At 43.7% G+C, this 115,343-nt stretch carries 116 protein-coding genes, 1 pseudogene, 1 riboswitch and 1 other annotated feature (2 of these 119 cut by a window edge); of the genes and pseudogenes, 22 read left to right on the forward strand and 95 right to left on the reverse strand.

Annotation, left to right across the window (positions count from 1 at the left end):
* Positions 1–92: the 5' end (the start) of a trimeric intracellular cation channel family protein gene (locus tag MKY01_RS18155; protein WP_036613646.1), read on the reverse strand. 610 nt of this gene lie to the left of the window's left edge; only the first 92 of its 702 coding nucleotides appear in the window; the start codon lies at positions 90–92; the stop codon falls past the left edge of the window.
* Between the two features lie 182 nt (positions 93–274).
* On the opposite strand from MKY01_RS18155, the gene MKY01_RS18160 reads away from it, so the two are divergent.
* Together MKY01_RS18160 and MKY01_RS18165 are read left to right on the forward strand one after the other, a co-directional pair.
* On the forward strand, positions 275–916 hold the full coding sequence (locus MKY01_RS18160; protein WP_339282944.1) for a thiamine diphosphokinase: 642 nt from the start codon (positions 275–277) through the stop codon (positions 914–916).
* Between the two features lie 296 nt (positions 917–1,212).
* Positions 1,213–1,713, forward strand: coding sequence for a C40 family peptidase (locus MKY01_RS18165; protein WP_076250238.1), 501 nt, complete (start codon positions 1,213–1,215; stop codon positions 1,711–1,713).
* A gap of 109 nt (positions 1,714–1,822) precedes the next feature.
* On the opposite strand, the gene MKY01_RS18170 is transcribed toward MKY01_RS18165, so the two are convergent.
* The 27 genes from MKY01_RS18170 to metH form a co-directional block, all read right to left on the reverse strand.
* Positions 1,823–2,527, reverse strand: a complete 705-nt coding sequence (locus tag MKY01_RS18170; RefSeq protein ID WP_051447319.1) for a response regulator transcription factor — start codon at positions 2,525–2,527, stop codon at positions 1,823–1,825.
* Between the two features lie 119 nt (positions 2,528–2,646).
* Positions 2,647–3,696 carry a ThiF family adenylyltransferase gene (locus MKY01_RS18175; RefSeq protein WP_339282946.1) on the reverse strand — a complete coding sequence of 350 codons (1,050 nt, stop codon included), beginning with the start codon at positions 3,694–3,696 and terminating at the stop codon, positions 2,647–2,649.
* The gene (locus MKY01_RS18180; protein WP_339287206.1) at positions 3,693–4,460 is read right to left on the reverse strand and encodes a thiazole synthase; all 768 of its coding nucleotides are present in this window, start codon (positions 4,458–4,460) and stop codon (positions 3,693–3,695) included. Before MKY01_RS18180 ends, MKY01_RS18175 begins: the two co-directional genes overlap by 4 nt.
* 2 nt (positions 4,461–4,462) lie before the next feature.
* On the reverse strand, positions 4,463–4,666 hold the full coding sequence (gene thiS, locus MKY01_RS18185; protein WP_036613636.1) for a sulfur carrier protein ThiS: 204 nt from the start codon (positions 4,664–4,666) through the stop codon (positions 4,463–4,465).
* Positions 4,663–5,835 (reverse strand): glycine oxidase ThiO, encoded by a 1,173-nt coding sequence (gene thiO, locus MKY01_RS18190; RefSeq protein ID WP_339282948.1) that lies wholly within the window; start codon positions 5,833–5,835, stop codon positions 4,663–4,665. The genes thiS and thiO overlap by 4 nt, the downstream gene beginning before the upstream one ends.
* 17 nt (positions 5,836–5,852) lie before the next feature.
* Entirely contained in the window at positions 5,853–6,515 is a 663-nt protein-coding gene (locus MKY01_RS18195) for a thiamine phosphate synthase (RefSeq protein ID WP_339282950.1), read from the reverse strand.
* A gap of 226 nt (positions 6,516–6,741) precedes the next feature.
* Positions 6,742–6,851, reverse strand: a riboswitch (TPP riboswitch).
* 75 nt (positions 6,852–6,926) lie between these two features.
* Positions 6,927–8,477: an ABC-F family ATP-binding cassette domain-containing protein gene (locus MKY01_RS18200; RefSeq protein WP_036613631.1), complete on the reverse strand. Its 1,551-nt coding sequence runs from the start codon at positions 8,475–8,477 to the stop codon at positions 6,927–6,929.
* Positions 8,478–8,615: 138 nt separating this feature from the next.
* The gene (locus tag MKY01_RS18205; protein ID WP_339282952.1) at positions 8,616–9,599 is read right to left on the reverse strand and encodes a hypothetical protein; all 984 of its coding nucleotides are present in this window, start codon (positions 9,597–9,599) and stop codon (positions 8,616–8,618) included.
* Positions 9,586–10,137 (reverse strand): hypothetical protein, encoded by a 552-nt coding sequence (locus MKY01_RS18210; protein ID WP_339282954.1) that lies wholly within the window; start codon positions 10,135–10,137, stop codon positions 9,586–9,588. The genes MKY01_RS18205 and MKY01_RS18210 overlap by 14 nt, the downstream gene beginning before the upstream one ends.
* The gene (locus MKY01_RS18215; RefSeq protein WP_339282956.1) at positions 10,134–10,532 is read right to left on the reverse strand and encodes a hypothetical protein; all 399 of its coding nucleotides are present in this window, start codon (positions 10,530–10,532) and stop codon (positions 10,134–10,136) included. The genes MKY01_RS18210 and MKY01_RS18215 overlap by 4 nt, the downstream gene beginning before the upstream one ends.
* A gap of 16 nt (positions 10,533–10,548) precedes the next feature.
* The gene (locus MKY01_RS18220; RefSeq protein WP_036673846.1) at positions 10,549–11,034 is read right to left on the reverse strand and encodes a hypothetical protein; all 486 of its coding nucleotides are present in this window, start codon (positions 11,032–11,034) and stop codon (positions 10,549–10,551) included.
* 62 nt (positions 11,035–11,096) lie between these two features.
* Positions 11,097–13,163: a hypothetical protein gene (locus MKY01_RS18225; protein ID WP_339282957.1), complete on the reverse strand. Its 2,067-nt coding sequence runs from the start codon at positions 13,161–13,163 to the stop codon at positions 11,097–11,099.
* Positions 13,153–14,979 carry an ATPase, T2SS/T4P/T4SS family gene (locus MKY01_RS18230; RefSeq protein ID WP_339282958.1) on the reverse strand — a complete coding sequence of 609 codons (1,827 nt, stop codon included), beginning with the start codon at positions 14,977–14,979 and terminating at the stop codon, positions 13,153–13,155. The genes MKY01_RS18225 and MKY01_RS18230 overlap by 11 nt, the downstream gene beginning before the upstream one ends.
* Positions 14,980–14,986: 7 nt before the next feature.
* Positions 14,987–15,817, reverse strand: coding sequence for a hypothetical protein (locus MKY01_RS18235; RefSeq protein WP_076250218.1), 831 nt, complete (start codon positions 15,815–15,817; stop codon positions 14,987–14,989).
* The gene (locus MKY01_RS18240; RefSeq protein ID WP_339282959.1) at positions 15,814–16,527 is read right to left on the reverse strand and encodes a hypothetical protein; all 714 of its coding nucleotides are present in this window, start codon (positions 16,525–16,527) and stop codon (positions 15,814–15,816) included. Before MKY01_RS18240 ends, MKY01_RS18235 begins: the two co-directional genes overlap by 4 nt.
* A 74-nt stretch (positions 16,528–16,601) precedes the next feature.
* Positions 16,602–17,621, reverse strand: a complete 1,020-nt coding sequence (locus MKY01_RS18245; RefSeq protein WP_076250215.1) for an SAF domain-containing protein — start codon at positions 17,619–17,621, stop codon at positions 16,602–16,604.
* Between the two features lie 24 nt (positions 17,622–17,645).
* A complete protein-coding gene (locus MKY01_RS18250) occupies positions 17,646–19,124 on the reverse strand; it encodes a serine/threonine protein kinase (RefSeq protein WP_339282963.1) in 1,479 nt (492 codons plus the stop codon).
* A 227-nt stretch (positions 19,125–19,351) separates the two neighbouring features.
* Positions 19,352–20,401 carry an SAM-dependent methyltransferase gene (locus tag MKY01_RS18255; protein WP_339282964.1) on the reverse strand — a complete coding sequence of 350 codons (1,050 nt, stop codon included), beginning with the start codon at positions 20,399–20,401 and terminating at the stop codon, positions 19,352–19,354.
* 6 nt (positions 20,402–20,407) lie between these two features.
* Positions 20,408–21,181: an ATP-binding cassette domain-containing protein gene (locus tag MKY01_RS18260; RefSeq protein ID WP_076250619.1), complete on the reverse strand. Its 774-nt coding sequence runs from the start codon at positions 21,179–21,181 to the stop codon at positions 20,408–20,410.
* 2 nt (positions 21,182–21,183) lie between these two features.
* Positions 21,184–21,501, reverse strand: coding sequence for a thioredoxin family protein (locus tag MKY01_RS18265; RefSeq protein ID WP_036613610.1), 318 nt, complete (start codon positions 21,499–21,501; stop codon positions 21,184–21,186).
* Complete coding sequence (locus MKY01_RS18270; RefSeq protein WP_017688046.1) at positions 21,501–21,839, reverse strand: cyclic-phosphate processing receiver domain-containing protein; 339 nt, start codon at positions 21,837–21,839, stop codon at positions 21,501–21,503. The genes MKY01_RS18265 and MKY01_RS18270 overlap by 1 nt, the downstream gene beginning before the upstream one ends.
* Before the next feature lie 19 nt (positions 21,840–21,858).
* Positions 21,859–22,707 (reverse strand): deoxyribonuclease IV, encoded by an 849-nt coding sequence (locus MKY01_RS18275; protein WP_127547739.1) that lies wholly within the window; start codon positions 22,705–22,707, stop codon positions 21,859–21,861.
* Positions 22,697–23,518, reverse strand: coding sequence for a DNA-formamidopyrimidine glycosylase family protein (locus tag MKY01_RS18280; RefSeq protein WP_091020715.1), 822 nt, complete (start codon positions 23,516–23,518; stop codon positions 22,697–22,699). The genes MKY01_RS18275 and MKY01_RS18280 overlap by 11 nt, the downstream gene beginning before the upstream one ends.
* 6 nt (positions 23,519–23,524) lie before the next feature.
* Entirely contained in the window at positions 23,525–24,334 is an 810-nt protein-coding gene (locus tag MKY01_RS18285) for a TIGR01457 family HAD-type hydrolase (protein ID WP_051449967.1), read from the reverse strand.
* 81 nt (positions 24,335–24,415) lie between these two features.
* Positions 24,416–24,562, reverse strand: coding sequence for a hypothetical protein (locus MKY01_RS18290; protein WP_157116158.1), 147 nt, complete (start codon positions 24,560–24,562; stop codon positions 24,416–24,418).
* A gap of 128 nt (positions 24,563–24,690) precedes the next feature.
* The gene (gene rnz / locus MKY01_RS18295) at positions 24,691–25,629 is read right to left on the reverse strand and encodes a ribonuclease Z (RefSeq protein WP_017688042.1); all 939 of its coding nucleotides are present in this window, start codon (positions 25,627–25,629) and stop codon (positions 24,691–24,693) included.
* Between the two features lie 77 nt (positions 25,630–25,706).
* On the reverse strand, positions 25,707–29,147 hold the full coding sequence (gene metH / locus MKY01_RS18300) for a methionine synthase (protein ID WP_339282967.1): 3,441 nt from the start codon (positions 29,145–29,147) through the stop codon (positions 25,707–25,709).
* Between the two features lie 179 nt (positions 29,148–29,326).
* On the opposite strand from metH, the gene MKY01_RS18305 reads away from it, so the two are divergent.
* Entirely contained in the window at positions 29,327–29,872 is a 546-nt protein-coding gene (locus tag MKY01_RS18305) for a cupin domain-containing protein (protein ID WP_036613600.1), read from the forward strand.
* A 480-nt stretch (positions 29,873–30,352) separates the two neighbouring features.
* Here MKY01_RS18305 and MKY01_RS18310 read toward each other — a convergent pair whose 3' ends face one another.
* The 5 genes from MKY01_RS18310 to MKY01_RS18330 form a co-directional block, all read right to left on the reverse strand.
* Positions 30,353–31,393: a hypothetical protein gene (locus MKY01_RS18310; protein WP_339282969.1), complete on the reverse strand. Its 1,041-nt coding sequence runs from the start codon at positions 31,391–31,393 to the stop codon at positions 30,353–30,355.
* 596 nt (positions 31,394–31,989) lie between these two features.
* Positions 31,990–32,781, reverse strand: a complete 792-nt coding sequence (locus MKY01_RS18315) for an HAD family hydrolase (protein WP_339282970.1) — start codon at positions 32,779–32,781, stop codon at positions 31,990–31,992.
* A gap of 28 nt (positions 32,782–32,809) precedes the next feature.
* Positions 32,810–33,319 carry a hypothetical protein gene (locus MKY01_RS18320; RefSeq protein WP_017688037.1) on the reverse strand — a complete coding sequence of 170 codons (510 nt, stop codon included), beginning with the start codon at positions 33,317–33,319 and terminating at the stop codon, positions 32,810–32,812.
* 125 nt (positions 33,320–33,444) lie between these two features.
* Positions 33,445–33,654: a DUF896 domain-containing protein gene (locus MKY01_RS18325; RefSeq protein ID WP_017688036.1), complete on the reverse strand. Its 210-nt coding sequence runs from the start codon at positions 33,652–33,654 to the stop codon at positions 33,445–33,447.
* Positions 33,655–33,749: 95 nt separating this feature from the next.
* Complete coding sequence (locus MKY01_RS18330; protein ID WP_127547640.1) at positions 33,750–34,127, reverse strand: LysM peptidoglycan-binding domain-containing protein; 378 nt, start codon at positions 34,125–34,127, stop codon at positions 33,750–33,752.
* A 297-nt stretch (positions 34,128–34,424) separates the two neighbouring features.
* Here MKY01_RS18330 and lexA point away from each other — a divergent pair, with 297 nt between their 5' ends.
* On the forward strand, positions 34,425–35,051 hold the full coding sequence (lexA, locus tag MKY01_RS18335; RefSeq protein WP_017688034.1) for a transcriptional repressor LexA: 627 nt from the start codon (positions 34,425–34,427) through the stop codon (positions 35,049–35,051).
* A 104-nt stretch (positions 35,052–35,155) separates the two neighbouring features.
* On the opposite strand, the gene MKY01_RS18340 is transcribed toward lexA, so the two are convergent.
* From MKY01_RS18340 to MKY01_RS18350, 3 genes are all read right to left on the reverse strand, one after another.
* Positions 35,156–36,457, reverse strand: a complete 1,302-nt coding sequence (locus MKY01_RS18340) for an aldehyde dehydrogenase (RefSeq protein ID WP_339282972.1) — start codon at positions 36,455–36,457, stop codon at positions 35,156–35,158.
* A 1,301-nt stretch (positions 36,458–37,758) separates the two neighbouring features.
* Positions 37,759–38,433, reverse strand: a complete 675-nt coding sequence (locus tag MKY01_RS18345) for an adenosine deaminase (protein ID WP_339282973.1) — start codon at positions 38,431–38,433, stop codon at positions 37,759–37,761.
* A 1,476-nt stretch (positions 38,434–39,909) separates the two neighbouring features.
* Positions 39,910–40,929 carry a phosphotransferase gene (locus MKY01_RS18350; RefSeq protein ID WP_339282975.1) on the reverse strand — a complete coding sequence of 340 codons (1,020 nt, stop codon included), beginning with the start codon at positions 40,927–40,929 and terminating at the stop codon, positions 39,910–39,912.
* A gap of 1,321 nt (positions 40,930–42,250) precedes the next feature.
* On the opposite strand from MKY01_RS18350, the gene MKY01_RS18355 reads away from it, so the two are divergent.
* Positions 42,251–42,397: an Arm DNA-binding domain-containing protein gene (locus MKY01_RS18355; protein ID WP_255319799.1), complete on the forward strand. Its 147-nt coding sequence runs from the start codon at positions 42,251–42,253 to the stop codon at positions 42,395–42,397.
* 27 nt (positions 42,398–42,424) lie between these two features.
* Positions 42,425–43,435: a site-specific integrase gene (locus MKY01_RS18360; RefSeq protein ID WP_339287209.1), complete on the forward strand. Its 1,011-nt coding sequence runs from the start codon at positions 42,425–42,427 to the stop codon at positions 43,433–43,435.
* Between the two features lie 214 nt (positions 43,436–43,649).
* Here MKY01_RS18360 and MKY01_RS18365 read toward each other — a convergent pair whose 3' ends face one another.
* From MKY01_RS18365 to MKY01_RS18380, 4 genes are all read right to left on the reverse strand, one after another.
* On the reverse strand, positions 43,650–43,979 hold the full coding sequence (locus MKY01_RS18365; protein WP_339282977.1) for a YolD-like family protein: 330 nt from the start codon (positions 43,977–43,979) through the stop codon (positions 43,650–43,652).
* Between the two features lie 11 nt (positions 43,980–43,990).
* Entirely contained in the window at positions 43,991–44,275 is a 285-nt protein-coding gene (locus tag MKY01_RS18370; protein WP_339282979.1) for a hypothetical protein, read from the reverse strand.
* A 105-nt stretch (positions 44,276–44,380) separates the two neighbouring features.
* A complete protein-coding gene (locus MKY01_RS18375) occupies positions 44,381–45,076 on the reverse strand; it encodes a hypothetical protein (RefSeq protein ID WP_282321086.1) in 696 nt (231 codons plus the stop codon).
* A 73-nt stretch (positions 45,077–45,149) separates the two neighbouring features.
* Positions 45,150–45,647, reverse strand: a complete 498-nt coding sequence (locus tag MKY01_RS18380) for a hypothetical protein (RefSeq protein ID WP_282321085.1) — start codon at positions 45,645–45,647, stop codon at positions 45,150–45,152.
* 680 nt (positions 45,648–46,327) lie between these two features.
* Here MKY01_RS18380 and MKY01_RS18385 point away from each other — a divergent pair.
* Positions 46,328–47,035 carry a hypothetical protein gene (locus MKY01_RS18385; RefSeq protein ID WP_339282981.1) on the forward strand — a complete coding sequence of 236 codons (708 nt, stop codon included), beginning with the start codon at positions 46,328–46,330 and terminating at the stop codon, positions 47,033–47,035.
* Positions 47,036–47,212: 177 nt separating this feature from the next.
* Here the strand turns inward: MKY01_RS18385 and MKY01_RS18390 are convergent, their stop codons facing one another.
* The 10 genes from MKY01_RS18390 to MKY01_RS18435 all read right to left on the reverse strand — a co-directional run bounded on the left by MKY01_RS18390 (position 47,213) and on the right by MKY01_RS18435 (position 54,680).
* The gene (locus tag MKY01_RS18390; protein WP_339282982.1) at positions 47,213–47,647 is read right to left on the reverse strand and encodes a hypothetical protein; all 435 of its coding nucleotides are present in this window, start codon (positions 47,645–47,647) and stop codon (positions 47,213–47,215) included.
* Positions 47,637–48,047, reverse strand: a complete 411-nt coding sequence (locus MKY01_RS18395) for a hypothetical protein (protein ID WP_339282984.1) — start codon at positions 48,045–48,047, stop codon at positions 47,637–47,639. Before MKY01_RS18395 ends, MKY01_RS18390 begins: the two co-directional genes overlap by 11 nt.
* 14 nt (positions 48,048–48,061) lie before the next feature.
* The gene (locus tag MKY01_RS18400; RefSeq protein ID WP_339282985.1) at positions 48,062–49,075 is read right to left on the reverse strand and encodes a major capsid protein; all 1,014 of its coding nucleotides are present in this window, start codon (positions 49,073–49,075) and stop codon (positions 48,062–48,064) included.
* A 15-nt stretch (positions 49,076–49,090) separates the two neighbouring features.
* Positions 49,091–49,459 (reverse strand): head decoration protein, encoded by a 369-nt coding sequence (locus MKY01_RS18405; protein WP_339282986.1) that lies wholly within the window; start codon positions 49,457–49,459, stop codon positions 49,091–49,093.
* A gap of 1 nt (position 49,460) precedes the next feature.
* Positions 49,461–50,774 (reverse strand): hypothetical protein, encoded by a 1,314-nt coding sequence (locus MKY01_RS18410; RefSeq protein WP_339282988.1) that lies wholly within the window; start codon positions 50,772–50,774, stop codon positions 49,461–49,463.
* A 295-nt stretch (positions 50,775–51,069) separates the two neighbouring features.
* Positions 51,070–52,527, reverse strand: coding sequence for a hypothetical protein (locus MKY01_RS18415; protein ID WP_339282990.1), 1,458 nt, complete (start codon positions 52,525–52,527; stop codon positions 51,070–51,072).
* Between the two features lie 637 nt (positions 52,528–53,164).
* Complete coding sequence (locus tag MKY01_RS18420; protein ID WP_339282992.1) at positions 53,165–53,422, reverse strand: hypothetical protein; 258 nt, start codon at positions 53,420–53,422, stop codon at positions 53,165–53,167.
* 61 nt (positions 53,423–53,483) lie between these two features.
* Positions 53,484–53,861 carry a hypothetical protein gene (locus tag MKY01_RS18425; protein WP_339282994.1) on the reverse strand — a complete coding sequence of 126 codons (378 nt, stop codon included), beginning with the start codon at positions 53,859–53,861 and terminating at the stop codon, positions 53,484–53,486.
* Positions 53,862–54,090: 229 nt separating this feature from the next.
* Positions 54,091–54,414 (reverse strand): hypothetical protein, encoded by a 324-nt coding sequence (locus MKY01_RS18430; RefSeq protein WP_339282996.1) that lies wholly within the window; start codon positions 54,412–54,414, stop codon positions 54,091–54,093.
* A 26-nt stretch (positions 54,415–54,440) separates the two neighbouring features.
* A complete protein-coding gene (locus MKY01_RS18435; protein ID WP_339282997.1) occupies positions 54,441–54,680 on the reverse strand; it encodes a hypothetical protein in 240 nt (79 codons plus the stop codon).
* A gap of 529 nt (positions 54,681–55,209) precedes the next feature.
* Here MKY01_RS18435 and MKY01_RS18440 point away from each other — a divergent pair.
* The gene (locus MKY01_RS18440) at positions 55,210–55,527 is read left to right on the forward strand and encodes a hypothetical protein (RefSeq protein ID WP_339282999.1); all 318 of its coding nucleotides are present in this window, start codon (positions 55,210–55,212) and stop codon (positions 55,525–55,527) included.
* A 149-nt stretch (positions 55,528–55,676) separates the two neighbouring features.
* Here the strand turns inward: MKY01_RS18440 and MKY01_RS18445 are convergent, their stop codons facing one another.
* The 7 genes from MKY01_RS18445 to MKY01_RS18475 all read right to left on the reverse strand — a co-directional run bounded on the left by MKY01_RS18445 (position 55,677) and on the right by MKY01_RS18475 (position 61,942).
* On the reverse strand, positions 55,677–56,570 hold the full coding sequence (locus MKY01_RS18445; RefSeq protein WP_339283000.1) for a DUF5677 domain-containing protein: 894 nt from the start codon (positions 56,568–56,570) through the stop codon (positions 55,677–55,679).
* A gap of 498 nt (positions 56,571–57,068) precedes the next feature.
* Complete coding sequence (locus MKY01_RS18450; RefSeq protein ID WP_339287211.1) at positions 57,069–58,526, reverse strand: DEAD/DEAH box helicase family protein; 1,458 nt, start codon at positions 58,524–58,526, stop codon at positions 57,069–57,071.
* Positions 58,516–59,244, reverse strand: coding sequence for a phage terminase small subunit (terS, locus tag MKY01_RS18455; RefSeq protein ID WP_339283001.1), 729 nt, complete (start codon positions 59,242–59,244; stop codon positions 58,516–58,518). The genes MKY01_RS18450 and terS overlap by 11 nt, the downstream gene beginning before the upstream one ends.
* A 262-nt stretch (positions 59,245–59,506) precedes the next feature.
* A complete protein-coding gene (locus tag MKY01_RS18460) occupies positions 59,507–60,067 on the reverse strand; it encodes a tyrosine-type recombinase/integrase (RefSeq protein ID WP_339283002.1) in 561 nt (186 codons plus the stop codon).
* A gap of 297 nt (positions 60,068–60,364) precedes the next feature.
* Positions 60,365–60,766, reverse strand: a complete 402-nt coding sequence (locus MKY01_RS18465; RefSeq protein ID WP_339283003.1) for a hypothetical protein — start codon at positions 60,764–60,766, stop codon at positions 60,365–60,367.
* The gene (locus tag MKY01_RS18470; protein WP_339283005.1) at positions 60,763–61,224 is read right to left on the reverse strand and encodes a hypothetical protein; all 462 of its coding nucleotides are present in this window, start codon (positions 61,222–61,224) and stop codon (positions 60,763–60,765) included. The genes MKY01_RS18465 and MKY01_RS18470 overlap by 4 nt, the downstream gene beginning before the upstream one ends.
* 82 nt (positions 61,225–61,306) lie before the next feature.
* Entirely contained in the window at positions 61,307–61,942 is a 636-nt protein-coding gene (locus MKY01_RS18475) for a hypothetical protein (RefSeq protein ID WP_339283006.1), read from the reverse strand.
* Between the two features lie 153 nt (positions 61,943–62,095).
* Between MKY01_RS18475 and MKY01_RS18480 the strand changes: the two genes are divergently transcribed.
* Entirely contained in the window at positions 62,096–63,328 is a 1,233-nt protein-coding gene (locus MKY01_RS18480; RefSeq protein WP_339283007.1) for a hypothetical protein, read from the forward strand.
* A gap of 227 nt (positions 63,329–63,555) precedes the next feature.
* Here MKY01_RS18480 and MKY01_RS18485 read toward each other — a convergent pair whose 3' ends face one another.
* The 10 genes from MKY01_RS18485 to MKY01_RS18530 all read right to left on the reverse strand — a co-directional run bounded on the left by MKY01_RS18485 (position 63,556) and on the right by MKY01_RS18530 (position 70,421).
* Positions 63,556–63,813, reverse strand: coding sequence for a hypothetical protein (locus tag MKY01_RS18485; protein ID WP_339283008.1), 258 nt, complete (start codon positions 63,811–63,813; stop codon positions 63,556–63,558).
* A 170-nt stretch (positions 63,814–63,983) separates the two neighbouring features.
* Positions 63,984–64,154: a hypothetical protein gene (locus MKY01_RS18490; RefSeq protein WP_339283010.1), complete on the reverse strand. Its 171-nt coding sequence runs from the start codon at positions 64,152–64,154 to the stop codon at positions 63,984–63,986.
* 40 nt (positions 64,155–64,194) lie between these two features.
* On the reverse strand, positions 64,195–64,377 hold the full coding sequence (locus tag MKY01_RS18495; RefSeq protein WP_339283012.1) for a hypothetical protein: 183 nt from the start codon (positions 64,375–64,377) through the stop codon (positions 64,195–64,197).
* A 77-nt stretch (positions 64,378–64,454) separates the two neighbouring features.
* Positions 64,455–65,138 carry a DNA cytosine methyltransferase gene (locus tag MKY01_RS18500; RefSeq protein WP_339283014.1) on the reverse strand — a complete coding sequence of 228 codons (684 nt, stop codon included), beginning with the start codon at positions 65,136–65,138 and terminating at the stop codon, positions 64,455–64,457.
* Between the two features lie 41 nt (positions 65,139–65,179).
* A complete protein-coding gene (locus MKY01_RS18505; protein WP_339283016.1) occupies positions 65,180–65,920 on the reverse strand; it encodes a site-specific DNA-methyltransferase in 741 nt (246 codons plus the stop codon).
* Between the two features lie 24 nt (positions 65,921–65,944).
* Complete coding sequence (locus tag MKY01_RS18510; protein WP_339283017.1) at positions 65,945–67,117, reverse strand: site-specific DNA-methyltransferase; 1,173 nt, start codon at positions 67,115–67,117, stop codon at positions 65,945–65,947.
* A 14-nt stretch (positions 67,118–67,131) separates the two neighbouring features.
* Entirely contained in the window at positions 67,132–68,901 is a 1,770-nt protein-coding gene (locus tag MKY01_RS18515) for a DNA cytosine methyltransferase (RefSeq protein ID WP_339283019.1), read from the reverse strand.
* Between the two features lie 67 nt (positions 68,902–68,968).
* Complete coding sequence (locus MKY01_RS18520; RefSeq protein WP_339283021.1) at positions 68,969–69,388, reverse strand: hypothetical protein; 420 nt, start codon at positions 69,386–69,388, stop codon at positions 68,969–68,971.
* Complete coding sequence (locus tag MKY01_RS18525) at positions 69,351–69,635, reverse strand: hypothetical protein (RefSeq protein WP_339283022.1); 285 nt, start codon at positions 69,633–69,635, stop codon at positions 69,351–69,353. Before MKY01_RS18525 ends, MKY01_RS18520 begins: the two co-directional genes overlap by 38 nt.
* Positions 69,636–70,148: 513 nt before the next feature.
* Positions 70,149–70,421, reverse strand: coding sequence for a hypothetical protein (locus MKY01_RS18530; RefSeq protein WP_339283024.1), 273 nt, complete (start codon positions 70,419–70,421; stop codon positions 70,149–70,151).
* 44 nt (positions 70,422–70,465) lie between these two features.
* Between MKY01_RS18530 and MKY01_RS18535 the strand changes: the two genes are divergently transcribed.
* The 3 genes and pseudogenes from MKY01_RS18535 to MKY01_RS18545 all read left to right on the forward strand — a co-directional run bounded on the left by MKY01_RS18535 (position 70,466) and on the right by MKY01_RS18545 (position 72,068).
* Entirely contained in the window at positions 70,466–70,699 is a 234-nt protein-coding gene (locus MKY01_RS18535) for a hypothetical protein (RefSeq protein ID WP_339283026.1), read from the forward strand.
* A 19-nt stretch (positions 70,700–70,718) separates the two neighbouring features.
* Positions 70,719–71,126 (forward strand): ImmA/IrrE family metallo-endopeptidase, encoded by a 408-nt coding sequence (locus tag MKY01_RS18540; RefSeq protein WP_339283028.1) that lies wholly within the window; start codon positions 70,719–70,721, stop codon positions 71,124–71,126.
* Between the two features lie 78 nt (positions 71,127–71,204).
* Positions 71,205–72,068: pseudogene (locus MKY01_RS18545) on the forward strand (tyrosine-type recombinase/integrase).
* A gap of 100 nt (positions 72,069–72,168) precedes the next feature.
* On the opposite strand, the gene glnA reads toward MKY01_RS18545, so the two are convergent.
* The 19 genes from glnA to MKY01_RS18640 all read right to left on the reverse strand — a co-directional run bounded on the left by glnA (position 72,169) and on the right by MKY01_RS18640 (position 96,999).
* Positions 72,169–73,497, reverse strand: coding sequence for a type I glutamate--ammonia ligase (gene glnA / locus MKY01_RS18550; RefSeq protein ID WP_036613569.1), 1,329 nt, complete (start codon positions 73,495–73,497; stop codon positions 72,169–72,171).
* Between the two features lie 129 nt (positions 73,498–73,626).
* On the reverse strand, positions 73,627–74,040 hold the full coding sequence (locus MKY01_RS18555) for a MerR family transcriptional regulator (protein ID WP_017687924.1): 414 nt from the start codon (positions 74,038–74,040) through the stop codon (positions 73,627–73,629).
* 82 nt (positions 74,041–74,122) lie between these two features.
* Positions 74,123–75,376 (reverse strand): methionine gamma-lyase family protein, encoded by a 1,254-nt coding sequence (locus MKY01_RS18560; protein ID WP_339283030.1) that lies wholly within the window; start codon positions 75,374–75,376, stop codon positions 74,123–74,125.
* 83 nt (positions 75,377–75,459) lie between these two features.
* A complete protein-coding gene (gene hflX / locus MKY01_RS18565; RefSeq protein ID WP_339283032.1) occupies positions 75,460–76,746 on the reverse strand; it encodes a GTPase HflX in 1,287 nt (428 codons plus the stop codon).
* Positions 76,747–76,870: 124 nt separating this feature from the next.
* Positions 76,871–77,842: an AAA family ATPase gene (locus MKY01_RS18570; RefSeq protein WP_036613563.1), complete on the reverse strand. Its 972-nt coding sequence runs from the start codon at positions 77,840–77,842 to the stop codon at positions 76,871–76,873.
* Between the two features lie 110 nt (positions 77,843–77,952).
* Complete coding sequence (locus MKY01_RS18575) at positions 77,953–78,516, reverse strand: DUF402 domain-containing protein (RefSeq protein ID WP_036613560.1); 564 nt, start codon at positions 78,514–78,516, stop codon at positions 77,953–77,955.
* A gap of 288 nt (positions 78,517–78,804) precedes the next feature.
* Positions 78,805–81,465, reverse strand: a complete 2,661-nt coding sequence (locus tag MKY01_RS18580) for a PBP1A family penicillin-binding protein (protein ID WP_339283034.1) — start codon at positions 81,463–81,465, stop codon at positions 78,805–78,807.
* A gap of 170 nt (positions 81,466–81,635) precedes the next feature.
* On the reverse strand, positions 81,636–81,878 hold the full coding sequence (gene hfq / locus MKY01_RS18585) for an RNA chaperone Hfq (protein ID WP_017687918.1): 243 nt from the start codon (positions 81,876–81,878) through the stop codon (positions 81,636–81,638).
* A 373-nt stretch (positions 81,879–82,251) separates the two neighbouring features.
* Positions 82,252–83,208: a tRNA (adenosine(37)-N6)-dimethylallyltransferase MiaA gene (gene miaA, locus MKY01_RS18590; RefSeq protein ID WP_339283036.1), complete on the reverse strand. Its 957-nt coding sequence runs from the start codon at positions 83,206–83,208 to the stop codon at positions 82,252–82,254.
* On the reverse strand, positions 83,189–83,974 hold the full coding sequence (locus MKY01_RS18595) for a class I SAM-dependent methyltransferase (protein ID WP_036672760.1): 786 nt from the start codon (positions 83,972–83,974) through the stop codon (positions 83,189–83,191). Before MKY01_RS18595 ends, miaA begins: the two co-directional genes overlap by 20 nt.
* A gap of 17 nt (positions 83,975–83,991) precedes the next feature.
* Positions 83,992–86,220, reverse strand: a complete 2,229-nt coding sequence (gene mutL, locus MKY01_RS18600; RefSeq protein ID WP_339283038.1) for a DNA mismatch repair endonuclease MutL — start codon at positions 86,218–86,220, stop codon at positions 83,992–83,994.
* Positions 86,221–86,241: 21 nt separating this feature from the next.
* Positions 86,242–89,043 carry a DNA mismatch repair protein MutS gene (mutS, locus tag MKY01_RS18605; protein ID WP_339283040.1) on the reverse strand — a complete coding sequence of 934 codons (2,802 nt, stop codon included), beginning with the start codon at positions 89,041–89,043 and terminating at the stop codon, positions 86,242–86,244.
* 207 nt (positions 89,044–89,250) lie between these two features.
* Positions 89,251–90,501, reverse strand: coding sequence for a hypothetical protein (locus MKY01_RS18610; protein ID WP_255319797.1), 1,251 nt, complete (start codon positions 90,499–90,501; stop codon positions 89,251–89,253).
* Between the two features lie 201 nt (positions 90,502–90,702).
* The gene (locus MKY01_RS18615) at positions 90,703–91,263 is read right to left on the reverse strand and encodes an outer spore coat protein CotE (protein WP_017687912.1); all 561 of its coding nucleotides are present in this window, start codon (positions 91,261–91,263) and stop codon (positions 90,703–90,705) included.
* Between the two features lie 75 nt (positions 91,264–91,338).
* Positions 91,339–92,316: an aromatic acid exporter family protein gene (locus tag MKY01_RS18620; RefSeq protein WP_076317597.1), complete on the reverse strand. Its 978-nt coding sequence runs from the start codon at positions 92,314–92,316 to the stop codon at positions 91,339–91,341.
* Between the two features lie 349 nt (positions 92,317–92,665).
* On the reverse strand, positions 92,666–93,490 hold the full coding sequence (locus MKY01_RS18625) for an ABC transporter permease (RefSeq protein WP_036613952.1): 825 nt from the start codon (positions 93,488–93,490) through the stop codon (positions 92,666–92,668).
* Positions 93,491–93,495: 5 nt separating this feature from the next.
* Positions 93,496–94,290 (reverse strand): ABC transporter ATP-binding protein, encoded by a 795-nt coding sequence (locus tag MKY01_RS18630; RefSeq protein ID WP_076317596.1) that lies wholly within the window; start codon positions 94,288–94,290, stop codon positions 93,496–93,498.
* 29 nt (positions 94,291–94,319) lie between these two features.
* Entirely contained in the window at positions 94,320–95,324 is a 1,005-nt protein-coding gene (locus MKY01_RS18635; RefSeq protein WP_127547621.1) for an ABC transporter substrate-binding protein, read from the reverse strand.
* A 160-nt stretch (positions 95,325–95,484) separates the two neighbouring features.
* Positions 95,485–96,999, reverse strand: coding sequence for a carboxypeptidase M32 (locus tag MKY01_RS18640; protein WP_339283044.1), 1,515 nt, complete (start codon positions 96,997–96,999; stop codon positions 95,485–95,487).
* Positions 97,000–97,348: 349 nt separating this feature from the next.
* Here MKY01_RS18640 and MKY01_RS18645 point away from each other — a divergent pair, with 349 nt between their 5' ends.
* From MKY01_RS18645 to MKY01_RS18660, 4 genes are all read left to right on the forward strand, one after another.
* Complete coding sequence (locus MKY01_RS18645; RefSeq protein ID WP_091011943.1) at positions 97,349–97,924, forward strand: carbonic anhydrase; 576 nt, start codon at positions 97,349–97,351, stop codon at positions 97,922–97,924.
* 173 nt (positions 97,925–98,097) lie between these two features.
* Positions 98,098–98,664 carry a PadR family transcriptional regulator gene (locus MKY01_RS18650; protein WP_036613540.1) on the forward strand — a complete coding sequence of 189 codons (567 nt, stop codon included), beginning with the start codon at positions 98,098–98,100 and terminating at the stop codon, positions 98,662–98,664.
* A gap of 98 nt (positions 98,665–98,762) precedes the next feature.
* The gene (locus MKY01_RS18655; protein WP_036613538.1) at positions 98,763–99,260 is read left to right on the forward strand and encodes a hypothetical protein; all 498 of its coding nucleotides are present in this window, start codon (positions 98,763–98,765) and stop codon (positions 99,258–99,260) included.
* Positions 99,261–99,265: 5 nt separating this feature from the next.
* A complete protein-coding gene (locus MKY01_RS18660) occupies positions 99,266–99,544 on the forward strand; it encodes a YxcD family protein (RefSeq protein WP_017687903.1) in 279 nt (92 codons plus the stop codon).
* A 155-nt stretch (positions 99,545–99,699) separates the two neighbouring features.
* Here the strand turns inward: MKY01_RS18660 and tyrS are convergent, their stop codons facing one another.
* The 8 genes from tyrS to MKY01_RS18700 form a co-directional block, all read right to left on the reverse strand.
* Positions 99,700–100,962, reverse strand: coding sequence for a tyrosine--tRNA ligase (gene tyrS / locus MKY01_RS18665; protein WP_047844391.1), 1,263 nt, complete (start codon positions 100,960–100,962; stop codon positions 99,700–99,702).
* Positions 100,963–101,081: 119 nt separating this feature from the next.
* Positions 101,082–101,309: a binding site (T-box leader), on the reverse strand.
* A 98-nt stretch (positions 101,310–101,407) separates the two neighbouring features.
* Positions 101,408–101,857, reverse strand: coding sequence for a DUF4375 domain-containing protein (locus tag MKY01_RS18670; RefSeq protein ID WP_339283045.1), 450 nt, complete (start codon positions 101,855–101,857; stop codon positions 101,408–101,410).
* A 19-nt stretch (positions 101,858–101,876) separates the two neighbouring features.
* Positions 101,877–102,320 (reverse strand): Imm63 family immunity protein, encoded by a 444-nt coding sequence (locus MKY01_RS18675; RefSeq protein WP_339283047.1) that lies wholly within the window; start codon positions 102,318–102,320, stop codon positions 101,877–101,879.
* 96 nt (positions 102,321–102,416) lie between these two features.
* Positions 102,417–103,886: a YdiU family protein gene (locus MKY01_RS18680; protein ID WP_339283049.1), complete on the reverse strand. Its 1,470-nt coding sequence runs from the start codon at positions 103,884–103,886 to the stop codon at positions 102,417–102,419.
* Between the two features lie 314 nt (positions 103,887–104,200).
* Complete coding sequence (locus MKY01_RS18685; protein WP_339283051.1) at positions 104,201–105,517, reverse strand: nucleobase:cation symporter-2 family protein; 1,317 nt, start codon at positions 105,515–105,517, stop codon at positions 104,201–104,203.
* Positions 105,518–105,830: 313 nt separating this feature from the next.
* Positions 105,831–106,610 (reverse strand): NRDE family protein, encoded by a 780-nt coding sequence (locus MKY01_RS18690; RefSeq protein WP_253501046.1) that lies wholly within the window; start codon positions 106,608–106,610, stop codon positions 105,831–105,833.
* A gap of 46 nt (positions 106,611–106,656) precedes the next feature.
* The gene (locus tag MKY01_RS18695; protein ID WP_339283055.1) at positions 106,657–106,956 is read right to left on the reverse strand and encodes a Dabb family protein; all 300 of its coding nucleotides are present in this window, start codon (positions 106,954–106,956) and stop codon (positions 106,657–106,659) included.
* A gap of 54 nt (positions 106,957–107,010) precedes the next feature.
* Complete coding sequence (locus MKY01_RS18700; RefSeq protein WP_253501048.1) at positions 107,011–107,592, reverse strand: TetR/AcrR family transcriptional regulator; 582 nt, start codon at positions 107,590–107,592, stop codon at positions 107,011–107,013.
* A gap of 208 nt (positions 107,593–107,800) precedes the next feature.
* Here MKY01_RS18700 and MKY01_RS18705 point away from each other — a divergent pair, with 208 nt between their 5' ends.
* From MKY01_RS18705 to MKY01_RS18715, 3 genes are all read left to right on the forward strand, one after another.
* A complete protein-coding gene (locus MKY01_RS18705; protein ID WP_339283056.1) occupies positions 107,801–108,931 on the forward strand; it encodes an NADH:flavin oxidoreductase in 1,131 nt (376 codons plus the stop codon).
* A 226-nt stretch (positions 108,932–109,157) separates the two neighbouring features.
* Positions 109,158–110,009, forward strand: coding sequence for an AraC family transcriptional regulator (locus MKY01_RS18710; RefSeq protein WP_339283058.1), 852 nt, complete (start codon positions 109,158–109,160; stop codon positions 110,007–110,009).
* Complete coding sequence (locus MKY01_RS18715) at positions 110,006–110,944, forward strand: DMT family transporter (RefSeq protein WP_339283060.1); 939 nt, start codon at positions 110,006–110,008, stop codon at positions 110,942–110,944. Before MKY01_RS18710 ends, MKY01_RS18715 begins: the two co-directional genes overlap by 4 nt.
* Before the next feature lie 70 nt (positions 110,945–111,014).
* Here the strand turns inward: MKY01_RS18715 and MKY01_RS18720 are convergent, their stop codons facing one another.
* Positions 111,015–111,716 (reverse strand): pseudouridine synthase, encoded by a 702-nt coding sequence (locus MKY01_RS18720; protein ID WP_339283062.1) that lies wholly within the window; start codon positions 111,714–111,716, stop codon positions 111,015–111,017.
* Between the two features lie 204 nt (positions 111,717–111,920).
* On the opposite strand from MKY01_RS18720, the gene MKY01_RS18725 reads away from it, so the two are divergent.
* The 3 genes from MKY01_RS18725 to MKY01_RS18735 form a co-directional block, all read left to right on the forward strand.
* Positions 111,921–112,553 (forward strand): DUF1963 domain-containing protein, encoded by a 633-nt coding sequence (locus tag MKY01_RS18725; protein WP_339283064.1) that lies wholly within the window; start codon positions 111,921–111,923, stop codon positions 112,551–112,553.
* Between the two features lie 341 nt (positions 112,554–112,894).
* A complete protein-coding gene (locus MKY01_RS18730) occupies positions 112,895–114,103 on the forward strand; it encodes an MFS transporter (protein WP_339283066.1) in 1,209 nt (402 codons plus the stop codon).
* 89 nt (positions 114,104–114,192) lie between these two features.
* Positions 114,193–115,343 carry the 5' portion of an aspartate aminotransferase family protein gene (locus MKY01_RS18735; protein WP_339283068.1) on the forward strand. The gene runs 88 nt beyond the window's last position, so 1,151 of the gene's 1,239 nt are visible here — the first part of the coding sequence; the start codon lies at positions 114,193–114,195; its stop codon lies off the right edge, out of view.

Consider the following 115,343-nt stretch of genomic DNA (forward strand, 5'->3'; position numbering starts at 1 on the left):
TCATACTCCTCTTCCATTGCCACGAAAGCGCCGGACATTGCAAATGCGATAGTGCCTATAATGCTGAATACTTCAAAAATGTGTAAGTCCAACCTGTTCAAACCTCACTTTTCAAGTCATCTCCATGTCGCTCTACCCATTGTATCCGCGAGCACTTAAATTGTGCAACCACATTTTGTGGATTATACTGGTTTGGTGAATATATTTGTACAGGTTCCAACATTAGATTTGGACTATGAACTATTTTTCTCTGAATTAGGAAGGATGAAATAAAATGACAGCGAAACGGATTATTATTTTTACAGGCGGAAACTTATCTGTAGAATTACTTCAGGAAATACGAGAAGATGATATGATCATCGCGGCCGATCGCGGTGCATTATTTTTAATTGAACACGGCATTCAGCCACACATTTCAGTTGGTGACTTCGACTCCATTAATGAAGAGGAACGTATCATTGTAAGTAACAATAGCATTCGGTTCATTACATGCGACCCTGTTCACAAAGATCTTACTGATACAGAAATGGCTTTTGAGACAGCGCTAGATTACGAACCTTCTCACATCTTAATGTTAGGTGCTACAGGTACACGTATGGATCACACACTCGCCAATGTACATATCATGGTTCGCGCGATGCAGCATCATATCTCCTGTGCCATTCAGGACAAGCACAACTACATGACACTGACCACATCTAAAGCTGTGGTTGAGCACCGTGACTATAAATATGTTTCTCTGCTCCCCTTGACTCATGAAGTTGCAGGAATAACTCTAGATGGTTTTATGTATCCACTAGATCAAGCCACCATTCGCATGGGACAATCCTTGGGTGTAAGCAACCAGCTCTTAGGCTCCTCCGGTACAGTCACTATCGATAGCGGCTTATTACTGATTATTCAGAGCAAAGATTGAATCTATTCGAATGCTATATAGTTATTTATTACGTTTTTGTAACCAGTGATTCAATGAAGAAAATAGGTTCACACATAACAAAGACCCTTGATATTCAAGGGTCTTTGTTGTTTCATCATTATTCTTCATCCGTCAATGATTAATTTTTTGACATTTTTAATCATATTTTAATAAACATACCCAAACCATTGTGGCGCAAGGGATTATACTCCCCTATCCAATTTCTAGGCTGTTACAAAGCTGTTATACTCGCTCTAGCAACTTAACGAAAACGAATTTTGGAGGTACTAACTAACATGAAAACAAACATCTTTGTCCAAAAGGCCGTAACCGTCGGGTTGTGCGCTACACTAGGTTTTGGAGCTGTATTAATGACTAACGCACCTGTTGCACAGGCAGCAACTGCTTCTGTATCCACAGGTCAACAGATTGTTAACTATGGTAAACAATTTACTGGAACTCCATATAAATTTGGTGCTTCAACCTCAACAACCAAAGTTTTTGATTGCTCTTCTTTTATGAAATATATTTTCAAAAAGTATGGTGTAGATTTGCCGCGCACTTCCGTGAACCAATCCAAAGAAGGTAAAGCTGTGTCTAAAGCTAATCTCCGTGTCGGAGATCTGGTATTCTTCTCCAGCGGTAGCCGTTCTACCGGTTCCAATGTCACTCACGTAGGCGTTTATGCGGGAAATGGTAAGATTCTGCATACGTACGGATCTCCAGGCGTAACCCTCTCTGATCTGGACTCTGGTACTTGGAAGAGAACGTATGTTAAAGCTCGTCGTGTACTTTAGATTCACATCATAGCTAATGAGTAAGGACCGGGGGTATTATCCGGTCTTTTATTTTTACCCTCTTTTTGCCACACTTTAAACTGGTGATTCATGGAACTAACCTAGTAATCTAATTTTTATCATGCAACATATAACCGATCCCACGCACAGTATGAATCAGTTTCACACTTCTTCCCTTATCCACCTTAACCCTCAGATGTTTGATATACACATCCACAACGTTGGTATCCATCGCATACTCATATCCCCATACTTCCCGCAAAATATCACTCCGGGTACATGCTTCATTCACATGCAGGGCCAGAAATTCCAGCAATTCGTACTCTTTTGGTGTTAATGTCAGGTATTCACCCGCACGATTTACCCGTCTTGAACGCAAATTCACTTTAAGATCATGAACTACAATTACTTCTTCGCCCTCTGGTGTTGCATTCGCAAAAACACGCAATAAGTTTCGTATTCTGGCAAGCATTACGGTCATGTGGATCGGTTCCTCCATCACGTCATTAGCTCCATAATCCAGCCATTCCACGATGAACTCAGGAGATGCATTTGAAGTAATAACCAGTAGAGGTATAACCTGACCTTTATCTAACCATCGTTTTAATTCTAATTTCTGATCCTGGCCACAATGTTTCGTCCCCTCTTCCCGGTCTACCAGGATGATCAGGTTAATATGCAACAACGAAGGCTCGACGGATCGATTTAGTTCAGACCACTCCATTCGTTGCACTTCATACCCTTCGCTACATAAAACATCCTGAATAAGGCTGACCTGCTCTCCTGCTCCAATCAGCAAAATGGCTGTTTTCACTCTTTTTCACCCGGCCTGTCTCTATCCCCACTGCTCGCAGCAATGGTTGGTACAGATAGCATGCCGTAAAATGAAAAAGTCCATTCCCTTAAGGGAACAGACTTTGCTTCTTTCTTGCTTTAACCAAAGTAACGATGGACGAGCGTACGTGCTTCAGCTGTGTCTTTTGTTCCGTGTACGAGGACACGTCCATCTTGGAAAATGACCATTCTATGGACTCCTGTTGTAAAAGAAACCAGAAACGGATTGGATTCCACTTTTCCTTCTTGAAGTCTATCCAGACGTTCCGCTGTTTGTTGAAGATCCAGATTCATGCGCCGTGCAGGTCGGATCTGAACGGTGTCCCTGCCACACAACACATCGGTTTTCTCCAGATTGGACGCAGAAAGATATGGATACGTTGCCGAAGTACCGCAGGAAGGACAGTCTTTCTTTTTCGCACCATCCACATTGATGGATATGTATTCGTTCCTCCACACGTCAAATGACAATAACTTACGTCTCAATGCATTTGCATTGCCACTAAGTAACTTCATCGCTTCTGCGGTCTGATTCGCCGTTACCATCTGTACCGCTTGAGGTATGATGCCAGACGTATCACAGGTATCTCCACCCAGAGGGACTTCACCCAGCAAACAATTTAAACATGGCGTATCTCCGGGCATAAACGTATAGGTAATACCATAACTACCTACGCATCCACCATAAATCCAGGGAATACCGTGCTTCTGTGCCATATCGTTAATGAGTAGTCGGGTATCAAAATTATCCGTTGCATCCATGATCAAGTCTGTATGCTGAACGAGTTCTTCCAACTCATCTACTCTGACGTCCAACACTTTCCCTTCCACATGAACCGTGGAATTAATGGCAGATAAACGTTTTTCCGCCGCCATTGCCTTCGGTATCCGCTCAAGCGCGTCCTGTTCTACATATAATTGCTGCCGCTGCAGGTTACTCCACTCCACATAATCACGATCCACAATCGTTAAGTGTCCGACTCCTGAACGAACTAACGTTTCTGCAATTCCTGTTCCAAGTGCGCCAGCGCCTACAATTAAAACTCTGCTGCCCTTTAATCTGGCCTGGCCTTCCTTACCAAGTGGCGCGTACCGTTCCTGTCTGGAATAACGATCGGCCTGCTCGAAAGATGTTATTTGATCTGTCATGTATGAACCATTCCTTCCACCGGACTACTGGCTGCTGCATAACGCTTTACGGGAATCATGCCTGCCTCATATGCCAATCTACCCGCTTCTACCCCCAATCGCATCGCTTTAGCCATGCTCACTGGATCCCCTGATCCAGATACGGCTGTATTTAACAATACGCCATCGGCACCAAGTTCCATCGCATAAGCAGCATCTTTTGGGGAGCGCAATCCTGCATCCACAATTACAGGTACAACGGCCTGCTCAATGATGATCTCAAGGTTATAGGGATTGATGATACCTCTACCAGCTCCGATGGGAGAAGCGCCAGGCATTACAGCATGTACGCCAAGTAATTGTAGCCTTTTGGTCAGAATGACATCATCCGAAATATAAGGCAATACCGTGAAGCCCTTTTCCAGCAAAATTTCGCAAGCCTTGTACGTTTCAATCGGATCTGGGAGTAACGTCATTCCATCTCCGATGACTTCGACTTTTATCATATCACAAAGTCCTGAAGCCCGCGCAAGCTCGGCAATCCGCACCGCCTCTTCCGCAGTGGAAGCCCCTGCCGTATTCGGAAGAAGTGTGTATTTATCCAGATCCAACGTATCCAGGAAATGCTTCTGGTTACGCTCTTCCAGATTCAGACGACGAACAGCAAAGGTCAAAACTTCCGTTTCAGATGCTTCCACAGCCTGACTTTGCACTTCCAGATCCGAAAACTTGCCTGTTCCAAGCAACAATCTGGACTCAAACGTATATTTACCAATGTTCAACATCATCAACCGCCTCCTACAAAATGTACAATCTCGATTCGATCGCCTTCTCTTAATGCCGTCGTTTCATGATACTCACGGGTTAAAATATGCTTGTTCAGCTCTACAACTACAGTCTTGACTTGCAAATCAAAAGATTGGAGTAATTTATCCACACGATTCAATCTGTCTTCAATCTCCATCCGTTGACCATTAACGATGATATTCACTGCACCACTCCCTTTCTGTTCAATCGCTCAGGGCTCAGCGCCTCAATTCCGAGTTCTTCTGAGCTTTTGCCAGCGAGCAACTCAGCGATAAGCCTGCCTGTTATCGCACTAAGCAAGATACCGTTGCGGTAATGTCCAAAGGCGGCAAACAACCCAGGTATACTCTTGCAAGCACCTATATAAGGCAGTCCATCGGGAGTTGCCGGTCTTACGCCTGCCCACGCTCGTATAAATTGTGCTTCCTTCATCCCAGGCACCCAGTGGGTAGCCGCTGTTAGCAGCTTCTGAACACCCTGTACAGAAACGTTCAAATCCGTTCTGCCTGGCAGACTGGTTGCCCCAAGCCAAACCTCTCCATTGGCTTTGGGAACAATATAGATATCCTCTGCATACACCGTTCTATCAGGTCCGTACCCTGCATGTTCATCTGAGAACTGAACGGCGGCTATTTCACCTTTTACCGACCACACAGGCAAGCTCAGATTCACATGTCTCATCAACTCTTCACTCTGTAATCCAGCCGCTATAATGACATGTTTGCATTTCATCTCACCGATCGATGTGGTGATCCCCTGCACGCCGTGTTCGTTTGCTTGCACACGTATATCCTGTATGTCCTCCATAACCCGTGCTCCCAATGCTTGAGCGGATTCAGCATATGCCTTCGTTAGATGGACTGGAAGAATCTCACTCTCGTAAGGTCTGTAGTAGGCTCCATATGTATCTCTGTTAAGCCATGATGCCTCCTGTTGCACAACGGAACGGTCCCACCACACCTCATCAGCAGAAGCAGACAACGCAGACTTCCGATTGTTCTTATAGCTACTTAATTCACTGTATGAACGAAAAGGAGTTAGGAATCCCTGGCGTTGCAGGCCAGTCTCTACCTCACTGAGTGTAGCCATTAGCACCTGTTGCTCGATAAGTAACTGTCTACTCTGCCTGGCGAGCTTAGCCATCAAAGGATGAGCAAAATCCTCACTGTCTGCTGCCAGCATCCCAGCCGCTGCGCAAGAAGTGCCTCCTGCAATCGTCGAACGCTCCAGTAACAGCACATCCTGTCCATGGGAAGCAAGCTCATACGCAATGGCACATCCAACAACGCCTCCGCCTACAATAATCGTTTCTGCATAAATCTTATCCGGTCTATCAGTAATGATCTTTTTCATCCTCTCATCTCCTTGATTCAGCGGCTCAAACTTTCTGTAGCAACGATAGCCTGCCTTAATGATTCAGCGGCCCGATCCGGGGAATCGCTCGCCCATACATTCGAAATCACAGCGACTCCCTGTGAGCCTGCAGAGCGAATAGCGTGAATGTTTCCCGGTTCGATGCCCCCAATCGCCATGACAGGAATGGAGACACCAGAGCACACTTCAGCCAGAGCATATAATCCTCTTGGTTCAAGATCAGGCTTACTGTTGGTTGAGTAGACATGCCCGAAGAAAAGGTAATCGGCTCCCCGTTCTTCAGCGATTTTTGCCTCATCGATTGAATGAACAGATACACCCAGACGAATTCGCTGGACATTGCTTATAACAGCAGGGTTGTAGTTACGTATCGCATCTTGCCCCCAATGTACACCGCCATAGATGTCATTCTGTGAAGGCAGCTCTGAACCATTGATAACGATGCGACAAGACGGAACGCCAACACCACGCAGACTTTCAGCCCAACCGATCTTTTGTTGCCACGAGAGTTGTTTCTCTCGTATATGGATGTAGTCCACCCATGGCCAAACGTCCTTTGCAGCTTTTACAAAAGATGCTTGATTCCCTACACCCGTAGATACAACATGCAGTTCAAATGATCCGTGTACACGTTCATGAGAAATTACCGTACTTTTCATCTCCTTCCATGCGTGAATGCTATGAAAACACAAAAAAGCCACTCCCGTAGGGGAGTGGCTGCGTATTAATTATAGGACCAGATGACTGACTGATACATACAGTTCATTTCGTGCAATAAAGCTATAGACCTTATAGCCATAACGTTATACACGCAACTGCATGTTTCAATTTACTAAGCAAGACGGTTGAATTCTTTCGAATTGCCGTTTGCTCACGTCATTCACTGAAACGCGCTCGCCACTTCCCTACGCTGGTATGATCCAGATCAGGTGCAAAGGGTCCGGAATCGCATTCTTCCATCTCAGCCACATCGTGCGGCCCCCCTAGTGTTCATATGAAGTTGTAGCCTATGTTACCATAGAAGGATTTTTTTGTCACCGTTCATTTCTATTAAGCGTTGCTTGAATTGTCTAGTTTTTCTCAGACCATTCTTCAACATTCCATGTTTTGGTAACCCAACCCTCGTAGAAATCAGGTTCATGAGATACCAGCAACACCGTTCCCTTGAATTCTTGCAAGGCACGCTGTAACTCAGCTTTAGCTGTGACATCCAAATGGTTCGTCGGCTCATCGAATAGAATCCAGTTGCTTTCACGCATCAAGAGTTTGCATAGACGAACCTTGGCTTGCTCTCCACCACTCAGCATGTTAAGCGGACGGGTAATGTGCTCATTTTTCAACCCGCAGCGAGCGAGATGACCCCGGACCTCATTCTGGGTCAAATGTGAAAACTCATTCCAGACATCCTCAATCGGCGTGATATTCCCAGCACGAACTTCCTGCTCAAAATAGGCCGTTTCGAGATAATCGCCCAAGAAAGTCTTTCCACTGAGTGGAGATATTTTTCCCAGGATGGTTTTCAGCAGTGTTGATTTACCCACACCATTACAACCTACGATGGCAATTTTTTCACCACGTTCAATTGTCATTGTCATTTTAGGCAGCAAAGGATACGTATATCCAATTTCAAAATCAATGCCCTCAAAGACCGTTTTGCTGCTCGCGCGGGCATCCTTGAATTTGAACGTTGGTTTGGCCGCTTCATCTGGACGATCAATACGTTCAATTCTGTCCAGTTGCTTCTCCCGGCTCTTCGCTCGACCAGAAGTTGAAGCACGTGCCTTGTTACGCTGAATGAAATCTTCCTGCTTCTTGATGTACTCTTGCTGCTTCTCGTACGCATCAATATGCTGGGCTTTATTCATATCAGCCATCTCGAGGAACTTGTTATAGTTCGCTGCATATCTCGTTAATTTGGCAAATTCCAAATGATAAATGACATTTACGACTTCATTCATGAATTCCGTGTCATGGGAGATTAAAAGAAACGCATGAGGGTAGTCCTTCAGGTAACGTGACAACCATTCAATGTGTTCTACATCCAGATAGTTGGTCGGCTCATCCAGCAAAAGAGCTGTAGGTTTCTCAAGCAGAAGCTTGGCCAGAAGCACCTTGGTACGTTGTCCACCACTTAGAGCTGCGACATCCCGATCCAGACCAATTGCGGACAAACCAAGTCCATTGGCCATCTCTTCCACTTTTACGTCAATCAGATAAAAGTCGCCCTGTTCCAGTTGTTCCTGAATATCGCCCATCTCTTCCAGCAACTGCTCCAGCTTATCTGGATCTGCATCTGCCATCTGGTCCGTTATATTCATCATTTCTTTTTCTAATTCAAGCAACGGAAGGAATGCATCTTTAAGAACGTCACGAATGGTTTTGCCTGGGGTAAGCTTTGTGTGCTGATCCAGATATCCATAACGGACCTTAGGTGTCCATTCCACTTTTCCACTATCTTTAAGCAATTTACCGGTAAGGATGTTCATTAATGTGGATTTACCCACACCATTGGCACCAACAAGTCCTACGCGCTCTCCGGCAAGTAAACGAAACGATACATTTTTAAATAACGTGCGATCTCCAAAATTGTGACTTACGTTCTCTACTGACAATAAACTCATAAGATGAGGTTGCTCCTATCTATTAGACATTACTTTTGTTATTGTTCCGAAACCCTATTCTAGCACAGGTCCCGTCTTTTCTGAAAGTAATGTAAACAGTTCAGGAACCTCTTACATGATTTTATCATACAGGCTACCCTAACGATTAGAGCATTTATATTCAAAATTGCCTTGTGCAGCTGCTTGTCTTGCGTCTGTAAACACCTCTTCAGCACGGTAACCATTACCACATGTGGAGGGGTAATAGTACTTGATACCCGTTAAAGGATCTACCCCACCTACGATGGCCGTTTTCTTCACAAGTCTGCCTCCACCGATCGCATAATTGTTGATCTTTTGGTCACCCACACCTATACCTTGGATAAAGGCCATAATCCCTGTATCGTTAATGGAGTTGTACCAATCTTCCTGCGCAATCAGGGGCATCGTAAACGTATAGGAAATACCGTTCTTTCTGGCAAACTCATTATGGCGGTTAATCACATCAGCCAGATCATCCTGTACAGCAGTCACAATCCGGCTTTGTCTAACTTGCTCAAATACGCTGGTATTCTGAAGTAAAGGAATCTGTGTGCTTGAGGCCAGTTCTTTTTGGAATCCCTCAATCCATTTCCCTGCGCTTGCGTCAAAGGCATATACGTAGTCGTCCAGTGTAAAGTTAATACTGTTACCATTAGAATCTGAATATGTATAAGGTTTCTTGGGACTCCACACTTGCCTTAAAGAATCTTCACGGTTACCTGTCAACTCTGTTTCTGTGGACAACATATAATAGCCATCATAATCCAGAATAACCACGGCAGGAATGTAATTAAACATGTTTCGAATAGCTGCAGGATCATTCTGAATCCCCATATTCAAAGCCATCGTCTGCGTAAATGTCAACAAGGCAAGCTCTTTGTCCGCTTTAACAAACTTGGTTGAATCATAACCTGCTTCATCATTTTGCTTCTCATTTTGATGCATCACTGCACCTGCATCCATGACTGCAGTTTGAAGTGCAGATCTGTATCGTTGGCCAAGATATTGAGCCTCTTCGGCATCTTGCGTATGGAGTGAGATGATCCAGAAGAGCGGGAAAAAGATCAGCACGAATACAATGGAAAGCTCAGTAATCTTCATTGAGGACCATACCTCCGTATGTTACAAATACTGCTGAAGCCTGAACCGTGCCACTCAACCATTCACGAATGAGCATGGAAGGTGTACGATTTGTATTTTGGAGCGTCACGGTGAAAAAATCCCCTGTCGTCAACGTATATCTTCGGCCAGGATCATCAACCGGTATCACACCTGAGGATGGGAATAGTCTTTCTCGAATCTGAGCTGCATAATATCCATCCTGCACCACTTCATAGGTCCCGTTAAAACTGTTATTGTCCATCGGGTCTATATAGTGAGGTACATATTTCTTATGTAAATGTTCCATCGACACATCATACACATTGCCCGTCTGGGCCAGTTGCTCCTCAAAATCAGCCAACATTCGAGGTGAAATATACCCTTTTGTTCGGACAGCATCAACAAAACGTGTTACATTCTGAACAGCCGCCATACGTGCTATATCATCCTGCCGATCGGCTGTTTCAGCAGCTGGGTACACATAGAGCAGAAGGACTGCGAGCAATACGGCAAGCAGCTTGGATGCGGCATTAATCAATTCACACTCGCCTCCTTCCAAAAAACAATCTTGAGCAGTTCTCCAGTTTCATTTCGTATAAACTCTGGTCTGTAGGTGGCATCGAGCTGGACAGGAATCGTCGCTGTTTTGCTGACAAGTGGATCGATCACATACGAAGTTCCATCTACCTCCACAGGAATGCCTGTGCCTGTCATCTGTCTAACGGTATGCAACACTCCCGCTCCACTATACTGATACAGATTGGTGGTATGCAGTGTTGTTGTCAGCCGACCTTCCATGCCTGCTGTTGTCTGTACTCTGTCGTTCAAGGCCGCTGATAAAATCTTAACATTCTGTTGCCCGTACAGGCAGGCTGTCACAAAAAGGACAACCGCCGTACAAAACAACATGAGATGCTGTGTATTCCTTGACATGTTAAACCAACTCCTGTCAGGATTGCTGGAAGATCAGCCCTCTTACCACGTTCGAACGGTCTTTTACGATAATGGCTTTGAATTTACCACTTGGATTGACATATTGATTTTCTTTTTCACTCATGGTCTGGTTAATAATCCCCACTTTATCGTCGGGTGCAATAACCGAGCCGTAGTCCGCATTATTGAGATCCTGTGAAATGTTTAATTGATTGCCGTACCATTGACCCGCTTTATTTTTACCTGTAATAACTTGAATACCGAACTGGTCCTTGTCCGCATATTTACGCAGCGCATTCGTTACCTGTGATCCACTGATGGTTGTTCCGTCATATACCGTAAATGCAGCCTGGGACAACTCGGTTTGGATATCAGCAAAATTGTTCTGGGCCGTCTTGGTTGCCTCCTGAGCCGAAATAAACAACAGAACTACAATTGTGATCAAAGCGATTGTTAAGAATATCCCTGCTGCCACCTTTAAAGCGCTTGATGCATTGTTCATGATAAATCCTCCCAAGTTATAAGTTATTAAACTATTTCAGACTGTCACACAGATGAATTGTGCTACAGTTTCTGAATTTGCTCATAATAAATGCTCATCTGTAAGAAACTCATACCGACCAATGGAATGACCAGATACAAAAAGATAAGGGCGTACATAGGTGTAAATCCGATGGTTCTGCCCCATGATGCTTTGACATCTATCATTTTGCTGTACTCCTGCTTGCGTTGTTCAAAATAAAATGCCATCATGCTCTCGAGATCATCGAAGGCTTCACGTATTGAGATTTTGCCAAGGGCAAGCTGTAATTTATCAACCAGTCGCTGGAACTCGGGCAAGCCCGCCTCTTCCTTTAATTGTTCAAGTGCAAGCTCTGGTCCATGTTCAAAATGCAACAAACATTTTTGCAGCGGGCGCTTGAAAATGACGGCAAATCGATTAAGCCACTCCAATATCTCCTCGACTGACATCCGGTCCATCTCACGTAAAATGGAAATCACTGTCTGGAATTGATAGATTTCATGTCGCATATCCAACCTTCGCATTTTCCGCTGAAATAACATGAGCCATACGGGCATGTAGTACCCCGCTGCACCCATGAGAATGGCTATAATCATTTCCCACCAGCGTACATATTGTTTGTTATATACCTCAAGTTTCTGCATAATGCGCGTGATGGTCTCATTCTGGGTATCATGGTCTAACTGAACTGGAGATAACTGCTGTAACGCTTTGGAGACTTCTTCGTATGTAGCTCCTCGGTTCATTTCTACACTTTCCAGCACGGATTGATCCAACGCTGTTTTTTCCTCAGCTTTCCTGAGATCCGCTTCAGCCATTGCACCAAACATTCGATCATCGCGGATTGGATCATACAAGATGTGGTTACGTTCAACCTGGTGCAACAGCAAGATGCAACCCATTGTAAGGACCAAACAACCTGCGAATAACAACACTCGTCGAATGGCAAGCCATTCGTATTTCAACTCTGAACTGCTCTCCCTCATGAGCCTTATCGTTTGACTGTACTGTGCACTGCCAGGTTTTGCTGCAAACAACATCGCCAATTTCCGTATGAAGATTTGCTTGTACAGAAACTGATCCAACCATGAATGCTTATGCCCTGACCGATAACGGGTCTCATCGTATTGCTGGAGTCTTTGCAGAAGCAAATAAGCAAGGATGATGATCACATAGATCGATATTTTGGTAACAAAACCGATTTTGCTGCGATAAAATTCATCCATCGTTGGGAAACTGACTCTAGCCCAGCGTTCGATTGGAGCGGTGAATAATACCGGAGCGAGCGCGATGATATTAAGTCCTTTGAGCAGGTAATCCAATTTATCACGCCGCAAAATCTCCAGATGAATCTCCTGAGTCAGATTACCAAGTCCCTTGAGATAGATAGACCCTTGTGCTCTGTCCTTATCCCCGAACTCCATGACCATATAGGAAACGCCTGCGAATCCTTTGAGAAAACGGTTGGGAGCCACTTCATAATAACGCTCAAGTGCTTCATTTGGATCTGGAGAAGTTAGAGCTTCGTAGATCAGTCTTACTTGTTCTGCTGCTTCTCCTGTACCTGCTTCAGCGGCTTCATAGAGCGCTTCCTCAACCATGCCATGCTGATGATACCGATGCCTTACATCTGCAAAGAGATCCAACATCTGCACCAGCAACCTTTTCTCCATACGACTAAGGCACATATCCAATACCAGGCTGTTTAGTACCACAGCACAGAGCACGGACAGTATTACAAAAGCGATACCCGGCTGCAGAAGAAACAGAATGACACTTATGCCGCCATAACCTCCAAGAATAATTAGAACCACTGTCATCGTCAGCCTGCGAAGTGAGGGCTCATCCCCAACATGGCGGAATGAAATACGTTTCTGCACCTGTAGAATATAAGCTGATAGCAATGGCACTTTCATTCCAAGACGGTAGGACTGCAACAAGATTGATCCCAGTTCTTTGAATCCCTTCCCGCTAGGAACAAAAATCACGCCGGATTGACTTGTTGAACCACCTCCTCTGTGACGTAACATACTTAAAACCAGAAGTGTAATCAGCAACCCCCCTGCACAAATACTTAATACGAGGAGCAGAATCCATTTAATTGTCATTCTGATCACCCCAGTGTTGCTTCATAAACTGTTCAAACTTCTCGGCATCCTTTAATGTCATCTGTTCTCGCATATCCACCATGCTTCCAGAAGAGATTGGAGCTGTTGCAACATACGCTCCATCTCTGTACTCCACAACATTATGAAATGTAAAACCTGCCCTCTCTTCCACGCTATCACCTTGATTCGCACGAGGAAGACACTCCGTAATTCGTTCGATATATCTTCGTCCTTCAGCATCTTTCTTCATATGAACATCGAAGTTGATTACACTCACAACCTGCTCCTCAGCAATATGCTCATGCTGGAACATACCTGTCTTGAGCAAGGAATTACGGAGGGAGAAGACCAGATCACGAAACGTTTTGGCATGGTGGGTAAACAGGGTGAACAGACTGGCAACCTGAGACATTTGAATCATCCATGCGGCCACCTCATCACTCGCAACCTCACCGAGAATATTGACGGTACCATCCGTTTTTTTCTGCAAATCAAGCCCTTGTTGACCTGAAATGTGTTCGGTTTCTCGGAAACTCAAAATATTACGCCGACTATAGATCCGTCTTAATTGAAGTTCAAACGCCATTTCCTGCACCCGAAGGGTGTACGATGCATAGATGTGTTTGACCATAGCCATAAGCAACGTTGTTTTACCAGAACCCTGTGCCCCGGTCACAGCTGTGATCCGGCTTCCTTTCATCAGGTATTGAAGCAATGTAATTGGCAGATCTGCGTTGTTACCCGTAATTAACTGTTCAAGTGAAGCATTCGGAATATCGAACTTCCGGACGAAGAACGCCCACGATTCTGCAAAAGGAGGTCTAACAACAACGACACGGGAGCCGTCTTTCATCTCGTTCACCTTGTATCCACTTGCTTCTGACAACTGTCCGGGGTAATTGTATTTGTATATATTCTGGCATACCCTTTTCAGTTCACGAATACTGCCGAAGGACAGAAAGGATAGATGAATGGACTTACCTTTATAGAAAATCCAGACACTTTCCATGCCGCTAAGCGGTTCTTCATGTGCATTATCCTCCAGTCCTTGATCCAGCAAATCATTCCATGATGCCGGTTTTCGAAGTCCCATATTATGAACAGCATCAAGCATACCGCTGACACCACCACTAACACCGTCAATACGTTGGTCCCTTATCTCATCAACAACCGAGAATCCTTTATAATGTTGGTAGATACGTTGCACGATGATATCCGTCTTTTCTCTGAATCCAAGCTCTCGATATTCGCACTCGAACACATACTGAATATCCTCCTCAGAGATATAATAACTTCCTCCATCGTCCGTACCTTCCTCCATTCTCAGTCTGCCAAGATCGTAGGTATCAATCATTCGGGAGAGTGCATCCACACCGAATTGCTGTCGGTACAGATAAAATACAATTTCGAATCGGTCCTGGATCGTCAGCAAATCTGGTTCTGCAAACAAAATAACTTCATCCACATTTGATTTGTTCAGCCCTATGCTTCGGGTCAGGAGATCCCCTATCAGATTTTTGACATACGTTTTGTCGCTGATACTGCCTGAGACACAGCCCTTCAGTGCTTTTCTCATCTCGGCACGCTGATTAATTCTTCGACGATATTCTTCTTCATGCAGACCCGCATCCGCGAGCTGACTATGACTAAGCTCATGAAGTGAGTTCTTCACCTTCTCAATCAACATGTCAATCGTGAATGATTCCTGTTCAGGAACACGAGCACTCTTTGCACGAAGAAACGTTCTATACTTGAACCAGATATAAGTCAGGCACAGAATCAAAATCAAACTTATCCATATGGTATTCCAGAGCATCGGAGGTTCACGCTCCCCTTTCCAGCCTCTTCAGAACTGTGCGCATACCTGCACCGTCCATAATCAGGCGAGCGAGTTCGCTCATGCTTGCAGCAAAACTCCCTTTACGAATATCCTTATCCTCAGTCAAACTTTCCAACTGCAAGTATCTAGCGACATCTCGCCGATTCATTGCATCCAAGTATCCGGTTGTGTACGGTATCGCAGACATCGTGCCTTTGTATCTGAACTGGCGCCGAATATTGGAAAGCGTTGCACGGGAATGCGAATCGTATTTGTTAATGACAACATGTATATTCTTATTGTTCATTCGTTCTGGCAGGATCTTTTCAAAGAACAACTCCAGATTTCGCATATTTTGATCGAGATTAATTACAACATAGTCCGCCAGCTGTAGCTTGAGCTGTGAATCAACACCAGCATGATCTGCATCCAGAAGAACCAGATCGTAATACTCGTTAGCTACATTTAGTAGCTTTTTCACTGTCTCACCATGTTCCTGCGGGGAACGTTCCATCTCATCAATTTTTCCGGTTAGGAAATCAAGTCTTTCCTTCAGAAGTGGCTTGGTATAATCCCTGAGATTGTGCTTATTCAGACTGCCGCTCGAATGCAGCCGTTCAATCGCATCCCAGCCACCCTCTTCAAAGGAGAACATAAAATCCGCTGAATCCGTATCTTTGGATGGTAGAGCAGCTTCTGTGCCAGTTCCTGCAAAGCCTGCATTAACAAGTAACACTCTTGTCCTGTAGTGAAGTGCCATCGCATAAGCACTAATTAATGTGCTTGAAGTGCAACCCGTTCCTGCAAAAGGGCTCCAAAAGGTAATGGTGCTCATGCTCTCATCCTCTCTGCTTCTTTCATCGCACGGCGACTGCGAACACTTTCCCAACCTGTTAACTGCTCGACCACGCGACACAACGACTTTTTGTAATTTCGTGACAAAGGTCCAAGATGAACTCGACGATGATGCTCATTCTCAAGCTTAACCGCAGCTGTTAACTCATCCCAAGGAAGCACTAAGGATTCTCCTGTCCACACAAACGGACTGCCCTCCAGATACGCCCACAGATAACGAACTTCAAGCTTGCAGTCAACCCCGTTAATTAAGAGCCGCTGAAATGACAGCTCACCAGGTAATGACTGTTCTTCAAGCAACCGCTTCAACCATCCCTTACCACGTTCCAGATTGTAACGCTCATAATCACTCACCCAGACTCTTACATCAGCGGTTAGCCAGAGATTACGTGAAGCAAAATGCGAGGTCTCCATGTCATATAACACATAGTCATAACTGTCCAATCGCTCGCCATTTACTTCAAGATGATTCTCTACTGCTGCTGAAGTAACAAAATGACAAGCGATATCAAATCCTTCAAATTCCGTAATTCGCAAAGACTGCTGACTGTCACCTACACCGTACCCATACTTCTGCTGTAAGGTTCCATCTACGAGCAAAACCTTGTTGCCTGTCGAAGCCAGTATCTTGCAAAGATACAGCATCAGATCATTCTTCTCACATAAACCCGCAAAGATCCATGTATGCATAGATGTTACAACTCCTTTCTTTTTCTTAAACCCCTGTTATCTGAATTATTCTAAAGTAAACCTCGGATTTCGCTCTATTCTCCACCCGTTAGCAAGCTCTGTTGTTCTGTTTGTGAAGCATCAGCAGGATCATTTACGCTTCCAGAATTAGCTCCTGCTCCGTTTCCTGAACCATCATTCCACATCACTCCATCCGACGTTGCCGGATTATTTGATGATGGACGACTGTTATATGTAACTGAGGATTGTGCCACATCCTGTTCAACCCCTTTTGACGGTGCTGTCATGGAGGCGGCCAGTGAACTTTCAAGCGAACTTCGCACCTGTCTGGATAACTCCTGCTCGGCTCGTCGAACAATATTCGGATCACTCTCCAGCAGTTTTAACACTTCTGAATTGGCAGGATACGTCGCGATTGCAGGTGTCTGAAACTGTGGTTCTACATAGGTTAAGGCATAGATTGAAGCTTTATGTAAATAGGCATCTACAATTGCACTTGAGAGTGACAGAATTTCTTCCTCCGTCATCGTAATCCATAAGGTAGCTGCATTGAGTCGTTCCACTTTTTTCTTCGATAAGAGAACATAGTCTTGTCCGGTAGGGAATTGAATACGAACATCAATAATATCTCCCTTAACAAGTGAGGACGGCAGTAATACAACTTGCAGCTCTCGATTTCTTAAATCGGGAGGAGCCGGTACATCCTCATACACCATCTCGGTGGTAATGGCTGTTCCTTTTTTCAACTCTATTTTGGCCACTTGGCCTTCCATCTGCTTGGTACTGGACCAGAGGTTTCGCGGTGCTTGTGCATCCGGAACAGCAATGAGCTTCAGATCCTCCGGTAATATCGGTTCACCTGCTTCAATATCCCGAATCGTAACCCATCCTTGTGCTCCCGAATCCCATTGTTGCTTTAATTCAGCTTCCTTTTCCTCATATGCCGATAAATAACGGGCTTCTACAGCTGACCTGACATCCCCCATCGTTTTGACATTGTAAATAACATATCCTCCGAACACCAACCCTACAGCTCCTGCTCCGATAAGTCCGGCATAGATCAGTTGACGGCTTTGTTTTCTTAATTTAGACAAAAGAGGCTCTCCTTTCGTAATCTTCTAATCATGTACTTTCCTTCGTGAAAAGAACGAACGTTTCTTGGGCTGCTGTCCCATCATATGCGTTAAAATATGTGAAAACACTTTATCCATCTGTGCGTCCTTGTCAAAAGGATCAATATGTAACGGCAGACCATATACACTCGATGTATCCAGAGCTTTACGAATGCGCTGAACAGCCTCACTTGCTGCCAGGGGCAGACAATATATCCATTTCTCTCGTGGATACCGATGATGTGATCGAACAAAAGCACCAATCTCCGCCTGTCTCCATTCGGCACCTGAGCCTATAACAATAGGTAGATCTGCACGCAGGAATTCTTCCAGCCGGTTCTGATCCTGACCACTACCGAGATCCATCACGATGAACTGATAACTCCCCCCAAGCAAAGACAAAATATCCGCTCGCCCGGATTGTTTCCAATAGTGCACACCATCCACTGCAAACTGTCTGCCTGCTGGCACCGGTTTACCCGCCTGAGCGATTTGTTGAATCCTTGCAAAGGATTGAGAGCGAGGTGACATTTCAATCACAGCTACTTTGAAGTTTTGCCTTTCGAGATAATGACTGATAGCTATAGCCGTATGGGTAACCCCTACACCTGATGAAGCACCAGTCAGGGCAATAACTCTTGTTCCCCCATTCAAGGTCATCGTTGTATCTCCACCGGGCATTGTTCCGCCGGGTATGCGGAGCAGTTCCTTCCTTACCTCATCGGCAGATTGGAATCGCTCTTCGGCATTATACCTTAACAGTCTTCTCGCCACAGGGATGTATGTCCGCGGAACATCACTCCGGATAGAGCTTTCCACACCCTGAATCCATTCCGTATACGCACCACTTGTCATAAGATACAGTAGCAATGCTCCGAGTCCATATAGATCTGAACGCGCATCGGTCTGACCCGAGCCATATTGTTCTGGAGCGGCAAAACCAGCGGTTCCCAACTTAACGGTATCTTCAGCACTTTGCGGTTTGTAACTTCTGGCGATGCCAAAATCAATTAATCTTACTTCATGTTCCGGCGTGATCATGATGTTTGATGGTTTCAGATCCCTATAAATCACAGGTGGATTCAGATTATGCAGATAACTCAACACATCCAGCAATTGAAGTACAAGCTCCGTCAACTGCTCCATCGGGATCTTCCCACGACACTGCTTGAAATACTCACTGAGCGTTAACCCGTCGATGTATTCCATCACCAAGTACGTGTACCCATCTTCATCCGGGACAAAAAAATCAACAATTTGCGGCAATCTTGGATGGCGAAGTGATGTCAGAAGAGCGGCCTCCGTCTCCATACTGCCTTCATATGGCATAATCGTTACGCTTTCTTTAATTGCCCATATCTTGCCCGGCAACTTCAGATCCTCCGCCTCGTATACATGGCTCATTCCGCCTGTTCCCAGAATGGATACGATGCGATATCTACCTCCCAGCAGGCTTCCGCGTTCCAGCCTGGCCGGATGTCTCATACCAATTCCTCCTTCAATACACAACAAAAAAGGGAAAGCTTCACCGAAGAAGAACAGACCGGATATCCGGTTTCGTTCACTTCGGGATGCTTTCCCTCAGGTTTGTTATGGTTAATATTGGTATCATTATAGTACAGGCAGGAATAGATTGTAAAGCACAAAATTTAATGAGCTTAATCGAATCAATTTCATAATACCTTTAACAGCTTTAATCAAGGCAAGAGCTCTTAATATTTGACCATATAAAGTGTAATCTCTTCCCGGTTATGGAACAACTGCTTGGAACGTTGAATCTGCATCCGCGAACGCTCAAACGTATCAATCACATCTTTAATGAGTGCGAGCGGCTTTTTATGCAATAACTTCACGGTAACAATCGCTGTTCCTCCAGGTTGCAGACTGTATAGAAGGTCTGATACAAGTCGGCTCATCAGCTTCGGACTCCAACTCATATCACATACGAGCAGATCGAACTCTCCTTCGCGGAAGCGCACATCCCCTGCATTTTTCTTCAAAAAAGTCAGTTTTGGTGATGCCAGCAGCGTAGCGTCCATCTTCGCCGGATCTACCGCCGTTACTTCAAGCCCGCGTTCAAGCAGGAACGAAGTCCATCCACCTGGTGCAGCGCCGATATCAAGTGCTTTATGAAATGAAGTAAAGTCAATGCCAAACGTTAGCTCGGCTTCAAGCAATTTGAATTTGGCCCGCGAGATCTGCCCATCTTCTTTTTGAAAACGTACGGCTCCCCCGCTCCAGTCTGACAGGTTCTGTTCAGGTCTGGATATGCCGGCATACAACATATCATTCGTTGCAAATACAGAAATGACATATTCAGCATCACGTACAACCCATTCACAGCCTAGCTCATCCAGCTTTTCAGTTAGCAGTTGCTTCAATGAGACTGCATTTTCTTGCCAAAAGGCCCCTTCTGTCTTCCGTACCTGTAGCACGACAGAGGCACCGTTCAATTCCTTATGATTCAACACAAATGCAACCAATTTCTCAATAGACTGCTCCGAATCTTCAGTATTCTCCTGAAACTGAACAGGTTGAATATGACGTAAAAACGTTGGATACTCTGCCCACAGCTTATCTGCAACTTCTTCCTCAGCTACAGGCAGACCCGCAAGCAGTATTTCTCCTGGTACGAGTACCGTGCTCTTCACCGCACCAAACGTACGGCGCAACTCTTCCTGAGCATAAGGGGCAAAGCCATGATTGGCTGTGCAGATAAAACGGGAGAAGTTGCCTTCTTCCCAAGACGATTGTGTACTCAAATTGTGTTACCCTCCAGAACGTACGCGTATCCACGGACGAGCATTATCCCACTGGATATCGACCGGAACATCGTACGTATGCTTAATTGTATCTTGTGTCAAAACTTCATGTTTGGGGCCAGCTGCCGCAATACGTCCATCGCGGATCAAGGCCACATGTGTAAATAAAGGTACGATCTCTTCAACATGATGTGTTACATACACAACTGTAATGTTACGCTGGCGCAGACGATCAATTTCAGCCAGCATTTTCTCACGTTCATATAAATCTAGGCCGGCACAAGGCTCGTCCATAATCAGCAATTTTGGCTCGGCCATTAATGAACGAGCGAGCATGACTTTTTTGCGCTCCCCTTGGGATAACGTTCCAAGCGGGTTGTTAGCCAGGTTGGCGAAGCCCATGTCATCCAGCAAACTCATTGCCTTTGCTTTTACTTCATCCGGAATTGTCTGATAAAAACGCAAAAAAGCATAAGCTCCTGTAGCGACGACCTCCCATACTGGATCTCTGGGTGTGAGTTTCTCAATCAACGTTTGGCTGATATAACCGATTTCCTTACGTACTTCCCTGACGTCACATTGTCCATACAAATTACCGAGTACTTCAATACGTCCCTGGCTTGGAAACATATATCCGTTCATCATTTCCAACAACGTTGTTTTGCCAGATCCATTCCGACCCAAAATAACCCAATGTTCGCCTTGTTCAATGCGCAAATGTACGTCATCCAAAATTTGATTCTCTTCTCGTCTAAGTGAGACATGTTCCATCGAGATTATACTCATTTCAGCACCGCCTTCCGGATCTCCGAGAGCAGATGCTCCACAGAGCTCATCCGATAAACCATTTTTGGAACATCTTGCTGGCCGTCAAATAGCATCACTGCTGGAACGCTTGAAATTTTAAATTGTTGTACAAGTTCAGGAATGTCATGAATGTTCATTTCCAATAAAATACCTTCTGGTAGCATGTGCTCTACTACCTCTAACATACGGCGGGCTGCCGCACATGTCCCACATAAAGGGGTATATATAAATACAGCCTGTGGCATGCCTTCCCATACACTGCGCATTAACATTTTGGATGTAATTGGCTTCATTAGCTTTCTTCTCCCGCGGCAACACGTAGCATGACCTCACCCGTCATTGGCCCATTATGAATGGTTACCGAATCCGGTTTATTGCTATATAACATCTCGTACATCTGGCGTTTCCCAAACATACTGGACGTATGCAAATAGATCTCACGCGGAAATAAACCTTCTCGTACAATGGATGCCGCGACCTCACCGCCATTAGGCGAATCCGGACCAAGCTCATAATCCAGAGACAAAATGTCCACGTCACCTTCTCTTAGCAGCATCAGGCACTCTTCTGCATTCGTTGCCAGAACAAATCCTTTCGGACATGCCCGATAGTCATCCAAAAAAACATGCATACAATCGCTCCTCTCCCCATTATATCCAGGAACGCATGAGCGCTATATCATCACGGTGCGTTCCATCTTCGCCCGTTTCTGTCTCGAGCACAACAACCGCTTTTTGGAACTCAGGCGCCTTTAACAATGCTTTCATTGATTCATTTCCGATATATCCCTGTCCGATCCTTGCATGTCTATCCTTACAGGAACCAGACGCATATTTGGAATCATTAAAATGTACAGCAGCAACATTATCCCAATATCCGAGCATCCTGCCCTTTTCGAGCATCGCCGCTTCGTTGCCTGACGACCACAAACCTGAAGCAAAAGCATGGCATGTGTCAAAACAAAAAGCAATATGCTCGGGATATCGGCTTAATTTGCGAATCTGTATCATTTCTTCCATTGTCGTGCCCATCGGGCCATGATCACCTGCCTGATTCTCAATCAGTACCTTTGAATGTCCATTCCAATTCTCCAAGGCGGTATCCAGACAATGAATGAGGTTCTGATAACCCTCCAGCGGATTGTTTGTTTTGATATGTCCAAAATGGACCACCGTCCCAACAGAACCGCAAGCATTCGAAATTTCAAGATCATTGCGAATAGAAGCTATTGTAGCATGAAACCCCGCCTCTCCACGGGTCATGCCCAACGCCGGATTCGTGGGATAGGGTGAATGTGCAATCGAAGCAAGTCCCTGCTGTTCACACCAATCCCTGCACTGCTCAGCATCCTTGAGATCCAGACTTTTCAGACCAAGACTACGCGGGTTCTTCGGAAAATACTGAAACGCCGTTGCCCCCATCACATGTGCTCTCTTGGCTGCCTGAAGAAATCCGCCTCTGGTGCTGACATGTGCCCCGATTCCGGTTTTAGGCTTCATGCTGGCATTTCGGACAGAAGAATGCCTTCTTGCCCGTAATTTCCACTCGTTCAATCGTTCCCCCGCAGCGCGGACAAGTCTCGCCTTCCCGATCGTATACGCGACATTGCTCGTCAAAACTTCCTGTCTTCGTATCCCCTTGCATCAGCGGCATTTCCATATAACCGCCCTCAGAAGCTGCTTCACGCAACACGGACTGCATTGAATGGAACAAACGCTCTGTCAACTCTGGTGAAGTCGCGATGTTCTGCGTTTTGGAGCTTGGTCTCAGACCGGCAGCAAAAGCAATCTCATCCGAATAACAATTGCCAATCCCCGCAATAATATGTTGGTTTACCAACGTTGTCTTGAGCGTACCCCGGCGACCTTTCAACAGAGAAGCAAAACGTTCCACATTCATCCGTCGATCTAAAGGTTCAGGTCCAAGATCAGACATCGCCTCTTCGGTTTCTTTCGAAGTAAGCAGATGTAAATAACCCAAGCGCAGTCCGATAAAGAATAAAATGTGATCGCCAAACTGAATTTCCACTTGTGTGGAACGATCAGGACGTTCTTCTTCCGTGCCCCAGAAAATCATACCGCCCAACATGAGGTGCAGCACCAGGCGTTTGCCATTAGCCAAGTGGAAAATTAGATGCTTCGCTCGGCGCTCAACAAATATGATGCGATTACCTGTAAGTTCATTAATAAACAGATCAGGCTCCGTATTTATCGTTTTATCGCGGTTAATTACAACACCTGTAATCAGTAGATCAAGTATTTCCTCGGACAGCAAGGTCCGGTAATTTTCCATTTCCGGCAGTTCCGGCATCGTACATTACCCCTTTTTGGAAGCTTGGTCTGCCTCTTGCGACAGCCACTCCATCAATTTATGCAAATCTTCAAACACATGATCAGGTCGAGCCTTCGCTGCTTGAATGTGTCCATCCATATTATCCCGTGTTGTCACACCGGTAAGTACCAACAGCGTCTCACACCCTGCTGCCACTCCAGCTGCAATATCGGTTCGCATATTATCTCCGATCACTGCCACTTCATGAGACGCCAGGTTTAGCCGGCTAATGGCTGACTTCATTATAACACTCGATGGCTTGCCAATAACGGTAGGATGAACTCCGGTTGCTGCTTCAATTGCTGCTCCAATAGTTCCCGCCCCAGGTGTCAGTCCATCATCGGAAGGAAGCTGCAGATCCGGGTTGGTCATGATGAATTTTGATCCCGCATTAATCCACCTTAGCGCCTTGGTCAGTTTATGATAGGAAAATTCACGATCAATCCCCTGTATCACGTAATCTGGTACATCTTCCGTCAGCTGTAGTCCTGCTTCTTCTATGGCTTCCAGCAGTCCTGCTTCTCCAATACATGCCACTTTTGCACCCGGGGACTCTTCAGCAACATATTCAGCAGCCGCCACAGCAGAAGTACATACTTGAGACGCGTCGGCAGGTATGCCCATCCCGTTCAGATGATCTGCCACACCTTGTGGTGTACGGGAAGAATTATTTGTTACGAATAAATACGGCTTTCCTAGCTCTTGCAGTGTTCGAATAAGCTGATCGGCTCCTTCGATACGATGTCTGCCATGATAGAGCGTACCATCCAAGTCAATCAGATAGGCCTTAATCACACACAGCACTTCCTTTCTTCATTCCATTAACGTTTCATGTCCTTAATCAATTACCTCGAACTTGACAGCGAACCTATGTATTCAGGCAAAAAATAATGGCTTGCTGGCATATGCACGCAACAAGTCGAACCGGATCGAACACCGACGGTTTAACTCGCGCGTCTTCTGTACAAGCTTGTCATTTCCTGCGCTTTCCCGGAAAATAATTTGAATCATTTCCCTCTTCATATTGCCCATCCTACACGCTTTCTGACCAGATTGCAAAAGGGACCGCGGGAGTTCCTCACCCTCAGTCCCGTGCAATTACCCGGATCTTTATATGACGTGTTTAGCCGTGCACTGGTTCGCAATCAGGGTTAAGATTCTTGCTTGCGATGCACGACAGGAATAAGCTGGTGTTCGTTTGCAAGTCTGGTATTCGGGAATACGGACTGCGCCTCTTCCAAAAGTGGCTGAAGTTGATCCTCATCCTTATAGCGTGAACTGAAGTGAGTCATGATTAGTTGCCCTACATTGGCTGCTCTAGCCGCTTCTGCCGCTTGTTTAGAAGTACTATGATAGTACTCATGCGCTGTATCGGCCAGATCATGCATGAATGTAGCTTCATGTACAAGTACATCTGCATTTATGGAAAGTGGCTGTACGTTGTCACATGGACGTGTATCACCCAATATGGTGATCACCATACCACGCTTGGGCGCTCCCAATACATCTTCTGGACGAAGCGAATCACCGTTATCCAACGTAATGGTTTCTCCACGTTTCAGTCGGCCGAACAATGGGCCTGGTTTCAGACCATATTCCGCCAGTTTGGCTGGATCCAGGCTTCCTGGACGATCTTTTTCGGTAATCCGGTATCCATAACTGTCAATCCGATGCTCAAGCAAAGCAGCTTCCACGATAAAACTGTCATCCTCGAACAGGACGCCGCCCGTATGTTCCACGATATTCAAATCATAGTTAACCCGGGATTGGCTCAGCTCCATTGTTGTACTGATCATTCGTTCCGTACCTGGCGGACCATATACGGTTAATGGTGTGGTGCCACCTTGATAGGCTCTGCTCGAAAGCAGTCCTGGAAGTCCAAATACATGATCACCATGCAGATGTGTAATGAATATTTTCTCCAATTTGCTCAGTTTAAGCGGAGAACTTAAAATCTGGTGCTGCGTCCCTTCCCCGCAGTCAAACAACCACAAAGCTCTGCGCTCATCCAACATGCGTAGCCCAATGGAAGTTACATTCCGTTGAAGCGTAGGTACACCAGCATTAGTTCCCAGGAAATATAGTTCCATTCTGGATCGCACCTCTTTCTGTTGCCAGCAAAAAACCTCCGACAATGCGGAGGGCTTTGCCTGACACTCTACTGAATTTATGCCTTCTCTACATTAAAATACTTAGCTTGCGGATGGCTGAATACCATCGCTGATACGGAAGCTTCAGGTTCCATCATGAAACCTTCCGTCAATTCCACACCGATATCCTCAGGCTGTAGTAACTTGAACAGCGGCCCTTGGTCTTCCAGATCCGGACAAGCCGGATATCCAAAAGATACTCTTATCCCTTGATAGCGTGCACCATGACGTTGCTTCATGGTCATCTGGGCAGAGTCCGGGAATCCCCAGATATCTCTCATCATATGATGCACACGCTCAGCTAATCCCTCTGCTACTTCGAGCGCTACGGATTGCAGAGCATGCGAGCGAAGATAATCCCCTTGATCTTTCCACGCCGTGGATAGTTCACGCACACCGTGTCCGGCAGTAACTACCATGAAACCAACGTAATCCATCTGACCGGATTCAACAGGTTTCAGGAAGTCGGACAGGCATAGGAACGGCTCGACTTTTTGACGTGGGAACGTAAATGTATGCAAAATATTACTGGTGTCCTTTGGATCATAGATAATGACGCTGTTACCACTGGACTGAGCCGGGAAGAAACGATACATGGCATGCGCCTGAATAATCCCGTCACGAACAGCCTCTTGCATGATATCATCCACGACTGCTTTCAGGTCGGTAGCCTTCTTATCACCTGAAGCAAGCAGTTGTTCTACTGAGCCGCGCAACCCCAGATGATGTCCAAGCAACATCTGCATGTTCACGTATGGCAGGATATGTGATAAAGGATAGTTACGCATCGTATGCCGATCCAGATCAGGCGGGACAAGAACCGGATGATCTACAGCAATATCCGAACGCTCCACTCGCGTAAGCTCTGGAAGAGCCTGAACAGCTACAGCACCTGAAGCATCAGCTTCTTTCTCAGCTTCCATCTCCAGTTGCATCACTTCACGTGAAACAGGATTCATCAATTTGTTCGCCAGATCCAGACCATCCATCGCATCTTTGGCATATACAACCATTCCGTTATATTCAGGACGGATACGATTTTTGGTGAATTTGCGTGTTAGCGCCGCTCCGCCAACCATAATAGGCACATCAATACCTGCTGTTCGCAAATCCTGAGCGGTAAGAATCATCTGTTGCGCTGATTTTACCAATAGACCCGAGAGACCGATCGCATCGACTTTTTCTTCTCGGTATGCCTCAATGATACGTTCAGGTGGTACTTTTATACCCAAATTAATGATTCGGTAACCGTTATTGGAAAGGATGATCTCAACCAGGTTCTTACCGATGTCATGCACATCGCCCTTGACTGTGGCCAGAATGATCTTGCCTTTAACCGAAGTTTCGTTCTTCTCCATGAATTGCTCCAGATATGCTACAGAAGCCTTCATAACCTCCGCACTCTGCAACACCTCAGCTACAATCAACTCATTGTTGTTAAAGAGACGACCTACTTCCTCCATCCCACGCATCAGTGGACCGTTAATCACTTGAAGTGCTGTATATTTTGCAAGTGCCTGTTCGAGATCTGGCAGCAATCCTTCTTTACTTCCTTCGACTACATATGAAGCGAGACGCTCTTCTAATGAAAGGTTCGAGATTTTTTCCTTCTTCTCAACCTTCTTGTTACGGAACGCCGCTACGAACGCCGCCAGAGTGTCATCATTCGTGTTATATAAAAGCTCTTCGGAGAGTCTGCGTTCTTCTTCAGGAATGGAGGCATAACGCTCCAGTTTCTCTGTGTTCACGATCGCATAGTCAAGACCTGCTTTGGTACATTCATATAAGAATACTGAGTTCAGCACCTCACGGCCCGCTTCAGGCAGTCCAAATGAAATGTTACTGATCCCTAGGATCGTATGACATTCTGGCATCGCTTCCTTAATCACTCTTATACCTTCAATGGTTTCTTTGGCTGAACCGATGTACTGTTCATCTCCCGTACCTACCGGGAACACCAAAGTATCAAAAATCAGGTCTTCTGGTTTGAGTCCATATTTGTTCACCAGCAAATCGTAAGAGCGCTTGGCTACGTCAAGCTTGTCTTCCCGACTAATCGCCTGACCCCGTTCGTCAATCGTTCCGACAACTACTGCACCACCATATTTATGAAGCAACGGTGTAATCAGCTCAAATTTCTCTTCGCCATCCTCAAGGTTAATAGAGTTAATTATCGCTTTACCTTGTGAGTACTGGAGGGCCAGATCAATTACTGAAGCATCTGTCGTATCGATCATGAGAGGAACCTTCACTTTTTTTACAACCAATTCAAGGAACTTCACCATGTCTTCAGACTCTTCACGGTCTGGGTCTTGTACACACACATCGACAATGTGCGCTCCATTTTTCACTTGAGCACGTGCAATTTCCGAGGCTTCTTCATATTTGCCTTCTACAATGAGGCGTTTGAATTTCCGTGATCCCAGCACATTTGTACGCTCTCCGACCATATATGGGCGATTGTCCTGTTCGATGTAGATCGGTTCTATACCAGACAATGCCGGTGGATGTGTTCCGTTCATTTCTCTTGGGGGGTACTGGGCAAGTGTATCGCGCATCGCCCGAATATGTGCAGGGGTTGTCCCGCAACATCCACCAGCGATATTCAACCAGCCCTGTTCGGCAAAAGCACCAATCTTCTGAGCAAGCGAGTCAGGTGACTCATGGTAATTACCATTCTCATCCGGAAGACCCGCGTTCGGGTAACAACTAACGGCAACCGATGCCATCGCGGAAAGTGAGCGAATGTGATCACGCATGAACTCTGGACCCGTAGCACAGTTTAGTCCTACCGAAATTGGGTTAAGGTGTTCTAAGGATATATAAAAGGATTCGATGTTCTGACCTGCAAGGGTCGTTCCCATCGGTTCTATCGTTCCTGATATCATCAGGGGCAGTGTAACACCACTCTGTTCGAAGGCCTGCTGAATTCCAATGCTGCCTGCTTTTACATTGAGGGTGTCCTGTGAGGTTTCGAGTAGTAGCGCATCAACGCCTCCCTCTATTAAAGCAAGCGCTTGCTCCAAATAACTGTCGATAAGTTCCTGGAACGTTACGCCCCCAGTTACAGACAGTGTTTTGGTTGTTGGTCCCATCGCACCTACCACATAACGTGGAGATTCAGGTGTAGAGAAACGATCAACCGCAGCTTTCGCAATTCTGGCTGCTTCCAGGTTGATCTCGCGTGCCCGATCCTGAATATCGTACTCAGCAAGCACAACGGATGTGGCACCAAATGTATTGGTTTCAATTAAATCGGCGCCCGCCTCCAGATATTCTTCATGAATGCGCTGGATCAGTTCTGGACGAGTAAGCACTAACATTTCATTACATCCATCCAGATCTTCGCCGCCAAAATCTTCGCCAGTCAGATCAACTTGTTGAATCATGGTCCCCATTGCACCGTCGAGGATTAATATTCGTTGTTTTAATGCATCGTGTAGACTAATCTTATCCAATATCTTCACCCCCGCAAAACGTTAGATCTTAGTTTAACAGAAACTAACTTAATGTGAAAGATCGGGTTTGGTCCCGAAAGATGGCGGGTTTGCACGAATATGAACGGAATTTGAGAATCGACAAAAACAAAGCAATCCGATATAATTCAATTAAACCAAGTGGAAAAGAGGGAAAGAACATGGCTGAAATTGTTATCCGAAATACGAACGAACGCATCACTGGTGACGAAAATGTTCGAAATTTCTTAAACAAATACGAAGTATTATATGAGAAGTGGGACGCTTCCAAACTGAACACTGATCTGCAAAATAACTTTGGATTAACTGATGAACAGAAAACCGAGGTTTTGGAAACTTACGATTATGAAATCAGAGATTTGGCTGCACGTCGCGGGTACCAGATCTGGGATGTCATCACGCTGTCCGAACAAACACCAGATATCGAAGAAAAGCTCGCCAAGTTCGAAGAAATTCACACCCACGCTGAAGATGAGATCCGTGCAATTGTTGCTGGTAAAGGAATCTTTGTTATCAAAGCTACAGATGATGTGGGCTACTTTAATGTAGAACTGTCTCCTGGAGACGTTATCTCTGTACCTGAGAATACACCGCACTTCTTCACTTTAATGGAGAACAAACAAATTATTGCTGTACGTCTGTTCATCGAAAAAGATGGCTGGATTGCAGATCCATACCCTGATCCTACTTTTATCAAGAACGCCTGACCCTTCAAGATGTGTTCAGGTTTTTCATGGCCCCTGACCCAAAGACCCAAACGAACTGACCTTTAAATCGATCGGTTTAGTGAAACAATTCTCATAAGTTGAAAACGGGACGAAGTAGAGATCTATCTTACTTCGTCCCGTTTTCATTTTTTCCGTGATCTTTACTTCTCACTAGGTTAGCATTTCTTTCGTGCCTGGAATTCGAACATTTGCCTACTTCCAGCATACTATCTTCAAGTTACTTGGCAAACAGCAAACAACTCATATTGCTCCAAAAGAATCATCAACTCGATATTAGACGATGTAAGACCGCTGAGACTCCAATATAAGTTTTGCCCGCTTCAAGTAGTTGCATGCTCGTTTAGAACCTAAGCTCGTTTATAGATTCTTCAACTCCCTTGCTTTGGTTGACGTGATACGGATGAAAAATTACGACTGCGATGCCTCATAGCTCCAGAAGTTATGCCAGAGAAAGCTCCTCTAGATGGCTAAAATATTAAGTAGATTATAAAATTGCTTTATGAACTTTAATTCTTTGTCATGTAAATGTCTAATTAACTGGACGCATTTACGAACTGTGTCGCTATTAATGTTTTGTGAGAAGATAGCCTTGGTCGTAATTGCCCTAATATTTGTCCAATCCATAATAATTTCATTAATTATTAAATCAATTTCTTCTTTTGTTGTATGGATAAGATCTGGATTAAGTTGTTCATAAAGAGCGACTAATCTAAACTTTTCCGAACACTTTCTATAGATGGTGCTACTTAAAGTTTCTATAATATCTTCGTTAGTTATACTATCTCCGTAAAAATCAGCCAATAATGATATACTTTGTATCCCTTCAATTATTTCGTCCTGATGGTTCAGCATATTATCTTTAAGACGTTTGATACTTTCGTGCAACATTTCCTTATGGTCTCTCTCATGATGATAATTAACATTGTTTATAAATTCAATAAAATAAGGCTCATCTGGCTTGATTTCTTCACTCATACAAGCTTTTTTAATTTCCGTAAACGGTACAACGTACTTCTTATACTCCGTTATATCATCAACAATATAGACCTCATTGGTTGTTAAATTAAAGCCGTAAACTAAAATGGGATGTAGACCATGCTTTTTGTTAAAATAAAACTCACGGCCTCTTTGATAATATAAATCAATAACAAGGGAAACTGGGTTTCCTTTTGAAAGCGAACTAATGATTTCTGATTGTAACGAATCTATATGTGGTGAAGTAAAATTCATTGAAATACACATTTCATCCATTACTTCATCTAGCCTCTTAAAGTTCAAAATATCCAGTTTGAAATAACCGGTACTTCCTAGTTTATCTTTATCAAATCTGTATATCGTGGTGAAATTATTAACTATAGAAAACTTATCCTTTTTGAAATAGTCGGCAATTGTCATTAGAGAATTATGGCTGCAATTTAGGAAGGGATGATTGCTATGTGGGAACATTTTTTTCATACCGTTGAAATATTGAAAATCAGTAAGAGAGATGATTTTATCCATAAGAGTCTCCTTTGGGTGGGCTTAGTAACTATTTGGATTCCTATAATCCATTAAAAGGATTAAATTTCATTTTTCTTTATGACCGATTGTCAAGCCCAGGGTGACAGATGAGCGAAAAGGAATTCGTGAGCCGTTTTACACCCCAAGCATTTGCGTCGTCTGTGATCTATTAATTCGAGCGAGCTCGGGAGGCACAGATCAGTGAAAAGGTAGGTATTCCACTTCGAATTCCCTCCATTCAAGAATTGCAGTATTATGGTATCCCATTAGGAATACGTACATAATAAAGCACAGTAGACATTTGAATGACTGGCAATTTACTATAATTGCGGTTAGAAATTTATTAAAACATCTCTACCTTAAATTTGATATGGCCGCGGCACTAGTATATCAACTATATTTTAATTGACCCCCTATACAATTTCAATAAATTTTACCATAATAAATAATATATAGATGTAACATTCATTTCGGTCATCGTACCCGCTAAACCACCCTAAAAACAAAAAAGCATTGTCAGCTATGTGAACGATAATACCGTCCAAATAGCCGCAATGCTTCATGTTATATTTGATTTAGTGAAATCACAAGTGGGTTCAGAAATTAGCAATTAGACCTGTTAATTCAGACAAATGCTTGATTTCATGGTCTGGCGCATACGCTTCATTGTTGTTCTTATGCTCACGGTTAATCCATACGGATTGGATGCCAGATGATAAAGCACCACGAATATCAGTCGTTAACTTGTCTCCAACCATCATGCTCTCTTCGGGTTTAACACCCAGTTTACTCAAAGCATGTTCAAATATCGACGGATCTGGTTTTCCTTTTCCGAAGTTACCCGAGATAATAATCTCATCAAAGAAAGGAGTCAATTCAGGTACACCATCCAACTTCTCTTGTTGCAAAGCAGGACAACCGTTCGTTAACAACAACAGTTTGTACTTGCCTTGTAACTGACGCAAGGTATCCATCGTTTCTTCGTATACATGTGGTCGAGATCTCCGTTCTACTCCAAACTGCGCAGCCAGTTGTTCAGCAAGATCTTCCCGATCTATACCCAACTTCAACAAGCCACGACGCCAGGATTCTTTACGGTAAACTGGAGCAAGCTGTTCCAACTGACGGAACTCAGGTTGATCCCCACCAGTAAAGTTAGCCCAAAGGCCTTCAAACGGATTGATTCCAATCATTTTGGTAAAAGGAAAGGTTTCATATGATTCATACAGCCCACGTGCCTCATTACGAACAGCTTCTTCAAGTTCTTCTGGTTTGACCCCAGTCTCTTGCGCTGCGATTAGACAAGTCTCATGAAAAGCTTCTCGAACACTACGCTCATCCCATAATAAAGTATCATCTAGGTCGAACAAAATCGCTTTTAACGCCATTCCGATCATCTACCCCTTTATGCAATAATTACTTTTCGACGGTTTCCACGGTGATCTGGTGTGCTTTCGCAAATTTCAGCAAACGTTCTGCAATCGCATCTGTATCGTAACGGTTCAATAACTTGGTAAACACCCATCTTTTCCCGCGACTGTTATGTTCGATAACAACTGTACCTGGTTCAATTCTGAATTTGACGATATCGTCAACCCCAATTGAACGTTCACGATTACCCTTCGTCGTTATAATCCGATTACTGCTAATCTTGATGTATGGACGGCGAAGCATGAAGATGACTGCCAAAAATACGTAAAGCAGCATGGTCACCCAGTCCCAAGTTGTCATTGGAGCTTGCACAAGGAATGTGCTCATAAACAGATACAAAAAGGCGAGACCGATCAAAAATATTGGGAACAACAAGCTGCGTCCCTTAAAGACTTCTTCACCTGGTGTACCTGTGATTGGTTGACCACTTTTTTTGCGTTGCTGATTTAACTGCTTGGAATTTTTCTTAACCGTTCTCTCGAACGAACGCGACATGAGAATCCCCCTTATGTGTCTTTGTATCGGCTTACATAATTGCAAACCAACATTTCCCCCTATAAATTGCACACTCAAAATAACAGGAAGAAACCTAAATATCATAATGATATCATTAGGTTTCGTTAGTGTTTGAGTTTGCCTTGGTGGCCTTTGTCATTCTCATCATCAACAATCTCAATGGTATCCAGTTGTTGTCTGAAATTGCTGCGAATATTACTCAAATAAATCTCTCTTAGCTCGGCACGTTCAGCAAGTTCTTCCTCCGACAATCCAGTGGACTTTTGCTTACGAGCCAATTCGTTAATGCGTGCTACCAGACTATCTATATCCAAGCTTGTCCCCTCCAAAAATACAAAGTCATATTAACTTTGCCATTATAAAGGCTGCTTGTCAAGCTGACACGCGCTAACACTTATTGATGTGCATTTTATTCTGCAAATTGCGGTAGAGCTAGTACTTGTCCCACTTGGATGGAAGTTGTATGAAGTTGATTCACTTTCTTAATTGCTTCTATATAAATACGTGTATCCATATTCGTCGGTTTATGTTCCAAAGAAATACTCCATAATGTTTCCCCTTGTGAAACAGCTATCTTTCCTCCAGGCAGAACATCATTCTCATTGCCGGCAAATACAGTTAAAACAGTGCTACATCCAATAAATATAATCAAAGAGGTAATGGCTACCTTTAACATCCATGAAGAAATCTTGAAACGCGCTAAAACCTTCTTGTATTTCCCTATGTTAGACTTCACCAGTTCCGAATTCATTGGTTCATAAATGCTTTGATAAGTAGAATATCTCATTAAATACCCGCCTCCAAACGTTTGTTCCTATCTGTTGAAATCAATATAACACGAACACTTGTTTTGTTCAATAGATTTTCAGAACAATTGTTCGCTTCTTTTTTAGAAGGAGCAATATCTTATTTCAAGTACATTTGCAAAGCATTTGCAATATTATGCTCTGACTTTTGAACAATTTCTGTTCTATAAGTTAAAAAACACTGATTTAATGCTATTTTATTTAGAACTTATGTTTGTACGAACGGAGGTTCTATGTTATAATTTTCCCAAACGTTACTAAAATGGGGTTGATACGGTATGTCGAAGATATCCAGCAGGCAGCAGGCTATTCTGGAGTTTATACGAAATGAAGTCCGGTTGAAGGGGTATCCTCCTTCCGTACGGGAAATTGGTGAAGCGGTTGGACTGGCTTCCAGCTCAACAGTACATGGACATTTGGATCGTTTGGAGAAAAAAGGTTTGATCCGACGCGACCCTACCAAGCCAAGAGCCATTGAGCTTTTGAGCCAGGAAGAATCTGAGCATTCTCATCAATTTGCTCATAGCGTTGCACGTATTCCTGTTGTTGGTAAGGTTACAGCCGGGGTTCCAATCACTGCAACCGAGAACATTGAAGACTACTTCCCTCTTCCTACACATTATGTAGGCGAACAAAAAGTGTTTATGCTTTCAGTAGTGGGAGATAGTATGGTGGAAGCTGGAATCGTTAATGGAGATTACGTTATTGTCCGTCAACAGCAAACTGCTGATAACGGTGATATCGTCGTTGCAATGACTGAAGACGATGAAGCTACAGTGAAAACGTTCTATAAAGAGAAAGATCATATTCGCCTTCAACCGGAGAATGCGACCTTCGAACCTTTACGTTTGAAACATGTTAGTATTCTGGGTAAAGTCATTGGCCTTTTCCGAGATATTCATTAATATTTAACTTGAGTAACAAAACTAGATGTAATGAAATACGAAAGAGGTTGTCCTGATCAACAGGACAACCTCTTTTTTCTTGTTTATGTTATTTTAGCGGCTAATTATTCACTGCGTCTCAGAACACTCTTGTGATGCGAGAACACATCAAAGCTCTGTTGTCCGTGATATGAGCCCATACCGCTCTCTCCTACACCACCAAACGGGAGGTAGTGTGAAGTCATATGAGAAAGTGTGTCATTAATACATCCCCCACCGAAGGATACTTGATTCAGAACCTGATCCTGCAGCTGCTCATCCTGTGTGAAGAGATATAGCGCCAATGGTTTTGGCCGGCGAACAATCTCATCTAGCATAGGATTCAGGTCACTGTACGTAAATACAGGAAGAATCGGACCGAAGATCTCATCTTGCATGACAGCTGATTCCCAGTTCACATCTCCAAGTACAGTCGGCTCAATGAGCAACTGCTCTCGTACAGAACGTCCACCAATCAGCGTTTTGCCATCTGTTAGGAATTTCGACAACCGATCAAAGTTACGCGAGTTAACAATATGCGGGAAATCAGCGTTCTGTAACACATCGTCCCCAAATTTATCTTTGATCTCTGCGCCAATCAGATTGATCAATTCGTCATGAACTTGTTCATGTACAAGCAAATAATCCGGAGCAACGCAAGTTTGGCCTGCATTCAGGAACTTACCACGAACAATACGCTGGGCCACCAGCTTCAGTTCTGCATCGTTATGGACAATAGCAGGACTCTTGCCCCCTAGCTCCAGGGTTACAGGAGTCAAATGCTCCGCAGCTGCCTTCATAACAATGCGACCAACACCTGTGCTTCCTGTGAAGAAAATATAATCAAACTTCTCTTTCAACAATGCTGTACTGGCTTCAACTTCCCCTTCCATAACGGCGATATACTCCTGAGGGAAGATTTCCTGAATCAGATCATATGTCAGACGAGATACCGCTGGTGTTAATTCAGAAGGCTTGATAACTACACAGTTACCGGCTGCAATTGCTCCAATCAGTGGACCAAAGGCCAGTTGGAAAGGATAGTTCCAAGGTGCAATAATAAGAGCCACTCCGTATGGTTCAGGGTAAATGGTGCTCACCCCATCCGGCATAACCGAATTGGTTGGGACTTGTTTTGGTGCAGCCCATTCCTGCAGATGTTCTAATGCAAAATCCAGTTCACCCAGAACAATGCGAATCTCGGAACCGTAAGCTTCCGCCTCTGATTTGTTCAAATCTGCCCGAAGTGCATCTTGAATCCGTTGCTGATACTTTTCAATTCCCTTTCTAAGCTGTTGAAGTGCATTAATCCGATACTCGATATTTTTAGTTTGTCCTGTATAAAAAAATGTACGTTGTTCTATCACAAGTTGTTTTGCCTGATCCATATTAACATCTCCAATTAATTATTTAAAATTAAATTGTTCAAAATTTAATTAAAGTATACCTCTTCTATATGAAACTTTCAACATACAAATGAAACATCCATTTGTATGTATTTGAACGTTGGTTGGATTTTTTATAGAGTGAAAGCTAGTACTTGCTACTATGTAATGGCTATTAGAATTTCTAAGGAAGCTTAATTTAGATTTTTTGCTTCCGACAGTTGGATGCACTGTAAGAAAGAATTCTAATTTCAGTTTCTCTTTAATGGGTTACTAGATAAATGACAATGGTTTTTGCGCTGTTACTAACATGAATTGATACATTTCTTCAAAATAGAAATGTTTAGTTACCACATATAAAAAACTCCCCTTTCATTAATGAAAAGAGAGCTTTACGATTATCTATTGGTGAACGAATGCATCATGTTAAAAGTAAGCCATGCTTACAGACAAACATAGGCTTCTTTGGTGACCCTTTTATCTGCTTCCATCTATATAACTCATCATCAGTTATTTTAAGTTTTCCACGCAATCATGTGCCTAGTTTCGTGTTTTTTATGAATTGCCCATACCTTGATTTGATGGTAATCAACAGGCTCTATTCTTAAACATCCCGGGTTTGCACACTTTCCACCAGTCTCACTAAGAAGTTTTTTTATTTTTCTAGATACGTTTTTCCTTCTTTATGCAACTCCCTAGGATAATTCGCGTAATAATTTCACTATCCTGTCCGTTATCTTAAAACTATTTTTAAGTCTAATTCAGCTGGGCTACACTTATTTGGAAAGAAAACATAATACCTTTTTCACGAAACATGATTTATAGTCTTAATTGCTACGTTTGGAATCTTTTTAATCGCATTCTTTACAGGTATACTGCCCGGTTTTATACCAGCCTTAAAATATCTGTAGCAGCTTGTCTGGTAAGACACGAAAACACCAACGTTTTAACTTCATCATCTTTTGGATTATAACCACGCATGTGAGCAATGGCAGCTATCACTCGTATTTGCACGTACATTAATCAGCTGGTTTAGCTACTGGAAGAGTGACAACAACACCTACGCCAGTTAGAAACCTGCTTGTTACTCCTTTAATATTTTGCCAACGGATTAAAGCATCAATTGCTTTATCGGTTAAGCTTTGCTTTTTCGTAAGACCACTCTATCAATTTATTTAGTTTCTGCTAAGTAGTTAAATATTTATCTAATCGGTAATCGAAAAATGAACTTGTACGAATAAAACAAAAAAAAGCCGCTATAATAGCGACTTTAATGGGATATTTTCTATCCGACATAAATAGATTTAATATTCGTTCACTGGACCACAACCAAAAGGTTGGCAAGTCTGGATTGTCGAAGCGGTATCAATAAAACCGGTATAATCATGATATTTGTAATAATGATGGTCTTTCCTGATGAATAAAGTCGCATTAAAATCACTATGCTTAACATCTCTAGTATATGTTTTTGTTACCCAATAGGCTCTGGGTGCATCCTTAGAAAGATAATAACCACCGATGCTTACAAGTATGACCGCTATTCTACCACCTACAGGTCCTCCTATAAAGGAAGCAAGTATACCTGCTATTGCAGAAGCAGTTGCATATATTATCTCTGTGGAATTTTCTACTTTGCCTTTATATACATAACCGTCTGCTAATGCTTGTGGCGAGAAACTGAGATCTTCGTGAATAGGTTTTATTTCGTTTGTAGCATAATTCACTTCGCCGGTTTGGAGATTTTCATACTTTACTTTAGTCTCATCAACTTTTGTAATTTTTAACTCATCTTTACTATTTAAATCTGTTGCAATATAATAGCTGTCATATTGAATTAATGTAGAACCGTCTTTAAAAGTGATGGAATTATCGGTTGTACTTTCGTCTAGTTCTAAAAGGCTATTTTCCACTTGAAGTGCTGGTAAAGAATTTGCCTGATCTTGAGCGAATGCTGGAATTGAGATAGATGTAGAAAGCATGACTCCGGCTAAAATGTTTTAGCAATTTTCATTGTTTGTATCATTTTAGTCCTCCATTCAATTCTAATCTTTCTTTTTTCTAAAAAAATCGAATTTGATTACGTAATCAAACAAAGATGTAATCACAATAGCCCCAATTGGAATAAACAAATAAACCCAGAACGGATTATTTGGAGCTTCGCCAGGCGGAGAATCTGTTAAAATAAAGTAAAGAACAATGCAATAGATTATAGCCAATACAATACCTGTTATGTTTCTATTTTTCATAGTTGCTCTCACCTCTTGTTCACAGAATCAAGTATTGTATTTCCAACTCAAAAATATTATGACATAAATTTGGTATAATTTCTCTTATATACCTTAAAGTTTTTAAATAATATTTATGATGATAGCTTTAACCAGTATAATTCCCTTTGCTCAACAGCTATTTTCAGTACTATATTTCGTTTTTAATATCTGACTCCCTATCTCAGTGTTTCAGTTGCTATATAATAATATGTAACTTCTCATGCGCTAGGATACTAAATGATATTTTCAGTTAAACGCACAATGATTAGACACATCTCTATTCCGACACTTGGTACAAGGTACAAGTTCTGGTCTCGAACTAAGGACATGAACTATAAAGCTAAAGTATGGTCAAATTCTCTGAAATAGGGTAGAATTGTTATAGTTACTTTCTCAGCGATAAAACAAATGTAGTAGACTAAACATAACTTTCGGAGCCAAATATGACTCCTGCACAAACGAGCCTTATATACAAAGGCTCGTTTTTTGATGTATCTTGTAAAATATCTTTTCCGTTACTAATTCGAAGATTTTCCTTTTTACATCTTTCAACAACAACATTTTACTGCTCTGTTCGATACTTTGATTAACTTGCGCTTACACCGCTGTAAGACGGTTTTACATACACAAAAAAAGAAATAACGTTCTATACAGTACCCGTTCTCTCGAGATGTTCCATCATCTCTTATCAGAAGTTTTCCCATCATTCCTACAGCTACCCATTCTGGACGCTCCGTATAGGACGGATGCTTTCCATATAAAAGCTCGATCTTCCATAATGCCTCAACCGTTATTGGCATCTCGCTGAACTGAACATTCGGCGCAAACCATCAAACCCCTAGAAAAGAAAAAAGACGACCCACCAATTCGAGTCGCCTTCATTCCAACTCAATGCCAGTTTAAAAAATCACGAAACGACCCAAACAGCTCCGTCAAAATACACCCCGAAAATGAAGGGGAACTAGAGAAGCTGAAGAACAATTGGATCGGACAAACTTCATGAATAAGCATAAATCTTCCTAATAAACAGAAAAGTTTCAGCGCTAAGTACACAAGTAGATCTTATATAAACTCGAAGTCATAGCTCACGTTTTTAAAACTTGATGATACGAACAGACACTCTAAACAGCGACCTATTGTAAATCATCACCATAAGATATCATTATTTTAGCCCGGTATCGGTTAGTATTAATCCACATTTACAGGCTCGATCACTTCGAATAAAAATGGATTACCATTTAAATATTCTTTTATATATGCTTGGGCATACTTTTGTTCATCGATTAAACTGGTTGTTTCTCTTGGATCAGAGGAGTGATGGCAGGAGTTCTCGATCATGAACATGACAAAAAAACATTCCAGATCGCGAATATAGTCCTTTTCCAACTTCCTCATGCTCTCATAACCTTGGACAAGCATCCATCGATGTTTTGGCCAAAGCTCCAATATGGTACCTGCCATATCATAGAGATAATATCCGTACCCACATCTTCCAAAATCAATCGGATAGGGTTGATTATCTCTAAAAACCATATTACCGGTATGTAAATCAGCATGAATGAGCCCATAGTTATGTTCACTTGGATGCATCGTGGTAAGTTGGGATACAACCTTCTCAGCTGCATCTTGATACAGCTTCCACCCCTCTTCGGATAAAAAACGTTCATAATAACGTTCCAACTTAGCCATTTCACGTTTAAAACTTTCTACTCCCCAAGTAGGTCTTACAAAATCAGAAGGTGCATTGAAATCCTTTGCCGCTGCATGGAGCCTGCTCATCATTACACCCATATTATATGCTTGACTATCTGTAAATTCACCTGCTGCTTTTTCACCCTCTATCCATCGCATCATCGTTATATAAGGGCGCCTATATCCTGTCTCTGTTTCGATGTCCAATACATAAATACCATCACAATTTGCCATCCCTTCTGGTACATTTAGATCTTTCGATTTGTTCAGGGCTTGTAATAGTAGTAGCTCCGGACGAATTTCCTCTCTGCTTAATCGGTCCGAATGAATGCGAAGTAAATAATTGTTATCTGTACTGGTTTCAATTTTATACGTGATCGTATCGGATAGTTGAATAAACTGGATGTTATCCCATTCTAAGTTATACTTTTGAATTGCAGATAAAGCGACTTTCCTTGCTCTGATTAATAACGCCCGCCGTTCTTCATCAGTATCAAATCTAAAAAAATCATTCATTTGTTATCCCCCTGCAAATTTTATTTTATGAAGTAAATCAACTACTTCTCTTATATGTTATTATAACGATAGTAAAAGCTTGAAAATATGTAATAAACAATTTAAACTATACTATACACAAAAAAGTCACATTAGGATTTCTTCCAATGCGACTTTTGTTAAGCTATTATTTTGTATAAACGATCTTTTTAATAGTATCGCTTGAAAGGAAAAATCGATCTGAAAGTTTCTCGATAGTGTCACCATCGAGAAACTTTCGCCGGATTTCATCATTTCTAAGATTATAATTTTTCTGCTGCCTGAATTTTCACCCCGATTTTTAACTCAAACCTTTTGATCTAGGGACGTAAACCAATCCACCGTTCATATACTTTTGTATTTCATTTAGTAATTCTTCCGGAAAGATGATGTCGGCATTTACATATCTCATGATAGCCGCTCCTTAAAATAGTTGAATTTTAAGGTAGCAAAGTCTACACTATAACAATTATCACTATCCGGATTTAAGGCGGTTACTTATATTATTAGCTCTATACAAACAACCGCTGTTGTTCTCGAACATTGTCATAGTGTCTCTCCTTCATAAATAACATTCAAACTATCTTCATCGGAAATAGAATGCTATCTCAATAGTAACATATTACTCCGAGTGGGCGAAGTGTCAACACTATACAATTAAGTCGTTTGAGCTAAACTGTCACATCTCATCTATTCCTTACGGACCATCAATATTAGACACTCCACATGTATCGAGTACGTGAATACTTTAAGCTCCTTCCTGCAAACTCAGCGTTGCCGATGCGATATCCAGTTCAATTCTCTGCTTTATCACTAGCGATGATATGGTTCACCTCAGTTAATCTTAAACTAAACTGCCCGCCAGCTTAATGAATTAGAGCAGTGACAAGTAGTTAAATACTTATCTAATCGGTAATCAGATCATTTCCTTTTCGGCAATCGGTACAAGTTCTGGTCTCGAACCAAGGACAAGAACTTTAAAGCTAAAGTATGATCAATTCCTGTGAAATAGGGTAGAATTGTTTTAGTTACTTTTCCGCAAGAAACCTCTGCACTAATTTAAACATAGTTATTGGAGCCAAATATGACTCCTGCACAAACGAGCCTTAGTTACCGAAGGCTCGTTTTTTGATGATTTTTTTAAAATATCTTTTCCGACTTTAATTCGAAGCTCTTTCTCCTTTTTCATCTTTAACCCAGAATATTTCACTACTCTGCTCAAAATTGATTAACTTACGCTTATATCGCTGTGAGGCGGTTTTACATACAAAAAAAACTAACGTTCTAGTAGGGAGGAATGAAATTGGCAAGTTTTAAGAATTTAAAAAGTGGCTGGAGGTATCGGTTAAAATACACCGATCCGTTCACTCAACAACAAAAAGAGAAATCCGAAGCGGGTTTTCGAACTAAACCAGAGGCTGAATTAGCTACTGCTGAATTTTTAAAGTAGCTAAAGCAAGGGTTCGAACAGAGCGACATTCCTTTGGTCGATTACATTCGAAATTGGATAAATAACTACAAAAAAGAAGTTGTACGAAAGAATACGATCAAACTACATGAAAACAACCTTAATACCCATATCAAACCTTATTTTAAACGTCTGATGCTCAAAGATTTAAAACCAGATATGTATCAGGTCTTTTTAGACTCTCTATTTAAAAAGGGACTCAGCAAACGTACAGTTGAGATCATCAACTCTACTGTATACTCAGCCATGGAACATGCACTGATTCAAGGAAAAATATTACGCAATCCATGTAAAGGTTCAATTATTAAAGGAGCGCACAAAAAGAAGACGATCCAATTCATTGATTCAGAAGACATCCCCAAATTTCTTCATACGGCTCGAGGGTATGGGTACATTTATTGGATTTTCTTCAAAGTGCTTATTGAAACGGGGTTACGAAAAGGCGAAGCTGCCGCTCTAAAGTGGTCGGATTTCAATTTCAAAGAAAAGATGATCCGCGTGGATGTAACACTCGATTTTCAAGCCGCAGACGAGGATGAACTTTTCGGAGATACAAAAACCAAAAAATCTACACGTACCATTAGTGTAAGTAACGGCATCATAAATGATTTGAGGTACCATGCTTCATGGCAGAATCAAAATAAGATCAATTTAGGGGAGTCCATGTACAGACACAATTTAAATCTGGTCTTGTGCAGGAATGATGGTAGTCCGATGCCTAAATCTAGTTTATTTAATGCTTCGAAGAGAATTTTAAGAAAAGCTGGTTTAAGTGAGGATTTAACAATTCATTCTTTGAGACATACTTATGCCGTGATCATGCTTGAAGCTGGGGCTGACATAAAATTTGTACAAGAACAGCTCGAGCATGGCAGTGTGCAAATTACATCAGATGTGTATGCTCATATTTCCAAGAAGTTAGAAAAGCGTAACATTGATAAGTATGAAGAGTACACTTCCCGTATTTTTGGATCAGAAAATCAAAAACCGGGGGACGTTTGGGGGACGCAACCTCAATAGAAGTGCAATTCCCTCAAAACGTCCCCCGGTTCATTCCTTCAAAACCCCGTAGTTACAAGGTTTTTTCGATTAGTACAATGAAGAAACTCGTTTTTGATTGCATTACTACTCTGACATATGACGCTGGTTAAATCAAAAATCTCCTAATTAAAATAATATGCTTATACAGATATTATAAAGTATAGGCTCGCAATTCTAAAGCGATACAATCTCATTAATTAACAGATACAATTTCGGCTAAAGAAACCCAGTGGAACTCATCCTCCAACATCATCTTTATTTCGCACCGTGCGGAGTTTAATCCCACAACTACTCCTGATATCGGCTCTTCGAAGAAAGGGTTAAATAATATCAAATCTACCGTACTACTTCTATTATAAGAGTCAACAAGTACTTCACTGATCCGTTGTATTTCCTGATCGTCCAGTTCCGGCTTACCACGTCTCTTCTGTTGCTCACACTGAGCCAACCATGACTCTCTGTGTTGAGGCATAATCATTCTAGATGTCTCATACAATCCGTTATCCTTCAGTCTGCTACGCATGACAAGCCTCCTTAGTATTGAGTCCAATAGTCGATGTTTCCAGACGGTGGTGCGTGTTCCACCTTAGGACGTTCTCCCTTACGTTCCCAGCCTTCCAAGATCACTATGTTAGCCGTGTCAGACCTATCTTCCCAATGTATGTATTCCGCAGCCACAAGAGCATCCAAAGCAGCCATAACGTCTGGTTTATGCTTACCTGTTTTGACAGTCAGTTCATGGATTGTAGGAAACCTACGCCGTCCACCTTTGTAGTTAAATAAGATCCGAAGGACCTTCCTTTGATAATCCGTTAACATGTAAATCACCTCATCAATATCATATGCGAACATACGTTCTTTTATCAACAACAAAAAAACCTTCAGCTTTATTTAGGCTGCAAGGCTTTTCTTTATCCAACTTTATTACATTAGTTCAATGGATCTAATATGACCATTAGTTTCATTAACAGTAACGTAGATCCTATCAGCAAATCGAGAAAAATATTCAAGCGCAGATGATGATAAAAGTTCATCGTCAAACCTCCAATTTAATGGAGATAAAAACAAACTTCCATTGTTTAATGTAATTGATTCTTTTAAATATTTTGCTAAAGATAGATCCTCCTCAATATTCTCTAATTTTACACAAGAACGGAATTGTTTAATGTCCATCACATAATCGACGCATTGAATTGACTCCGTTCTGATAATTTGTTCTTTCAAATAAAAATCTTTGATTACATCGCTAACATCAGCAGTCGTTTTAGCACGATCTTGAAATCTTTTTTTAGAAGAGTCTTTCATCTCTCCTATTTGTATTTCTTTTAATTCTCCGTTAAGATAAATAGCCTCAACTTTTTCGAAATGAGGAATTATATGTTCTCTGAGAAAGAGTTCAGTTTCTTGTGAATGTATCTGAATTTGCATTATCGCTCTGTCTCCAGCATTTAAAAAAGGAATAATTACCCATTGTAAAAGTGTATTATCTTTAAATTCGTAAGACAAATCTGTTCTCTGTTCTTCATTCAATCTTTTTATTTCAAATGTTGGTTCATCAAAACTCTCTTCTACATCGTTTCTTTCTATGAGATCTATAACCTTAAAAACATTCAACAACATTGTTTCATCTCTCCTAATTAAATGAACACTGCCTTGTAGTAGGACAGTGTTCATTCGCAATTCTATTTAATAGTTATTTTACTTCAATAACATCTGCAGTTACAGCTACAATTTCATATATAGCCTTTCTTCCCTCAACTGCACCATATTTATGAACTTTAAATTTACCTTTACCTGGGGTAAATGTTTCTTGCCCACGCAATGTATTGTAATTAGTACCTAGTGGTTCGACTGTCACATTTCTTCTACCTACTTCTTTTCCATCAAAGTTATCAATTACAAATACCAACGCTGCTTTTTGGATCGCTTCACCAGACTTAGTAATTTTGATTGTCCAGTTGCATTCCATTTTCCCGCTTCCTATAGCCTTACAAAGGATAGTTCCATATCCAGCTGGTTTAGGCGTTGCTTGCGTAGAAACTACGTCAGGGTCATTTTGTTGTTTTTCAACAAGTAGAAATTCTGATGTGAATTGGTCTGGCAGTGCTTCCGTCGGTTCAGCTGCAAACGAAGAAACAGGGAAAGCAAGCACTAATAATAAAGTAAAAATTACCAATAAAGATTTTTTCATAAATAAAATCATCCTCTCTTTTTGTCTATTTCAATTATAGTAATATAATGGAATAAGAGGAATGGTTCGGATATACTATTTTTAACATATGAAATTAGCCTTACATTATATAATTTCTTGAAAATTTAGATTACTCTATTCTCCTTTATACTTAACGTTCAATAAAACCATTATTAAGGAAGCTGAAAGTAAGGGACTAGTCAGAGCAGGTTTTCCGCTTTTCTCAGATGAGGTTATATCTCCAGTTATCGCGATTCTTGAAACCAAGTTTTTTATGGATTTCCCCTGGATAACAATCGAGTTATTCGTTTCCAGCAACTTTTGATTTATTAAACCTCTTCTTTAATTGCTCAAGATAGTGCCTTTAAGATCAACCGTTATCCACTTCTTTCCGCTCTAAATTCAACTGGTCTCTAAAATATCTGTTCCCAGCAATCTTTACAGACACATCACTATACGCTTCCAACGTTCCACAATAGTCCATAATTATCTTTCGACCAGGTTTCACAAGCCAGACAGAGACACGTATTTGGGATAATTCTGCGACAAAGAACTCTTCGTTTGTATCTAAGACTCAATATGTATTCATTTTCTACATCCATACGTTTTTATAGAAATATATACCTAGGTCTGATAGACTATTTATGTTGTTAATTATTACTATATCAGGAGGAAGAAGATTGAAAAAGCCTATTCAGAAAAAATGGTGGTTTTGGATTATTGTTGTAATTATAGTGGGAGGTATCTTTGGCAACAAAGATGAGGAGAAAACTGAGAAAGAGGCAGTTGCAGCAACCGAAGTTTCCGCTCCGGCTGAAACCAAGTCAGAAACTGTTATTGCTGAAAAATCTGCTACTAAGTCCGAGGAAGTTAAGGTAGCAAAAGAGAATGTAAAGAAGCAAGAGGATAAGAACTTAGAAATACCAGGCACTCTGGGAATGACTCCGAAAGAATTTCGTAAATCGTTCAATAAACGCGCAGATGAGCTTAATAACTCCAAACTGAAAATTGGCAAGAAATTAAACATCGAAACTGGACCAGCTCAAGATGTATTCCAGTATATGACCACAGATTACATAGGTATAGCCGGTTCAGTAAACAAAGCAGACGGATCATTACGTGATGTAATGATGATAGGCCAGGGTAATGGCACTCTTTCATCTGGAACAGATCTTGTTTTAACTATAGGTTTAGTAATACTCGCAACCAATCCAGACTTACCATCAAAAGCTGTTGGTAATGTTCTTGATGACCTGGGTATCCTTAATGAAGGCGTGGATTGGACAACAGTTAATGAATCAACAGAACTAAACGGAATTCGTTATAGAATAACTGGATCTGATGCTATTGGAATAATGTTCAGTGCTAGTGACGCAAAAGAGAAATAAATTTTAAAGGAGATCATCATGAAAAGAGTACTAGCTCTACCTTAGGAGCAAAAAGGCCGTTGTACATATACTCTTTACCAAGGACCGTAGTCGCCTTTGTTTCTCGGGACAGAATGACTTTATCCAGTTCCCCATTTACAGTACAGGGAGAATGTCTATGAGCGAAGTCTTTAAACATTAGAAGCGCCGCCTTTCCTTCTCCCTCGTGGGACCAGACAACATAAATAATGGAGCATCCATGGTTTCTTGAACGGTGGAAATTAATCCAATGAACTCATTAGCCTCATCAACTAATTGCGATGCACGTTTCTCCCAATTAACTGCCTGATTTTCGAAAGAAAAATCAAAATCTTTCATTGTTTTTTTGATTCTGGCAGCCATAGATGGAGCAAGTATAGCAGCAACCATACAAATAGCTGCTGCATATACATAGGCTTGATCATCACCAATCAAATCAGCGTAATCTGGAACTGCCTTTACAATCCTCGCTTCACCGATTGGTAAAACAGAAAGGGCGTCTATGTCGGAGTCAGATATTACATCCTCACCAACGCCTAGGCGCCCTCTCACTTCTTCGTGATATGTTTCAGTTGTCAGTATCTTATTGACCATCGACTTCACCGCTAGTGGTGGAAATTGCCTCTTTCAATTCTTCGATACTCATTTTGGTGTAACCTTGGATCTTCAAGTCCTTTGCAGTTGATTTCAGATCTTTCAGTTCATCGTCCGAATCGTCCTTATGCATATCGGATTTCAGTTCAGAAATCTCAGCCAAAAGATCCGCTTCGCGCTTCTTCGATTCGTCCAATTCTGCTTGAAGTTTTTGCTCTCGTTCCGAGGGAGTGTCCGTAGAATTCACATCTCCCTCAATGATTTCAGCTAACAACTTTCCGGTTGCTGCATTGCGAACTTGCCTTTTAGCAATCTCAATAAGTCCATCAGGGGCATCTTTTACGATGTCCCCCGCATTGTATTCCCCAACAGCATCAACCAAAACTTTTACGATCGTCATAGGTCATCCCTCCCTTACGCCACTGTAGCAAAGATATGCCAGTTGACGTATTTCATACGCGGCAGCACTGTTGCGCCGTTGATTACTTGCCATTGGTCAGGGTCACCTTGAATCAGTTTAGCAAGCGCGAATTTGCCGGTGTGACCAGTGAAGATGTCTTCGTAGTTGTTCGGACTGGTCACTAGATCCATAATAGAACCTGTCATACCTTGACCAATGATGATTACGGCGTTGTCAGGGATGAATGGGAAGAATGTTCCTGCATCGTCAATATATCCGCCATCATATACTTCGTATTGAAGACCATTCAGATTTTGGCTGACGATTTCTGAAAGCGAACCATCTGTTACAATATCTTTGCCGTAGGTGAATTTGATCAGATCACGGATTTTTTCGTTTTGCTTCAGGTAACTGTCTACTTTTTTATTAGCTACAACTTTAACACCTCTTGCGCCACTCCCCCTGAATCTAAGAAGCCATTCATCCAGGTTTTTCAAGGGATCAGCGGTTTCGATATTGTTCCAAAGAACATCAGCGGTAGGCTTGTTATTTGCCGGAACGCCGTAGTCGATTGTCCGAGAAGGTTTATTTGCTGTTGCTGGAACAACAAGGTTCCCTGTAAGTGCTTGCCAACGCATCCACTCGAATCGAGTTTCAAGACGTTGGTTGAGATTCACCATTTTTTCAATCATGTATTCTTCGCCCCAAGTTTGCTCAAGGCTGGTGCCCGGCTTACGAAGGGTAGCAATCTTTTCTCGATCAATGATTGCCTTCTCACGCCATTCCTGGTTGGTGAATTCCATTTGTTTCACAACAGGAGCGGCATGGATCGGTGAGGGATCATTGAGTCCAGTAGGTGGGGTCATGCCGGTATCGTCGTAGGTAACATCATATTTAATTGTCAGCCCGAGTTCTGGTTTGAAATCCACACCATTTGTCAGGATTTGAGCACCTCGAAAACTGTTAATATCTGTCCGAATGTTCTGAACGACTTCCGTAAGGAAGTACGGGTCGAGTACGTTTGCCATTTATGTTGTTCCCCCTTATACAAAGTAGCAAAGCTTCAGCGCTGTTTTAGCCGCTGCATTAATGCCGGTCAATTTTGATTCAGTGAAAATTCCAGCAATCCACGCTGAAGCGCCGATATCGGTAAGCGTAGTATCCTGATCATTGTCCAAAATGCAAACCGCGTCTTGCGAACCATCGGATGCTGAAGAGAGATAGGGAACGAATTTATTAGTAGCTGTTACCCTTCCAAGGACAGTACCTTTCTTAATTACTCCGTTCCCTTTTGCAAGCAACACGCCACCAGGAATCCGCGCTTGCAAGTCCGTGGAAGCAAGAACTTCAACAAATTCCTGTGTGTTAATCTGACCAGGTCCCGGAGCACCGTTGTATTGAGATCCAATCATATTACTTATCCTCCTTCAGCAGATTACTTCTGCCAGTATTTTTGAGGGCAGCTATAGCATCAGCTCTAGCCGCTTCCTTTGCCTCTGTTTGGAGTTGTTCTGGTGTCTTTTGACCAGTAGCCTGCGCGTTAGTTGGCGCTGTTCCATTGGCAGCTCCTACAGGAAGATCAGGGTTATCACCCTCGGTATGACGACCACCACCACCCAATGCAGCTTGAGCCTGAGCTTCGTAAGTCGCGCCGATTTTTTCAATCTCAGATACTGGCAAGTGGGACAGCATAGCTTTCATCGTTTCCGTATTAAAAGCTTCTCCCAACGCACGTACACCAGCTCCGCAAGCTTGCTCCGTAACCTTTGTCTTGTAGACCGCACCATCAGCAGCCTGAGCGCTAAGTGTAGCCAACTTCGAGGTAATGTCCGCATCATTTTCAACGCCCAGCGCAGCCCGGACTTGTCCGAGTACACTATTCGCAGCAGTCAGTGCGATTGTTTGAGTTTGCGCTGCTGCCAAAGCAGCCTTTTGTTCTTCTGTCACAGTATCATCTCCTTCGGCCTGTGTTTTGGCCTGTTCTAATGTTTGGTGCTGTTTGGATACAAAAGCGTTCATACCGCCTTTGTTGCTGAAAAAATAAAAGACACGTCCATCGCCATCCAGCGACTTCGCATCTAAGGGAAGTGGTTCATATTCATTTTTCTGCTGACTCTCAGATTCTACAGATGGCTTTATCGACAGAGATCCGCGAGTTATCCCCGCCCCCTCATATCCTCCATCAAACACAATGGAATTTTCCATGATGTAGCCATCATCAGCAAGGACAAGGCACTCTTTCCCCTCGTACTCTTGCCCCCGCATGTGGGAGCATTCAGCTCCCCTGAAGTAGTCACCTCCACAGATACTGCAATTGTGTTTCGTGGTGACGAATCCCGCTGAAGTGTCAAATATTGTGCCGGAGTCAATACCTGTAGCCAATTGATCAGTAGAAATACCATTCGCTTCAAGCCCTTTTGCCATGTAGTGGTCACCGTAAAGCTCCAGTTCTCCGCCTTCCTCAACTATCCGGCTGTCGAATGTCCGACCATAAGGAAACGATAAGGCATCCCACTTTTGCCAAGGATGATCCACGAGCAAAGCAACGCCTTCCTTGACCTGGTCAGCCATCTTTCGCAGGAAATTGGGAGTAACCTTCATTTTGTACTTATCAATCCGCTTAGTTCCGATAATTCTGGCTTGAAACACATGAGCCTGATCGTCAGTAAGGGGTTGAAGTGCTTTCTGATTGATCTTTGCCAATTGCTCGGATGTCGGTTTAGCCATTTACTTATATTCACCTCCCTCTCAGAATGAATGATTTAGATGTTCGATTAACACCGCGCTCATCGAATGCATCAGAATTAAACTCTTGCAGGCCAGTCCCATTTGCCCCCGCCTTGTCCTTGAACAACGTTCTGGTTGAAGAACATTCCAGTTGGATTCAGAATACACAAGTCAACGCATGTTGCATTGTGAACCTGAGTGATAATTGCCGCTCTCGGTTCACTTTTATATTCACCGCCCGGCGTCCCATAACTGAAATAGTGAACCATACGGCTTACTGTAGGTTGTATATTGGCTATTCACCTCCATTCGATGGAATCTGTCCGTTAGGATTAGACCCATATTTCTTTTCAAGACCTGGAAGCAACTCAACCGGTATATTAGGATCAAGCCCCATAATCCACCGCGCTTCTGTCGCCGCTTCTTTGGCAGTGATATAGCGTTCTTTCTCCGCCAGTACATAGTTGTTAAGCTTCGCTCTCAGATCACGCTCTCTCTCCATTTCAGAACGTAGATCAATCGGAGCGTAGTCTGCCTCTACCAGGGTTTGAACGCCACGCACTCTTGCAGCAATAGAAAAAGCCCGCTTCCAGAAACGCTTGGTTACGTTTCGAGCGGACTCTACGGACTTGATATATATTTGAGTATCCACGGAGCTGTATGTCTCTGTGGAACCTTGATGCCTGGACAGTAATGTGAGCAAAGTCTTCAATCCAGTTGCCATCTGAGTATCGATAATATCAATCAATTTCTTGATGTCGATCATCGGTCCTGAATTGCCGCCCTTGAGATATTCAACTTTCACACTATCCCAATGAATCATTGCATCATCCGGGTTAAGTGAGTTAAAGTGCCCCATGATTTCGGTCATTCGTTCTGTTAACCACTTTTGTTGACCTGTAGGATTGTTTTTGTGCTGAGGAGGCATATTTTTCAATAGAACTTCCTCAACCACAGAAATATCCAATCTAGGATACCCTTGATTGTGAACAACTGCCTTCAAATCCTGCAAAACCTGCAAATGGAAGAATACCGCTTGAAGCACCGGAAGGATTGGCGTTCGTCCGTATGGGTCGTCGATCATCGGATCGAACTCTTCATAGATGAATGTCGGCGTGTCAATCTTTTTGTACTGTCCAAACCATTCTTCACCAGAACGAGGACGCGGATTCTTGATGTATTGCCAAGGCACAAGTCGATTCGTCCCTTCTTCTCTCCTGAACCAAATCGTCGCAGGGTCAACAGGTATGATATCAATCACATCATTACAGCGCTCGTTTAGAACTACTTCACCAGCACAAGCCCCACGTACCATGATCATCATCCGCTGAATCGTATCAAGCTTGTCCAGCGACCTTCCATGCTGATAACCAGGTGAGGGAAGTGGAGAATCCAGTAAGTTCTTGATTGCATCTAACGTTCGCTGCCCGTTCTTGTCGTCACTACCACTCTGCTTCTTTGCTGTAAATGTAAGTGGAGTGTCACCCATACGCAAAAAATTGTAGAGCGCATGCGAAATATCGGGATGAACAGACACGAGAATCTCAAGCAATTCCTCGGCTGTATGGTTTTGGAGTTTGGTCAGATCAATATTATGAGCACTCTGATACTTTTTCGGGAGCCAATTGAATATATCCCATCCGTTTGACGACCTTGGTGATGTCATCCTCCCAAGGCCCATCATCTGTCGCTTTACCGCAGCCGGAAGAACCGAATTCGCAAATGAATAAATGACTTTATGATACCATTTCAATGTTTCACCCCCTCTTGTTTATGCGAATATAAGCAACTAATTCAATGGACTGATATAAACAACATTTCTTTTAGTGTTGATGTCCGTCACACTCAAGATTGACGAGTAATTCACCTTGTCATTAATAAAAGCTTGGTTAAATGCATTAAAGAAAAAATTATCTCCAGTAATCTCGGTTCCATCGACGAGTTTTATTTCAACCTTCATTGTTACACCATCCTCCAGACATAAAAATAAAAGGCAGGAAATGTTTCCTTACCTTCTAAAGTTCTTCATACTTCTATGGATTTATAATATCATCGAGTTACTATAGTGTTACTACGGATTTAATCAGCAATCCTCATACATTCATCACCATCCCCAACAAGAAAAAGCATGGGTTATTAACTCCATGCTCGTCCATCTAATTTTTTGGTCATTAACACACTAAGAAAAACATAATTTTAAAAAGGAGGGAGGGGAGAATTTGAGAAAAATCAAACGAATCACCATAAGTTTACTCGGTGTAAGTATTTGTATTGAGTATGCATAATTAACTGTTTTCATCTGGGGTGGAGCCAGTATCTCTGCCCCTTCAGCCCCCCTCACTCACTTCTTATTACATGTGTATTTACTAAAGCTGAAAAAAATACTTTTATTATTTATTCATTATTGATCGTCCTGCTGAAGCTTGATATCCAATTCGATAAGACGTTCCAGATCCTGAACGGTCTGCATCTTTATATTTCCAGCCTGCAGGTCTTTCACCCACTGAGCAAAAGATAAACCCTACATAGTTAAATTCTTCAATGCTGCGACGAAGCTTCTCATATTCAACATCGCCTGGCTGAAGGTCAACACGGGGGTTATAGGCTTCTGCATTAATCTGATTGATTGGTACGATTCTGATGTTCATATCAATTACCTCCAATGATTTATGGCAACAAAAAAAGCACCCGAAGGTGCCCGTGAGAAGTTTATTCAAGTTTCCGAATCAATTGAATGTTGTAATAATCATCACTCATTTTCTCTGTAACAAAAATAATAAGATTATCTGTTTGTTCTAGAATATATTGCTTTCTTTTGTTCTCTTTTTCTATCGTTAGTCTTAGTCTCTCGAGTTCTTCTTTATTCACTAATTCATTTCTATTTATTATACCTGTCTTTGTGGATATGGATGTTGCGGCGTAGTGATGCCATCCACTTTGATATAAGTATTCTACTGAATCGATTGGTTCATTAGTAAACTCGAAACCGACTAGAGAATCTACAATTTCTTTATCTGTAACATCATTCCGTTCAGATAAATCTAATAAAAAAGTTACATGTTTTTCGTTAATTAATCCCCGGCCCATACTTCCATCTCCTTAGTTCTACAAAATGACAAGATTAACCTAATTGTGTTGAGTTGGTTTTGATGTATCGGTGAGCTTCATATTCGTGCGTACGCTCACTCAGTGCCTGTTCTCCGTTCTTCAAATGGCTGACCACTGCAGACCATACGTTCTCATTTTGTGAAGCTTAAAAAGGCTCTTATTCCGTCATGTAAATGCAAAAGGAAAAGCCCACAATGGTTGCTTTGTTCTAATAATATTCATTAATGATCCATTTTGCGCCTTCATCTTCCTTTTTAAAGAACATAAACAACTGCATTATCGCACCATCTAAAGCATCCTTCACATCAGCACCGTGCGCCCTAGACATCCTGTAAGGGCCGGCTTGTCCAGTTCCATGATAAAGATGACTTGTATCAAAATGATACCTTCCATCTTTTCCTTCCTTCACTTTAATTTTGACCAGTTGATGGCCTATGTGGTCATGCTTGATCCACAACTCCCATTCACCTACAACTTCATAACAATCAATAACAGAATCGAATTTTTGTAAAATATCAAAATATTTAGACAAAATGATCCACTCCAGTCTAAGGATTATTACTCAACTAATCTAAATGTAAGTTTCCAATGAGGCTTTTTAAAGTTGTACAAAGAAAATTCCTTACCAATTAATTTAGCCGTTACCGAAGATATCCCAGTCGGATGGGCTCTTGGATATTCGATTAAATCAGAACTCAACAATGCTGCAACCTGTGCTTCATTTAATTCAAACTCATGATCATTCCAACTTTCAGATGACCCATCGGATTCTTGGAGATTCGTTTTCACAATAACCATTGCATTCCACCTCCTCTAACACTTACAAAACGTGCTAGGGATATTTTACCTCTTTTGGACAAAGTGGTCTACTACAGAACTGCTTAACTCCATCCCATCTGCCCCATACACAACCTTTGCATTTCTCCGGCTGCTTGTTAGGACGAATGCGTATCTTCTTCCGTCTTCTGCTGATCAATTCAATTCCTCCAATAAAAAAAGCCGATCCAGTGAAGGAACGACTTTAAATGTGATATGTATGAAGTTGGTGTTACGTCCTAAAAGCATGCGCCCGAAACGGTCGCCGCAAAAACGCTGCGCTCTTTGCTTTAAATGCATACGTACTATGTAACTTTAGAGTAAGAACACAACCATTATAAGAAATCACTAAATTCTTAGTCAAATCTTCTTTAACCATTTATTCCATATCTTTATTCGATATAATAATGTTTTCTCCATTTTATTAATTATTTTAACTTTAGACTCTTACCCAGACAATTAAACCATTCCCACATATCATGACATTAGTTTAAAAAAGGAGCTGAAAAGTATGAGCGTGTCTTCTGTAAACATGCAATTAATATTATTTATTCTCTTAGTCATAATTTTGAACAGCTTTGTAAAATCACCTCCGAAACAACTAATAAAAGTAAAACCCATTTCAAATTATACCTATGTAGAATATTCTAAATCCAATCAATTAACTTATCCACCTTATACAAATGGAACAGAACCATTTATGAATTGTCAACCAGGGCAGTGTGAGAAAGTTGTTATGGGTGGATCGCAGTGTTACAACGTTGGAGATATACATGTATCTTCTTTAGGACAGCAAATATGTACATCTACAGGATGGAAAGACTTATAACTGACAGAAAAAAAGCGAGAAGAGGAACGCCCCAGTCATATGCCGCCATTGCAGCTGTGCGTTTCATTCTCGCTCGATTTCCACAATACAAATATATCACGTCTAAAGTCCAACGAACCTCCATGATCCTGCCAAATATCAATCATTATTCAGTCATCCTTATTGGCGTATCCCCAATAATTAAGTTGACCTGTTATATCTATTTTCAACCGATTAATTCTTCTATGAATTGCAGCGAATACAATAAGGTAATTGTTTGTCATGAGGAATGGGAACCCTGTCATAAGTCCGTTTGGGCCAAACTGCAAATGGCTAGAATCATCTAAATATCCACTAATTATTGAGCTGGTACCATGTACAAACTCACTGCTCTTTTTATAAGCTACTATATATTGTTCTTCTAATGAAAAATTCATGTTCAATAATTCTTTCATTTTCCCAGTATCATCCACTTTCCTTGCCCTCTTATCTAAAGAATCATCCATTGCCCATGACCTTTTGTTTCGATTAACAAAATTTGGGTAATTTTCATCGTAGCTTTCTACTCTTTCCTTTAGTTGTTGACCATCCCAATGTCCCAAAACTTCAAATTCTGCACTATCACCTTTTTTTTGACGATGTGCAATGAATTCCTTCCACTTATTATGTATGCCGTATTTGCGAACGGCTGAGTAATCAACCCAAGCTCTTCTTTCCAAAGGAGGTCGGCCTGTTATATCTTTACACAACCACAAATAAGACAAGTCTATTAAACCTTCTAAGATTGCTCTTGAAAGGATTATGCTTGAAGAACTATTACCTGTAGTAATTAACTGAAAAACACTATTGCCCAACTGATTAATATGAGTGAGGAGTATATTGCTTATCAATTGTAACTCATCTTTTTTAAATTTCTTTTTAGAATTCACTTCTTCCATAAGGAGTTCATAGAGCGCTAATACAAGCAATAGATTTTTGCTTTGCCTAACATCAGCGTACTTATTATGATCTAATTCATCTAGTTTTTCTCGCCATCCATCTTTAAGTGGTATCAACTTTTCCATAAGAACTCCCCTCAAAAAAATACATTGTTTCCCTTAGTTTACCTTTTGTAAAAAAAATAGACCAGTTACCTGGTCTTTAAAAACACGAACTATACTTTTCAAGAATAACTGCTAATTTCAAAGCCCCAGCTAACATATTTACTGCTTCATGTTTTATTCTTCTATAAGTGCTATCACTAATCCCCATCTCACCGCAACTAATCGAACTCGCCTTCATTATCTAAATAGCTTCGTTGAATTACCTCACGTTGTACCGAAGAAAGCTTTTTCATGGCTAAACTGAGCAACCGGTCTTTCTAAATCATTCAGCTTCCTTATCCAAATTATATAGCGATCCTCTCTGTCTGTTTGCTGATCGCATTGGTGGACTGGTGTTCCCTATATACATATGCATGCGGTACTGATGCCTCGCGTCTGACGAAACCGTTCTTGACGAACGGTCTCCACATATTCCTCCACCGAATGACAAGTAACACTTTCGTCGATCGGCAGTACACTCTATCTTTTTATTGACACACTGCCTATCGTTGGAGGCATTACAAATTGAGATACACCCATCAAATATTCACCGAAGGTGAGAACATATGCGTCAGCTCTATCCGGTGACTTGAGACCGCGTTTTTTCATGTCCTTCTTGCTTTCAAGGAGTATTTTCCCCTTACTAGTCATTGACCATTTTCTTCCGGTCAATTGGGAAGTAAGTACATCATCATCAGGAAGTTTTAGGACTGCCTGCTCATTGTTCATATAATTGCTCATGTTTTGTTCCAGTAGTCCCTTGATATAGGCCCACATCTCAGTGCCCAAGTTTCCATAATGTTCATCCAAAGATGAAGACCCATTGTTAATTGGAACCACTTCATACGGAAGCCCTTCTTCTGCTATTACTTCATTCAACCGATCAGTCACACCACCACCGACTCCGGTATCATCTATCCTGATTCTCGTATGAACAACTTCTGGGTACTGTGGAAGCAATTCTCTTATCAAGTTCAACACCCAGCCAGCAGTAACCATTGTATCTTTCTTAAAATGATGATGCTGTCCGACTGTTACTGGACCTATCCCCGCGTACATAGATGTTTCATCATCACCAAAACGGGCAACGTCACAGCCGATGGTTAGGGTATCACCTACTGGATCTAAGGTTACATCTTTGGCAGCAAACTCAGCTATCTCCAGAGCGATAAAGGTCTCTGACTCACCCCGCGGAAACTCCCCTTCAACCCTTACACGCCACACGTCAGATCCCTTGCCGTATTTACGTTCAAGCATGGCTATATTCTCTTTGCTTGTCCGAGGACTGTTTAAGCAAGATACTTTATGCGTTTTGTAATCCGCACGGTCTCTATTGTGTGAGTCATAAAATACACCACTTGTTCGAGTTGGGTTCCCGCACATGAGTAGCTTATTGAATTCCCCGGAGAGAGTACCCAGGATAGCCTCCATGATCCGATCATCTACCCCTGATGCCTCGTCCACAATAAAAAGCATGTAGTCTTCATGAAAACCCTGCATATTCTCCGGCTTAGTCGCTGTCCGAGCTGTCGCAAACCATCGCTCCTCGTAATTCCTCATATAAATCTTCGTTTTTGTCCATTTAAGAATTCGCTTGAGCACCGGACTTTTCTCCTGCCACTTGTTTATCTCCGCCCAAAGGATATCATGTAGCTGCTGGCGTGTCGGAGCAGTGCAAATAACCTTCGGATACGGGAAACATGTCAGGAACCAAAGAGCAATTGCCGCTTCCAACCCTGTCTTTCCCACACCCTGACCGGATCGAACAGATACACGAGGATCTACAGCTACATCCATCATAACTTCTGCTTGCCATTCGTCCGGCGTGAATTTAAGCATCTCTACACAAAAAAGAACCGGGTTCTTCCGGTACTCAGGAATGCGTTTTTTGAATGCAACAAAACGGCGTTTCGTTTGTGGAGACTCTTTACTCACCAGACTCCACCGCCTTTACCCAATCCTCGATTAGATCATCTTCAGTATCTCCATCACCATTCTTAAGTCTCTCGATCTCAAGGCGGGTTTTATCAACTTTGGACTGCATCTGATCCAGTTTCAATCGGCGTTCGTCATCCTCATGAGATATTGCCATGAACTGTTTTATCGCCCCTCTGATCTCCCGCATGACTACCGCTTCGGATTTGATGTAATTGGCGTATTTATCCCCTGCGAATTGAATTTCCCATTCATACTCATCACCATACTCACCAGGTCTCTCTCGTTTCAGTTCTTTTGTCATGTCATCCTTGTCATTAACAAAGAAAATACGCTGCGCCCAAATAATTCGCTGGAACCCCTTCGTAATGTCATACCAAATAATATCTACAGGGTCCATTTGTTGCGCCAAATCAAGAATTTCAAGATATTCTGGATCTTGCGGTTCAAACTTGCGAAACAAACCATGGGTTACAGCCTTTTGATTTCCTGGAGGTCCGCCTTTTCCGCCACGATTCCCTCTTGCATTCTGATTGCCTCGAGGAGCACCAGGCTTAGCATTCGCCATCTTTCCTTCCCATTGATCAAGCGACTTCCATACTCGAACTGATTCAGGTGTAATGCCCAACTTTTCCGCAATCTCTTTCGGCTTCATCGCCCCGCCACTATCTTTCCAGATTTTGTACGCTTTCTTCCGATTCGGATTCTGTTTCCTGCTCACAAAATTATCACTACTTTCATGTAATTGAGTTGGAATTCCTATTTAAGGTCAGTAATAGTCAAACGTTACGAATCAAAATAAGCCTCCGTCTGAATCGCAGGCTGTTGGTCTGTACTCATATCCACTAAATAATGTAAGTTGACTGAAACATAAAGGTAATTCTGTTTCACTCATTTAGGGCATAAAAAAACGTGTTTCTTCATCTAATGTCCTCACCTCGCTTAAATGAGTGCACTAAACGGTGATTTATGTTTCACTCATATCACCTTAATTTCAGAATTGCTCTGTCCATCATGTCCTGAGTTAACCCAATATAGTCTAAAGTCTCTCTTGGATCGATGTGTCCGAACATCTCCATTAGTAACGCTAAATTCTCTGGATCGTCCATATAAAGGCGGTATGCCCAAGTCTTCCGCAGCGAGTGAACACCGATGTCTTTCAATCTGAATTCACGAGCTGCTTCACTCAGAAAACGATATGCAGTGGTTCGATCAATCGGCTGTTTCCGCATTCGACTTACCGTTTTAACTTGGCGACTTGGAAATAGACAATCATTCGGGAACATGTCCGCAGTGTACTCATCGAGATCTGACCGAATACTCGGATGAATTATAAATGTTTTAGCATGCTTGTTCTTTTGCTCAACCATGCTTATGTGAGTTCCTTTGGTTTGCCAAACCCTAAGACTAAGCAAGTCAGAAACACGGAGTCCGCTGTAAATCCCCATACAAAAAAATAAGTAATTCCGCATGCTTCGTATATAGAAGTATTCCTTCATTCCATCTATAACACGTTCGTCGCGAATTGGTTGTACCTTTCTCATTTAATCACCTTCTTCGACTCTTCTGATCCTTTCCAGCACCGCGGCATAATGCATAATTGATTTACCCCTGTCCAAGTTCCCCATCCACACCCACGACATGGTTCCGGCTGCTTGTCCGATACCCTGGGAATAGCCGGTTCATTTCTGCTGAAATAGTTACCCTCCATACTCTTCCCTCCAATACAAAAAGGCCGCTCATATGAGCGACCTTCGTATTTACGTTTTTATTTAAATTCAACTTATCATTTTAACAATGTGGATTCACTACAGATTTTCAAAAAGATTAACAAAGTTGGGTTAGTCGAACCAACCAGTAATTTTTTCATCAATATTGTTATAAGATAGTTGGGCCAGACGTAGCAATCTAGATAAATTAACGGCGAAATCCAGCCCATCAACTCCTTCGTCTGATTCAAAATATGTCACCTTATCTTCATACTCATTATCTGAGAAAGTAATAAAGTAAAAATCTTCAGGAAAAGAAGTATCAGCATCAATATATCTGTTAACTACGACTCGACCAATGATGACGATATTAATAGTGTCTTTTTTTTGGTTATAATACGCCTCAGCCACAAATCCATCTGATAACGTTCTGTCAATTACATGGCGTAAATTTCTTTTCTCAACTTTAGTCCATTCCATACCATTTTTTTTAGTTATTTTAATGGCTTCTTTGACAAAATCATTTTTGTTCATTTAGTAATCCTCCTAATTTCTTTCTCTCTCTCATCGGATTCGAAGTCAAGTAATTCTGTAAGTAGAATTAATTCATAAATTATATCTTTAAAAGGACTTAATTCTGCATTATAATCTTTATTCGTGGATTTTAACAAGTTAATTAGTTTCCCATTTGCTTCTTTCGCTTCTTTTGAGAGTATACCTTTGAACATAGAGATTTTCACCAATATTCTTCTAAGTTCATGCTTATTAAAGGTGTTGTCTTCTATCATACCTTCACTAATAGATATGAGATCTCGGATGATAATTGGTTTAGATGAAATAAACTTTTTATGGATATGATCGTTTATTAACTCTTTTCTGATTTTTCTCACTGAGGAACTTACGTACCAAGTGAAAATAAGTCCGAAAATTCCAGCAAGTGTACCAAGAGATGATATCCAAAATCCGTAAAATGTATATTGATCCGCTGTCATAGGCAACCACCATTTTTTTAGATTAATTATATACAAAATCATATTATAATTTCAAAGAAAATATTGTCTTGAGATAGCAAATCTAAAATCTTGATATTAGCGCCACCTCTCCTTCTAACTTTTTTAATTTTCCGTAACTAATAATAACAAGATCCAAAGTTCCATTAAATTTAAGACTGTTAGCAATGTTAGCTATTGCCCTGCGCCTTTTATCTGCAAATGTAGTAGCTGCAATTCCGGGAACGTCCTTACGATATCCTTTTTCCATGTATTCTTGAGCTTTTAAGTACTTTTTACCTTCCAGAAAAAGCAGTCTTGCTGCAACACCTTCGTGCGGATCTTTCAAATTATTTATGGCAAATCGAACGTTGTTAGATATGAATACGTACAACTTGTAGTTATCATGCCGCTTGTCCTTCATGATGACCGAATTTGCTGTGACATCCGCAGTCAGTTCATGTCCTGATTCTCGTTTCGAAATCGACCCTTCAGCCGATAACAGTTCGTACGCAGACATTCCGTTTTCAATCTGTTTGAGCGCGAATTCATAGTTTTGTATAATGTCCATCATATCTACATATTTTCCGAGTAACCATTTGGTTTTGCGGATATCCACTTCATCCACGTCAGAGAAGAAGTTTAATTGAACTATTTCCTGGGTATCTGTGGAGTCTCCTACAAATTTAGAGCTTGATGTTAATGACTGATAATTTTTCATAGACTCACATCCTTTTCAAGAGAATATTGACATATAATAAGATTTTCATTAGTCTTACAACAATCTATCTATTTATAAGTGATATTATGTGGTGTCAGCTAATTTAAGAGAGAAAAATTACTATTCATTAGAAATCTACTGGGGGAAAAAACTATGTGTTCATTAACTTTTGACACCTTACTTACAGAGGAAAGATTCAAGAGAGTGGTAACACATTTAAAAAAATACCAGATTAATTTTTTCTTTGACGATGGTGATGGTATTGATAACGCTGAAATCGATTTGGAGAATTTAAACGAATCTATCTCATCACAAATTAGCGCAGATTTGCTCGTCACAAACGAAATAAGAATAGGAGTCGAAATTCCCCGTGGTGATGAGTACGAACTATTATCATTAAAAAGACTTGATGAAGACATTCAATATGCTGAACAAGGAAAGATACATAACTATGAAATTTTGGTTTCTCCTAATTTGATTCTTGTGCATGTTGATTATCAAAGACCTAGATTTGAAGAGTTGGACACTGTTGAGTACACACTCGAACAAATGTGGAAAAACAAAAAAATATCCATTACTTTAGAAGAAGGTTTTACAAGCTTTGGTATGAGATTAATTATGGATAGATTGTATGATAAATATACTCCCCCTGTTTTTGATGAGGACTTGTTTATAAAAATCTATTCCGAAAATTCAATTGACTTATCAGATGCAGAAGAAGTTATTCAGGCATTCATCTTTGAATGTGGAACATCTTTAAACCTAAATTTAACTCCCGCACCCCGACCGACTTCTTATGATTTCTTCTATATTGATGAAGAAGATGACAAGCAAGAAAAAAATAAAATAAGGCTTAGATCACTAATCCAGGGAAAGGGGATATCTGAAGTTTTAAAAATTTATAATTCAGGAAACGACATTCACAATTCTGAATTTTTAATACTGACATACACAAAAGTTATTGAATATATCTCACAAACAGTACTAAGAAAAGAGATGCTTGATTCAATAACAAAAAAGCTATATAGTCCTAGAGCTCTAAATCCTGATTCCTCATTTATCTTGGAACTGGAAAAACTGTACGATGAACATAGGAATTTTTCAAAGGATCATCATGCGATCAAGTTAACAGTTCAAACTTGCTGTGACATATCAGATATTGCATCAATTGCGCCAAAATTTCTAAAAAAGTTAAGCCTTGAAACTCTAGCAAGTGCGATATCCGACACAAGAAATATGATAGCCCACGCTAAAACTAATTACAGGTATAAAGGACATGAGTGTCCAGTTGATGAGATGGAGCAATTTGCACAATGTCTAAAAGTTGTTGCAAATCAGACTGTTCGCTGGTTTGCACGACAACACGAAGATAGCAGAATCGTGTAAAGTTATTACAGTTAGAAAAAGCAAGTTGCAAAATAAAGTACAGAGTATACTTATATTTGGTTTGAATATTTTTTTCCGAGCACCCCAACTAGATGTTGCTTTTCTCGTAACTTTACAACAGATACTCCTTGGATATTCCCTTATTGTCTCTTCTTATACAGGGTGTAAGTTACACCCTGTATAGACTTATCCTCAAGTGCACATTCTTATGATGAAATGTGTGTACATTAATGATTAAGGTGGAATTTTTTCATTGCTCGCATGTTACTGCTCATGATTATTCTTTCCCTCCCCTTAATCCATTTGGAGATATGCCAGCATCGAGTATCTCCCCTTCGTTCCATCTCCGCCACAAACACCGTCACAGCCTTAGCATTCACGTCTCCTGTCCCATTGCTGACCGTCAGCATATAGCCGTCACCGATCCAACGCCGCTTCGCTCTGAAATACATCCCTGCGTTCCTGATGGCTTCCAAAGCCTTCATTTCACGCGCTCTTAGCAACGTCAGAAACACTTTATCCAGATTAGCTGTTCCACAGTCCTACATGCCTTCTGTCGGAGCTTGTAATGCCTTGTGTGTGGATTTCAGGTCTTCCGTGAGTTTCTTATAGTCCATGTATATCCCTCCTTGGTTAGAGGCCGTATCCTCCAAGATCAAAAGTGCATTAATATTTCAACTTCAGTCCCTGACCGCAACACGATCTTAAATCCTGAAAGGTTGTCGTTTGCAAATCTTGAATGTGGTATCTGGTACCCCTCTTTTTCAAGGCAGGCAACCAACATTTCTCGAATTTCTTCAACATTCTCTTTATCCGCTTGATTCATGTGTTATCTCTCCTTTGGTGGGCCTAAACCCAGATATGTTTTACCGATACAAGTCGATGTTGTCCAATCCGGTCCAATACACTTCGCCCATACTGTCACTCACACGAACGTCAACCTCGCCGTTTTCCGCTTGCTTGGCGCCAATAACCGTCACCTCTACAGTTCGTGTTCCTTCCTGCCCGATCAATTCTTTTACCTGTTCTGCTGTCATTTTCTTATTCATTCGAAATCTCTCCTCTAAATTTGGTTTAGTGTGTGGTGGGAAGGGAGGGTATTCCCTTCCTCTGTTAAAAAAAGTGCCTACACCCCGATATATTCCTTTGCTTGTTTGCCCAAAAACTCTGTATACGCTGGAGGTATGGCCTCCGCCAATTCATTGCGAGACATCCAATCTATGCCTCCCATCGCAAAGCCCCAATAAAGTCTGATCTGCTTTGCGTTAAGCCCTCTAACCCCTCCACTTCCGCAGATGGAGATACTGCCGTCCTCACCAATTCCGTTTCCAGCAGACGGTGTTTTCATCTTTTCTCGCGGCACATCCGGCTCAACGAGAGGTATATTGCTCTCAAACCAACGTTCGCGCTGGGTGTAGAGATTCTTAAACTGAGACCCGAACAGTTTTACTGGGTTCTCCAGCGGAGAACCTGCTACATTCTCAATGATGTACGGCTTGCCCGTTTCCTCCAACAATCTACGTGTTTCTGGGATCAGGTCCAAGTGATCGCCATATTTCCCGCCGTTACGAGCTACTGATAGACTCTTAGCTTTGCTATGCGCCTGACATGGTGGTGATGCCGTTAAGACATCGAACTGGCTGATAAAATCTTTGTTTTTGAGAATTTCCAACGCATCTGCCTGTATAAACTCGTATGGGTAGTTTGGTTGAGGCTTGATATCCACTCCGACTACCTCAAATCCCGCTTTAGCATATCCAGCAGAGCATCCGCCAGCTTTACAAAATAGGTCTAATAATTTCGGTTTCATATGATTGCTCCTTTAAATTTGGTGTGGTAATTCTTCCTCTGTTAAAAAAGTGTTAATTGCATCTCATTGATTCGCCGTTGTCCGCCTGCAGCATATTCCGGTTCCTTCTCGATCACGATGTAATTCCGTCCGGTCCGTGCTGCAGCTACTGCTGTTGTGCAGCTCCCACCGCAGTTATCAAGCACCGTTTCACCGAGAGCGGTATAAGTCTTAATCAGGTATTCGCATAGCTCCACCGGCTTCTGGTTCGGGTGTATGCGCTCCGGGTCATCGTTGTTCACGACCGGATAATACAGCACGCTGCGTGGGTACCGCTCGGTTGATCCAGCTTCATTTGACCATGGCGTTCCATCTCCGTACACGGATGATTTATGGTTGCTGGTCGCTGCGTTCATTGGCTTGTGACCCTGTGACATCTGCGGATAGTAGATTGGTGGACGTTTGTAAAAGACCAATATGTTCTCGTGAGCCTGCAGCGGCATCAGCGATCTATTTAAATGTCCGGTTGCCTTGTTCTTCTCCCAGATCCATTCATATTTGAAAAGTTTCATGTTGCTTGCCGCCAGTGCCTTATCAAACGGAGCCTTGGCGAACAGGACGATTGCTCCATTGTCTTTGATCATCCGTTCGTATTCAGACCAAAGCTTTTCAAACGGGAGTACAGAGTCCCATGGGCTTTGTGTGGTCCCATAAGGCAGATCACAGAAGATCATGTCTATGCTGACGTCCGGTATATCCGGGAAGACATCGAAGCAGTCCGCGTTGATGATCTGGTTGATCATGTTTGTCTTGTCTCCCTTCCTCTGTTAAAAAATCAATGTTGGCTGTACCACGGCTGTACGCCTCTCGGCTATCTCAACGTTATGTGGTCCCATTTCAATGATCGTGCATTCCCGGTTATTCTCATGGGCTACCTTCAGCGTTGTACCAGAGCCTCCGAACGGATCAAGTACACGTCCGCCAACTGGAGCACCTGCCAGTATGCAAGGTTCGATTAGCTTTTCGGGGAATGTGGCGTAATGAGCTTCTGGAAATGCTTGTGTGGCCACTGTCCAAACGCTACGCTTATTTCGCATGCCGCTGTATTCCACATCTTCACGATCAGGTCGATGCTGTTGCGGTTGTCCTGGTGGTGGAGACTCGTTGACAGCTCGAGCGAATGAGTTCTTTTTGTTTCTTCCAGTCCGATGAATCGCACCGTGAGATCCCGGTTCAGTATCCCACCCTGATGGCACCCTAAAATTCCCCTTATTTTTTCGTTTGCCACCATCTTGATTGTCAAACGTTTCGTTCCCTGTGTAGCTACCACCGCTGAATCCGTTTGCCCATTCGTCCTGGACTCCAGGTTCCTTAATAACCTCTTTGTCGTAGTAATAGCGCTCCGATTTACTTAAAAGGAACATGTATTCATGGGCTTTTGTCGGCCGATCCCCAACACTCTCCGGCATTGGGTTAGGTTTTGCCCAGATGTTGTCCATTCTCAGGTACCAGCCGTCCGCCTGCAGAGCGAAGGCTACCCGCCATGGTATTCCAATAAGATCCTTCGGTTTCAAATCAGCTGGCAGCTGCCGGGCAGGACGATTTCTGTCTGAATCTCCCTGCTTGTTGGAAAGATACTGTTTACCATGCCAGCGCTCATTAAGACCTTCATCCCGTTTAATGCCTGAACTGGCATAACTGTCACCAAAATTCATCCAAAGCGTTCCGTCTTGCCGCAGAACCCGCCAAACTTCCCGAAACACAAGCACCGTATGAGCAACAAACATTTCCGGCGTAGGCTCCAGACCCAGGCATCCGGTCCACTCAGGTACTGTGATCTGCGGAAGTCCTGGCATCGGCGTGTATGTCGTCTCCGGCCAATATGACTGCGCCAAGCCGTAATCACGCAGGCCCCAGTATGGCGGAGAGGTTACGCATGTGTGGTATGACTCTGCCTCGAGATCCGGCATAACGTCGATGCAGTTTCCCGTGATGATCATTTCTTATCTCCCTTCTACATGCTGAATGCCATCTGCCCAGTTTCCTGCTCTGCGTAACGCTCCAGAGTAAGGTTGTTCCCCGACCCTGTGCATAGTTCCGGCAGATTAGCCCGGACCAAAGCTTGAGCAAATGGTGGAGGTACCGCATTTCCACACCGGGCTACTTGGGCGCTCTTGGAATATTTCTGACCGTTCGCATCGACTGCAATCGTGTAGTTGCTCGGGAATCCTTGTGCCGCAAACAGTTCGTGTGGTTCCAGCATCCGCATTCCAATGTCGATAATTTGGTAATCCACGCCTTGGATAGTCACAAGCCCAAACCGATCCTTGGTTGTAATAGTGTGCAATGGCTGGTCTACGGTCTGTCCGTTATCTACGCTACCGTAATATTTCATGAGGAACGCCCGGACCTCTCCAAAGTGCAATCCGCCTGCTGTAATTGTTTGAAGCGGATCTGTAACCGGCTGACCCGTGTTGGTCCCACGCATCTTGACCAGGTGACTGGTGACGATGGCGCTTTTCCCACCACCTCCTGCTGTAACTGTTCCGATTGGTTTTTCAACCGAGCTTCCTATTGATTCTCCAAAATGACGGGCAATGTGTGCAGTCACTAAGGCGTTATGATCAACGGTGGTGACGGTATGGAGGAGGTCATCCAAGCTCACTCCTGCCCCGGTGTAATTTCCTCCGTAATGCTTAGCCAAGAATGCATTTAATAACATGTGCTGATTACCTGTTGTCACCGTCCTAAGCGGTTCGTCTGGATAGCTACCGGGGTGACCTGTTGTATTGACCCCAAGAACCGGAGTCACAAGCAAATGTTCTGCCTTGGTTGTAATGGTCGTCAGCGGGTCCGTAGCCTTGTATTGCAACCGATCTCCGGCATACCCTGTCTGTCCGATGCGTGCGATGTATGGCGTTACCAGTCCCCATCCGTTCTTGGCTGTGATCGTTTTAAGTGGGTCATTCACAGAGTCGCAATAATGATGGTTACTGCCTGAAAAATTGACACGCATTACGAATGGCTCAGGGTTATCGATTACAAACTTCTGCATACCTCTCGCTATCCGGCGCATCGTGTTCTCTGCCAGTGGCTTTTTCCGTACGAAAATACTCGGGCAGGGGATGGACCAGTCAATGATTTCGGCTGCCGTTCTCCACGGAAGTCGCTTTCCTGTCTTAACATCCGGGCTGTCCGGTGCTCCGTGTGTCGGCTCAGGCCAGACAATAGGGAGTCCATCCCGCCGCGCTACCATAAACAGCCGTTTGCGGATCGTAGGCGCTCCGTAATCACACGCCCGTAACTCTCTCCATTCAACCTTGTATCCCTGTCGCCGGAGGGCATTCACAAATGTTCGGAACGTTCGGCCCTTCTGGTCCTTGTCGGGATATCCGTCAGCAGTTAAAGGACCCCATGTCGTGAATTCCTCCACATTTTCCAGCATGATCACTCGCGGCTTAACTGTAGCTGCCCACCGAACAGCGACCCACGCCAAACCGCGGATCTCTTTTGCAACCGGCTTGCCCCCTTTAGCCTTGGAGAAGTGTTTGCAATCCGGGCTGAACCACGCCAGCCCCACCGGACGACCGTTGACTGCTTCAACCGGATTCACTTCCCAAACCGACTCGCAATAATGTTGTGTATCTGGGTGATTCGCTTCGTGCATTGCAATAGCTGCTGGGTCGTGATTGATTGCTATATCTACGCTGCGGCCTGTTGCCAGCTCTATTCCCGTACTCGCTCCGCCACCGCCTGCGAAATTATCAACGATGATTTCTTTCATATGCTATATCCCCTCCCTATCCCCCTGAAACTCTTAAATTTACGTTGTTAGGAGAACTAAATGTATCTTAATCATCGAAGTGACCATATCCAAACGGCAATTGATGCTTCTCATCATCTCTTACAATATCGTTAATTAAAGTCTCGAAAATTGCGATTTGTTTATCATCCATCATTTCAATAAGCCGGACCTCTTTTGCTTTCAATGAACGTCCTGCCGCAGAAGAAATTAGTTCTTTAACCGGGTTCAAAGATTGCTGACGGTTCTGTTTCTCCTGATCCACTTTCTGCTGCGCCTCTTGCTTCCGATTGTATTCATCCCAATCCTGTTCATCGAACCAGAATCGATCCCCATACTTATCGCGGAAGGCAGATATCCAAAACTGGAGTAATTCCTCATTCGTTTGTATCCGATCATGACAGGGCCAGCAAAGCCGAAGACCGTTTGTCTTAACTCCGCGTCCCTTTCCTGCCTCGCGGATAGACATGGTGAGTTGTCGTTGCTTCTGCTATCTTGCAGCATTCACAAATCCCGTTTGATTCTTCATTAAGCTGAGCTATGACTTCTTTCGGGAAATCGCCGCGCTCCTTCGAACCTGGTCTGGATTGGTGATGGGCTAAAATGTCCTTCTTCCATTCAGGCACAGGCTTTTTGTCTTTCTTACTCCGCCCGAAGCTGCTCACTTTCTTTTCTTTTAGTTTTTTCTCCGGTTTCCAGAATGTCTGATGGGCCATTTCTTCATCATCTTTCCTTCGTTTCTCCTGTGCTTATGCTTATATTTTGAACCTAATTCACTACGATTCCACTACGGATTTTATAGGTTCTAACAGACCAACTTGCTCTAAAACAGCATAGTTTGCTTGTCTCTCCTCAGCAGTCACTTGAACTCCATTCACCGAGTATCCAACATAAAAAGCAATAGCTTGTTGCACTTCGACAGGTTATTCATCGAAATTGTTCAAATCTACAGTACTCATATCCAAACCTCCTTACAAAGCCGACAATCGACTATGTTTTTCTTCGAATTTTGATTTTATATCGAGTGGCAAATCACGAATCACTTCATTCCACGTATTTATTAACTCCTTGTTATGCGAACTTCATTGCTGAATCTGTAGGTATCTTTCAGATAATGCCGTGGAGAATTCGTCTTTCTCAGCTTCTGTCAAAATCATAACCTCCCGTTTTAATCAGTTGGGATAAGATATTATTCAGATAAGGTCAGGAAATTTTTCCTGAGTCGCTCCCTATTTAAGAATCATTTCACGAGAGTAATTGTCCAAGCGCAGTAACATGGTACTCGTGCGAATATCCTGTACATTGGCATACTCAATGTCGGAGAAATGTCCTGCGATAACCAAGTTACCGAATACCTCTCTGATACTACTGTCTTCACTAGGCATTTGACCGTGACCCAAACGTCTCAGGATGTTAATGATGACAATCTGACGCATCTTCAGCGCTTCTGGAGTCAAGACTGTAGAAGGATGGGCAAGTCCCTTTTCTACTGTACAATTCATGGGAAAATAGTATCGCAAAACCTGACATTGAGTTTATTGATAAATTGGCCGAACTGCATCAAGTTTCAGTAGATTTTCTGCTGGGTAGAGATTCAACAGTACTTCCCGAATGGGCAACTCCCAAAGATAAAAGAGATTTCAAAACAATGTTAGAGGAAGATGGAGACGTAATGTTTGACGGGGTACCTATCTCAGGTGAGGATAAAGAAAAAATCAAACGAGTTATGGAAGCAATGTTTTGGGACGCTAAAAAAGATAACAAGAAAACCTACGAGTAAAAAGAAAGAGGAATAGCCTATGGACGATATCGTTCAAGGACTCATTAAACGCTTCAAGACAAACGATCCCTTTATAATTGCAGAAAGACTTAACATAAAGGTTTGGTACAGTCATCTTGGGAAGAATACACGTGGCATGTACTATCGTAAACTAAGGCGGCGCTTTATCGTAATTAACTCTGATCTAAGTGAGCCTTGGATGAGATTTGTTTGTGCCCACGAACTCGCCCATGATCGTCTCCACCCCGGCATAAGCAGATTCTTCTTAGATGAACACTCATTCTTTAATGCAGGAAAATACGAAAGACAGGCAAATCAGTTTGCAATTAAGTTACTGACAGCAACAATTGAACCAGAACTTGGGGAAACGAAGGAACATTTACTTAGACGCTGCTCTATTCCACCTGAACTACATAGCTTTATGTAATCTTGCGCTTCCACCGTTGCAAGACGGTTTAACATATACAAAAAAATAGAACATACGTTCTTTATGGGAGGTTTTTATTTGGCTAGTTATAAAAAACATGGGACTGGATGGGAGTATCGACTAAGGTACAAGGACCCTTTCACACAGAAATTTCGAGAGAAGGCACAAAGAGGATGCGATTCAAAAAAAGAAGCGCAGTTGGCAGTTAGAGAATTTGAAAGAAAGCTTGCTGCTGGCTATGAACAATCTGATTTATCGCTTCAAGATTATCTAGATTTTTGGATCAATGAATATAAGAAAGGAAGTGTTAGTAAGAATACATTATTACTTCATCAGAACAACCAAAACTCTCGTCATTATGGTTATGTATACTGGATATTTTTCCGAGTGTTAATTGAAACTGGTATGCGAAAAAGCGAAGTAGCTGCTCTAAAATGGATCGATATTGATTTGGATAATCATTTCATTACAATTGATGAAACTCTAGATTTTACAGCGAAAAACAAAGAAGAATTATTCGGTGACACCAAGACAGAAAAATCAGAAAGAAAAATAAATATTACTACAAATCTAGTAAATCACATCAAATTTCACAGAGAGTGGCAGGAACATAACAAAGGGATACTTGGGGATAGATACCACCATGACCTTGATCTGGTTCTATGTAATTAAGATGGAAACTTCATGCCTAAATCATCATTGTTTAATGCCTTCTCCCGCATCTTACAACGTTGTGATCTCCCATCCCTCCCCATTCACTCTCTCCGACATACCTGCGCGGTTCTTTTACTTGAGTCCGGAGCAGATATGAAATTCGTTCAAGAACAATTAGGTCACGGAAGCATTCAGATCACATCAGATGTATATGCCCACATCTCTGGCAAGATCCAGAAAAGCAATATAGATAGATTTGAGAAATTCACTGAAGAAATTTTCGAATAGAAATATATTTTGTGGGCATTTTAATTTTTCTTTAAATATATAGGTACTTGCCCACAAAAAGAAAAACCCCTCAGCGCTAGAGCGCCAAGGGATTGAGCTATTAGTACAACGTAATATATTGATCGCGTTCCCATTGGTGGACTTGTGTACGGTACATATCCCACTCAATTTCTTTCAGCTCATAGAAGTGAGCCAAGGCGTGGTCGCCGAGAGCATCACAGATGACTTCGCTGCGGATCAATTCATTCAATGCTTCTTTCAGGTCAGCTGGCAAGCTTGGAATGCCTTCTTCCACACGCTCTTCTTCTGACATGATGTAGATGTTACGGTCAATTGGAGTTGGTAAGGAAAGCTCACGTTTGATTCCGTCCAGACCTGCTTTTAACAGAACAGACAAAGCCAGGTAAGGGTTAGCAGCCGGATCCGGGTTACGAACCTCAACACGTGTACTCAGACCACGGGAAGCTGGAATACGAATCATTGGGCTACGGTTACTAGCAGACCATGCTACATAACAAGGTGCTTCATAACCTGGTACAAGACGTTTGTATGAGTTCACAGTTGGGTTAGTAATTGCTGCAAACGCACGTGCGTGCTTCAGAGTTCCAGCCATGAAGTGACGAGCAGTTTTGCTCAGACCCAACTCGTCCGACTCATCAACAAATGCGTTCTCATTGCCTTTGAACAAGGATTGGTTACAGTGCATACCGGATCCGTTCATACCAAACAGCGGTTTCGGCATGAATGTAGCATGTAAACCATGCTGACGTGCAATCGTTTTAACAACGAGTTTGAACGTTTGGATCTGGTCAGCAGCTTTCAGAGCATCAGCATATTTGAAGTCGATCTCATGCTGACCTGGAGCTACCTCATGGTGGGAAGCTTCGATCTCAAAGCCCATTTCTTCAAGTGTGATAACGATGTCACGACGACAGTTTTCACCAAGATCCGTAGGCGCAAGGTCGAAATAACCACCTTGGTCATTCAGTTCGTTAGTCGGGTTTCCTTTTTCGTCTGTTTTGAACAAGAAGAACTCGGGTTCAGGACCAACGTTGAAGGAAGTGAATCCCATATCTTGGGCTTCCTTCAGGTTACGTTTCAAGATACCACGTGGATCTCCTGGGAACGGATTACCATCCGGAAGATATACGTCGCAAATCAGACGTGCAACACGGTTCTCTGCAACCCATGGGAAAATAAGCCAAGAATCTAGATCTGGATAGAGGTACATGTCGGACTCTTCAATACGTACATAACCTTCAATGGAAGATCCATCGAACATCATCTTGTTATCCAGAGCCTTAGTCAGCTGACTCACAGGAATCTCAACGTTTTTGATAGCTCCAAGCAAATCAGTAAATTGCAATCGAATGAATCGTACGTTTTCTTCTTTCGAAATGCGGAGAATGTCTTCTTTTGTATAACTCACTATAACCTCTCCCTTTCTTATCTGCGTATTTGGCTTGCCTGTTATATTTGTACATTAGAAAGTTCCACGGGTCAAGGAGTCTCACACCAAAAGTGCATGTTTTCCCCTCACTCGCCAAGTTATGCGAATTTAGTTTTTATTAAAGAATCGGGAAAGCTCTCCCTGAATGAGAGATACTTGTCCTGGTCTCTTACCTGATACAAGCTGCTGCTTCAGCAAGCGGTGCAACTGCGTATCGGACAGCTCTCTGCGTTTAACTTCAGTATCTGGCGTGATAACTGTAGCTTCCTCGGATTCTTTTGATACAGGATTCATCACTTGTTTGATGCCCGCGATGTTAACTCCTTTTTCAATCAAAGCCTTGATCTCTAGCAATCTCTCTACGTCATTAAAAGAGAATAACCGTTGATTACCTGACGTTCTCGCAGGAACGATCAAGCTGTGCTGCTCATAGTAACGAATCTGACGTGCAGACAGATCCGTAAGTTTCATTACAATACCAATTGGGAATAAGGCCATATTTCTGCGGATTTCATCACCCATGTTCATCAACCTTCCAGTCATCTATTCTTCACCCTATTGTACATTTAGTTATTACCAAGTGTCAATGACGTGTTAGATAAACTCACAATAATTTACGATCTTTCATAGTCTGTAACGCCATCAAAACGCCATATTTGACATGAGAGTACGTTAATCCGCCTTGCATATACCCGATATACGGCTCCCGAATAGGCGCGTCGGCTGATAATTCCAGACTTCCACCCTGAATGAACGTACCTGCCGCCATAATGACAGGGTGCTCATAACCAGGCATATCCCACGGTTCAGGAACCACATGGCTATCCACAGCTGCTGCACGCTGAATCCCCTGCACGAAGGCGATCAGATGCTCGGCAGAGCTAAACTTAACAGCCTGGATCAGATCTGTGCGAGCTTCATTCCAGGCGGGTTTGGTTACAAATCCGGATTCAGCAAACATCGCAGCAGCAAACGTACTTCCTTTGATAGCTTGTCCTACAATTGTCGGTGCCATGTAAAGTCCTTGGTAGATGCCACGTGTTGTCCCCAGCATTGCTCCAACCTCTCCGCCAATTCCAGGGGCTGTTAGACGATAAGCTGCCAGCTGTACGTATTGTTCCTTCCCACATATGTATCCACCGGTTTCCGCAATGCCTCCACCAGGATTCTTGATCAGTGATCCGGCCATAAGATCAACTCCGACTTCTGTCGGTTCACGTTCCTCCGTGAATTCACCGTAACAATTATCTACGAATACGATGACATCTTCCTTAAGCGATTTAACACGCGTAACCATGTCAGCAATCTCAGCAACACAGAAGGATGAGCGCCAATCATAACCACGTGAACGTTGAATCCCAATGACTTTTGTAGCCGGTGTAATGCTTTTTTCAACTGCTGCCCAGTCCACTCCACCTTCATCAGTTAAGGCCGTCTCACGGTAACCGATGCCAAAATCGCGTAATGAACCTGTACCATCACCGGGTTTGCCAATAACTTTATGCAATGTGTCGTAAGGCTTACCCGTGATGTACAATAATTCGTCACCTGGACGCAAAACTCCAAAGAGAGCTGTACTAATCGTATGAGTACCTGAAGCAAAATGAGGACGCACCAACGCGGCTTCCGCGCCGAAAACATCAGCATATACTTCATCAAGTACTTCACGCCCACGATCGTTATAGGCATAACCTGTTGAACCTGCAAAGTGAAAATCACTTACTTTTCGCTGTTGGAAAGCATTAATCACCTTCCATTGATTGTGATCTGTGATCCGATCAATCTGTTGAAGTTGTTCTTCAATCTGACGCTCCACTTGACGTTGAAGTTCAGTTATTTTTGAATCAAAGCTTACCATCTTACTTCATTCCCCTTCATAGCACGAATCTGACGTCGAATATCCGTTATCGTGTAACTTATCACATCAACATGTCATGAATATTACAATTCAATGAATTGTTCAAGCATATAACCAAATTTCTCATATTCACCTTTTTGCAATTCAACTTCATAAATGACATCATTCTCTTCAAAGCTGGTATCCACTACATCACCAATTTTATAGAGCACCGACGTAAGATCACCACGTTCTGCCGGAATACGGAAGCGCTTCGTATCACCTGTCAGCTCTGTCTGAATGAATTCACGGATTTTAAGCAGATCCTCCGAGTCTAATGCGCTTACTTTAATATGGTCTTTATCCAATGGAAGCATCTCAAGCTGCTCTGGTGTGCACGCATCTTTTTTGTTATACAGGACTAACTGCGGCTTGTCCCCTGAACCAAGTTCTTGCAGAATCGTATTAACCGTCCGCATCTGATCTTCACGCATAGCTGATGAGGCGTCCACAACATGCAGGATCAGGTCTGCCTCATTCACTTCCTCCAACGTTGCCCGGAATGCTGCAATCAGATCATGCGGTAGATTTTGAATAAATCCAACCGTGTCGGTAAGTACGATTTCTTTTCCACTTGGAAGTTCCATCGTACGTGATGTAGGATCCAATGTTGCGAATAGCTGATCTTGAATATACACATCTGCAGCCGTCAACTGCTTGAGCAAAGTTGATTTGCCAGCATTGGTATAACCAACAAGGGCCACCTGAACAATACCTGTCTTTTTACGGCGTTCACGATGCAACTTACGATGACGTGTCAATTCTTCCAGATGACGTTTCAGATCATCGATACGACCACGAATGTGACGGCGGTCTGTCTCCAGTTTGCTTTCACCTGGGCCTCTTGTTCCGATTCCGCCCCCGAGTCTGGACAGGTTCTTGCCATGACCCGACAACCGTGGCAGCAAATAGCTATGTTGAGCCAATTCCACTTGAATGATACCTTCTCTAGTATTGGCCCGTTGTGCAAAGATGTCCAAAATCAATTGGGTACGATCAATAATTTTGAGATCGAGGGTTTCTTCCAGATTACGAACCTGTGCACCTGACAATTCCTGATCAAAAATAGCCGTAGTTGCTCCGAGCTCCTCGGCGATTGCACGGAGTTCTTCCACCTTACCTTTACCAATGAACCATTTGGTATCACGTTTTTCCCTGTTCTGAGAAAGTACACTTAGCACTTCCACTCCAGCTGTCTCGGCAAGTTTCACCAGTTCCTCTAAAGAGTACTCAGGGTTGATACCTGTACGTTTTACATCATCCGTAACAAGACTCACCAAGACGGCGCGATCTTTTTTGACCATATCTGTATCATGTGTACCATTTGTCATGTATATGTTCACTCCCTCTAATTACTAAATTAATCCGTTGATATACATTGCCACGAATATGCCATGGCATGCCTTAAGCCGAACCGGTTGGCCCGGCCGGCTGGTGTAAAAACTATATTATCGCTTACTTTCGCTCAAAGTTCAAATCCTCTGTACGGATTGTCATCAGCTCCAGTTTTCCTGGACTGCCTTCCGAGTATTGTTCCAACAAACGAACCGCCTGATGCCTGATCGAACGCTCAATGGCATTACGAACGTATCTGGCGTTACTGAACGCATGCAGCGAATCATTTTTTTCCTGAAGCAAATGTTGCTTTAGCTTGAGTATGGTCTGAGGCATTAGAATATAATCACGCTCTTTGGCCATAATCTCAGAGATTTGAATCAACTGATCAATGCTATAGTCTGGAAACTCCACTTGAATGGGAAAGCGCGAAGGTAATCCGGGATTGGTCTGGAGAAAAAAATCAATTTCATCTGAATAACCAGCCAATATGAGAATGAATTGGTTTTTATTGTCTTCCATTGATTTTACAAGTGTATCAATAGCTTCCTTGCCAAAATCCTTCTCTCCCCCGCGGGCCAAACTGTAGGCTTCATCAATGAACAATATCCCACCGAGTGCCTTCTTAACCAGATCTCTTGTTTTCTGCGCCGTGTGACCTATATATTCTCCAACCAGATCCGCACGCTCTACTTCAATAAGATGACCTTTACTTAACACACCCATCTTCTGAAAGAGTTTGGCAACGATCCTCGCCACGGTGGTCTTACCGGTTCCCGGATTACCTTTGAAGATCATATGATACACGTGCGCACCACTAAGTAAGCCTGCTTCGGTACGCATCTGAGCAATCTGTAGAAAAGCATAGATCTCAAACACCAAGTCTTTGATATTTTCAAGTCCAACCAGTTGCTCCAATTCACCCTGTATCTCCTGGAAGTGCGCATGTTTGGTTATACTCTTGGCTGCCTGTACTGCCGCTGCTTCATCTTTGACCAACATCTGAGGTTCCTGGTTACGCAACACAATATTAATTTGTCTGGATGGTCTGCCTCCTGGTTGCTCTCCTGCAGCCATGACCCGTCCGTTCATTCGCCATCACCTCTATTTTATCGGGCTGAACTCTCCTGATTATTAATGTATTCTATCAGGTGCTCCAATATTAGAAGGATCATGAAGAATTCTACGGATAAGTAGATGACTCAAATCTGAATGTTTTTTCGAAACTCTCCGTTCTCAAACAAACTCGGCCTATGCTTCAGTGATAACTGAAAGTATGGGAATACATGTGCATCAATGGCATGCAGCAGTTCCTTTGCCGTCTTGTTAGCCAAGTCATAATCACCCGTTGTAATATGTTTTCGTGACAGTGCATCTTCAAGCTCATCTTCATCCAGCAAAAATACTTCCCCATCTTTCAATACAACGACATCCAGATACAGGTCATCAAACCAAGGAACACCCTGATCGGTTATCCCCTGACTACGACATGTATCAATGTACCACTCTACAATCCGTTCCTTATCGTCAAACATCGCCGTAACTACAAAGTGCTCTCCCTTCGGATAGTATTGCAGCCAGGAATAACCTTTATCTGCGATACAGAAGGTACTGCCTCCATAAGTTTTCCACAGAGGTTCTTTCAAATCCTGTATGGTGTACAAAGTAATATAACCTGTGAAAATTTTGGATTGAACGAACCGGCATGTGAATTGTCGGTTCGTAATCCGGCGCCAGTTCGCGCGATCCCCGAATTTCCGTTTCATACGAACCCCTCTTTGCCGACTACAGGTCCGTGACCTGCTCTGATGTTATTGGTGAACAATGTAATAACGTCCGCCTGATGGATTCCAGCGCTCTGGGTCCGCCCTTGCACAACGTATTACGAATAGTTACAGCTTACCATATTTAAGGTTTACACTCAAAATCAAGCTTTGTCCCACCTATTCATCAAATCAGCTTCCATTACAGTTGGTTCTGTATAACCCAAAAAACTGCTTCACCGGTTTCCCGGGAAGCAGTTTTTCAATGTAGCTATTTAGTGATTCATTGGCTTAGCCGCCGGTGCCAGCTTGGGAATCTGCAGGTGCATCTGTCCCTCCAGTATCCCCACTTGTTCCGCTGTCCGGAGTTACAACTTCGCCCGGCGTTGTTACGCCCCCATCATCGGGACCTTCACCATTTCCGCCAGGATCTGTTGTGCCCTGACCAGGTGGGGTCGTATTGCCTTCCCCAGGTTGACCGTTTCCGCCGTTATTACCACCGTTGCCATTGTTTCCGTTATTACCATTTCCGTTGTTGCCATTTTCATTTTCATTTCCATTACCGTTATTACCGTTCGAATTGCCATTATCCGGTGTACCATTGTCCGGATTCTCCGTACCTGGCTGCTCAGGATCTATCTCTGTTCCAGGGTCTATACCAGGATCAGGTTCCTCCGGCGGCACTTCCTGCGCTTCAATCATCAAGGAGATGGTGTTGGAAGGATCCGTCTCAAGTCCTGATGCCAAGTCGTAAGCTGTCACATAGTACTCATAGGTTAGACCAGGCAACGCACTTAAATCTTGTGCATTGGTCGCTCCTATTGCATCAATGAGATGAGTGAACTGGGCTTCAGATGTTTCTTTCCGATAAATTCGATATTGCGTACTCGCGTCACCCGTTCCAGTCCAACTCAGGGAGACGGTTTGTGCATTTGGATCGTATGATCCACTAAGCCCACTAACGGACAGAGCCGGCTTTTCTGGTTCTTCTACTGGCGGAGGTGCCTGCCCTCCAGCTGGTGCTTTGAATTGCTTCACTGGAACGCCTTTTAAAGCATCTCCCATGACTTTGGCAAAGAAAGCTGCCGACAGCTTACTGCTGTTCTTAAGCATATGATTGGCATCCGGATTGTCATAGCCCATCCAGACTGCCGCAGTCCATTCCGGGGTGTATCCAACAAACCATACATCACGGTTGGCACTGTTGCCAGAGATACCACTTTGAACTGTTCCTGTTTTACCCGCTACCGGACGATCCAGACGTGCTGAACGTCCCGTACCGTCATTAACGACGTTCTGCAGCATCTGTGTAAGCTGATACGCATTTTGCTCACTCATGACACGAGTTGTGTCCGAGTTATCATGTTTATAAGTGGTTTTGCCTGCGCTATCCTTGATTTCTTTAATCGCATAGGCTTGTCGGTATTCTCCGAGGTTGGCAAATGCACTATAGGCTTGCGCCATTTCCAGTGTATTTGTACCTTTACTTAGACCACCGAGGGCAATCGCCAAGTTTTTGTCTTCATCTGTCAGCTGTATGCCTACACTCTTGGCAAAATTAATGCCTGTGTTAACACCTATTTTATCAAGCAGCCAAACCGCAGGGATATTTTCCGACTTCGTAATTGCATCCGTCATACTGATCGTTGAAGAATATCCATGCAAGTTACCAGGACAGTAGTTACCAAAACATTGCTTCGCATTACTCAGCGATGAGTTGGCACTGTAATTTCCTGATTCAAGCGCAGGTGCATAAGACACAATCGGTTTAAAAGCTGAACCTGGTTGTCTTCGACTCTGCGTTACACGGCTATAACCTTTAGTCTGATAATCCCGTCCTCCCAGGAGGGCAACGAGGCTACCATTCTCATGGTTCATGATAACCATGGAGCCTTGAACCTGTTGATCGTCTTTACTTGCCTCGAACAGATTATCATCTGTGAAGGCAGTTTCCATGGCTGTTTGAGCCTGAGCATCCATAGTTGTATAGATTTTGTACCCGCCGATATTCAGATCATCTTCCGTTTTACCTGTTACTCGTTCAGCTTCACGGAGCACATAATCTATAAAACCTTGATACTTCCTGTCTTTCTCTGGTCGCTTGTAGTTATAGTTAATCTCTTTTGCTTCGTCCATCTCCGCCTTGGTAATGTAGCCTTGTTCATACATCAGCTGCAATACCACACCTCGGCGTGCTTTTGAGTCGTTTGGATTGCTCACCGGATTATAGGCAGAAGGCCCTTTCGGCATAGCTGCTAATGTAGCAATTTGCCACAACTTCAACCTCTTGAGATCAGTAACTCCAAAGTAAAATTCAGATGCTGCTTTAATCCCGTAACGCTGATGACCGAAGAAAATACGGTTCAGATACATCGTCAGGATTTCGTCTTTTGTGTACTTGCGCTCTAATGCCATGGCAATCGATACTTCCGTTGCTTTACGGAAGAACGTCTTGTCACGGGACAAGAACATGTTCTTGGCAAGCTGTTGGGTTAGTGTACTACCACCTTCCACCATGGAACGAGCCATGACATCCTTAACCGCTGCACGCCCAATGGACCAGATATCCACGCCCTGATGATCGTAGAATCGCTTATCCTCCGTTGCAACAAAGGCTTGCTTCACAAGCTCAGGAATATCATCTTCTTTGACAGGTTCCAGCTTCTGAATGGATAGTTCCCCCATTAATTGGCCATTGCGATCATATACTTTTGAAGTTTCATTAATTGTGGTTTTGTCCTTATTGGCTTTGAGCAGATTTTCACCACTCACCATAATAAATAAATATCCGCCAAGTGCACAGAATATGGCGATTGCCATTGTGAAAAACAGTGTCCATCCAACGCGTTTACCCGTAATTTTTTTCTTTTTAGAGGTCTTTGGCTTCGCTTTTTTGGGTGACTTGTTATTGTTGTTGCGATTGTTAGACCTCGACAACGGATCGTTTGGCATGTTACCTCCTGACTCCCTTTCGGTTGCATAATTTCTAATCGTCTGTAGGCTCAGGCATATATTAAACATATTTTGCCCGGAATGAAAAGAACAACCCTTTATTCAGGTTGCTCTGTTTCAATACCTATACTTGTAGACGAAATGGTTGGTGAAAAGGTTTCGTAATTTTTTTAAGCTTCGCCGCTGTTATCTTGCTGCATCAGCGATACGCTGCGTTGCGGCGTGAACGTGGAGATGGCATGCTTGTAGACCATTTGCTGGCGTCCGTCGCTGTCAATGACGATCGTAAAATTGTCAAATGCCTTGATCGTCCCGCGGATTTGGAAGCCGTTGGTCAGATAGACCGTAGCAGGAATATTTTCTTTCCGCAGTTGGTTCAAGAACGTATCTTGGATGTTGATGGACTTGTTCATTAGCCGTACCCCCATTGGTTCATTTGAATTCGTGTTCAAGTAATATTCAATATCGCTGAGTAGCTTTCGTGCTATTATATCATGAACAGTTTCATATAATCCACAAAAACCCCTTGTCTGCTATTTTACCCCCATTCTTAGCGAGGTGAACAAATAGAAGACTTATCCATTATACACCGCTTGTCTGTTTTGCAAAAGAGGGACAAAATCTTCATTTTAAAGCACATTTATTCGTTGTTTAGCGAATACTTAATCTCTACCATCTGTTCTAGTGATAAATAAAAACCTCTATCCTTTTGATGACCAGAAGGTAGAGGTTTACATATCTTGATCTAATCGATGCCTGTCAGAAGAATACTAATAATCGCTCAAATCAATCAAATTTCCGTGTAATCAATTCACTTATCTGCTTGTATTTCCCTTCAAAATCCTGGGTATCCGTCATGTCCACCCATTCTATATCCTTCATATGACGGAACCAGGAAAGCTGCCGTTTGGCAAACCGACGTGTATCCCTCTTCAACCACTCAACTGCTGCTTCCCAACTCACTTCCCCTTGCAGGAACGCTGCAATCTCCTTATACCCCAGCCCTTGCATGGAAATATGACCTCTGGCCACTCCACGTTCCAACAGGGACTTCACTTCATCCACCAGACCTTGTTCGATCATCAGATCAATCCGTTCTTCTACCCGGGCGTACAACTTCTGTCGATCCATTGTCAAACCAACAATAAGAAGGTCATAAGGCGACTCTTTCTTCTGTACTGCCAGCTGATCAGACCACTTCTCTCCAGTGAGATGATGGATCTCAAGCGCACGTACAATTCGCCGCTGGTCATTCGGATGCAAACGGTCCGCACTAACTGGATCAACTTCCCTCAGTCGATCATGAAGGGCCTGAGCTCCATTTAGCTCAGCATAGCTGAATTGTTGCTCCCTGAACGCTTCGTCCGAACCACTATCGGAAAATTGAAAGCCGTAACATACCGATTCCACATACAGACCGGTGCCCCCTACAATAAAAGGCATTTTACCGCGTTCGTGGATTTCACTAATCAATCGTGTGCAACTCTCCTGAAACTCAGCCACAGAATACGGATACTCCGGTTCATGGATATCAATGAGATGATGGGGTACACCCTTCATTTCTTCAGAGGTAATCTTGGCAGTTCCGATATCCATTTCACGATATACCTGCATCGAATCTCCTGAGATAATCTCACAATTGAAAGCTTGGGCAAGCTCGATGCTCATTCTTGTTTTGCCTACTGCTGTTGGTCCAACCAACACAAGCAGTTTAGGTTTTGGTCTAACTTCCACTTTCAACATTAATCACTCCGTACAGGGTTTTTGCATTCGCCCGATCAAGTATTTCAAATCCGAGCCTGTCAAACTCCGCGCTGCCGCGCTTTTCTTTCATGACTACCCGTTTACGGGCAACCCGTTTCGCTTCCATAATGCTCTGTTCATCCAGCGCGTGAGCATTTGCATAATCTCGCAAGGGCTGTATAGCACTTGAATCCATCATCGGTTCACGGAACATGGGGTCAAAATATACGGTATCACAGCTTCGATCCGGCATGGAACGCAGCAACTCAAGATGATTCGCATGATGCAGCTCAATACGGCGGAAAGCTTCATTTACCGCTGGCTTGATCGTCTCATATTGAGACATCCCCTCCACTAATAGTGTATATAGCGGAAGAGAGCTCTCACATGCAATCACCCGTCCACTTTTGCCCACTGCAACCGAGAACACCAGTGCATCCGTGCCCAGTCCGGCTGTACAATCGATGATGGTATCCCCTTCATTCACCGCCCCCGCCTCCAGCAGTGGATCAGGTTCTCCTCGCAATATACGTTTGGCACGAACAAATCCCATGCTGGGGTGGAACTCCAGCAACGGTGAATCCTTCCGAAATAGACGCACTTTACCCTGGAGCACAACCAGAACCTCCTCCGCCTCATAGTGTTCAATCATCATGGGCAGAGACATTTTATTACGGCGCACGTAAGTACCCCCTGTTGTTTCAGCAAGGTTTCGGGCCCGCTCCACAAGTAAAGCCGCTTCCTTTTCACCGGTTGTAATATACATAGATTCCTCCTAAATAGCTACATAACACGTTTGAACAATTTTTCCAGATCATATGTTGAAAATGAAATCACAATCGGCCGCCCATGTGGACAAGTGTAGGGCTGACGACATGAACCCAGACGCTGAATTAGCACCTCTGCTTCCTGATCGGTCAGCTTTTGGTTCGCTTTGATGGACGCCTTGCAGGAGCACATGATCGATGCAGCTTCTCGCATCTTGGCGACATCTATGCTGCGTTCACTCAACACCCACTCGGACATTTCTTCGATAATGTCTTTCTCGTCCCCTTTGGGGAACCAGAACGGATGGGAACGCACGCGGAACGTCTGTCCACCGAAATGCTCCAAATATACACCCGCCTGTTCGAACCAGGCCAGCCTTGTTTTCAGTTTTTCCGTCTCCGAAGGTGTGAACTCCAGCGTAATAGGTAGCAGTAACTCTTGTGAGGCCTGGGCAGGGTTACCAAATTTCTCGTAATAGTATTCATAATTCACGCGTTCATGAGCAGCATGCTGATCAATCAAATATAAACCTTGGTCATTTTGCGCGATCAAATACGTACCATGATGCTGTCCGATCAGACTCAGCTCCGGAAATTCAGGCATGGATGCATCCGATTTAATGGCAGCAGCAAGTTTAGTGGCATCAGGCAGACCTGAAGTTTTCCACGTCCGTTCACCTCTGGCAATCGAAGACGGATTATACGATGAACGAGCTTCCCTAACCGGTGAATATACGGAATCGGAGCGATACGTAGCTGGTTTGCCTTCAGCCAGCGGTTTCTCTGTTGCTCCACGATCCCCACCATCTTGAGAAGAGAGGTCAGATTTGGGAACAGTTTCGGTAGAACTTGTATTTGAACTTGTACTTACATCCTTAGTGCCGTCTTGCACGTTAACGGATGTCTGCCCCCCGTCATAACTAGCAATCTTCTGCAAAATATCCCCGTTCCAACTTTCTAACTGCTCCGGGGGCTGTGTAACCTCAGGTGGAGCTTCGGGCAACGGCACTGAGTGACCCTGTTCAGATACCAACTGTGCTGTAGACACATCCGCCGGAGCATCCAAATCCAGATCATCATCTTCCGCAGTTAACTTCAGCGCTGCAACAGTAGGTTTCCCGAGTGGACCTTGTTGCCCATATCCTTCTGCATCAGATGCATCTTTCAGCGGACCACGTGGAAAGAGGAATTGTTCCTGAATAAAGGAACTATCGTCTCCACGTCGAATCTGCTGTTTTTTGACCTGTGGAATCAGTACCTCCTGCCGGAGTATACCCCGCAACGTCGTCTCTATGAATTGATACAGTTCTGGTTCCTTGCTAAAGCGAACCTCCAACTTCGCCGGATGCACGTTCACATCCACAAGAGAGGGGTGCATCTCCAACTGCACCACGACAAGTGGGAAGCGATTGATCGGCAGCAAGGTATGGTAGGCTTTGAGAATCGCCTGATTGAGACCGTAATTGCGAACAAATCTCCCATTAACAATCGTTGACATACCATTACGATTCGCTCGTGTCCATTCTGGCAGGCTGATCAGCCCGCTCACCCGGTAATCCAGACTTTCACCCTGGATGGGAAGCATCGCTTTCGCTGCACTTGTCCCATAGATCGCTGCAACCACTTGCAGCAGATCGCCGTTGCCCAACGTCTGAAGCAACACATTCTCATTATGGCGCAGTCGGAACGAAATGTTTGGGTGAGACATCGCCATCCGGTATAGGACATCTGAAATATGTCCCAGTTCCGTCTGGATCGTTTTCATATATTTGAGTCTGGCTGGTGTATTGTAAAATAGTTCTCTCACTGCAAAATCCGTACCTTGGGGTGAGGTTGCATCTTCATGAGAAACAAGGTTCCCGCCTTCAATCACGATGCGGCGCCCCCGCCCGTCATTACCACTTGCCGATAATACCTCTACCTTGGACACGGCGGCAATACTCGCCAAGGCTTCGCCACGGAATCCAAGACTTGTGATCTGAAACAGATCTCGGCCATGGGCTATTTTGCTGGTCGCATGACGATAAAAGGCGGTTTCCATGTCCTCTGGCTCAATACCTGTACCATTGTCTTTGACACGAATACTGAGGAGTCCGCCCTCTTCCACCGTCACTTCAATTTTGGTGGCGCCTGCATCCACCGAGTTTTCGAGCAACTCTTTGACAACTGAAGCAGGCCGTTCGACCACTTCACCCGCCGCGATCTGGTTGGCAATATGTTCATCAAGCACATGTATCTTCGCCACAGGTTTTCCCCTCCCTTATACTCAGGATAATTGCTGTGCCTTCAATTTGAGATCATTCAATATCTGCATCGCCTGAAGAGGCGTCATATTCATGACATCGATATCTTTCATCGTACGGATGAATTCTCGCGCTGGTTTATCCACCGCAACTACATCCGGTTTCGTTGCCACATTCGGCTCATCATCTCCAAAGATGGACAGTTGAACCACATCCGAATGGTTTGCGCTGGACTGTCCTTTGCTGTTTGATTTCTTGGCATGTTGCTTCCCAACCGAATCTTCAATAGAAGGTGTGTACTCTGCACTCTCCTCAATCTCGTGTTCCCAGATCAATGGTGCTGAATCCGTGTGCTGGAATTCTCCACCTTTTAATTTCAAGCCTTCTTCCTGCTTCTCGTTTCCGATATATTCACTGCCCACCGCAACCTGAGCTGCCGCATGTTCAAACCCATGCAAAAGTCCATTCGCCCGCTCAATAATACTATCAGGCAGACCTGCAAGGCGTGCACAATAGATACCATAACTGCTGCTGGCTGCCCCGGCAATCAATTTGCGCAGGAAATTAACTTTGTCACCACTCTCCTGCACCGCCATCGAGTAGTTGGCCAGCTTATCCAGACTCTCCTCCAGATGAGCAAGCTCATGGAAATGAGTTGATACAAGAGCTTTACAGCCAATAATATCATGTACATATTCAATAACAGACTGAGCAATCGCCATACCTTCACTGGTCGACGTTCCGCGTCCCAATTCATCGATAATAATCAGACTACGTGGTGTGGCTTTGTCCGTCATGACCTGAATGTCGGCCATCTCCACCATGAATGTGCTTTGTCCGCCAATGAGATCATCCGCGGCACCGATCCGTGTGAAAATGCGATCCATGATCGGCACTTCGGCCTGACCCGCAGGTACAAAACAACCCACTTGCGCCAAAATGGAGATTAAAGCGACCTGTCGCATATACGTACTCTTACCAGCCATATTTGGACCGGTAATCAGCAGAATACGTGCCTCTTCCTTGGTCATTGCCGTGTGATTGGCAATAAATGCGCCATCTCGCATGACCGCCTCGACGACCGGATGGCGTCCTTCTTCCACAACCAGGTCATAACCGTCGGTCAGCGTAGGCCGTACAAAGTTACGCTCAGCGCTAATTACCGCAAAAGATTGATATACATCAATCTCTGCAACCTGTTCGGCCAGCTTCTGCAATCTTGCAATCTCTTTGTTCAGCCGCTCGCGCAGCTCTGCGAACAGCCCATACTCAATATCAACCATTTTGTCCTGAGCTTCGAGAATCAGCGTCTCTTTTTCCTTCAACTCCGGCGTAATATATCGTTCTGCATTGGCAAGTGTCTGTTTACGTTCATAACGTCCCTCTGGCAACGCGGACAGATTGGACTTGGTGATCTCGATATAATAACCAAATACTTTGTTATATCCAATCTTCAGCGATCGAATGCCTGTCGCCTCACGCTCTCGCGCTTCCAGCTCCGCAATCCACTGTTTCCCGTTAACCGAAGCCTCACGCAATTCATCCAGACGTTCATGGTACCCTTCACGAATCAGACCTCCGTCCCTTACTGATACCGGCGGCTCGTCTACAATGGCTTGCCCGATAGCTTCACGCAGATCATTGCAATCATCCATCGTTTCGGCAATATGCTGCAATGTTGCGGAAGATGATCCTGCGCAATGCTGACGAAGTCCTGGGATTTTCTCCAGCGATGATTTGAGCGCATTCAGGTCACGACCATTGGCATTACCAAACGCAATCCGGCCTACCAAACGCTCCAGATCATAGATGTCTTTGAGTTCTGTCCGCAGGTCCTCACGTAATATAAACTGGTTGTACAGCGTATCCACTGCTTCAAGACGCTCATTAATCTTCCCTTTTTGCAATAATGGCTTATCGACCCAGCGACGCAACATTCTTGCGCCCATGGACGTCTCGGTCCGATCAAGCAACCAGAGTAATGAACCTTTTTTGGAGCGTTCACGCACGGTTTCCACCAATTCCAGGTTCCGGCGGGTAAACGGGTCCAAGATCATATAATGATCTGGCTCATACGTTGAGATTTGTGTTAATTGTCCCAAAGAACGTTTCTGTGTCTCGCTCAGGTAGGAGAAAAGACGTGCAATACACGCTTGACGTTCAGGCTCTAATCTTGCCCAGACAGCCTCGCCAAACTGCTGACGGACCAAATCCTCCTTATTTTTTGTCCACGACGTGTAGACCACAGGGCGACCGATTGGAGATGCCTCGGCTTCTACCGTTTCAAGCAGCGCTACATCCCCCACCAGCTCCGATGGTTCGTAGATGCCGATTTCATCCTTGAGCCATTCCTTGGAATAGGGTACGGATGTCACATACAACTCACCCGTTGAGAGATCACAGGCCGCGAGCGCCAGCGTATTTTGATTACCTGTAAGACACACCATGTAGTTGTTGGACTTGTCACCGAGTGTCTTGCCTTCCATTACCGTTCCCGGTGTAACCACACGTACAATTTCACGTCGTACCATGCCTTTGGTTACACTTGCATCTTCCATCTGTTCACATATCGCAACTTTATATCCTTTTTCAATCAGACGCTGTATGTAATTGTCAGCCGAATGATAAGGTACACCACACATCGGAATTTTATCATCCGTGCCTCCGTTGCGTGCGGTCAGCGTGATCTCAAGTTCACGGGAAGCATTAATCGCATCCTCGAAGAACAGTTCATAGAAGTCACCCAGTCTAAAAAATAGAAAAGCATCTTGTGCTTCGGCCTTCACTTGCAAATATTGTTGAATCATTGGCGTATACTGAGCCATGATGAATATCCTCCATCCCGTTCCTATAATGTCAAGAAGAAACGCGTCCTGGAAGGACAATAAGACGGTCAGGCACTGTGTTTGCGCCTCCGCCTTATGTGTTGGCTAATCGCCACTTCCTTCAAGGGTTGCTGCTCCATATCTTCCGTAGTAGCTTATTACTCATAAAAGACTTGTTTCTTATTATATCAAAAAAACGTCCGTACTTCATGAACCTGCCCGAATATTCCAGAGTTTGCGAATATCGCGGCTCTCATCCCAAGTTCTTCCCAGTTTTAATTGAAGGATTAACGGAGATGCATACCGTTCATAACGTGCATATCCATCCAACCTCTTCAGATCATCTACCAGAGTTGGAATGTGTTCCTTAATCACTTCGCGCTTTCCTTCATAAAAAGCGGCATGGACCTCAGCTTTCGCTAACGGACGCTGCCGTAATTGAGTATACCCGCTCGCGATCAGACCTGCCAAGGCCACAACACCTTTCGCAACAAGGGGCGATACAAGAAAGCTGGGTAACGTACGATACTCAAACCCACCATAGGATTTCAGGCGAAAATCACCAAGTGCTCCATAACGGGGTCGTCTTCCCGATCCTCGTGGGTCTTGCAGAAATGCCAGTGGCAATGCCAGATAATTGTCCAGTGCACGAAGCAGTTCCCCGGTAAGATTCATCCCGCTAAAATGAATATGACCGCCTAGAGGTAACCCACGCTGTGGCATCCCGCCTGCCTGCCAGATGAGTGAGTGATCACTAATGCTGCGGGAAGCGGCTGCGAATGCCCTCATCAGATGAGCCAGCAGTTCTCGTGGTTCGGAGCTGGGAGCCGGTCGCAGTTCGGCAACCGGATATATGCGCCGTCCACCAATCGTGACGGAATCACAGCCTGCCATTCCTGTACGTTCAAGAAATCTGGAGGCGGGTACGATTTTGGATTCCGGCATCTGCACCAGAAGAAACTCCGGGTCCATGCCGAGTATTGGAATAGGTCTGTGACTTACTTCCTCATCCAGCAGTTCCTGATGCTGCTTCCAGCTTTCCCTATAGGTAGTAGCAAGGTTGGTCACCCCTTTCCAGGGACATGGATCAATCGAAATCACTGCACAACCGCCGTTCCCTGAGGATTCCATTCGAACAGCTCCATGATCCAGTCCTAGCGTATACAGCGTTTTGATCGCAAGTCGTTCTATGCGCTTGAATAAGGTTGAACTCGCTTCACGCTCCAACAGAGTTTCCTGTGCCCTTCCCATGCCACTAGTATCCTTACGTTTGATCCGAATCGCCTGCAGACAGCTTATCTCTACGTCATAGCGTACACGCAAGCCTGGTTCACGTTTGCGCCGATCGTGCAGTGACAATACTTCAATGCCTGCCTGTTTCAACCGTTCTGCACGTTCTCCAGAAGTCATCCTTTCATATCGGCGCAGCGCTTCCTCCGCTTGTTCCATCACATTCATTACGTCCCCCCTCCCGGATCATGCAACTAAAATAAAAATAACCCCGCAATGCGGAGCCTTCCCGTGAAAGGTATTCCAGGCACATTGCGAGGCTCGTTACCACCCATTTTTTAATATTTAAGAAGAAAGAGGGCTTACGCCCTCTTCACCGCGCCTTCTGGCGCATATGATACCTTAGGTTATCAAATACAGGCGTCAAACTCACAGCTCATCGTCGAGCAGATCGGGATCGAGATCGTCATAATCTCCATCGGCACTGCCAAAGTCATAGTCCTTGTCTTCGTAGTCACCGCAACCATCTGTGCAGACCTTCACACAAACTTTGGTTTCGGCAACGAGTTCCACAGCGAATTCCCGTTCTACCCGGATAATTACACTGCTTCCACCTGCTGATACTGTGGCTTCCACACAGCTAGGTTCCTGCGTTGCATCCGCAGATACCTCCACTGTGGAAGTCCGGTGTTTCGGGTCCAGATAAGACAAAGGCACATGTTCTACATACGAGACCGTTTCTTTGGCTACATCCGTCTGAGAATTCTTGTCGTAGGAATACCAAATGTTGATATCGTAAGTACCAATAACTTCAATTCCGTCACCCGCTGATACGGCTTCATATTGGTGGTTGATAATCCAAGCCCCCAAAATACTTGTCGGACCATTTGGCGGAGTCACGGTATGTGTTACGGTAGAGAACTTACGACCTTTGCCGCAGATCGCCTTCGTGATAATCTCTCTACATTGATGTTTATGACTCAATGACATCTTTAAACCTCCTCCATACAATCATTCACTACAAGTGTATGCAGGGCATTCGTCTAGGGTGACAACTATTTTCTATTATTCGTTTGTAGATTGGGACCGGTCCGAGATTGGGGACGGCGCTTTGTCCTTCTTCGCGACTTTCAGATACAGCGCGAGTTCACGGCACAGCTGGAGAATTGCAGAACGAATCTCGAATTCTTCCCTTGTATCCGGCAGCTCCATACGTTTGAATTCTTCTTGCACATCCGCAAGAAGTTTTTCAGTTCGTCCGGTGTAAGATTCAGTAAGTACATCCTGACTAAGCTGATCGAACAGCTCCGAGACCATTTCCGCATGTGGCATCTTCTGATAGATCTGGGACACGAGATGCATCATGTGCTGGATTGAGTCCAACTGCGTTTTGCGCATATAGAAGTAGACGCTCCATTCCTCATTCGGATGAATCACCTGATTCTCCAGAGAACGTTTGGCAGCATCAATACCGCCCAGAATCGCTTTATCTGCTTCAATCAGCTCTCTCCCCGCCCATGCTTCATTGGGATTACGTAGCGTGGCCGCAAATTCCTTGAAAATCTTCGAGAAGAGTTCATCGATTCGTTTGCGAATGCGCAACATCTGTGGATCTGCTGCCGGCATATAGGCCAGGTTAACCGCCATTGCGGAACCAAGACCAATTAACAGCAAAGCAATCTGTACGAGGATGACATGCACGTCCATCTCCCCGCCGCCAAACACCCGAAACACCACAACAGAACCTGTAACAATACCTTCTTTGAAGCCTACCCGGACAATAGCCGGGAATGCGATCAATATGTATACCGCCAGCACCCAATAATGGAAGCCTAGAAAGTGAAAAAGTACACTTGCAAATAAAAGTCCAACTACGGAAGCAAAGAACCGCGCCGATATGGTGCGAATACTTCGTTTTCTCGTTACATCCACGCCAAGAATGGCAAGCAATCCCGCTGATGTTGGTCCCGGCAAGCGACACCAGTCTGCAATCAATACAGCCATTAATGCGGCGATTGCAGTTTTAATTACCCTAAAACCCATTTAACATTCCATCTCCTCTAAGCTGCAAAAAAAATTCTTAGCCAGCTCGTCGCCTCATTCATTTATCATGACTAGTATGTCTCATCCAAATGTAAACTAGACGACATCAACCGACATGCGCATGCATGCCGGTCACAGCAACACGCCCCGAATGAGGGACGCTGGCAAGTTAGATCGTTGCGACAGAACCTCAAGGCCCTCTTCTCCAATCATCGCATTCATTCCGGATCTGCGCGGAATAATCATACTAAATATGGTACTTGATTTTACGGTATCGGGCAACGTGACACCCCTTGTGAAATTGTATACATATCATACCCGGTCACATTACGAGTAAAACACTTCCGAATCACCTGCGGCCAGCCAGCATTTTGCGTTCTGCATAGACAACAAGTTGGTACATGGCTGTTGCAACTGCGGCAATAATTAACAGACTCGATAATACAAGTGTGAAGTTGAATACCTGAAATCCGTAGATAATTAGATAACCTAGCCCTTGTTTGGCGACCAGAAACTCACCCACAATTACACCCACCCAAGCCATGCCCACGTTCACTTTCAAAGTGGATACAATCGCCGGAAAAGAAGCAGGTAATACAACTTTGGTAAAAATCTCGGAACGTTCTCCACCAAACGTACGAATGACTTTAATATAATTGGGATCGACTTCATTGAAGCTGTTATACACCACTAGTGTTGTGATAATGACCGTGATGGACAATGTGGTCATAACAATCGCTGTAAAACCCGCGCCGAACATCACAATAAAGATCGGGCCAAGTGCTACCTTTGGCATACTGTTAAACACAACCATATAGGGGTCCAGCACCTTGGACAAAAAAGGAGACCACCAAATTAAAACCGCAAGCAAGGTTCCCACCAGTGTTCCCAGTAAAAAACCAACTGCCGTTTCTCCTACGGTTACCCCAACATGTGCCCACAACTCGCCACTAGCGATGTCCTTGCCAATCTGGGCAAAAACCTTACTCGGATAACTGAATAACAGTACATCAATCCAACGGAGTCTGCCTGCCACTTCCCATAGCAAAAACATACATACTAACATAGATAACTGTACGGCAAGCACTTGATGTCGCCATCTGGCCACCTGCTGAATATGATTCCGATGCAGCTGCCCCATCCATTCGTCACGCTTTTCCTGCTTCGGATTCATTGGATTCACGCGTCTTCCTCACCTCCCCCGGACTGATCCAGTTCACTCCACAATGCCTGAAACAACGCATTAAATCCTTCTTGCTCCCTGGCATGAAACGGCTGAGATTTACGAATTCCATCGGGAATGATAAATTCACGACGGATGCGGCCCGGATTGCGATCCAGTACAATGACGCGGTCACTGACCGCAATGGCTTCAGACAAATCATGGGTGACGAGAACAGATGTTTTGCCAAACTGTTTTAACGTGTCCGAGACCAGATCCTCCAATTGCAGCTTGGTTTGATAATCAAGTGCTGAGAATGGTTCATCCAACAATAAAATCCCCGGATCGGTTGCCAGCGTGCGCACCAGGGCTACTCGCTGTCTCATTCCTCCTGAAAGCTCTGAAGGGTACTGATTCTCCGTTCCGGCCAACCCCATACTTACCAGCAGTTCTCGTACACGCTCACGGCTCCGTTCATCCAGTCTGCCTGTCAGTTCAAGACCGATTAAAGCATTATCCAGAATGGTCCGCCATGGAAACAGATAGTCCTGTTGAAGCATATAACCAATCTGTGCTGAGGGGCCGCCAACGAGTTTCCCTTTAACCTTAACCTCTCCTCGGGTGGGTGTGAGCAGCCCGGCGATGATCGACAACAATGTCGTTTTACCGCATCCACTCGGTCCAACCAGACTAACGAACTCTCCTTTTTGGATCTCCAGACTCAAGTCCTCAATCACCAAGGAAGCTTCCCGCTCGCTGACATATACTTGAGAGATCCCCTCCAGTCGGATCACACTTTCGGATTCAGGCATTCTGCTCACTTCCTTTCCTGAATACCCCATTACTTTGATTTCGTAGCTTCTTCCGCATGGGCATTATCCACAATGGCATTCAAATCCACACGTTCTTTCAACTCTCCGGCGGCACTCATGACATCAAGCAGATTGTTCCACTCTTCCTCATCAATGATCGGATCCGTTGCATAGCTGCCCTGTTCCTTATAACGGTTCACACTACTTACCAAAATGGCTGGATCGATGTCTTTGAAAAAAGGAGAAATGACTTCAGCAATCTCTTCAGCCGTATGGGAATCCACCCATGCCTGCGCTTTGTGTAGACCATTCGTAAACTTCTGTACGATATCCTTATTGTCGTTAAGATAACTCTGTTTCGTCATGAAGACGGTGTAAGGCAGAAGACCACCTTCTGTGCCAAACGATGCAACAACCTTACCCCGACCTTCTTGTTCAAAGATGGATGCCTGGGGTTCAAACAGTTGAACATAATCTCCCGTGCCTGAGGCGAAAGCAGACGCAATGTTGGCAAAGTCCACATTTTGAATCAGCTCCAGGTCACTTTGAGGATCAATGCCATGTTTGTTCAGTGCGAACTCCCCTGCCATTTGCGGCATGCCGCCTTTGCGTTGACCGAGAAATGTGGAATCCCTCAGTTGCTCCCAATCGAAGCTACCTTCTGTGTTACGAGCGAACAGAAATGTACCATCCGTCTGGGTGAGCTGGGCAAAGTTAATGACCGGATCTTCCGCTCCCTGCTGATAGACATATATGGACGTCTCCGCCCCTACCAGTGCGATATCTACCGAACCTGCGAGTAATGCCGCCATCGTTTTGTCACCACCAGCAGTCGTTTGAATATCCACCTCAAGTCCCTGCTCTTCAAAAAAACCTTGAGCCACAGCCACATACTCCGGTGCGTAAAATACCGAACGAGTCACTTCGCCAATCGTAATCTTGGCTTCATTCTCTTCCTTATTACAGCTGGTGAGCGCCACAATGATAATCAGCAGAATAACGATGCCCCGGACGAACCATGGCGTGTATTTCATGTTGTTTCCCTCCTTCACTGGTTTCAGCAGTTTCTCTCTATTATGGATATGCCGATGCCCAACAAAAGGTTAAGAACTTAAATGCAAAAAAGAGCCGGGCAATGTTGCCCGACTCTTCAGCTCTTCGAAATGTTATTCAGTATGTTATTTACGGGGATACCTACAGCTTGTAAATCTCGGCATATTTGGCTTCCAGGTAATCAGCCAGATAATCCGGGTTCAATTCTTCACCCGTTATGGCAACAATTAATTCGGAAGGTGTGCGACTTCTACCATGCCGGTAGATCTTGTCTGCAAGCCATTCCTTAATTGGAATCAGATTACCTTCGGCAATGAGGGTATCAAACTCCGGCATTTCCTTGCGCAATGTATGTAGAATTTGAGCTGCATACATATTACCCAGAGAATACGAAGCAAAGTAACCAAAGTCACCACCAGACCAGTGAACATCCTGAAGAACACCGTCTCCATCATTCGTTGGCATAATACCTAGGTATTCCTTGTATTTTGCATTCCAGGTCTCTGGCAGGTCTTTCACTTCCAGACCATCGTTGAATAACATTTTCTCGATCTCATATCGGATAATAATATGCAGGTTATAGGTCAGTTCATCCGCTTCAATCCGAATAAGTGAACTCTCCACCCGGTTGATTGCACGATAGAAATCTTCCAGTTCAACCTCGCTCAGTTGCGGGAAATGCTGCTGCAAATCTTTGTAATAACGTGTCCAGAATGGCAGGCTGCGACCAATCATGTTTTCCCAAAGTCGGGACTGGGACTCATGAATCCCCATGGACGTTCCTTCGGCAAGAAGGGTACCCGCCAGACTGTCATCAATATTTTGCTCGTACAGGGCATGTCCACCCTCATGCAGTGAACTGAAGACTGCGCTTGCTACATCATCTTGCAGATAATGTGTTGTGATCCGCACATCACCCGGGTTAAGACCCGTTGCAAAAGGATGAACACTCTCGTCCAATCGTCCAGCTTCAAAGTCATAGCCCATTTGTTCCAGGATGAACAGACTGAATTTTTCCTGCTGTTTGGTGTCAAACAACTGATTCAGGAACTCTGTATTTGGCTTGTTTTCTGAAGCATTAATCTTCTCTTGCAAAGGCACCAAACGTGCTTTGAGGCGGGCGAACACAGCGTCCACTTTCTCAACCGTCAGATCCGGTTCATACATATCAAGCAGCGTATCATAACGTGTATCCTTCACACCCCAATAATCAATAAACTCCTGTTTGAGCTTAACGATATCTGTGAGATAAGGTGAGAATCCTGCAAAATCACTATTATGCTTGGCATCTTCCCATGCCGTTTCCGACTTGGCTGTTAGCACGGTATAAGCTTGTACTTTCTCAGGTGGTACGGATTGACTGCGATCATATTCTTTCTTGCAATCTTCAACCAGACGACGATCTATATCTTCGAGCTGTTCTAATACTGCTGGAGTCGTTAATGCATCCAGGTAAGTCTTCATGTCAGCCGAGGTTTGCAGCTTGAATGCTTCGGTGGACAACATACCCAGCGTCTCCGAACGAGTCGGAACGCCTTTTTTCGGCGCACCTGTGCGCAGATCCCAGTGAAGCAAACCAATGGCTTCATGATAGCTCTTAATTTTACGAGCCAGATTACGGAAGGATTCCAAATGTTCCTGAGTTTGTTTATCCATTGTTATCGTTCACCTCTTCAAAAAAAATGTTATACCCTATTGATGATACTTTTTGCATTGCGTATAATCAACTTTTAACAGATGAAAATTGCATTGTTCTCCTAAAGATACGTGTTCAAAAAGTCTGGTTTTCATTACCGCGAAGATAGAAATGGCGTTCAACTTCGATGCTGATGATGCCCTCAGGCATGATTTGTAATCAAAAGTGGACTTTTTGAACAACCTCTAAAGGGTTGGAGTAATTCCATCTGCTGACCGTGAAATACTATTAAAGCAAAGGCGTGTAGGACAAGCTGCATCATATGCAAGTGGCCGTGCTCGTCGTATTGGATAACAGGAGGCAATGGACATGAACAACATTCAAGAGATTTTGGCTTACAACAAATCATTTGTCGAGACTAAAGAATACGAAAAGTATACGGCTGGCAAGTTTCCAACCAAAAAGATGGTTATCATCACTTGTATGGATACACGTCTGGTGGAATTGCTGCCCAAGGCTATGAACTTGAAAAACGGTGATGTGAAAATCATCAAAAACGCAGGCGCAATTATCTCTCAGCCTTTCGGGAGTGTAATGCGTAGTGTACTTGTCGCCATCTATGAACTGGGTGCAGATGAAGTCCTGGTAGTGGGGCATACGGAATGTGGTATGGCTTCCCTTCACGCTGAGACCATGATTGGACATATGGTTGAGCGTGGCGTATCGGAAGAAGTCATGACAACCCTGGAGAACTCTGGCATCCGTTTGCAAAAATGGTTGCGCGGGTTTGACAGCGTCGAAGAAGGGGTAAAACATACTGTGGAAGTGATCAAGAAGCATCCTTTACTTCCTCCCAATGTACCCGTCCACGGCATGGTTATCGATTCTGCCACAGGTGAGCTTGATCTTGTCGCTGAGGGGTATGGACAACAGGCATCTCTCTAAATGGTTTGGAGTGCGGACCTTATGGTTCGCACTTTTTTTGTCTAAATTAAGGCAGTTGCTCTGTCAGGTTGTCAAACCATACAGTTTCAGTGTACACTTTTTATGAAAGCGGTCAAAGAAAGTAAAAACGATTGTTCTCTCTGACCTAGCCCTAATATTAAGGAGACATGTGCATGAACATACTTTCCTACGGATTACTCGGGCTGCTTACCCGCGAGGAGTCATCGGGCTATGATCTGATGCTGAAAATCCAGCCACATTGGCAGGCGAAACACAGCCAGATCTATCCACTCCTGTCCAAGATGGAAAACGATGAGTTATTGGCCTCCCGCTGGGTACAACAGTCTGACAAACCGGACAAGAAAATGTACGCAGTTACGGAAAAAGGCATTGAAAAGCTCTTGGAATGGATGATTACTCCTGTTACCGCACCGGTTACACGCGATGAATTTAATTTGCGTATTTTGTGTGTTGGCATAGCGGAAGACGGAAGCATGAGACGCATTCTTAACGAGCGTAAAAGCTGGTTTATGGAACGCATACGTTATTTCGAGGATCTGAAGTCACGTATACCTCAGGATAATCTTCGTGTAGGCAACCGAGATTTTGGAAGCTACATCCTGGTACAAAAAGGGTTAATGCACGCACAAACAGGCCTGGAATGGTGTCATTGGGTTACCCAATTGCTTGATGGCCAAGCTGCAATTCAAGACCCAAGTCCAAGCGTTTCAGAAATTTAATAAAATTTGAAACGTTCCTGCAAGTTGACCGTATTACATGAGTAAGGCCCATTTTTGGGCGATTCAAACAAATTAATCGGGGGGTTACGATCTTTACAATGAAGAAAAAATTCGGAGTTAAACATCTAATGATGGTATTTATGGCCTTTACATTATTGTTCGCAACAGTTGGAGTAACGAATCCGGATTCTGCAGATGCAAGACGTGGTGGCGGATTCAAATCCGGTACGAAAAGTTATAGCAATACACCTAAGAAATCCGACAGCAATGTAAGCAAATCGAATACGAATAACAATTCCAGCAATGGAGCAGCTACAACGAACCGTGGCGGATTCTTCGGCGGTGGCGGCGGATTCATGAAAGGCATGATGCTTGGTGGTCTTGCTGGTATGATGTTCGGCGGATTATTCGGTGGCATGGGCGCTCTGGGTAACATCCTTGGATTGCTCGTGAACGTTGCAGCAATTATGTTGATTGTTATGCTGGCTATGGCACTCTTCAGAGCCATCTCCAATCGTCGCAAACCTGCAGCGGATGGTCGTTATGACCGTCGCAATGATCGTGATGATGACCGTAACAGAAACGGACGGTACTAATCTCTATGGTTCTGAGCATGGATGAAATTGTGAATGCAATCTGTATTCACATGGCAGAACGTAAGGGTGTACGTCCAACCGATGTGAATGTAGAACTGAGTTGGGAAGAAGATACAGGTTATTCCGCTGAAGTTTGGATTCAAGGCCGTAGTCAATATCTGGTGGAGTCCAATATGATTGAAGCGATTCTTCGTTACCTGCACAGTGAATACAACATCCGGGCGTACCGTGAGAATGTACGACTTGATCTGGATGAAGAAATCACAGCGATCGTTAATCAATAAGAGAGGTCACTCACTGGCCTGATATACGAAAGACCGCCTCCCCTCTGTCGCCTGACAGAGATGGAAGGCGGTCTTTTTTTTCTGTATTTGTAGCTTTATTTGTGTGTCTATTATAGTCTCTATACGTCTCTGTGTTACGTTCTAATTCTTGGAAACTACGATTGTAGTTTAACCAGGCTGTAGTTCTTCTTACCTTTACGGATAATGATGAATTTACCGCCGATGGCATGCTCTGCCGAGACTGTGAATTCAAGCTCTGTGATTTTCTCACCGTTCATGGAGATAGCGCCTTTAGTGACATCCTCACGCGCCTGGCGTTTGGATGGCTCCAACCCTAGATCTACGAGCCAGTCGACGATATTTTTCGCTTCCCCGTCCGTTTCGAATGTTGGCATTTCCTTGAAACCCTGCTCGATTTCATCTGCTGTCAGGGAACGGATATCACCACTGAACAGCGCCGCTGTAATACGTTTAGCCTGTTCGAGCATTTCTTCGCCGTGAACGAATTTTGTCATTTCTTCCGCGAGTGCTTTCTGTGCTTCACGTCTGTGCGGCTCTGTCTCTACCTTTTCAGCCAAAGCTTCAATTTCTTCTTTGCTCAGGAAGGTAAAGTATTTCAAGTATTTGATCACATCACGGTCTTCTGTATTCGCCCAGAACTGGTAGAATTCAAATGGTGTCGTTTTGTTCGGATCAAGCCAGATTGAACCGCCAGCTGTTTTACCAAATTTCGTACCGTCGGATTTGAGCATGAGCGGAATGGTCAGACCGTACGCCTTCGCTTCAGATCCTTCTTTTTTACGAATCAGATCAAGACCACTCGTGATATTCCCCCATTGATCGGAACCGCCAATTTGAAGCTGTACATCTTCGTTCTGGAACAGGTGCAGGTAGTCGAGTGATTGAAGGATCTGGTAGGAAAACTCGGTGAACGAGATTCCGCCCTCCAGTCTGCTCGCAACTACATCCTTAGCCAGCATGGTGTTGAGGTTAAAGTTTTTGCCGTAGTCACGCAAGAATTCAATCACATTGATTTTGTGTGTCCAATCGTAGTTGTTCACCATGCGAACCTGATTATCACCGTCTGTTACAAACAACTTCTTCATCTGCGCTGTCAGTGCATCCACATTCTCCTGCACTTGCTCCATCGTTTGCAAAGAACGCTCTGCCTGCCGACCACTTGGATCACCAATCGTTCCTGTAGCTCCACCTATCAAAATAACCGGACGGTGTCCTGCCAGTTGAAAACGTTTCAGCATCATGAATGGAATGAGATGTCCGATATGCATGCTGTCCCCCGTAGGGTCAACGCCGCAGTACAATGAGATTGATTTGGTTTCAGTCAACTCACGCAGTCCCTCTGCATCTGTCTGCTGGTTAATGGCGTCACGCCACTGTAGTTCATCAATAATATTCATCATGTGTATAACCCCTTTTCTATCCTCAAGATTCAGTCATGATCAACGTTAAATTACGAAACTACACGCTGGAACGGATTTTTTGGACACAAAAAAATCGCCTCCTTGTCTTCATTAGACACAGGGACGATTATCATAACCGTGGTACCACCCAAATTGCATGGACAACACGTGACCTTAACACGTTATCCATACCACTTTTGGCAATATATCGTTTGCCCATCCGCTTGGCATTACCCAAGTACTCCAGAGTGTAATTCGCAGCCCTTGTATGTATCAGGTTCCATCAACCCCTGACTTTCTGTAACAGGGACAAAGCCGCTACTGCGCTCTATCAACGTGATTCATGTATTCAATTTATAGCAAGTATAGCCGAACGTTTCAGTCATTGCAAGACCAAGTATTAATCATTGAACAGAACAACGGATGCATAGTTGAAACCAGATTATATGATCATCATGTTCAATTTTCCGTGATAATAACCATAAGCTTTCTCCGCGATCTGATCCTCATTGTTCCAAAACTGCTGATCCAGCGCATCTAACTGCTGCTCTTGTTCCTTTGTCAGGAATTTAGGAATATCCCACAGTTCGGTAAGCCTTTCATTCTCTTTCAAGTGCTCAATGCAGCCGTATGCTGACGTTATAATCTCCACGACTTGAGTCGCACCAATGATATGTAATGCCCGCAACGCGTAACGGTATACCTCTTCCCCCCAGTTGCAGAAAAACTGTATAAAACCGCCATTAAAGACATCCGCCTCTAATAGCCATAAAGCAGCAATGTCCTGCTCGTTCGAAGTCAACGATGCCCAGCCCTGTTCAGATTCATTCTTTTTTTCGACAAATAACACAGCATAGTCATACCATACATCATTAATATCATGCTCGCTCATGTAACAGACCTCACTTTTTTTATGTCATGCCCTCTAACTCCTGACGTTTACTCGTCTGATGCCAATGTAAATACGGATCACCGATCTGCTGGAAAGCTTCCTGAACACCCCTGTTCAGTTCCTTCATCACTTCATTTGTGTAGTTCAAATGCGTTTCTTTATTATCCACGCCATGTCTTTCCAACAACCCTACATGCGTCGCGGTGAAAATAATATCTTCCAGCAACCAATAGATGACTTCATCCGGCTGTTTCACCCGTTTCTCCAATGAGACGAGACCACGTTCGTATATTCGAACAATATACGTATCTTTTCTACTCTCTACATAGGGCACCCCATCCCATTTAAAGTTCTCAAACAAGCGGTTAACATAGTTCTGCATCTGTTCCCTGGGAAAAGATGTACGCTCTAAAAGCTGTAAAAGGATGTCTGCCAATTGTTGTTTGCTTAACATGTTGGACATGAATGCACCTGCCTCTATAAAAGTAACGTCGATGACAGAATGAAAAATGAAAAAGCTGCCCAAGGCAGCCTCTTCATATTTATTCCTACTGTTCAATCAGGTCCCACAAAAAGTCTGATACGAAGTATTACATTGTGCAGGTAGTTCGGCATATTCAGCCTGTTCAGGTGAGTGTGCAAACGGATCTGAAAGAACTGCCAAAAGCTTCTCCATCACGCTAAGGTCTCCGTGATTCTCCGCACGCTCAAGGGCTTCCTCGACCAGATGATTTCGGGGAATGACGGCTGGATTGTTTGTTCTCATCAACTGTCGAGAGACTTCCTTCTCCTCTTGCTGTCTGTCCAATCTTGCTTGCCACCGCTCATGCCATTCAGCAAATTCTGTCGTGCCAAACAAAGCTGTCCCTTCCAATGTATCAAAGGTCAAAGCCAGGAACATATTGGTGTAATCTGCACTATGCTTCTCCATAAGTTCAAGAAGCTCCTTGATCAGCGCTTCATCTTCGGCCTCTTCATCCAACAAGCCCAGTTTGGCACGCATTCCCTTGAGCCAATGATGATGGTACAATTCAGAAAATTGTGCAATAGCATCCTGAGCGAGCTGCACGGCCTGTTCTTCATCTTCATGCAACAACGGCAGAAGCGTCTCGGCAAAACGAGCCAAATTCCACCCGGCAATATACGGTTGATTACCATAAGCATAGCGACCTTGCCTGTCAATGGAGCTGAATACGGTTGATGGATTGTATGCATCCATAAAGGCGCACGGACCATAATCGATGGTCTCACCACTGATCGCCATGTTATCCGTGTTCATCACGCCATGAATGAAACCAACACGCTGCCACTGGGCAACGAGTGCCGCCTGCCGTTTAATCACTTCCTGAAGGAGCAGAAGATAGCGATTCTCAGCTTGAGCAACATCAGGAAAATGTCGATGCAACGTATACTCAGCCAATGCCCGGAGATCGTCGATAGACCCCCATCTGGCTGCATACTGGAAGGTTGCTACCCGGATATGACTGGAAGCCACCCGGGTTAAAATAGCACCTGGCCGCTCTGTTTCGCGAATAATATTTTCTCCTGTAGACACCACAGCCAGACTGCGTGTCGTTGGGATACCCAGTGCATACATCGCTTCGCTAATAATATATTCTCGCAACATGGGCCCTACAGCAGCACGTCCATCTCCTCCACGAGAGTACGGTGTTCTCCCTGAACCTTTCAGCTGAATATCCACTCGCTCGCCCTGTGGCGTAATCTGTTCACCCAGCAGAAGAGCCCGTCCATCTCCAAGCATGTTAAAATTGCCGAATTGATGTCCTGCATAGGCTTGAGCTAAAGGCTCGGCCTCTTCCGGAATCATATTACCTGCAAAAATTTGCGCTCCCTCATCACTGTCAAGAGACTCCACATCCAGTCCCAAGCTGGATGCAAGCAATCTATTGAAAATGATTAGCTTTGGTGATTCAACAGGCACTGCGCCCTGACTTGTGAAAAAGGCTTGCGGTAACTGCGCATAACTATTCTCCAAGTTCCACCCTTTGTTCAACGTTTCTTCTTGCATGTGATCACAACTCCTTTTCTGCACCCAAGGGATATCCCCTGGTTATATTGTAGCCTTGTGAACCAATGCTCATTTATGTAGTCGCATGGAAATTCAATTCAAGAGGTTGTTGACTTAAACGAACATCTAAAATGTTCTTGATGAAACTTTAGCATATTTGCATGTCTTTTGCATTCCTCATGAATCGTAAGCACCAAAAAATCCAAGAGGTTTCTTTGCCAAGTGGGGTCATTCTCTTGCAATCCACTTCCCAGAAAACCATCTTGGATCCATTCCACTTACTACTATAGATGACACGTCTGTTATTACAAGGATTACGTGTGTGCTTCTTGAGCCTGTACAGGCTGTACTGGCACGCTCTCTTTTTTCAAAGCGAGGTTAAAGAAAACATTAAGCAGGATCGCTGACAGGCTTCCCGTGATAATACCATCGCTAACAATAATCCGAATACTTTGAGGAAGCTGGGCAAATAGATCGGGTACAGCAGTAACACCGAGCCCAAGTGAAACGGAGCAAGCCACGATCAATAGATTGGATTGTTTGCCAAAGTCGACGTTTTGCAGCATTTTGATCCCGGATGAGACAACCATTCCAAACAAGACAACAGTCGCTCCACCGAGGACAGCACTTGGAATAATTGTTGCAAAAGCAGCTACCTTCGGAATGAGTCCCAGAAAGACCAAAATACCTCCAGCTGCAACAACAACATTGGTCGTTTTTACTTTGGAGAGCTGAACCAAACCGACATTCTGAGCAAATGTATTATATGGAAAAGCATTAAAGATGCCGCCCAGAACAAACGCGAGACCTTCTGCGCGATATCCCCGTGCCAGATCTTTTTCGTTGATCGGTTGATCACAGATTTTGCTCAAAGCCATAAATACACCTGTTGATTCGATGATAACCACCGTACCTACAATAATCATTGTAATAATGGGGCCGATTTCGAAGGTAGGCCATCCAAAGTAAAAGGGTTGAGGTAAATGGAACCAGGAGGCTTCCTGTACAGAGGCAAAATTCACTTTTCCCATGATGGTTGCGATGAGGGTGCCCACGATAATACCAAGGAGAACAGCCAGGGATTTAACAAACCCGCGAGCATATCGATTCAGGATTAGAATGAACAGTAATACACCAAATGAAAGCGCCAAATTGTCCAAACTTCCGAAATTCTCGCTGTTTGCTCCACCCGCCATGTTTTTAATGCCGGTTGGGATTAGCACAAGACCGATGATGGTTACCACTGTACCGATCACAACTGGCGGAAACAATTTGACGATTTTGCTGAAAAACACGGCAAAGATAACGATAAATAGCCCGGCTGCGATGATCGACCCATAAATGGCGGGAATTCCGTACTGCGATCCAATTGCAATCATCGGTGTCACCGCTACAAAAGAACTTCCGAGCACCGCTGGCAACCCAATACCCAAGTACTTTCCTTTTCGAGCCTGAAGCCATGTTGCAATCCCACACGTTAACAGGTCAATGGATACCAGATACGCCAACTGCTCTGCAGTCAGATTTAGTGCTCTGCCCACAAGCAAAGGCACCAGAATTGCTCCCGCATACATCGCGAGTACGTGCTGAATTCCCAGTGAAAAAACTCTCATCTTTTTGGTTTCTTTCATCCCACGTTGCCCCCCTGAAATTAGAATCAACCAAACCGCTCCAAAATCATGTTATGTTGATTCACATTATATAAACTATTCAGGGAAGTTCCATGATTCATAACATAGAATTGTGATAAGGGATAAAGAGCCCAACTAAAATTGGGCGTGTTATACAAAAGGTACTCTCAAACCGTTTATTTCGTGTTATATTAGTTAACGTGGAAAATTCAAATAATTCTTTACACTCAGAAGCAATGAAACATGAACGTGAGAGGTAACTTCATTGATTCATGTTAATGCATAATGTCAGAACATCACTTGTTTCTTATTCTCAGCTTGTCGAGTTAAGAGGTTTGATGTTAAAACGTTGCTCCATTACCTCTCCGTTCTGGTGAACCCTCTCCGTAAAAAACACTTCTTCTCTGTTCATCAGAACAACGGATGAAGCTCTGGTCCCATAGTCGAATTTCTCACTTCTAACAAAGATGGGAGAAAGTAAACGTTCCCACTCCAATGGAACACCTGTATGAGGTAGATGCTCATCCACTGAAGGGTCTGCCATTTGCAGCAAACCTAATATTTGCTCTGTCAGGGTAGCTTCGTCCTCCCCTTGGATGATTTTCTCCAGCCCTTCTTTTCCACGTTTCACCTTGGGCCAATCTGTATTAATCAAGTGATTACTAATCCCGTATATTCCCGGTTTCAACTTCATCACAACATTACCCACATTAGAATAATAATAGAGGTCGTCAGGATCACCCACTAACAAATTGTAGCCAGGATAATCATTTTGACTTTGCTCCGCATGTTGCATATACTGCTCAGGTGTGGACGTTCCCTTTAAAAAATCAGCAACCAGATCTCCTCTTGAGCCCTTGGCATGTACATCTTCATTCGGATCACGATAATTCGTGATAGCAGCCAGACGCCCCTCTGTGGTTACGCCCATCCAGGTTCCCATTTTCGACAAATCCCGGCCAGCCAATATATGAGGATGATCTTCCCAATAGTGTGCTTGAGCCGTAGGTCTGTGATAGAATTCATCCCTATTTGATCCCAATATAAGCGGATACTTTGGATGCATGTTATAAGCAAATAAAATTAAACACATGGGAATCTTCAACTCCTATATTCGTTAAACCTCTGATTTCGCGCCTTTATATAGCATAGTCAACTACAATTACATCTTCCACCCAACCATCGAGGGAAGCTACAAATGCCTGATGAGCAGGATGTGGACCATAGGCGCGCAATGCCTCCTGATCTTCAAACGTCACTCTCAATCCAATCGTGTAACCTTGGATAAGATCCGTTTCTTCCGTTGCATTGATCCCTGCGGTCAGCCCGACAATCCCCGGGATTTGTTCCTGTAACGTGAGCAATTGATCCACCCATTCCTGCTGTTTAGCTAGTGTGGTTTTATCGTTAAATTTAAAAACAACCAAATGTTCAAACATCTTGTTATTCCTCCCATATCCATCCGAATATTAATGCAATTTCGTTAAATGAAGTTAATTCAACAATTCCAATCCACCCATCATATAGGGGACCACTCTGTTGGCTAATTCAGCCGGGGATTCCTGCCCGCCTTCAATATTCCATCGATACGTCATTCCATAGATCGACCAACTTAGCATCGTTGCCGTAATTTTCAGCGTTTTGGGATCTACATCCCCCGCTACTTTGCTCATTAATTCAAGAAGGAATTGCTCCAACTGTGTCTTGATATTTTCTTCAATAATTGGTGCAACTGTCTCATATTTTTTGATGCAACCATTACTTGAGACGTGATAATCACATAATGAAAATATAAGTTGCTGTATGGTTTCGGCTGATAACCGGGCATCCGGGTCCACTCTTTTCGTCACATATTCCATAAAAGCATCCGATAACAAGGCTTCAAGCAGTGCATATTTATCCTGAAAATGGGCGTAGAATGTAGCCCTGTTAATTGTGGCTTGTTCCGTAATGTTTTGAATCGTAATGCTGTTGAAATTTTTAATATTCAATTGGTTTAAAAACGCATCAAGAATTAATTGACGCGTGCGGATTACACGCGGATCATTCGAGTTTGGAGACAATACACCAGACATGTCCCAATCCTCCTTTGTACACAAAATATTTGGTTAGACTCCTTCATTATAGATAAGTGTTAATTGTTCAACAAGTGAAAGTAAGTGCAAAGACACCATACAATAATCCGTGTCTTTCGCTTAAGCAACAAAATGCTCCGATTGTTGGTTGAGCATGCCTATACACCTTGTTAAGATTGCACTCGTACCCGCTTGAAGGTGCATAATAATGGAGGTGCTTAGTTTGATTAATCAACAACATAATGTTATTTCTACGGAGTTTCTGTTTCAACCATACACTGTTAAAAAATTAACCCTGTCCTCGCGCATCATCATGTCCCCCATGGCTCGTGCCTTCTCCCCGGATGGTGTGCCAGGTCCCGATGTAGCTGCATATTATCGCCGGCGTGCCGAGCATGGTGTTGGACTCATTATTACAGAGGGTGCAACTATTGAGCATCCGTCTGCATCAAGTGAGCCTAGGCTCCCTCATATGTATGGAGAAGCAGCTCTTCACGGCTGGGCTGAAGTAGTCAAGCAAGTCCATGAAGCTGGCGGCAAGATTTTCCCGCAAATTCTGCACTTGGGTATTACCCGCCCTTCTGGATCTCAACCTCACCCAGAGGCTGAATCACTTAGTCCATCGGGAGTTGATATGGAAGGTACTCAAGTAGGTGAGCCAATGACGGAGGCAGAGATCGCAACTGTGATTCAAGCTTATGCAGATGCAGCAGCCAATGCACAAAGCATTGGCTTTGACGGAATTGAGCTTCACGGTGCACACGGTTTTCTGATCGATCAATTTTTCTGGAAAACAACGAATAGGAGAACAGACCGCTATGGCGGTGACCTACAGAAACGAACTCAATTCGCGGTTGAAGTTGTAATGGCAGTTCGTGCTGCGGTAGGTCCTGATTTCCCTATCGCGATGCGGATTTCCCAATGGAAGATGAATGATTATCAAGCCAGACTGTTCGACACCCCCGAACAACTGGAACAATTCCTTCATTTGCTGGTTGACGCAGGTGTAGATATCTTCCACTGCTCGACACGACGCTTCTGGGAGCCCGAGTTTGAAGGATCTGAGCTTGGATTTGCAGGTTGGGTGCGAAAGCTAAGTGGTCAAACCACCATTACCGTCGGTTCTGTGGGTATGCCAGATGAGCCTGAAGCAGGAGCAGATAAAGCAACACATCCAGGTATGAGCGAACTTATGAAGAGATATGAGCAAGAGGAATTTGATCTGGTAGCTGTAGGACGTGCACTCCTTGGTGATCCGGCATGGGCTGCCAAAATACGCGAAGGACGCGTATCCGAGATTCAAGCTTTTACACCTGAAGTACTCGCTACGTTACACTAAGAACAATTAGTTATTGTTCCCAGAGATTTCTTCTCCCCTATATATAGGTTTGAACTCATGAATCAATTATACTTAGCAAAGGGCTCGCTTTCCCTCCGGGATTGCGGGTATTTTGTTTTTATAGATATCTGTCCGATCAAACACTTCGAGCAATAGCAATATCGTTCAAGAAAATTCCTTCTTTGCAACCTATAATAACGTTAACATACCAGAAAGAAGGTGCATCATGACTCGGGAAGTCCGGACTGTCGTATTTGATACCGATCTACAGCTAGAAGCTTATCAATTTGAAGGCATTATGCAGAAGTTTCCCAATCATTTTCATGACTATTACGTCATTGGATTCATTGAGCAAGGCAAGCGTCACCTCGTCTGCAACAACGAAGAATACATTCTGAACAGTGGTGACATGATTGTTTTTAATCCACATGATCCGCACGCCTGCGAACAGGTGGATGGCAGAACCCTCGATTATCGCTGTATCAACGTCCAGCCTGAGGTTATGCGAGAGTATGTGAGAGAGATTACTGGACAAGCTTACTTGCCACGGTTCACATCCCCCGTTCTCTATCAAAGTGAACTTGTGGGTTCCCTGCACGAGCTGCATCAGATGATTCTGGAAGAGCAATCGGATTTCTGCAAAGAAGAATTGTTACTCTTACTACTGGATCAATTGCTGCGAGATTATTCGGATGCTGAACCACCTGTTTCCACACAGGATGTGACCACAGAGATCAGACGCATATGTGATTACATAGAAGCTCATTACATGGAGAGCATCTCACTGAACGAGTTAGCCGATTTGACGGAGATGAGCAAGTACCACCTGCTGCGTTTATTCACTCGCCAGAAAGGGATATCACCTTACCGTTACCTGGAAACGATTCGCATTAATCAAGCCAAACGTCTGCTGGAACAAGGTCTGCTTCCGATTGAAGTAGCTGCACAGACAGGATTCAGTGACCAGAGCCATTTTACGAATTTTTTCAAAAAACTGATCGGCCTGACACCCAAGCAATATAGACGTATCTTCAATCATGATTCGGAGTTGAAACGAGCCACCACTAACATCGTATGACAAGTCATCTTGGACATCAAAACACTAAAGCCTCTACCGGACATTTACTCGCTTTGTTTACTATACTCATCTGGGGAACTACGTTTGTCTCGACGAAGGTTCTGTTGATTGACTTTACTCCAGTGGAGATTCTATTTTTCCGTTTCCTGATCGGATATTTAATACTATTATTGATCTATCCACGTTCACTGCGGATCGCCTCATTCAGAGAAGAATGGTTATTTATTGGAGCAGGACTATGTGGGGTGACGTTATATTTTCTTATTGAAAATATTGCTCTGGTGTACACAACAGCTTCCAACGTGGGTGTTATTGTCTCCATTGCCCCGTTCTTCACTGCCGTACTCGCACACTTCTTCTTAGATGGTGAGAAGTTAACTCGCCGCTTTATCATCGGATTCGGGATTGCTTTGAGCGGCATAATACTCATCGCACTGAACGGCAGTTTCATTCTGCAACTGAATCCGATAGGTGATCTGCTTGCTTTCATAGCACCTGCGGTATGGGCGATCTACTCTGTGCTAATGCGAAAAATTGGCGAGCTTCGTTATCACACCATTGGCGCGACTCGCAAAGTGTTCTTCTATGGCCTGATCTTCATGCTACCAGTTCTATTCTTGTTTGAATTCCATTGGGAACTCGGACGCTTCACAAACATGACCAATCTCTCCAATATTCTCTACCTCGGTCTGGGTGCCTCCGCGTTGTGTTTCGTGACCTGGAACCGGGCCGTAAATCTTCTCGGAGCTATCAAAACGAGCGTATATATCTATCTGGTTCCTGTCATTACTGTTGTGTCATCTGCACTGTTTCTTCAAGAGCAGATAACCTGGGTGATTGTACTCGGAGCTTTCTTAACCCTATTTGGCTCTTACATTTCAGAACAAAAAGGACACAAGCTTAACAACAAAAACACTAATCCGCATAGGGGTTAGTGTTTGCTTCATTTTTCACTGATATAACTGGACATCGTGTGTGACCACCGTTGACATGAGCAGAAGTCATTCATTTTATCTCATTTAATTGAGACAGCAGAATCTCCAGTTCCTCTTGCTCCAGATGACGCCATTGCCCCCGCTCCAGTTGATCCAGCGTAATATTCATAATTCGCACACGCTCCAGCTTGAGGACTCGGTACCCCAAGGCTTTGCACATTCTGCGGATCTGCAGGTTGAGACCTTGTGTCAGAATAATACGAAATACATTGTCACTTTGTCTATACACTTCGCAGGGCTTGGTCACCACATCCAGAATCTCAACGCCATCCGACATGGACTTTACAAATTCGTCGGTTATGGGTTTGTCTACAGTCACTACATATTCTTTATCATGATTATGCTCCGAACGCATCATCTTGTTCACAATGCCTCCGTCATTCGTAAGCAAAATTAACCCCTCAGATGCCTTATCCAGCCTGCCTATCGCAAATATGCGAGAAGGATAATTCATATATTGAATGATGTTCCCCTCCACATGTGCTGCTGCTGTGCAGACAATACCGATGGGTTTGTTCAGAGCAATGTAGACAGGTTCGCTGTCATTACGAGGAATCTCCTTCCCATCAATGAGTACCACATCGTGAGGTTCAACTTCGGCCCCTTTTTCACATACCCTGCCATTAATCGTTATTCGTCCGGCCGCAATTAAACGGTTCGTTTCCCTGCGGGAGCAGAATCCCGTTTCACTTATGTATTTGTTAATTAACATGTGTCACCGCTTCTCATCTATAGTATTGCCACTGGTGCTTAGAGTGCTGGTACGTTCATTCGCTTCATGCAATGAGTTAGTACCTTGTACTGATTTTCATTCCACATCATCTCATTTATACTGAAACGAAGCAATGATTGGTTATATAAAAACACATACAACGTTACATAGGAAAGCCAAATTACACTCTGGAAGGAGTTTCTCATGTACAAAGTTACTCGATTTACAGTTGACCCCGATAATCCAAACCAAGACTCTGGCATGTGGATTGGTGGAGAGACTGCATACGTTTCCGACTGGCCGCTCAACCCTGAGGGTCAGCCTTTATTGCATCTCTTCTCCATCAATTGCAATACACTTTCACAGCAGGTCCATATCCCTTCTTTACCACAAGATAAATATATCTCGGTCTTCTCGACCTACTCCGCCTCCGAATACTTTCTGGATCAGGTAACCTATACGGGAGATGAACTGGAATGGAACGAGAATATTGTTGCCGGATGCACTTATGTCTCGGTATCTTCGCATCCACTCACTTCCGTATGTCCCGTTCCACCCATTCCGTTAAGCGGCGTACGTTTGATAGAAATGGAGTTAGACGAACGGGAGTTCCCTGCATTTTCATTTTTCTCTCCCACTGTACCAAACGGTGTGAAAGGAATTGACCATTTGCTAGAGGAACATCAACTGGTGTGTCAAATATATTCCGGAGATTTTCCTGAGCCTTATCGGGATATATTGGGTCTTCCCGATGCAAATGGTTATTTATTTTTGCGAAAGGGTCCCGCGTCTGCTCACGCACCATTCGATGGAATTTTCTTTGTACAGACTGCTTAAGAGCGATACGTGGAGTCAGGTATCATTATATAAAATGGCTAATCAGAACGTTTCCCGTCTACCTAGACAGGGAACGTTTTTTATATATGCACGTTTTACTATCCTCGATCAATACAGATGGAAAACCCTGTTAAAAGGCCATATGAATTAAATCATATCTACCCTTTCGACACGAAATCGTTTTAGAAAAAATTTAGTACGAGAAATATTTCTCTTCATCAAAATTTAACATTATTTTACAACAAAAAGCATGTACATTTGGACAATTATGGTATAAGTTATATATGAAATAAACATTAATTACATAATATAAAATTTATATCCAACTAGGAGGCGGGCTTTTGAAGAGAATATTCGCTCTAAGCTGCGGTTTTTATCTGTTAATCGGCATAACCAGCGTTGTGCTCGGTGCACTTCTTCCTGTTTTATTGTCACATTATGAGCGCGGTTACAGTGATGGCGGATTTTTGTTATTTCTGCAGTTTCTTGGATTTCTTGTCGGTGTAATTGTAGCTCCTGCCCTGACAGCCCGTATCGGAAGAAAAGCGATGCTGACCCTTGCCCTAATCTGTATTGTAGTTGCTTATATATTACTCGGTTTTTTGCCATCCTGGTCTGTAGTTCTTCTTCTCACAATTATCGTAGGTTTCGGTTCAGGTATCATCGAACCCTCTGTAGGTGCATTCACGATCGAATTCACTGAGAATCAAAAGGCGGTCGCCATGTCCAAGCTGGATGTCTTCTTTGCTCTTGGAGCACTTCTCATCCCGGCTGTCGCTGCTTTATTTATCTGGATGGATCTGTGGCATCTTACTTTTTATACGGTGGCCGTGTTGTCACTGATTCTCATGCTGCTGTGGATCACTATGCCCCGGCCAGCCGCACTGTATCTGGAACAGGCTGGTGAGAATACAGTGGCACATGCAGCAGGTAAAGCCCGATATTCGAGAAAACATCTGGGTCTGCTGACAATCTTCGTCATCTTCTTTTTCATCTACATGGGATTGGAACTGGGATTGATGAACTTCCTACCCTCCATTCTCGTAGAACGACTGCACCTTCAGGAATCTGTCGCATCGCTGAGTGTCTCCATCCTGTGGATTGCGATGATCATCGGTCGTCTTTTCTCCGGGAAAATAGCGGAAGCCGTCAACTATATGCCATTCCTGATCTGGAGCACGGTTGGCACGCTTTTGTTTACTGTCGCTATGGTATTTGTAACTGGACAGTGGGCAACGTATGTGCTGATCTTCGGAACCGGTCTGTTCATGTCAGGGCTGTTCTGTATCGCACTAGTCTACGCAAATGTTCTGATTCCCGGTATGACCGAGCGGACAACCAGTATCCTGATCGCATCGGGTGGTATTGGAGGTGCCATCTTGCAGTATGTGACTGGATGGAGTATGAGTACAGGGCCTGTCGTGAATACAATCTGGATTTTGGCCGGATTCTGTCTGATCCTGCTGCTCACATTGATGGTCTCTCATCTATGGACTGTAAAAAATAATGCAGTACGTACTGCTCTCGCACAACATAGCAAGGAAATGTAAACATCGTTTCTTAAGGGAGGTGATGCCCGCATCATCCGGATTGTTGAGCTTCGTTCGAGCTAGTACACCATTATATTGGAGGAAATCGTATGCAAACTTTAACCAACAACCGCTTCATAGCCGGAAAAGGGATTAAGTTGATTGACGATTCAGGTGTTGAATACCTGGATGGCGTGTCGGGAACATTCAATCTGTCACTGGGCTATAATCACCCACATGTTGTCAGCAAAATTCAGGAACAAGTCGGCAATCTGACGCATATGTCTTCCTCCTTCACCGAACCATACGTAAATGAAGTACTTGATCACTTAATCGAATATGCTCCAAACGACATTAATGCCGGATGGATGCGGGATATCACTGGTTCAACTGCCAACGAATGTGCGACGAAAATTGCACAGAAGTACACCGAATCGACAGACATCATCAGCCTGTATCTGTCCCATCATGGGCAGACCCAATTTGCCACCGGGATTTCGGGGAATGCCTTTAGGCGGAAACGATTCCCCAATTCCGCTGTGGCTAACGCTGTCCATGTACCTGCCCCATACTGTTATCGTTGCCCATTCAAATCCTCAAATGGAGACTGCGGCTATCAATGCGTTGAAGCTATATCTGATGCGATAGAATATGCAAGTTCCGGCTCAGTCTCCTGCATGATTATCGAACCCATTCTGGGGAATGGCGGCAATATCATTCCTCCTGCCGGATATTTCAAACGACTGCGTAAACTGTGTGATGAGTACAATATTATTCTCATTGCCGACGAAGTGCAGACCGGAATCGGTCGTACCGGAACCATGTTTGCCAGCGAACTGTTTGATATCCAGCCTGATATGATTACCCTTGCAAAAGGTCTTGGCGGGATCGGCGTACCTGTTGCTGCGGTGTTAATGCAATCCCGGCTGAATGTGCTCGAAAAGCACGAACATTCCTTCACCTCAGGAAGCAATCTGATCTCCGTAACTGCTGCCAAATCCACCTTGGAAGTGGTATCCGAACCCGGGTTTCTGGATGCGGTGAAACGCAAAGGTGAAATTTTGGGTGAGTTGCTGCATGAATTGGCAATGAAATACCCAAGTATCGGTGAAGCTCGTGGTGTCGGGTTAATGTGGGGGTTGGAGATTGTAGGTGACGGTAATGAACCCGATACGCTCAAAACCAATGCCATTGTTGACCGTGCTTTTACAGATGAGCATCTGATCTTGAGAAGTTCAAGATATGGCTTCGGCAACGTTGT

This window comes from Paenibacillus sp. FSL R5-0486 (assembly GCF_037975155.1).
Classification (GTDB): Bacteria; Bacillota; Bacilli; order Paenibacillales; family Paenibacillaceae; genus Paenibacillus; species Paenibacillus amylolyticus.

Bases quoted from the DNA above. Each gene is read 5' to 3' on its own strand.
- MKY01_RS18710 (WP_339283058.1), top strand. From the start codon at position 109,158: ATGACTCGGGAAGTCCGGACTGTCGTATTTGATACCGATCTACAGCTA.
- MKY01_RS18400 (WP_339282985.1), bottom strand. From the start codon at position 49,075: ATGGCAAACGTACTCGACCCGTACTTCCTTACGGAAGTCGTTCAGAAC.
- MKY01_RS18420 (WP_339282992.1), bottom strand. From the start codon at position 53,422: ATGAACATCAGAATCGTACCAATCAATCAGATTAATGCAGAAGCCTAT.
- MKY01_RS18645 (WP_091011943.1), top strand. From the start codon at position 97,349: ATGAACAACATTCAAGAGATTTTGGCTTACAACAAATCATTTGTCGAG.
- MKY01_RS18505 (WP_339283016.1), bottom strand. From the start codon at position 65,920: ATGATCAACCAGATCATCAACGCGGACTGCTTCGATGTCTTCCCGGAT.
- MKY01_RS18265 (WP_036613610.1), bottom strand. From the start codon at position 21,501: ATGAAGCCAATTACATCCAAAATGTTAATGCGCAGTGTATGGGAAGGC.
- MKY01_RS18315 (WP_339282970.1), bottom strand. From the start codon at position 32,781: ATGGCGTTAAAAGCGATTTTGTTCGACCTAGATGATACTTTATTATGG.
- MKY01_RS18715 (WP_339283060.1), top strand. From the start codon at position 110,006: ATGACAAGTCATCTTGGACATCAAAACACTAAAGCCTCTACCGGACAT.
- MKY01_RS18650 (WP_036613540.1), top strand. From the start codon at position 98,098: ATGAACATACTTTCCTACGGATTACTCGGGCTGCTTACCCGCGAGGAG.
- MKY01_RS18340 (WP_339282972.1), bottom strand. From the start codon at position 36,457: ATGGATCAGGCAAAACAACTTGTGATAGAACAACGTACATTTTTTTAT.
- MKY01_RS18350 (WP_339282975.1), bottom strand. From the start codon at position 40,929: ATGAATGATTTTTTTAGATTTGATACTGATGAAGAACGGCGGGCGTTA.
- MKY01_RS18160 (WP_339282944.1), top strand. From the start codon at position 275: ATGACAGCGAAACGGATTATTATTTTTACAGGCGGAAACTTATCTGTA.
- MKY01_RS18345 (WP_339282973.1), bottom strand. From the start codon at position 38,433: ATGCTTTCTACATCTATCTCAATTCCAGCATTCGCTCAAGATCAGGCA.
- MKY01_RS18700 (WP_253501048.1), bottom strand. From the start codon at position 107,592: ATGTCTGGTGTATTGTCTCCAAACTCGAATGATCCGCGTGTAATCCGC.
- MKY01_RS18370 (WP_339282979.1), bottom strand. From the start codon at position 44,275: ATGTTAACGGATTATCAAAGGAAGGTCCTTCGGATCTTATTTAACTAC.
- MKY01_RS18235 (WP_076250218.1), bottom strand. From the start codon at position 15,817: ATGAGCACCATTACCTTTTGGAGCCCTTTTGCAGGAACGGGTTGCACT.
- MKY01_RS18570 (WP_036613563.1), bottom strand. From the start codon at position 77,842: ATGAACGGACGGGTCATGGCTGCAGGAGAGCAACCAGGAGGCAGACCA.
- MKY01_RS18705 (WP_339283056.1), top strand. From the start codon at position 107,801: ATGGAGGTGCTTAGTTTGATTAATCAACAACATAATGTTATTTCTACG.
- MKY01_RS18195 (WP_339282950.1), bottom strand. From the start codon at position 6,515: ATGAAAAGTACGGTAATTTCTCATGAACGTGTACACGGATCATTTGAA.
- MKY01_RS18460 (WP_339283002.1), bottom strand. From the start codon at position 60,067: ATGAGAAAGGTACAACCAATTCGCGACGAACGTGTTATAGATGGAATG.
- MKY01_RS18620 (WP_076317597.1), bottom strand. From the start codon at position 92,316: ATGGGTTTTAGGGTAATTAAAACTGCAATCGCCGCATTAATGGCTGTA.
- MKY01_RS18290 (WP_157116158.1), bottom strand. From the start codon at position 24,562: ATGAAGAGGGAAATGATTCAAATTATTTTCCGGGAAAGCGCAGGAAAT.
- MKY01_RS18280 (WP_091020715.1), bottom strand. From the start codon at position 23,518: ATGCCGGAACTGCCGGAAATGGAAAATTACCGGACCTTGCTGTCCGAG.
- MKY01_RS18390 (WP_339282982.1), bottom strand. From the start codon at position 47,647: ATGGTCAATAAGATACTGACAACTGAAACATATCACGAAGAAGTGAGA.
- MKY01_RS18670 (WP_339283045.1), bottom strand. From the start codon at position 101,857: ATGAGCGAGCATGATATTAATGATGTATGGTATGACTATGCTGTGTTA.
- MKY01_RS18630 (WP_076317596.1), bottom strand. From the start codon at position 94,290: ATGCCTGAATCCGAAAGTGTGATCCGACTGGAGGGGATCTCTCAAGTA.
- MKY01_RS18470 (WP_339283005.1), bottom strand. From the start codon at position 61,224: ATGACAGCGGATCAATATACATTTTACGGATTTTGGATATCATCTCTT.
- MKY01_RS18520 (WP_339283021.1), bottom strand. From the start codon at position 69,388: ATGTCTATCCGCGAGGCAGGAAAGGGACGCGGAGTTAAGACAAACGGT.
- MKY01_RS18690 (WP_253501046.1), bottom strand. From the start codon at position 106,610: ATGTGTTTAATTTTATTTGCTTATAACATGCATCCAAAGTATCCGCTT.
- MKY01_RS18675 (WP_339283047.1), bottom strand. From the start codon at position 102,320: ATGTCCAACATGTTAAGCAAACAACAATTGGCAGACATCCTTTTACAG.
- MKY01_RS18270 (WP_017688046.1), bottom strand. From the start codon at position 21,839: ATGCATGTTTTTTTGGATGACTATCGGGCATGTCCGAAAGGATTTGTT.
- MKY01_RS18515 (WP_339283019.1), bottom strand. From the start codon at position 68,901: ATGAAAGAAATCATCGTTGATAATTTCGCAGGCGGTGGCGGAGCGAGT.
- MKY01_RS18395 (WP_339282984.1), bottom strand. From the start codon at position 48,047: ATGACGATCGTAAAAGTTTTGGTTGATGCTGTTGGGGAATACAATGCG.
- MKY01_RS18375 (WP_282321086.1), bottom strand. From the start codon at position 45,076: ATGTTGTTGAATGTTTTTAAGGTTATAGATCTCATAGAAAGAAACGAT.
- MKY01_RS18510 (WP_339283017.1), bottom strand. From the start codon at position 67,117: ATGATCATCACGGGAAACTGCATCGACGTTATGCCGGATCTCGAGGCA.
- MKY01_RS18275 (WP_127547739.1), bottom strand. From the start codon at position 22,707: ATGAAGCCTAAAACCGGAATCGGGGCACATGTCAGCACCAGAGGCGGA.
- MKY01_RS18725 (WP_339283064.1), top strand. From the start codon at position 111,921: ATGTACAAAGTTACTCGATTTACAGTTGACCCCGATAATCCAAACCAA.
- MKY01_RS18445 (WP_339283000.1), bottom strand. From the start codon at position 56,570: ATGGAAAAGTTGATACCACTTAAAGATGGATGGCGAGAAAAACTAGAT.
- MKY01_RS18680 (WP_339283049.1), bottom strand. From the start codon at position 103,886: ATGCAAGAAGAAACGTTGAACAAAGGGTGGAACTTGGAGAATAGTTAT.
- MKY01_RS18365 (WP_339282977.1), bottom strand. From the start codon at position 43,979: ATGCGTAGCAGACTGAAGGATAACGGATTGTATGAGACATCTAGAATG.
- MKY01_RS18640 (WP_339283044.1), bottom strand. From the start codon at position 96,999: ATGGATAAACAAACTCAGGAACATTTGGAATCCTTCCGTAATCTGGCT.
- MKY01_RS18615 (WP_017687912.1), bottom strand. From the start codon at position 91,263: ATGTCATTGAGTCATAAACATCAATGTAGAGAGATTATCACGAAGGCG.
- MKY01_RS18610 (WP_255319797.1), bottom strand. From the start codon at position 90,501: ATGAATGTGATGGAACAAGCGGAGGAAGCGCTGCGCCGATATGAAAGG.
- MKY01_RS18215 (WP_339282956.1), bottom strand. From the start codon at position 10,532: ATGTCAAGGAATACACAGCATCTCATGTTGTTTTGTACGGCGGTTGTC.
- thiO (WP_339282948.1), bottom strand. From the start codon at position 5,835: ATGAAAAAGATCATTACTGATAGACCGGATAAGATTTATGCAGAAACG.
- MKY01_RS18560 (WP_339283030.1), bottom strand. From the start codon at position 75,376: ATGGTAAGCTTTGATTCAAAAATAACTGAACTTCAACGTCAAGTGGAG.
- MKY01_RS18305 (WP_036613600.1), top strand. From the start codon at position 29,327: ATGGCTGAAATTGTTATCCGAAATACGAACGAACGCATCACTGGTGAC.
- MKY01_RS18655 (WP_036613538.1), top strand. From the start codon at position 98,763: ATGAAGAAAAAATTCGGAGTTAAACATCTAATGATGGTATTTATGGCC.
- MKY01_RS18440 (WP_339282999.1), top strand. From the start codon at position 55,210: ATGAGCGTGTCTTCTGTAAACATGCAATTAATATTATTTATTCTCTTA.
- MKY01_RS18180 (WP_339287206.1), bottom strand. From the start codon at position 4,460: ATGTTGAACATTGGTAAATATACGTTTGAGTCCAGATTGTTGCTTGGA.
- MKY01_RS18525 (WP_339283022.1), bottom strand. From the start codon at position 69,635: ATGGCCCATCAGACATTCTGGAAACCGGAGAAAAAACTAAAAGAAAAG.
- MKY01_RS18165 (WP_076250238.1), top strand. From the start codon at position 1,213: ATGAAAACAAACATCTTTGTCCAAAAGGCCGTAACCGTCGGGTTGTGC.
- mutS (WP_339283040.1), bottom strand. From the start codon at position 89,043: ATGGCTCAGTATACGCCAATGATTCAACAATATTTGCAAGTGAAGGCC.
- MKY01_RS18720 (WP_339283062.1), bottom strand. From the start codon at position 111,716: ATGTTAATTAACAAATACATAAGTGAAACGGGATTCTGCTCCCGCAGG.
- MKY01_RS18240 (WP_339282959.1), bottom strand. From the start codon at position 16,527: ATGCATACATGGATCTTTGCGGGTTTATGTGAGAAGAATGATCTGATG.
- MKY01_RS18595 (WP_036672760.1), bottom strand. From the start codon at position 83,974: ATGTATATTACAACCGGTGAAAAGGAAGCGGCTTTACTTGTGGAGCGG.
- MKY01_RS18540 (WP_339283028.1), top strand. From the start codon at position 70,719: ATGGACGATATCGTTCAAGGACTCATTAAACGCTTCAAGACAAACGAT.
- MKY01_RS18405 (WP_339282986.1), bottom strand. From the start codon at position 49,459: ATGATTGGATCTCAATACAACGGTGCTCCGGGACCTGGTCAGATTAAC.
- MKY01_RS18695 (WP_339283055.1), bottom strand. From the start codon at position 106,956: ATGTTTGAACATTTGGTTGTTTTTAAATTTAACGATAAAACCACACTA.
- MKY01_RS18175 (WP_339282946.1), bottom strand. From the start codon at position 3,696: ATGACAGATCAAATAACATCTTTCGAGCAGGCCGATCGTTATTCCAGA.
- MKY01_RS18625 (WP_036613952.1), bottom strand. From the start codon at position 93,490: ATGAATCCGAAGCAGGAAAAGCGTGACGAATGGATGGGGCAGCTGCAT.
- MKY01_RS18555 (WP_017687924.1), bottom strand. From the start codon at position 74,040: ATGGGTGATGAAATCCGCAGAAATATGGCCTTATTCCCAATTGGTATT.
- MKY01_RS18490 (WP_339283010.1), bottom strand. From the start codon at position 64,154: ATGAATCAAGCGGATAAAGAGAATGTTGAAGAAATTCGAGAAATGTTG.
- MKY01_RS18205 (WP_339282952.1), bottom strand. From the start codon at position 9,599: ATGAAGATTACTGAGCTTTCCATTGTATTCGTGCTGATCTTTTTCCCG.
- hflX (WP_339283032.1), bottom strand. From the start codon at position 76,746: ATGACAAATGGTACACATGATACAGATATGGTCAAAAAAGATCGCGCC.
- MKY01_RS18475 (WP_339283006.1), bottom strand. From the start codon at position 61,942: ATGAAAAATTATCAGTCATTAACATCAAGCTCTAAATTTGTAGGAGAC.
- miaA (WP_339283036.1), bottom strand. From the start codon at position 83,208: ATGTTGAAAGTGGAAGTTAGACCAAAACCTAAACTGCTTGTGTTGGTT.
- MKY01_RS18480 (WP_339283007.1), top strand. From the start codon at position 62,096: ATGTGTTCATTAACTTTTGACACCTTACTTACAGAGGAAAGATTCAAG.
- MKY01_RS18500 (WP_339283014.1), bottom strand. From the start codon at position 65,138: ATGAAACCGAAATTATTAGACCTATTTTGTAAAGCTGGCGGATGCTCT.
- MKY01_RS18435 (WP_339282997.1), bottom strand. From the start codon at position 54,680: ATGGTTATTGTGAAAACGAATCTCCAAGAATCCGATGGGTCATCTGAA.
- MKY01_RS18230 (WP_339282958.1), bottom strand. From the start codon at position 14,979: ATGCTCTGGAATACCATATGGATAAGTTTGATTTTGATTCTGTGCCTG.
- MKY01_RS18250 (WP_339282963.1), bottom strand. From the start codon at position 19,124: ATGAGACATCCGGCCAGGCTGGAACGCGGAAGCCTGCTGGGAGGTAGA.
- MKY01_RS18530 (WP_339283024.1), bottom strand. From the start codon at position 70,421: ATGAATTGTACAGTAGAAAAGGGACTTGCCCATCCTTCTACAGTCTTG.
- MKY01_RS18330 (WP_127547640.1), bottom strand. From the start codon at position 34,127: ATGAGATATTCTACTTATCAAAGCATTTATGAACCAATGAATTCGGAA.
- MKY01_RS18575 (WP_036613560.1), bottom strand. From the start codon at position 78,516: ATGAAACGGAAATTCGGGGATCGCGCGAACTGGCGCCGGATTACGAAC.
- MKY01_RS18200 (WP_036613631.1), bottom strand. From the start codon at position 8,477: ATGAGTTTATTGTCAGTAGAGAACGTAAGTCACAATTTTGGAGATCGC.
- MKY01_RS18220 (WP_036673846.1), bottom strand. From the start codon at position 11,034: ATGAACAATGCATCAAGCGCTTTAAAGGTGGCAGCAGGGATATTCTTA.
- MKY01_RS18485 (WP_339283008.1), bottom strand. From the start codon at position 63,813: ATGAAGGCTTTGGAAGCCATCAGGAACGCAGGGATGTATTTCAGAGCG.
- MKY01_RS18425 (WP_339282994.1), bottom strand. From the start codon at position 53,861: ATGGGCCGGGGATTAATTAACGAAAAACATGTAACTTTTTTATTAGAT.
- MKY01_RS18410 (WP_339282988.1), bottom strand. From the start codon at position 50,774: ATGGCTAAACCGACATCCGAGCAATTGGCAAAGATCAATCAGAAAGCA.
- MKY01_RS18225 (WP_339282957.1), bottom strand. From the start codon at position 13,163: ATGACAATTAAATGGATTCTGCTCCTCGTATTAAGTATTTGTGCAGGG.
- rnz (WP_017688042.1), bottom strand. From the start codon at position 25,629: ATGGAACTATATTTCCTGGGAACTAATGCTGGTGTACCTACGCTTCAA.
- MKY01_RS18685 (WP_339283051.1), bottom strand. From the start codon at position 105,517: ATGAAAGAAACCAAAAAGATGAGAGTTTTTTCACTGGGAATTCAGCAC.
- MKY01_RS18465 (WP_339283003.1), bottom strand. From the start codon at position 60,766: ATGAACAAAAATGATTTTGTCAAAGAAGCCATTAAAATAACTAAAAAA.
- MKY01_RS18660 (WP_017687903.1), top strand. From the start codon at position 99,266: ATGGTTCTGAGCATGGATGAAATTGTGAATGCAATCTGTATTCACATG.
- MKY01_RS18635 (WP_127547621.1), bottom strand. From the start codon at position 95,324: ATGAAATACACGCCATGGTTCGTCCGGGGCATCGTTATTCTGCTGATT.
- MKY01_RS18580 (WP_339283034.1), bottom strand. From the start codon at position 81,465: ATGCCAAACGATCCGTTGTCGAGGTCTAACAATCGCAACAACAATAAC.
- MKY01_RS18380 (WP_282321085.1), bottom strand. From the start codon at position 45,647: ATGAAAAAATCTTTATTGGTAATTTTTACTTTATTATTAGTGCTTGCT.
- MKY01_RS18320 (WP_017688037.1), bottom strand. From the start codon at position 33,319: ATGTCGCGTTCGTTCGAGAGAACGGTTAAGAAAAATTCCAAGCAGTTA.
- MKY01_RS18310 (WP_339282969.1), bottom strand. From the start codon at position 31,393: ATGGATAAAATCATCTCTCTTACTGATTTTCAATATTTCAACGGTATG.
- tyrS (WP_047844391.1), bottom strand. From the start codon at position 100,962: ATGAATATTATTGATGAACTACAGTGGCGTGACGCCATTAACCAGCAG.
- hfq (WP_017687918.1), bottom strand. From the start codon at position 81,878: ATGAACAAGTCCATCAACATCCAAGATACGTTCTTGAACCAACTGCGG.
- lexA (WP_017688034.1), top strand. From the start codon at position 34,425: ATGTCGAAGATATCCAGCAGGCAGCAGGCTATTCTGGAGTTTATACGA.
- MKY01_RS18495 (WP_339283012.1), bottom strand. From the start codon at position 64,377: ATGAATAAGAAAATGACAGCAGAACAGGTAAAAGAATTGATCGGGCAG.